The following is a 115,343-nucleotide window of genomic DNA, read 5'->3' on the forward strand; positions in this document are numbered from 1 at the left end:
CCGAAGCGGAGGCTCTCGCCTCGGACCAGCCGCATCAAGAAGGCGCCCTGTTCCACTCTTGGCTCAATGATGGGATCTCGGGGTTCGTCTCCTTCATCATCCATGCCGGGCTGTTGATTCTGTTCGCCTCGGTTACCTGCAACTTCCAGTCTTCGACGACGGGAGATGGGGTCGACGTGATGATCGGCGACATGCCGGAAGTCAGTCTGGACGACTCCGGCGGTGAGACGCTTGATACGGTCGCCGCCGCCAGCGAAGTGACCGAAGCGGTCGAGATGGACGAACTGCTGAACGAGGTCGCTCCTCCCAGCGCCGAGCCGACCGACATCGGCGAACTAATCGACACGGCGGCCTTGACCCCCAGCGGAGCGATGGGAGGGGGCATCGGTTCGTTGTCGACCGTTGGCGGCGGAGGTAGCGGCGTTGGCGCCGGCGCCTCGTTCATGGGACTACGCGCGGCAGGTCGACGGTTCTGCATCATCGCCGACTGTTCGGGTTCGATGTCAGGCGCCAAGCTCGACTATGTGAAGGAAGAGATTCTGGAAACGGTCGGCAGCTTGCCGCGTGACGCGCAGTTCCAGGTCGTCTTTTTTCAATCGCAGGCCGTTCCGTTTCCGCAAACGGGATGGCGTCATCCCAAACGAGATTTCAACGCGTTGTCCGAATGGTTGAAGACGGTCGGACCGCAAGGTGGCACCAATCCGGAACCGGCGTTTGAGATCGCCATGGGGTACTCACAACGGCCCGATGCGATCTTTTTTATGACCGACGGAATGTTTGATGCGAACGTCGTCGATCAAGTCCGACGACTCAACAGTCAGGGAAATGCGAAGGTCAAGATTCATGCGATCTCCTTCATGGACCGCACGGCCGAACCGCTGATGCGCAAAATCGCCGGTGATTCAGGAGGGGAGTATCGCCATGTTCAAGCGTTCTAGCGCACCTCGATTGCTGGCGCTGGCGATCGTCTCGCTGGGGATGAGCTTTGCGGCGACCCCCGCGTGGGCCGATCGCATCATCCTCCGCAACCTGGAGATCCTCAACAACGTTAACGTCCTCTCCTTTGACGAAGACGGCGTCAACGTGGAAGGGGAGGGGACCATCGGCTGGGATGCGATCGAACGGGGAACCGTCGATGGCAAACAGACCGAGTTCGACAAATTCTTAAAGGATCTCGGCGGGTCGTTGTTTCGTTTGCGCCAACGTCTGAGCGTTGGCGACTACAGCGGACTCGCGGAACAGGCCGAGGCGCTCTTTCCGATTTACGCCAAACGGGCAAGCGAAACCGCCTATCTCGTTTGCCTAGCGACCATGTGGAGCCGACAGGCCAGCGGTCGCCCTGGGGCAGCGCTGGAAGCCTATTTCCGCACTTTGAAGATGTTGCGAAGTAAAGCGGGATTGGCCGCTTCGCTGCCGGGTTCGCGGAAGCTGACCTTCGACGTCGGTACCGGTCTGTCGCCGGAGCTTGAGCCGGTCTTCTTTGACGCCGAGGAAGCGAAGGCGACCTTGCCTGCGGCGAAGACTGCCGCTCAGGAGCTACAGACCCCGCTACCGCAGGCGGCGTTCGTGTACGTCGGTTCGCTGGCGGTCTCCGCCGGCGACATGCAACTGGCCGAAAAGTCCTTCAGCAACATTCGCACCGACCAAGCGCTGGTCTCCGATTGGCGCGTGATCGCACCGGCGCTGCAGGAATTGGCCCGCGGCGAAAATGACCAGGTGATCCTACAACTCGAAGCCCGCGTGCCGGGGATGCATCCATTCAATCGCAGCATTGCCCACTATTTGTTGGGGAAGGCCCGGACCGACGACGCCGTACGCTCGGCGGTCGACCGGGGGGTGCTCGACTTTTTGTACATCCCGGCGGTCGAAGGAACGCAGCGGCCCGAACTGTCGGCGGCCGCGCTGTATGGCGCGATGACCGCCTTGCAGAAAGCAGGCGATCGCCGGCAAGCGGCGGCCTTGCGGAAAGAAATCTTGGCGAACTACAGCGGCGCCTTTTTTGGACAGAAGTTACGAGACCAGCTCAATCGCGGCGAAGACCACTGAGGAATAACCATGAGACGCACCATCGGAGCCCGCGCCATTTTGGCGTACGTTTTCGTCTTAATCGCCGGCGTATACGGCATGACGCTGCTGGCCCAAGATAGTCCGCCGCCGGCCGACGATACGTTGTCGATCGAAGAGACGATCGAAACGCCAGTCGAAGAAGAGTCGACGCCGCAGCGGACGCTGCTTGATACGCTGATGGATGGCGGCGTGGTCGGCGCTTTGATCGGCATCTTGTCGATTGTGGCGGTCGGTTTCATCGTCGAGCACTTTTTGACGATTCGCAAAGATGTGCTCATGCCAGAGGATATCGCCGTCAATCTGGGCGAGCTAGTCGAAGAAGGTCGCATCGACGAAGCGATTGAAGTTTGTCAGCATCCCGGCAGCCGCAGTTTGTTGGCTTACGTTGTGGAAGCGGGCCTGGCGCGGTATCGCAGTTCGGAGTTCGGTTTCGCCGAGTACAAAGCGGCCGTCGAAGAGGCGGGCGAAGAGCAGACCGGCCAGCTGTATCGCAAGATCGAGGTGCTGGGCCTGATTGGCCAGATCGCGCCGATGCTGGGGCTGACCGGTACGGTGCTCGGAATGATCAACGCGTTCAACACGATCGCCGCCACCGACGGCGCTCCGAAACCGGCTGAACTGGCCGAGGCGATCGGCCAGGCGCTGGTCACCACGTTGTTGGGGCTGGTGGTGGCGATTCCGGCGATGGTCGCGTACAGCTTTTTTGGCAATCGGATCGACTCGCTCGTTTCCGAAGCCGGCAAACGGGTCGAGCAGATTCTGACGCCGCTCGGTCGTCGCCGCTAACAGGAGGCGATCGCCGTGAGACTTTGCAAGAGTCGCAATCGTCATTTGCCCGAGATGAACATCACGCCGATGATCGACGTGACGTTTCTGTTGTTGATCTTTTTCGTCACCGTGACGCAAGTCTCGCAGGTCAACCGCGAGCAGTTGCAGTTGCCCAAACAGGCGGGCGAAAAGGATCAAGAACGCTCGACGCTGACGATCAATATCAACCGCCCTGGCCAGATGACGGTCGCGGGCGCGGTCGTCGACCGGGCCGACCTGGCGGCGATGGTCGCCGCCGAATTGGAGAAAGCGGGAGGGGATCCGCGTCAGGTCAAAATCTTGGTCCGCATGGATCAAGGCGCCGAAACGCGGGCGATCAACCAATTGGTCGACCAGTTTGAACAGTTTGACGTAAAAGTCGTAGAACTCGCCGTCGAAACGCCGAATTAGGGGGACGTCACGTGAAACTCAGCGCCCATCGCATGACGCGCAACAAGAAGGTCGACCTCAACATGACGAGCATGATCGACGTCGTGTTCCTGCTGTTGATCTTCTTTATCGTGACCGCCAGCTTTACGCCCACCGAACGCTTGTTGGACATCGCCGTACAATCGGCCAATCCGTCGGCCGCTCAGGCCAGCGACTTTGATCCGGCGATCGTCGAGGTTACGAACCTGGGAGACGACTTTGGCTACAAGCTGGGTAGTCGCACGTTTACGACCCAGGAAGAATTGGAAGAAGTCCTAATCGCGTTTCCCGACAAGTCTTCGCCGGCAGTCGTACGTGGCCAGGATGAGGCCCCTTATGGAATGGTTTCCGCCGCGATTCAAGCGTGCAAGAATGCAGGTTTTCACGGAGTTCGTTATCAACCGCTCACCGGCAAGTAGTCGATCCACTCTATTCTTCGCGATGGCGGCCGCGTTGCTGTCGGCGTCGTGGGCCGCTGCGCAGTCGTACGACAATCGCCCTCGCGAAGTGTTGGCCCAAGAGTTCAAGCAGGTCGACGAGTATCTGTCGCGGCTCGGGATGACCGAACAACGAATCTTGCTCAGCGAAGCGTACGTCGAAAAGCCAATTGATGAACCGACCCGCCGCAAGACGCTTCGCAGGCTGGCCGATCTTTACGCGGCTCGCCTGATGGAAGTGAGCGGCGACGATGATAAATTCGGTTCGTATCGCCGCCGCGTGCAGCGGCTGGTCGAAAAATATCCGGCCGCCAACGCACCGTCTCTGCAAGTGATGCTGATGCAGGCCGACTACCAACGGGCCGAAGCCTCCGCGTCGGAGTGGATCGCCGATCCGTCGAAGTCGGAAGCTCGCCAGACCGCCTCGGCGATCCTGAAGGTCATCGCACCGCAGCTGACCGCCGCCGCCAAGCAACTTCGCCAAGATATTTCGCGCGGCTTCGAGGAAGTCGATCGCATGCCGAGCGGCCCCAGCGCCGAAGCCCGCGAACGGGAGATCCGGGCGCTGGAGGGCGTTGCTGGTCGAGCCTCTTACTTCGCCGCCTGGGCCAATTACTATCAGGCGGTCATCGATGGCGATCCGCAGTCGCCGGCGGTTCCCGAAGGAATGAAGCTGTTTCGGGAATTGCTGGGCATCGAAGGCGCCAACTACGCTGGGGTCGATCCGCTGCAGTTGGGGCTAACGGTCGAGTGGCGGGCTCGAGCGCTGATCGGGCTCGGCCTATCCGAAGCGCTAATCGACAATATCGCCGCCAGTCGCCGCCTGTTTGAGATCTTGCGGCAAAGCGACGCTTCGCCGCAGATCATCGATCAGTCGGACTATTGGTTCATTCGCGGTTTGTTGAACGCGAGGAAATATGACGAGGCCCTGACCGAATCGAAACGCCTGGTCGGCAACTTCCAAGGGGATGGCAGCGAAGGCAAGATTAGCCTTTGCGCATTGGTCGCGCAGGTCGGGTTCCACCCGCCGGAAGGAGCGCCTGCCGACAAATTAGAACAGCTAGGGCTGGTCGGCATCGTCGGCCTGGCCAAGTTGGGCCGCACCGGCGCCGCGATTCAGTTGCTGGCCGAGAACCAGATTGACGTGACCGGCGATCCTGGCTTTTACTTGCTGTGGCTGGAAGGTCAACGCAAGTTCGCCGCCGCCGAAGAGTCGAAGGAGGAGCGGGAATACAAAGAAGCGAAAGTATTGCTGACCAAAGCGGTCGCCAATCCGGTCACGAGCGACGCCGTGGCGCTGGCCGAATGTCAATACGTATTGGGCTGGTGCTGTTATCGCTTGAAGCAGTTCGCCGAAGCGAGCGCTGCGTTTCGTCAGGCGATCGCCGGGCTGAAGCTGACTAATCCGAAAAAGGCGGTCGAGAGCGCGTGGCTGGCCTTCGTTTCGCTGCAGTCGCTGGCGAAAGAAGATCCTCGCTTCGCCGCCGCGGCGATCGATGTGCTGGAAGATTTGAAGCGTGATTTCCCTGATAGCTCGTACGCTAAGAAGGCGGACCTGTTGATCGCTCGCTTGCAGCAGTCGCGCGGTTCATTGATTGATTCGATCCAGCAACTGTCCAGGATTGCGCCGGACGATCCTAACTACCTTGCCGCGCAATACGATCTGTGCGTGATGCTTCGGCAACAGATTGATCAGACCGCCGACAAAGGACAGAAGAGCGACTACGCCCAGCAACTGTTGACCGCGGCGAATGTGCTCAACAGCAAGTTGGGAAGCAACTCGTCGCAGACCGACCGTTCGCGCGCCTTGCGGACGATGCTGATGACGGTCGATTTGGCGAGCCAAGGTTTGTTGAAGGCGGAAGCGGCCGACAGCGGAATCCGTCGCGCGGCCGATCTGGCGGCGCAATTGCCGGCTTCGGATGGGGCCGTTGCCGAGTACCATCATCGCGCTCTACTGCTGGCTCAGCAGAAGACGCAAGAAGATCAAATCCTGGAGCATGCCGATTGGATTTTGGCGAACGCTCCCAACTCCTCCTACGCTACCTCGGCGCTAGTAGTGCGGGCGCTCGACATCGATCGGCGGATTCAAGCGAACTCGACGCCAGAGCTGCGAACTGAAGCGTTTGAGATCTATCGCCAACTTTCGCAGCGGCTTGGATATGCGCCGCAAACGCTGCGAGAGAAGAAGAACGCCCGCATCGCCGCCAGCAAGTTTGCCGAGTACGCGGAACTAATTGGCCGGCGAGCCGATGCAGCCGTCGTAATATCTGCATTGGCCGAAGCGTTCCCGGACAATCGAACTTACTTGCAACAAGCGGGCCGAGCGTCGTTTGAAGCCGGTAAGGTAGAAATCGCCCTAGAACATTGGCGAAAGCTGCTTTTAGGGCTCGATCGCGGCTCTTCCGAGTGGTTCGAGGCAAAGTCTTACCAATTGGCCTGTCTTGCCAAAACCGACCCAGATGGCGCCCGTAAGGTGCTGAAGCAATTCAAGTTGCTGTATCCCGTAGGCGGTCCGCCCCCTTGGCGTGATAAGATAAAGGCTGTGGAACAGGAACTAGCCGCTACGAAGTAAAAATTGTCACCGCTCGTTGCTCTTGTATGTCGTCTGATCAACCACCAACGTCAGATCCCGCCGCGGCTCGCGTCAACGAGTTTCTCGGTCGGGCTACGTCGTTTATGGCGATCTACGGCGCCTCCGATCCATCGCGACTGGGGCAACTGGCGATCATCGCCGATCATCTCGGGCTGACCAATCAAGAATACCAGTCGGCGCTGCAGCGATTGCGTGAGCCGCATGCAATCACGCCCAATCCGCGGGTCAGTACGCTGCCGACGACGATGCCTAGCGGAGACCCGTCGCAATCGCCGGCCGACGAATCTGGTTCGCGCTGGGCGATGAGCGCCTCGGATCCGCTGAAGGAATCGTTCTTGCAGCAGGCGAAGCTGTTGCTGGCTAACACGAGCGCCGACACGCCGGCCAACTTACGGAAGCTGGCCGCCAAATTGGGCGTCGACGACGATCAACTGGAACGTTGGCTGGAAGAGATCTATGGCCCGCTAGTCGTCGCCGAGCCCGTTTATCCCGACCAGGAAGAAACGACAGAGGAGCCGAAAGAGCAGGGGCCGCCGAAGATCGCCCGCAAGGCGCCACAGGAGATGTACTCCGACTATCTCGATCTGGCGCTGACGGCGATTTCTTCCGGTAGGATTAACGAGCGTCGCGAAACCAAGCTGATCGCCGAAGGAGTCGAGAAGCTGGGGCTGTCGCCGGTCTTGGCTCGCGACATGTTGTACGCCGCTGCAGCAGATCGCGATTACGTGATGCTCTCGCAGCTAAAAGTCGAAGAGCCGGCGTCACCGGTTGTCGATGAGCGGAGCGAACAGACGATCGCCGCGTTCCAGCAACGGGCCGGTACCATCATCGCCAGCCAGGGAGGCGTCAGCTCGGTCTGCCGAGCGATGATCGCCGATGCGGCGGCTGAGTTTGGACTGACCACGGAAGAAAAAGAAAAAGCGCTGGCCGCCTTGCAGCGACAGGACGAGTCGCGACTGTTCGATCCGCTGGAAGAGCGAATCGAAGCGTTCCGTCGCTTCGCCGCCCTCAAATTGAAGAAGACCGAAAGTCAAATCGTCGGCGACCTGCTAACCAAGCAACTGATCCAGATCGGCATCGACCTGCACGGCTTGCCCGAAGAGACCGCCGCGGCGACCGCTCGCGAGGTGATCGCCGCCTCGGGTCTGCGCGTGGTGACGCTCGATCAGGCGATCGCCCACTTGCTGTCGATTGTCGACGACCTGTTGGCCGACGAAGGCTTTATTTCGATCGAGAATCGCAAACGTCTGCTGGCCGAGGCGCGGCAGTGGGGCGTCTCGCGAGCCGAAGCGGGCCGCATCATCGAAGAGCATATCGCCAAGATTGAGCAGAAAGCGACGCGGCGGCGACGGCGGATCTTTGCGTCGGTAATGATGTCGGTGCTGACCCTGTTCGGCGGACTGGCGGCCATTTACTGGGGCAAGCCGGAGTGGGCCGATTTCGGTCAAGGTTCCGGCGAAACGGCCGGCGAGTTGGCCAACAATCCGGGGCTCGCCAGCGAAGAGGCCGAGGGCTTTCACCGGCTCGACTGGTGGAGCGAGCCGCTGATGACCGAATTTGTTTTCTTGCGGACGCGGCGTACCGATCTGCAGCCGGCGACCGCCGCGATCGCTAAGAACGACCCCGAGCAGCGCAGCAAAGGGTACGTTGAGTTCACCACAAAGATGGTAAATGACCTGACTCAGGAAACCGACCCGAAACATGCCGAGCAAATCCGCTCGATCGTTCGCCGGTTGGCCATTGAGGAGCCGGACGACGCCGCTTACCAGGCCCTGACCCAGGGATTGATCAAACGGATTCCGGCCAAGCAGGCCAAGATTGTTCCTTCGGGCCGCTTCGCTCAGTCGTTCGCCGCGTTGTCGCTGTTGGTCGATGCCGCCGCTCAAAACGAGCTGGCGGTCGTTCGTCGTGAAGGGATCATTCAGCAGTTGGAAGATCGTCTGGGCGTGGTGACCGTCCCCTCGTCCGATCTGGCCGCCGTCTTTGCGGATGAATTGGCTCGGAACCAATACCGGTCGCTACTAGAGCTGGCCGAGACCGACGCCGATAAAGCGAAGCAAGTCCATCTCCAACTGCAGCCTGTCGTGCGAGCGAACGTCAACAAGTTGCTGGCTAGCAACCTGGATGGCGACGCTCTGTTGGCGATCTTGCCCCGAATTCGACAGGATTTGAATCGGTATCGCTCGGTCTTGGATCAGCAGATCAGCCAACGGAACCTTTCGGTGATGTTGCGGTTGATTGAATTACTGGAGTCAGGCGAAGCGAGCCCCCACATCACCAATCAGTTGCAACGCATGCTTGCTCGCGCGATCAACGTGAAGACCGATCAGATGCAGCCGACCGACGCCGCGATTGTGATGAGAAATGCGCTGGCCGGGCTTGCGGGGCAAGGGGACGTCGGTGAAATGGCTCGCTTCTTCGTTGGCCAAGCGCAGAAAATCGGGATCACCGACCGTGAGTTTGGTTCGCCCGACGAATGGTTGAACGAATCGGTCGATTTCGCGCGGATTTCGGCACTGGGCGCCGCGGCGGCGCAAAAGGAATCGGGCCGCCGGCTCTTCCAGTCCCTTTCCAGCGACGTGCCGGAGAAAATCAAGGCTTCTGGCGCGATCTCACGACGGGCGCCGACCAAAGACCGGATGAAGCGGATTCAGGAAGGTATTCGGCAACTTAGTCGCGCCAATGACGCCCGTCGCCGGATCATGGCGTACGAAAACCTGGCGACGCTTGTCCGCGGTAGCGATGATCTCGACTACTTTCACGCCGAGCGGCTGGTCGATTACCTGTTGGATAAGAAGTTGGCCGACGAGCATGATGCGATCGTGCGGCGCGTCAACGAGTTCCGCTATAGTTCGATGTTGCGACTCGCCCTTTCCGATCATCTGGAAGGGACGGTGATGCCGCTGTCCGAGTTGCAGCGGATGGTGAGCGAGATCATCGGCCGCCAGGTGATCCTGAACGACAAGCTGACCTGGAAAGAAGACCTGCGGCGGATCTTGCTGTCCGACGCGCTGCCGATGTTGGACGCCGAGGAAAACGCCGCCGGCGAAGATGTCTCGGGTGACGTCTTAGAGCAAGCCGCGGCTGGCCTGCTTGACTACTATTTGATTCAAGCCGAAATCGCCGGTCTGTCGTACGAGCAGCGGATGGCGCTGCGGACGCCGTCCGAAGCGTTGACGGCGATCATCCAACTGCAGACAGAACAACTCGGCGCAGCCAAGCTATCGCCCGAACTCCAGGCCCAGCTAGAAGAAGCCGTGCTGCAGACGCGGGTCGTGCCGCTGGTTGCCCGCAATGATCTGGCGAAAACGGTCGCCCTGCAGCGTATTTGGCTCGAGCTGGCGGCGATCGACGCGGTTCGCGCTCAACCCAATTCACGCCTGGCGACTGAACAACTGATCGCCAAGCTCCGCGAGATCGATCGCGGATCGCACAACATCTTCCAGCAGCTTCGCAACGGCGAGGCGGCGCTGGTCCGCATGCAGCTGATCCGGATGGAGGCGTAACCCACCATGCGAATGACGCTCTTCATCTTGCTGGTTTGCTCGCTTGGCGTATCGCGCGCGGGTGCGGCGGTCGTGCTGTTGCGGGGCGATGCCGACCCGGTGGCCGGTTACGTCGAGGGTCGCTCTGGCGGGATGCTGCGGCTTCGCATTCCGCAAAGCGGTGGGCAAAGCGTGACGCGCGAGATTCCCCTTTCGGACGTGGAGGATGTGCTGGAGACCGTCTCGCCGACGCGGCTCGCTGAACTGCGTCCCGATGACCCCAACGGCTATCGCAACTATGCCGAAGAGCTGGCGCAAAAGAAGGTCGATCCAGAAGCCCGAGAGACGGCGCTGCGGCTGTTCCTGATCGCGGCCCGGCTCGATTCGGCGCGACTCGGAAAGAGTTCGTTATTGGGGATGACCGCGATCGCGCGGTCGGCTGAAGAGGGGAACCGTTTTCAGGCGATGGCCTATTTGCTCGACCCAGAGCATGACGCGCAGCTGATTCAGAAGCGGCACGCCGTTCAGTTGGCCAGTCCCGAGCGACTGGATGAGTGGACCGATCTCATCATCACCGGCCTGCGGAAGCTGCGCGGCGGCGACTATCGATCGGCGCGAGCGATTTTAAAGAAGCCCGATATCGCGAAGTCATTCGACAGCATCGTCGCCGAGATTACCTACGAAGAGGCTCTTGCGGTTCTCAATAAGACCTGCCCTGGCTGCGAAGGGGGGCGGATTCCGCTGCCGATGATGCGGAAGATGGTGCTGGCCGAACTGGCGCTGTTGCCCGAGACGCATGACTCCAGCGATACCGAAAGCGTGCCGGAGTGGTCCGAACTGACCGCGACCGAAAACCACAAGCCGCTTACGGCGCTGACGCTGGAGACGATTACCGAGTTCGATCCGCGCAACTCGGTCTTTCGCCAGGGGAAGTGGGAAACGCCTTAGGCAACTCTAACTGCCTGTTGAAAAATGCCCTCGTGGCATTTTCCAACCTCGCCAGGCTCAAAGCATCGCTCTTCGCGGCTCGCAAAATAACGACTTACGTCGCTATTTTGGGATCGCATCCCTGCGATCCAGCAACCCGTTGAGAAAATCAACGGACTGCTAAGCGTTTCGCCCAGCGGTCGGCGTCTTGCCATGCTCAAGCAGGAACTTGAGCTCCGGCTCAATCTCGGCGAAGACCGAATTCAACGTTCGCAGGGCGGTCGGTCCTTCGCCAAAGTTTTCTTCCGTGCCGAGCGTCTCTAGACGGAGCGCCGCTTGTTGACCTTCGGCGGCGGCGAAGTAACCGAACGATCCCTTCAGCGAATGGGCGTTGCGGCGGAGACGCGGGCCATCGTGGGCTTCGATCGCTTCTTCGATCTCACCCAAAATGCGGCGAACATCGGTCAGAAAGACGTCGACCATCGCCTGAAGTAGCGACTCGTCGCCGCCGACGTTGGCCAGCGCCGCTTCCCAATCGACCTTGGGGACGCCATCGATGGCCGGGGCCGGCGCTTCCGCAACTTGCGGCGTCGCTTCGACGGCAGACGGCGGCGCGGTGGGGATGCTGGTCGCCAGCGCTTCATCGATCGCGTCGTACAGCGCTTGGGCGTTGATCGGCTTGGTGACGTAGCCATCCATGCCGGCGTCCAGGCAGCGTTCGCGATCACCTTTCATCGCGTGGGCGGTCATGGCGATGATCGGGATGTGCCCGCCGCTCTCTTTTTCCAGGTTGCGGATCTCGCCGGTCGCCGCCATGCCATCAAGGACCGGCATCTGCACGTCCATCAGGATCAGTTCATAGCCACCTTCGCGAAACGCCGAGACCGCCTGGCGACCATCGCTGACGACGGTCACCATGTGCCCGCGCTTTTCGAGCAAGAGGACCGCTAGCTTCTGGTTGACCAGGTTGTCTTCGGCCAACAAGATGCGACGTCCCCACGAGCCGAGCTTCGGCTCGAGGCTGGCGCCGTTGGGGGCGAGATCGCCGGCGGCGTTGTGCCCCATCACGTCCATCAGCGCGTCAAAGAGATCGGATTGCTTGATCGGTTTGGAGAGGATCGAATCGACGCGCGTTCGCCGCGGATCGTACGGCTCTTGATCGAACGAACCAGTCGTCAGCAAGATCGTCTTGGCGGCGCCCCCTGCCGGGACGTCGTTTTGGATCCGCTCCAGCAGTTCGGTGCCTTCCATTACCGGCATTTGCTGATCGACGATTACGACCTGAAAGTCTGGCGGCGTCTGGTCTTCGGCGTACAGCGAAAGCGCCTCGACGGCGCCGCTGACCACCGTTGGGTACATGCCCCAGTTGGCGAGCATCTCGGCGATGATTTCGCCGCAGGTGTCGTTGTCATCGACAACCAACACGTTGAGTTGACGACAATCGTCCGGCGGTACATGTCGCTGGTCGTAGCTGTTGGCGTCGAGTCCCAGTTGGGCGGTGAAATGGAACTGCGAGCCGGCGTCGATCTGACTTTCGACCCAGATCCGGCCATGCATCAGTTCGGTCAATCGCGAACAGATCGACAGCCCCAATCCCGTCCCGCCGAACTTGCGGGTGGTGGTGCCGTCGGCTTGCTCGAACGCGGCGAAGATCTTTCGCAGCGACGCTTCTGGAATGCCGATGCCGGTATCCGAAACGGAAAAGTGGAGCAGGGCGTCGGTCTCGGTCAACTGGTCGACTTCGACCCGCACGACGATCTCGCCATGTTCGGTAAACTTGATCGCGTTGCCGACCAGGTTGACCAGGATCTGTCGCAAACGTCCCGGATCGCCGATCATCCGCCAAGGAACGTCGGGACGGACATGGGCGACCAGTTCCAATCCCTTACCATGGGCGCGAAAGGCGAGCGTCTTCATCAGGTCGCCCAGATTTTCCCGGAGCTGAAACGGGATCGATTCGATCTCCATCTTGCCCGCTTCGATCTTTGAGAAGTCGAGGATGTCGTTGATCACCGAGACCAGGCAGTCGGCCGAGGTCTTGATCATCTGCAGGTACTCGCGCTGTTGCCCGTTTAGGTCGGTTTCGAGCAGCAGCTCGGTCATGCCGATGATGCCGTTCATGGGGGTGCGGATCTCGTGGCTCATGTTGGCCAGAAATTGCCCCTTGGCGCGATTGGCGGCGTCGGCCGATTCTTTTTGCGATTGGATGACGTCTTTGGCGATCGCCAACAGGTGCGACTGCGCCTGGATCAACATGTGCACCGACAGGACGCGAAACGTGCCGTCGCTGCGGCGCACCGCCAACGGTTCGTATGCGGCGTCACGCGGTCGGCTAAGGGCGGCGCGGGCCGCCTCGTGAATGCTGGCGTCAGCGGCGACTTCCAAGTGGGCGATGTTCATCGACTCGTAGAGAACGCGGACCGGCCGCTGCGAGTAGAGATCACGCGAGAAGAGCCGGCTCATGTACTCCAAGAACTTCTCGCGCGAGATCAGCCCCAGCAGTTGATCATCAATCATGATCAACACGCCCGGCAGATCATGCCGCTTGTCGAAGATCTCTTCGACCTCTTTACCGAAGGTCGATGCATCGACCGAAGCGTGGTGGGCCGGCAACTGATCTAGCGTCGCGTCGCTACGCAGCTTGTTCAGCTCGGCGTAGATCGTCTTGTCGTCGTGCTGCGTCATCGATCGGCCCCTGGTGATTCGGCAATCGCCGTGGTTCGCTAAACGCTGTGGTTCGCTAAACGCCGGCGACCGACGCGGCGTGTCGTTTGACCATGTTGATCGTCGTTCCTTCGTCGTCGAACGTCGCTTCGTCCATAAAGGCTTGCATCAGCACCAGGCCGCGATTGCCCAGCTTGTCGAGCGCCTGGGGATCGTTCGGTTCCGGAATCGACCCAACGTCGATGCTTGGTCCTTCGTGACGAATTACGAACGAGCCTTCTTCGCGGCAGAGCGAAGCTTGAACGTGCAGCACACGCGATGCGTACGGCTCGTTGGCGCGACGTTCTTCGACCAGGGCGATCGCTTCGGGTTGGTCAAGCTGCAGCGCTTCGAGCTGATCGAGATCAAGCTCGAGGTTGCCGCGATAGTAGGCGCTGAACAGGGCGCCTTCGAGCGCCATGCCAAGGCGAACCTGATTGCTCGCCTCGCACAGCCCCATGCTGCCGGCGATCTGCTGCAGCATTTCGACCAGACGCTCGCACAGCAGCGGATCGCTGTTCAGACGAAACTCGAAATCGGCCTTGGTCATCGCCTGGGTCAAACGTTCGTAATTGCGCTCGGCGGCGCACATCGCCCGCACCTGCTGCACGGTTGAGACGAGCCGTTCGGCCAGGTGGGTTTTCGGCACATAACATGCGGCGCCTTGTTGCAGCGCTTCGACCGCCAGCGCTTCGCTGCCATGCGCGGTGGTCAGCACGACTGGGATGTGAGGGTAGATCGATTGCATGCGGTTGACCAGTTCTAGCCCGTTCATCTCGGGCATGTTCAGATCGGTCACCACGACGTCGACTTCTTCAGAAACTTGCTGTAGCAATTCGAGGGCCGCCATGCCGTGGGTCGCTTTGGCAATTTTATTTTGCGGGTCCTTCTTCAGGATTCCTTCTAGTAGGACCAAATCGACCGGGGTGTCGTCGACGATCAAGACGGTCGGCATCGGGAAAGTCTCCTCAGAAATTGGCGCCAAGTTGGCGAAAAATTTTTTCCAATTCGGCGGCGGAAATGGATGCCGCAAGCACGCTTGCCGGCGGCGCAAGTGCTTCTGCCGATCCCTCTTTATAGAAAGCGGATGTTAAAGAACGGCGTAGATCGGGCGGGAAATCTTCGCGCTTTTTGGGGGGCGGGGCAGGGCGAAAATGGGCCCGATGATTCGAGTCGGGTTGACTTTGACGCCGGACTCGCAACAATGCGTAGCCCGATCGCAATATTCGCCAAATTGGTCTCCAGCAGACCGCTGAATTTTGCCGATCTGGGAACTTGTCTTCTCACCAAAACCTAGCGGCGACGGTGAAGTAGACTAGAATTAGAAAAGAAGCCTTCGGTGCATTTTCCGGCAGAGGGACCAATTTTTTGCGAGGGCCGGATTCAGCAACGGCTAGTGCAAGTGCACGCCAGAGTCTCGCCCGTCTCGCAGCGACTCCACTCGTCGCAACTTGACCGAAGGTTTTCTTATACATGAGAGCCGCCGTGCTGCTTGCAGCCGGCGGTTTTTTTATGACCTACAGTTGTATTGGCGGCGGCCGATGGGTCGCCCTCCTCATCCCAGGCGCAGTTTTCGCGTCGGCAGCGAAGAGAGTTCCAATGCATCAAGCTTACGTACTGGTCATCCTGGCGATCTGTTTTGCCGCTGGCAGCGTTCTGGCCCAGATCTGCATCCACTGACCAGCCGCTACTACCGCGAATATCCGAACCGCTCTTCGGTCCACGGATCGCCATGGTTGTGATAGCCCCCACGCTCCCAGAAGCCCGGCTTATCGGCGGCGACCACCTCAATACCGCGGATCCACTTGGCGCTCTTCCAGGCGTACAGTCGCGGAACCATCCCCCGCACCGGTCCGCCGTGCGCGTCGTTGATCGGCATCTCGTCGTGCGTATCGGCCAGCAGTGCGTCTTCGGCCAGAAAGTCCACCAGCGGCAGATTGGTCGTCCAACCGTTGTCATAGGCGTGACAAACGACGTATTTCGCTTCCGGCTGAATGCCGGCCAGGTCTAGCAGCGTACGGGTCGAGACTCCTTCCCAAACGTTGCTCAGACGCGACCAGCGGGTCACGCAATGGAAATCGGCGAAGACTTTGCACCGCGGCAGCGCCTGAAATCGATCCCAGTTGAGATTCACTTCCTTTTCGACCAGGCCGAAGATCTTCAGCCGCCAATCCTCGGTCTCGATCGTCGGCACATGCGACGCATGCAAGATCGGCCACTTCCGCGTGCGGGCCTGACCCGGAGGAATCCGCTCAGCCCGATGGGTGTCGGGGCTGATGATGATCCCTTCTTCGGTAATGTCTTCCGGCTTCAGCGGTTCGCCAGACTGGTACTTTGCGTGGTCGTGTTCAGATTCAAACATGCTGCTATCAGGGAAAGAAAAACGAAGCTACCGCGCAACGTTTGAATTGTATCGCCGTTGGGGAAATCGACCAATGTTCCGGCCTGGAAGATGGGAGCCTTAAACTACCACTTACTCCACCGTCCGCCGCTTCGCCCACAACAGCAGCAGCCAAACGCCCACAAAGCTAAGCGTACAGCCCAGCACCAGCAGCGGTCGCCGCACGTCAAACCGCTCCGACGCTTCGCCGCTGAAATTGAGAAAGACTCCGACCGCCAGAAAGATTCCCCACGCCGACAGTGCGGCCAGGATGATCCACATCAGCTTTTTCGAGCCAGGCGCACGTTGCAAACGCGGCGGCTTGTCGCTCGCAGGCGGAGAATCAGTAGTCGGTTGTTCCATAATAGGCCTCGGCCGCAAGTCCCGTTTCGTCCTGCACCATCTTCACGATCCGGTCGACTTCCGCGTCGCTGATCGGGCCGACGAAATCTTCAGCCGGCCGCCGGGCGACGGTGTAGATTTGAATCAGCTTCAGCGTGCCGCCGGCTGCGGTGACGTCACGCAGACGGCCACAATAGGCGGCCAGCTCTTCGTCGCTGGGGCCGACGCCGTTGACCTTCATGAACAACGTCTGAATCACCAGCGGGCGAACTTGGGCCGCCGCGGTCAGATTGTCGAGAATCCGCTGGTACGGGATCTTAGTCCGCTCGATCAACTGATAGTACGCTTCGGTCCCGGCGTCGAGCTTCGCCCAGATTTCGCCGTTGTTGGCGTCCAGGACTTCCAGTCCCTTCTTTACGACGTCGCGATGGAACATCGACGCATTGGTGATCAGCACCATTTTGACGTCGTCCATGCCGTGCTGACGCTTGATTTCGGCGGTGCGGCCGACCAGTTCGTCAAAGTTGCGATAGGTGGTCGGTTCGCCGTCGCCGCTGAAGGCGATGTCGTTGACGCGGCGCAGATGGGCCGGCGTCTCAGCGAACTTGGGGGTGCGCCAGATGTCGCCGCTGGCGGCAAGACTCAGCATTTCGTCGACTTCGCGAAAGTAGCGGTCGGTCTCGACGAACCGCGTTTCGCTTTCCTCACGACGATTGACCTGACAGTAAATGCAATCAAAGTTGCAGATTTTGTCAGGGTTCAGATTGACGCCGACCGATAGCCCGCGACTGCGTCGTGAGAGTACCGGATAGACGAATTTGTTTTCGTCAAAACTGCGCTGATGCAGCGTGTGCAGTCGATGGGTCGTCATGCAAGCTAATGTTAGTCGACAGGCGACGTCGCATTGCTGACCTTCGTGGGGCCAGTCGGCGCGACCAGGGTATTGGTTGGGACAGGCCCCAACACGTTCTCTCCCATGTTATCACGCATTGCCGACAATGTGCGGCGCATCACTTCCAGATCTTCTTCCGGAATGCCGACAATCGCCCGGGCACGGACCGAGAGAGCGCAGTTGACCATCTGTTCCCAGACGGGACGAACCTTGTCGGTCGCCCGGATGATCTTCTTGCGGCGATCGCAGGGGTCGGTCTCGCGGGTGATCCAGCCATCCCGCTCCATGCGGTCAATCACGCCGACCAATGTCGGGGCTTCGATCCGCATTTGCTCGGCGAGCTCGCTTTGGGTGATCTCGCCATGATACGAGAGCCAGGCGAGGACCTCCCATTGGCGGTAGGTGATGCCGTGCGTCGAGAGCTCCTCGTTCATGGCGCGCGAAAGCATATGGCCGGTCGAGAAAATCCAGTACCCGACGCTCTTTTCAAAGTCAAAACGGATCATGACAGACAGACTCCTAGCGAATTCCCCAGTCGGTGTATTCTAGCGAATAGAAAGTAGGATGAGAACAATCAGAATTACGAGCCCAGCGCCTCCTGCAGGCAATAGTCAAATAACAGCCGCCATTCCTCGGCAGCGGTTTGAACTAAGATCTCTTGATTGTCGCTACGGCCTCGAGCGACAGCTTCGCAGCCGTCGACCATCGCCATCGGGTCCCAATCGCTGCCCGAGGCGAGAAACCGAGTTGCCGCATCCAATTCTCCGCCAGAAGCGATCTCCGCCGCACGTGCAGCAAGATCATGCATGATCGGGTGATGACCTACACGGCGAAACCAATACTTCGCGTTCCCGTAGTCAGGTTCACGGCGGTGCATAATGCCATGCCAATAACTGCCGGTAATCGACGAAAGGTTTTGGCTAATCTCGTGAGATTCATCCAAATAGTTGTAAAGCAGCCAAATTCCCGAGAGGCATGCGTCTGCCATCTCGCGACTGCGGATTGACCGGCCCCCCGACAGATCGTCGTGGCTTAGGCGAGAAAGTTGGTCACGAACCTCACGAACCGGCGTGCCTGGTCCCAGGGGACAAGGGGGCGCCGCTTGAATCAGGTTCGCAATCGCGTCGGGGTACGAAGTCAGCATTATTTGATGCGTAGCTGTTCGGTGAAAAATTTTGGCGTTTTATCTATACTACTGTTTTTTTCGCCGTTCCGGAAACCCTACCCAGCGGTGGGCGGCGGTGATAAACTAAAGTCCTTTCGGTCCTTACGCAAAGACCACATAGGAACGCCGTTTCCTCATCTCGTTACGGAAATAGTTGATATGTCTGTTGATCCCAGCCAGGATCCGCAAGCCCAGTCGGAGACGCCGGCTGAAGCTCACACCTCCGCGCCTGAACAGGCTGCTCCTGAAACCGCAGCCCCTGAGAACTCGTCCCAGGCGAGCAGCGAGGCCGATGCGCCCAAACGCAAGTTGCGGATTGGATCGCAGCGTGACGAAGATAAACCGGCGCCTGCCCCGATGCCGGCGGCTGCGGCGGCCCCGCAACGTCCGGAGCGGCCGAAACCTCCTAAGACTGAATCGCAGGAACAACCTACGGCTATTCCCGAAGATCTCGATTCTTTGCAGACAACTCAAGAAATCGAGAAACTTCCGGTCTCATCCGATGGTCGCGTCGCGGTTCCGAATCGTCGGCAAAAGATGGACGACGTCGAGCGCGAAGTCGAAGTGGCCCTCGGGGGGCTCTCGCTCGATGAGATGATCGCTGGCGAAACCGCCATGCAGGGAATCTCCGGAAAATCGCTGGAAGCCGACAGTCGCCACGCCGCCACGGTGCTGCGGATTCACCGCGAAGAAGTCTTTATCGACCTCCCCGGTCAAAACCAAGGCTTCGTTTCGCTCCGCACGTTTGTCGCTCCTCCCGAGATCGGCGACAAGCTGGAAGTGGTCATCGTCAAATTCGATCGCGAGCAAGGTCTCTACGAAGCGCTCGTGCCCGGCTCGTCGGTCTCGGTCGTCGATTGGGGCGATATCAAAGAAGGCGTCTTGGTCGATGCGGTCGTCGATGGCGTCAACAAGGGCGGCCTGGAATGTGCCGTCGGTCAGGTTCGCGGTTTCATCCCGGCCAGCCAGATCGCCATGCATCACGTCACCAAGATGGACGACTATCTTGGTCAAAAGCTGCAGTGCCTGGTGACGGAAGCCAATCCGGAACGCCGTAACCTAGTGCTCAGCGCTCGCGCCGTCGCCGAGAAGGCGAAGGAAGATAGCCGCAAAGAAACGATGGGCGCTTTGCAGATCGGCCAGATCCGTGAAGGGACCGTCACCCGCATTCAAGACTTTGGCGCCTTTGTCGACATCGGCGGCGTTGACGGCCTGGTGCACGTCAGCCAGATCAGCTGGGAACGAGTTCAGCATCCGAGCGACGCGTTGAGTGAAGGTCAGGCAGTTCGCGTCAAAGTGACCAAGATCGATCCCGAGACCGGCAAGATCGGCCTTTCGATTCGCGACACGCTCGAAAACCCGTGGCAGAAAGTCGCCGCCGAGTTTGCGGTCGGCGCGATCGCCTCGGGCAAAGTGACCAAGATCATGGACTTCGGCGCGTTTGTCGAAATCGCGCCCGGCGTCGAAGGCCTGGTTCATGTCTCCGAAGTAAGCCATACCCGCGTCAGCCGCATTCAATCGGTTCTCAAACCGGGCGAAACGGTCGAAGTGAAAGTGGTCAACATCGACCAAGAGAAACGCCGCATCGGCCTCTCGATCAAAGCCCTCGCCCCGGCCCCGGTCGGCAAAGGGGGCGGCAAGAAAAAGGAAGTGGAAGAAATCGACGTCGACCGCGCCCTGAAGGTCAAACCGACCGCCGGCGAACTGAAAGGCGGCATCGTCAACGAACAGAGCGAAGGCTCGAAGTTCGGCCTGAAGTGGTAACGCTTCACTTCCGCATGTCCAACGCAAAAAGGCGTCCCCACCGGGACGCCTTTTTTTGATAGTAGCCCGACTCGCGAGCGAGGTAAATGCGTTTAGCGTGAATGCCCCGTGTCGAGTTCGGATTCGTAGGGTGAGTGCAGCAAGCGAATTGCGGTTTGTTCCGCGCAATCGTTTTGAGGCGCTTGCGCGGGCCCACCTTGATCCCTGCAACCGCATGGGGTGAAAATGTGAAAACCGCTTGACGTTTAAGACAGTCGCTACAATTTTTTCGTTATTGCTTGCGACCGCAGGTCCCTTGCTGGCGCTGCGGGCTACTATTCGCCTAGCTCCACAGCTTTTGGATCGCGTCGATGCAGTTTTCGGTCGCCAGGGCGCAGAGTAGCAAACCCATCACTTTCACGATGATCGTGCCGCCGGTGTCGCCGATCAGGCGGTGGATGGGGTTGGCCAGCAGCATCAAGACGTAGCAGAGTGCCAACACGACGACCAATACGACCGCGGTGATCGTTTGCTCGAACACAGTAAAGCGATGGTTGTCGGTCAAAATCACGACCGCCAAGATCGAGCCTGGACTGGCGATCGACGGCAGGGCCAGCGGAAAGACGGCGACGTCGTGGCCTGCTTCCGGTTTGGGAGGTTCGACGGCCGGGCCGACGCCGAAGACCATCTGCAGCCCGAGCAGGAACAGGATGATGCCGCCGCCGAGCTGAAATGACTCGAGCCGCACATCGAGTGCGCCTAGGACAAACTGTCCCAAGATTAGAAACGCCAGCAGCACGGCGCCGCCGATCAGCGTCGCTTTGAGCGCAATGCGGGGGCGATCTTCCTTGGCGGCTTTGCCCGTTACGCCGACAAAGATCGAGAGCGTGCCGATCGGATCGATCGTCGCGACGAGTAACAGAAATTCACTTAGCAGAAGCTCGAAATTCATTCCACTTCGGTTTCGCTGGAACTTGGGAGTCAGGCCGGTGACCTGCAAGGATAGCTTACCGATGGCGTAGCGACTATTCCGATGATTCCAATATTTCCAACTTCGGGTTGCGGAAGCGGACCTCGGTCGGCCCGCCTGAGTGGAGTTGCAGGGCAAAGACGCCTCGCTTGGCGCCCTTTTCATCCTTCAGGTCGACGCACGCTTTTCCGTTGAGAAAGGTCTGAATGTGGTCTCCTTGGGCGACGATCTCATACTGGTTCCACTCGCCCGGCTTCAGGTGCGGTTCGCCTGACTTGTCCCACAGCAAGCCGCGGCCATGCTCTTCGTACAGTTTGCCCCACCAGCCGGCGCCAACGTCGGCCTGATAGCCAGAAACCGAACCGCCAGGCAGCGCTTCGCTACGAAACTGCACGCCGCTATTTCCTTCGTTCTTGACGAGCAGGATCTCGAGCGACAAACGAAAGTCGCTGGCCGACAGATCCCCAACCGCCCCGGTGTCCGTCGATCAGGCGAATGAAGATCTCCTCGCCTTGCAGCTTCCGCAGATCGACGACGACGCGGCGGAGATCTTCGCGATTGTCGCCAGACGTTTTGAAGAAGACCTCGCCATTCTTGCGAACCAGTTCGCCCCGCGTTTCTTCATGCTTCCCGCCGTTGTGCAAAAAGGCGGCCCAGGGATGCGTCACTTGGAAAGGGGCGGAGGTGAGCGTCCCGACCGGCGGATCGAGCGCCCGCTCGTAACTGCCGACCCAAAACTTGCCTTGATGCCGGCTATGCATATCGCCGCGGCGACGGTTGACGACGTCCCCTTCGATCGGCGTGCCGACAAACGCTTCGCCTTCCGCCTTCCAGTCGGCCAGCGTGCCGGTCTCAAAGTCGAGGTTCAGCTGTCGCCCGGTTTCGTCTTTCGGCAACACGCCGACCGGTTCGGCCGCCCCGGAGAGCGAAATCGAGAAACAGACCAAGGTCACCGCAAAGGCAAAGCGTCGAATCATGGCGCAACTTTTGGGGCTGGAAAGGAGTCGAGGATGGGGAGTGTTTGGCGTGGATTTTGTATATTCTCTCAGAATCGAAGCCCGGGGCCATAAGAGATTGCACATCGGCGGGAGGTTTGTTACGTGCCGGTCTCGCGTAGATTTGGTTCAAAACCCTACCGTACCGTTCGCTCTGGAAGCGGCATGAGCCCGATGACCAACTCAAAGGGGGCATGCCGTCTGGTGCGCCAATATGGACAACGACAACGACGAAGAACTAGTGATCGGCATCCGCGATGACGCTGGCGACAACACCCGTCGCGGCCTGCGAATTTACGATCCCGTAGACGCCGCAAATGGCGATTGGCAACGAACGGTGGTTGATCCTGGCGGCGTCGCGATCGAAGATCTAGCGGTCGGCGATTTGGATGGGGATGGGCGCAACGACGTGATCGCCGTGGGGCGTCAAACGCACAATGTGCGGATCTATTGGAATAAGACTCAGCCAGACCAGTAGAAATTTTCGCCCTCGTTTTCGATTTGTCGAAAGTCCCCCATTCGCTCGGACTGGAAGGGCAACGTTCGCGCGTTAAACTAAAAGTATTGCTATCAAAAAATGTTACGTGTCGATTCGAGGAAGAGATGAGCAAAGTTCGCTGGGGCGTTCTGAGTACGGCGAAAATTGGTACGAAAAAAGTGATTCCCGGGATGCAGAACGGGGCTTACTGCGAAGTAAGCGCGATCGCATCGCGGAATCTCGCCAAAGCCCGCGCGGCTGCTAGCGAGTTGGGAATCGCCAAAGCGTACGGTTCGTACGAAGCGCTGTTGGAAGATCCGGAAATCGATGCGATTTACAATCCGCTCCCCAACCACATGCATGTGCCGTGGACGATCAAAGCGATCGAAGCCGGCAAGCACGTCTTGTGCGAAAAGCCGGTCGGCCTGACCGCCGACGAGGCGCAGAAGCTGCTCGACGTCGCCCGCAAGCATCCGCAGCTCCGCGTGATGGAGGCGTTCATGTATCGCCATCATCCGCAGTGGCAAAAGGCGCGAGACATCGTTCGCGACGGCGGCATCGGCCGACCCGTTTCGATCCAGACCTGGTTTTCGTACTTCAACGACGACGCCGACGACATCCGCAACCAGCCTGAGTATGGCGGCGGCGCCTTGATGGACATCGGCTGCTATCCGATTTCGCTGTCGCGGTTCATCTTTGAAGGAGAGCCGCGCCGCGTGATGGCCAGCGTCACGATCGACGAGCAGTTCAAGACCGACACGGTCACCTCGGCGATCATCGACTTCGGCGGCATCACCAGCACGTTTACCTGCAGCACCAAGTCGGCCCCGTATCAACGGGTGCACATCATCGGCACGACCGGCCGGATCGAAGTGAAGATCCCGTTCAACGCCCCGCCGGACGAACCGTGCATCCTGTATCACGAAACGAACGAAGAGATCCAAGAGCTGCGACTGCCGATCGCCGATCAGTACACGATCCAAGGCGATCTGATGTCCAAAGCGATCCTCGACGAATCGCCGACCCCGACGCCGCTGACCGACGCCGTCGCCAACATGCGGGTGATCGAAGCGATCTTCCGCAGCGGCAAAAGCGGCAAGTGGGAAACGATCGCCAAAGATTCGGCCGAATAAGATCGTAGGGTCCGCTGTGCGGACCAATACCCTGCCGAATCGTGCAACACCAGCCCGCAGCGAAACCCAACAATGTGCTTGCAAGCAAAAGGTGGGTTACCCAAGCGAGTCACGATCAACGAGCCAAACAACGTTTCTTACCTGCCTGTTGAAAATTGCCCTCGTGGCGTTTTCCAACCTCGCCAGGCTCAGAGCATAGCTCTTCGCGGCTCGCAAAATAACGACTTACGTCGCTATTTTGGGATCGCATCCCTGCGATCCAGCAGCCCGTTGAGAAAATCAACGGACTGCTACGCTTGCTTCAACCACCCTACAAGTTTATTACAAACTACTCCGCCATCCGCAGCGTCCCCAACATCGGCTCATACTCCGCCGCAGCAAACGGCCCACCCAACGTGATCATCTCGACGAAGAAATAGTCCCCCTCGCGGGCCAGCAGATACTGCACCTGCCGCACCTTCCCACTGCCGTCATCGCCGCGGGCAAACTTCTTGCCGCTCACGTCGCCAACCGCAAAATCAACCGGCGGCAGAAACGTCGTATTCCCGGCCTCACGCAGCCGCGCAAAGTCGCCCGTCATTTTCGCCAGACGCTGCTGATGCCTTTCCGGCGTCGAAGGCAACAGCAGAATGCGAACCTGCTCGTCCTCCAAAACGTCGGCGCCTTGCTCGACGCGGCTTTGCATCGAGTCGGGCACGTCGACCACCACGGTCGGCGAAGGGGGACTCCATTTCGTCTCCGGCGAAGAACTGCAGGCCGCGCCACAAAAAAGTGCAAAGCCAGCCAGCGCGGAGAAAAGTGAGCGTGCGTTCATCAAGACAATTTCCCCCAAGGTCAGACGAGCCAACCCCATCGTAGCCCGAGGCCCAAGCCGAGGGAATGCGGCGGGAAGAAAGCGGATGGCGCTTCATCCTTGGCCCGGAGGGCCAACCCAACCCAACCTAACCCAGGGCGAAGCCCTGGGTTGAATCGCAAGAACATACGTTGACGTTTGATTGGGAAACGAAGATGTCGCATCGAAATCCAACGTCAACCATTCCAGGGCGCCTGTGACCCAGGGCGATGCCCTGCACTAGGTTAGGACGGCCTTCCAGGCCTAACTGCCTGTTGAAAAATGCCATCGTGGCAATACCGTTCGGCACGCCATTTGCGCATTCAAATTAATTCCGGTTCGCCGTGCCACAATGGCAGGGCGAAGCTTGGTTTCAACCTTGAATGCAGTGACATTTTATCGTGCGGAAGTCTTCTAAAAATCGCAAATCGGCGGCCGCGTCTGCTAGCGCTGGCGACCAACAATCGATTCATGTGCAAGGCCTGAAGTACTTTGCCAAGTTGCGGCCGTTGTTGGCGGAACTTCATGACGAGGGGACAGCTCGCGATGCCGCTGGCAACCGCACGTTGCACTTCGATCAGTATTGTCTGCTGGTGCTGCTTTACGTTTTGAACCCCGGCATTTCTAGTCTGCGAGCGCTTTCGCAGGCAAGCGAACTGACCAAGGTTCAGCAGAAACTCGGCAACGAGAAAGCGTCGCTTGGCTCGCTTTCCGAGAGTGCTCGGCTGTTCGATCCGGAGCGACTGAAAGCCATTATCGGACTGCTGACCGAGCAGGTTCAAGCCGGAAAACTCGACGCCAAAGCGGCGAAGTTCGCCCAGGGGCTCATCGCCGTTGACGGCAGCGTGGTGAACGCGTTGCCGTCGATCATGGCCGCGACGCTGTTGAAGCAGACGACCGGTTCGGCCGTTGTGCGTTGGCGACTGCACACGCACTTCGAGGTCGCCAGTTTCACGCCGCAATCGATCACCGTGACGCCTAACGGCGGCGGCGAAAATGACGAACGAGCGGTGCTGGCGCGTTCGCTGGAGGCGGACAAGATTTATGCGATGGATCGTGGTTACGCCAAGTTCAAACTGTTCAACGCGATCGATCAGCGCGGCAGCAGCTATCTCTGTCGCCTGCGCGACAACTCGAAGTATGACGTGCTCGAAGAACATCCGCTGACCGATGGCGATCGAGCCGCAGGAATCCTCAGCGATCAGACCGTGCTGCTTGGCAAGACGAGCAAGAAGGAAGATCGTCCCGATCATCTGGTTCGACTTGTCTGCGTGAAGTGCACGCCGCACAAGAATCGAACTGGCGGCAAGGTGAAAGGTTCCAAGGCGCCAAGCAGCGACGGCGTGCTGCGAATCGCGACGAACATGCCGTTCGCCCCAGCCGAAATCATCGCGATTCTTTATTCATATCGCTGGACGGTCGAAATCTTCTTCCGCTTCTACAAGCAACTGATGGGTGGCGCGCACCTGATCAGTCACAGCAAAAACGGAATCGAGATTCAGGTTTACTGCGCGATGATCGCCTGCCTGTTGATCCACCTGTGGATCGGCGGCAAGCCAAGCAAACGGACGTTCGAGATGATCGGTTACTACTTCACCGGCCTGGCCAACGAAGAGGAGATGCTGGCCCACATCGCCAAGATCCGAAAGCAAGCCGCCGCGACAGCGAAGAAAAAATCGTAGCAGGCAGTAAGGAGTCCGCCGTCGCAGCGGTCTCTCGGTTGATGCTGCGCGGATGGAAAATGGAACGGCAGCTTGCACGGTCCAGCAGCGGGGCGAAAATGCGTGAAGAGTTCGCGGCGGGATCAAATCTGTTTATGCCGACTGGGCGTGCCGAACAGTATTGCCCTCGTGGCATTTTCCAACCTCGCCAGGCTAAGAGCATAGCTCTTCGCGGCTCGCAAAATAACGACTTACGTCGTTATTTTGGGATCGCATCCGTGCGATCCAGCAGCCCGTTGAGAAAATCAACGGACTGCTAAGAGAGAACGGGGCATAGGATGTGACCGCTGACGGCGCCTGCGATTCGACGTGGTTCCCGGATACGATCGGGCCTGCTCGAATGTGTCGCCATTGGTCACGTTTCTCGCCGCCTGCTTGCTCGATCCCAACGTTCCATACGCACTCCTATTTTCTTCCAAATTTGCTTGCCAAATTGTCCCGATTTTTGGTATAAAAATGTTCAGGCATGCCGTGGACCTGGTCCATGTGTGTTTCTCCTCTTGAGGAGACTCACCGGTGCGTGGAGACGCGCTGTGAACTTGCCGTCTGGTCGATGTTTCCCCTGGTTCTGGAAAGGGGCAAGAGTCGATCCAAAATTCGCGCAAGCGGTCCCGTAAAAATTGCGGAGAACGTACGCGCGGATCGAGCGGCCGTTGGGGCGAATGACTAGCGCCGACGGTCTTGAATTGGAAATGGTCCAGTTTTTCCCAACGTTTCGCACTTGGTTGCGATGAAGCTACCGGTGCGCGCTGGGCACCGATTTTCGGGTGTACGTAGGCACGAAAAAAAATTCGTCGCGGTCCAGTCCACTTCGTCGCAGGAAAAAAACGAAACGCGGCGGTCCAGTTTTTCGGGTGCGTCGAGACGCACCGCGAACCTGTGCGTTGGGTCGATTTTTCCCACGCGTGATAACGCAACGGTGCGCGGCGTTTGCGTTGCCACGCGAGGTTGGTGGTGCGCGATTGAGCAGGGCCCGGTGCGTCCAGACGCACCCTACCCAAGAAAACTTGCGCGAATTGGTCCAGTTGTTTCGGATCGTAAGAACATGTGTTCCGGGTTGGGTTTAGATCGCCGCGGTGGGGCTTTCGTTTCTAGGGCGGATCGTGATCCAGGACTGCGCCGCCTGACGGCGACTTCGCCCTGGGCTACGTTAGCGGCACCCTTTGGGGCTGAAGAAAAATCGAAACGTGGCGGTCCAGTTTTTCGGGTGCGACTGGAGGCGCCGTGAACCTGCGCGGTGTGTTTGCGTTGCCACGCGAGGTTGGTAGTGCGCGGGTTGGGCAGGGCGTGGTGCGTCCAGACGCACCCTACATGAAGAAAAAAATTCGCGTGCAGTCCGGTCCGGTTGGTTGGGGAAAAACGAACCGGATGGGGCAGGGCGATTCGCGCCTGGTTTTGTACTTGCGGGCGCATTTCCCTCGCTTGCGCTTCGCGCTACTATTGCTGCGTTTGCGCTGGGTGGGGGAGTTTCGATGCGCGCTTTCAAGAAAAAAGAATGGCCCGGTCCAGTGATTGGATCCGAGCCGTTTGTTGTTAACGAATTCGTGCTTGATTCGTCATTCGGGCTTCGACATTCGTCATTGACGAGTATCGGCGCGCTAGATGTTGCGGCCCATGCGTGTGGCCAAACGATTCAAAGTTTCGCTGGCGTCTTGGTCCGACAGGTGGACGTGGATCACGCTCAGGCCGTTGCGGTCGTCCCAGGCACTATGGAGCGCTTCATGAAACTCCTTTTCGGTCCGGACTTCGTAACCAGTGCCGCCGCCGAGGACGTCGGGTAGTTTGCTGTAGTTCCAGGGATGGATTTCGTTGTATTCCCATTTGCCGGCATGCAGCCAGCGTTCGGTGCCGTAACCATGATTGTCGAGCACAATGACGACCGGATCGTAGCCGTTACGAACGATCGTCGACAGTTCCATGCCGGTCATCTGAAACGCCCCGTCGCCGATGATCGAGATAACCCGAGCCTTCGGCTTGGCGGTTTGCACGCCCAAGGTCGCCGGCACGGCGAAGCCCATCGACGTGTAATAGGCGGGGCTCAAAAATTCGGATTGCCCGCGGGTAACCAGTTCGGTCGCCGAGAAGAGCGAATCGCCAATGTCGGCGACCACGATCACGTCGTCGTCGAGCAACTCGTTGATCATCGGCACCATGCGGCGGACGGTCAGCGGCTCGTCGGTCAGTTCGCCAACCGGAAGTTGCTGCATCGCCAATGCCTCGGGAATCGGCCGTTTCGGCGGATGCGGTTTTTGAGCGGCCAGGGCTCGCATGAAGTCGGGCAGCGTGACGCCATGATAATGATGATGCCGCACGCGCAGTTGTTCGCTGGTGGCGTAGATGCACTTCGACGGATCGAGGTTGGCGGTGAAAATGCCGAGGTTGATGTCGGTCATGAACGCGCCCAGAACCAGGATCAAGTCGCTGTCCTCGACGAACTCGGTGACCGCTTCGCGTCCCATGGCGCCTTCGTACAGACCGACGTACAGCGGATGCGTCTCGGCCATGACGCTCTTGCCGAGCATCGTCGCCGAAACTGGAATGCCGGTCGCTTCGGCCAGTTTGACCAGTTCGTCCTGCAGTTGGAAACGATGCAGTTCGACGCCGGCGATGATGGCGGGGCGCTCGGCTGCGGCGATCAAGCGAGCCGCTTCGGCCGCCGCTTCTTCCAGGGCCTGCGGATCGCTAGTGGTGGTCGGTTCCTGATAGGTGTGGCTGATGTGCGGCACGACGTTGACCATGTCGCGCGGCAGTTCGATATAGACGGGACGCTTGAACCGAGCGCAGGCGTCGAGCACCCGATCGATCTCGCGGAAGGCGGTGACCGGATCGACCAGTTCGGTACCGGCGACGCACAGCTTTTCAAAGACGTCTTTTTGCGTGCTGAACTCGCGCACCATGTGATGCAGCAGCGGATTGTTGACCCGCTCGCGCAGGCCAGGCGAACCGGTCAGCACGACGACCGGCGACTTTTCGGCGTAGGCGCCGGCGACCGAGTTGCAGATGCTCAGACCGCCAACGCAGTAGGTGACGCAGACGGCGCCCATGCCATGGACGCGGGCATAAGCGTCGGCGGCGAAACCGGCGCAGTCCTCACGCGTGCAACCGACCATGTTGATCGGGCTTTGCTCCAGCATCGAATAGAACGAGAGAATGTAGTCTCCCGGAATGCCGAAGATGTCTTGCAGTCCATATTCCTGCAAGCGACGAATGAGGTACTGGCCAATGGATAGTCCGGCGATGCTACTACTACTCGACTGCGGCATGCTTGCCTTTCTCTGCGCGAAAACGATTTGGGGCTACAACAATTGTACGTTGTAAACAAATTGTACGTTGTAAACACAAAGTCGGCTAACGGTGAATTACCTTACCAGCCGCGCCGAAAAGTCCAAATTACTCGGCCGTTGGCGTGACGCCCGAGCGTTTCAGGTGCTCGTTGTAGAGTCGTTTGTCGGTCAACACCATGATCTTGCCGGTCTTGTCGTCATAGCCATACATTTCGTAGCTGCGGAGCTTCGCAAACTTGACGTTATTTTCCTTCATGATCTGCATGTATTCTTCATAAGTGGGCCAACGACCTTCGACCGCCTTCTTCATCTGAACGGCTTGTTGCATGCCGAGCGTGCTGACGCGAGCCATCGCCGAGAAGTAGGCGGAACCGGCCTGGCTGAACGGATCGACCCCGGCGGCCGACGAACCTTCGGCGACGACGATTTCCGGATCTTGCAGCGCCTTGTGAACGTCGACCACTTTGGCGGTCGTCTTGCCGATCACGCCGCGCGGTTCGGGCTTGGTTTCGGCAGGCGGCGTCGCGGTTTCGGTCGCAGGGGCCGGGGTTTCGGTCGCAGGGGCCGGGGTTTCGGTCGCAGGGGCCGGGGTCATCGCCGGACCGGTTGGAGTCGCGCCAGCGCCGACGGCGGCCGACGAACCTTCCAGCGGCGCTACGCCGCCGGGAGCGACGGGGCCGGAAGTGCGCTGGCCGATCGGTTCGGTATCGCAGCCAACAAGAAACGCAAGAAAACCAACGATCAGGGCGATACGCGACATGGGAGAAGATCCTTTGAAAGAAGAGCGGGGACGAAAATTGACCCGTCAGGCTGCAATATCGATCATTTGGCCGCCAAATTCAAGCGCCGTCCGGGTGTTGTTAGGTGGCCACGACCTTGTTCCCTTTGTGGGTAAGGGATAAATTTAATACTTACGCAGTTCCGCCCCGCAGAGACGAAACCACCATGAAACTGGTCATCGCCATCATTCAGCCGAGCCGCCTGGAAGCGGTTAAAGAAGCGCTTACCGAAGTCGAAGTCTTTCGGCTCACGGTGATGGATTGTCAGGGCTTTGGTCGCCAGAAGGGACAGACCGAAGTTTATCGCGGTCACGAGTTCACTATCAATCTGCTGCGCAAAGTTCAGCTGCAAATCGCGGTGAACGAGGAGTTTGTCGAACCGACCGTCGACGCGATCGTCAAAGGCGCCCGAAGCGGCGAAAAGGGAGAGATCGGCGACGGCAAGATCTTTGTTTTGCCAATGGACGAATGCGTGCGGATTCGAACCGGCGAACGTGGCCCCGACGCGATCTAAGGCGGCGAGCCGCGAAGAGCGATGCTCTGAGCCTGGCGAGGTTGAAAAATGCCACGATGGCATTTTTCAACAGGCAGTTAGCCTTTGCTTAGTTCGAGTTCGACCGCATCGCGAAAGACATCCATGTCGTAGGCGCCAATCCAAACGCGCTGCACGACGCCGTTGCGATCGACGAGAATCGTGGTCGGATAAGCGAGAAACGGGCCGACTGAGTTGAGTTCGGTGCGAGACGCTCCGGCGGCGTCGGCGTAGACCGGCAAGCCGATGATGTTGATCTTTTCGAGGATGTCGGCCGAATCGCCAGCCAGCTCGGTCATGTTTTCGCGGCCGTCGATGGCGTCGCGAGAGCAACTGACCGGTAGGAATTGAAACGCGGTTTCGTTTTTCAGGTCACGGCTGAGCCGGACCAAGCCGGGGAGTTCGGCCAAACAAGGTGGGCACCAGGGGCCCCAGAAGTTGATCAGGCTGACCTTGCCTTGCAGGTTGGCAGTGGTGATCGGTTGGTCGGTGTTGAGCAGCGGGGCGAAGTCGACCTGCGTCAGTGGGTGGCCGACCCAAGGATGCGACTGTTGCTGCGGCGGCTGCATGGCCCGGATGACCAGAATCACGCAAAGCCCGACCAGCACGGCGAACAGGATGGCGGTTACGGCCGAGCTAATCCATTTTTCGCCAGATCGCTCGGGGCCGAGAGAATGCTGATCGGAATCGTTCATGGTGGGCGTCGCCAGTGTGGAATTCGGAGCAGGGAAGGGGACAGGCGGTCGACCCTATTTTATCCGAAGCGATGGAGCGTGGCGGCAACTTCTTTCGTTTTGCTGGGAAAGCCTTGAGCGGCGAAGCGGCCCGAGACGGGGAGGAGCAGGCGCCGATCGGGTTAAAAGGAGGTGAATCTGACGCTTCAGAGGCCGTCGATGGGCGCCCTGGCAATTAGAATCGAACCAGGAAATCGCTCTTGCGTTGGCGGACAACTCGCGGAAAATTTGCTAAGTTTGGAAGAATCCTCCTAGGGCGACGATCCAGGGAATCGACAATCCAAGGAATGCTGTCGGCCATTTCTATCTCCCGCCTTTGCGTACGAATATGAAGTTCGAAGTCGAATTGAAGTTTCCGGTCGATGATCTCCGCCGCGTCGAAGCGGCGCTCTCTAGCTTGGGCGCCGAAATCGAGATCCCAGTGAAACAGTCCGATTATTACTATGGGCATCCGTCGCGCGACTTCGCCGAAACGGACGAGGCGCTCCGGATCCGCAAGGTCGGCAGTAAGAACATCATCACCTACAAAGGGCCCAAGATCGACTCGACGACCAAGACCCGTCGCGAGATCGAAGTGCCGCTGGTTTCGGGATCGGAAGGCGCCGCCAACATCGTCGAAATGCTGGAGTCGCTCGGCTTTTCGCTGGTCGCCGAAGTGACCAAGAACCGCCGCAAAGCGAATCTGCAGTTCGCTGATCAAGAGGTGGAGGTCGCCCTGGACGAGGTGAAGAACCTGGGCCAGTTTGTCGAGCTGGAAATCTCGGCGGAAGAGGCGGATATCGACGCCGCTCGGACCGCGATTAACGAGTTGGCCGCCAAGTTGGGCCTGTCGGGCAGCGAACGCCGCAGCTACCTGGAATTGATCCTGGAAGGCTAACTGCCTGTTGAAAAATACCATCGTGGCATTTTTCAACCTCGCCAGGCTCAGAGCATCGCTCTTCGCGGCTCGCCAAATAACGACTTAAGTCGTTATTTGGGGATCGCATCCGTGCGATCACGCAGTCCGTCGAGAAAATCAACGGACTGCTCGAGCTGCCTTCCCCCCCGAGGCGGCGGATTGGGGCGTTTCGAGACCGCTTCTCAAAAAAATTCGACCCACGGCGAAACCCTGAACTGCAACCGGGGTTCATCTATTTTCGAAACGGCAAATGCGTCGTTTTCGTCTCTCTACGAGATACGAATCAGGCGAACTTGCGCCTGTTGGAAACTTTGGGGAGCCCTGGGTCGTCAATACCGCGCAGATGGCCTGGGGCTCCTTTTTTGTTTCGATGAATTCTGGGCGTAACTGGCCAAGACGCCGGGCGATCGCCACCCAGCAGCGGCCGAGTTTCCTATACTACAGGTATGTCTTCTGTAGCCGCTCAGCAGCCAAACTCTTCCTCCGATTCTCCCACTTCGACGCTTCCTACCGAACCGGATGAAGGGGCGGAAACTCGCAACTTCTTTTTGTTGGCGTTCTCGCAGGTGGTGCTTCGTTGCGGCTGGATCTTCAAGACCGAGAGCATCATCATCCCGGCCGTGCTCGACTTGATCGCTGGGCCAGGTTGGGTTCGCGGGCTGCTGCCGATCTTGAACCGCATCGGGCAATCGCTGCCGCCGCTGTTTTATGCGCGCACGCTGAAGTCGATGTCGCAGAAGAAGTGGTCGCTGTGCGGTACGACGCTGGCCATGGGAGTCTGCTTCTCTTTGCTGGCATTTTGTTTCGTGCCGCCGATTCGAGATGCGGTGGATGGTTGGTTTCCGGAGAGCACCACTTGGCCGAGCGTCTGGCTGACGGTCGCGTTCTTGGTCTGCTACTTCCTCTTCTTCGCGGCGACGGGGCTGAATCAGGTTGGCTTCGGCACGGTGCAGGGGAAGCTGGTTCGCGTGACCAAACGGGGGCGCTTGATGCTGGTCGCCAACTTTGCCGGAGCGATCGCGGCGATCGGCTTGGCCGCGTGGCTGTTGCCAAAGTGGCTGACCAATCATGACGCGCACGTGCACTGGATCTTTGGCTTCGCTGGCGGTGCGTTTCTGCTGAGCGCCGGCGTTTCGGCCTTGCTGAAAGAGCACTGCGACAAGGCGCCGCACGTGAAGGGAACGGCCGCCGAGTTATTTCATGACGCGTTCAGCGTGTTGACCGAAGATCGCAACTTCCGCCGTTTAGCGGTGGTGGCGTTTTGCTTCGGCTGCTCGCTGATGCTGTTCCCGCACTATCAGGCGCTGGCCCGCGATCGACTGGGGGCGCCGCTCGAGAACTTGATCTTCTGGGTGATCATTCAGAACGGCGGCACGGCGGCGTTTAGCCTGCTAGGAGGGCCGCTGGCCGATTGGAAAGGGAATCGCCTGGTGCTGCGGCTGATGATGTTCGGCGTCTTCTTGATGCCGCTGATCGCCATTGTGCTGATCCATACAGGGCCAAGCGACGCGACGCTGTTCAACTGGCTTTTCCTGCTGGTCGGCGTAACGCCGGTGATGTTCCGCGGGCTTAGCAACTACGTGCTAGAGATCTCCCCCCGCAGCGAACATCCGCGGTACCTGGCCGCCCTCAGCTTGTGCGTGGCGGCGCCGATGGTTGCATCGCCGGCGGTTGGCTGGGCGCTCGACGCGGTGTCGTACGAGGCGGTCTTTCTAACGGTGTCGGCCATCTTGTTCGGCGGGTTGCTGATGACCTGGACGATCGCCGAGCCGCGTCAAAGCGTTTAGAGCGTTTTTCTGATAGCAGTAGCGTTTCTGGCGTTAGTGAGGCAACCTCGCCAGGCTCAGAGCATAGCTCTTCGCGGCTCGCAAAATAACGACTTACGTCGTTAATTTTGGGATCGCATCCGTGCGATCACGCAGTCCGTCGAGAAAATCAACGGACTGCTAGACCTTCGCCAGCTTCAGCGAGAACTGGTTCTGCGGCGAGGCGTTCACTTGGTTGCGGGTCGGCGAGTAGTCGACGACGTTGACCGAGCCATCAGTGGTGAACTCCAAGAGTCGCAGCCAGGCGTCTCCGCCGTTGGGCTTCATCTGAAAGTTGACCAGCATCTGGTGAACGTCGCGACCGCCAGGGGTGGTCGACGTCATCCGGGCCAGGCCATCGTTGAGCACATGGCCATTGACCGTCAGGATGAAGTTCTCGTGCTTGCTGACCAGATTGTTCCAGAGTTCGGTTCCGTCCATCACGTCGCCGCCGCTGATCTTGGCGACTTGATAGCTGTGCGGGTTCCAGGTTTGTTTGGTTTGCTTCTCAGCCCAGTCATAACGGGTCTCGTCGAAGTACATATAGGCGTGCGTGATCAAAATCGCTTCGCGATCTTTGTGCTTGGCGGCAATCTCGTTGGCCCAACGCACGACATCGCGCCGCGGACCGAACTCGAGCCCGATCACCACAAAGTCGCGCCCCCCGGCCGAGAAGAGATGGTAGCTGTTCTCCATCTGCCGCGGCTCTTTGTCGTAGACGCCCCCGAACGTCGGCAGCGGGCGGAACTTGTCGATCGGGAAGTAGTCGTTTAGCGACGTCGAACGATCGTGGCACTTGCCGCCGCTGCTGTAGTCATGATTGCCGGGGACCAGGAAGTAGGGGATCTTGCCGTCGAGCTGGGCCAAGGCCGAAGCGGCCAATTGCCACTGCTCGGCGGTATTTCGGTTGGTGATGTCGCCCAGGTGCAGGGCGGCGGCGATGTTGCGAGATTTCTTGTTTTCCGCCAGCCACTTAGTCTGCTGCAGGAACCCCTCGGGATGCCCTTCGCCATACATCTGCGTGTCAGGCAAGACGGCGACGGTGAACGAGCCTTTGCCAATCGGAGCCGGTTCCCCCTCGACGAACTTGGCGTCGGCATACGGATCGGCCGCGAGCGATTGCGAGCCAGCAAGCGAAATGAACGAAGATCCGACGGCGAGCGAAGCGCCGGTCTTGAGCAACTGGCGGCGATCAAGCGAGGTCATGACAGATTCCTGGCGGGGGAATTTCATCTAGTGGAATCGTAATTATCGCCCGGAGGCTAGGGCGTGTAAACCTATGAGCGGCTCGCTTTTGTCTTAACTCAAACCATCGTCGGCAGCCCACAGCAAAACGACACGAACACCACCCATACCAACAAGACTTCGCCCAAGAGGCTCTGAAACGACATCAGGTACAGACGAACGCCGCAGCATCCCAGCAAGACGAGCCACCCGCCAACCAGCAAGATGGTAAAAGGAGTTTCGCCGAACTCGCCCATGATGAGCGGCAGGACGAAGTAGTAGATGGCCAGCGGCGTAGCGGCGAGGATTGCCCCCAGCCAGGTTCGCGGCTCCCAAATCAGCGTCGCCGCCGCGCCGATCGCCGGCGAGGCCAACAGCAGCACGCCAAAGATCGAAGCGCCCGCCGTTTCGGCGAGTAGGCGGATGTAGCCAAGCAGCAGTGCGACGACGAAGACCGACCAGAAGAGCCGCGGCAGGGTAATCTGATGCGCACGCGGCCCACCGCTCTTGAGCGCATCGCGTACTGGCGACTGGTCGTCCATGGCAAGTTAACCCGGCGGCCAAGTCAGTTTGCGCCCGCCCATCAAATGCAAATGGATGTGCGGCACTTCCTGACCACCTTCCTCTTTGCAGTTGACGATGACGCGGTAGCCGTTTTCCAAACCTAGTTTGCGGGCGACGTCGCGGACGACCAGCCACAAGTGTCCCATAACCGCAGCGTCTTCATCCGCGATGTCGTCGATCGTGGCGATCTCCTTCTTCGGGATCACCAGCAGATGGGTCGGCGCCTTGGGGGCGATGTCGCGGAAGACCATGCAGAGGTCGTCCTCGTAGATGACGTCCGCGGGAATCTCGCCATCGATGATCTTCTTGAAAATCGTCTTCTCGCTCATGCTGTCTTCTCGTCGCTATCGGGTTAGATGCTCGCTGCTATGGTGGCAGAATAGCACCATTTTACGTAGCGGCCAATCAGTTGGTTTGGATGGGTTGCCGTTCGCTGCGCGACTTGGGGGCAATACGGGAAATGCGGGTCGCTAGCAGGCCAGTTTCGGTCAACTCCCAGACTTTCACTTGCCGAACAATCCTAATGAGTCGTAGTCGGCGATGGATTGCCGCTGCGAGGAGACGCCCCCCAAGCGGCCAGCCTTTGTGGAGCGTCTCCGTTTCTGTCTGAGTTATGGGGGGACGCATGATGCTGAAGCGCGAGAATATCGCGTTGACCCTGGCATTCTTGCTTGGTCTGTTGATCGCTTATGAAGTTCGCGCCCAACAAGCGAACTACGTGCAAGAGAACGGGATCACCTATCGCGAAGTCGTTAATAGCGTGAAACGCCCGGTTGTCGAAACCAAAATGCAGGAGCATACCGAGCAAGTCTACGTCGAGCGGTTCACCACCGACATGCACGAGAGCCAACGCACCGTTTCGGTTCCGGTCACCGAGTATCGTTGGGAAGCGTACACGCCGATCTCGATCAACATCTTCGCCCCGCCGCGGGTTGCGTATCGCTGGGTGCCGGTTACTCGCTGGGAACAGCGCGTCGAAACGGTTCGTACCCCGGTCACGCGTCGCGACCTGGTTCCCGAAACCCGCACCGTTTCGCGCCCCGTAACGACTACCCGCATGGTCGAAGACAAAGTGATCTCGCGAGTCGCCGTCAGCACCACGCCTGGCACGTCCAACGGCGCCAGCAACGTCGCCGCCGCGCCGATCGAATCGCAACGCGTGGGCGGGCTCGGCATGCCGAGTGATCCTCCCCGCGTCGGCACGCGACTTGATCCGGCAGGGGCAGGGGCTCCGTCTCGCTTCCGCTAATCGTAGGGTCCGCTGTGCGGACCACAATGCGTTCGGCAATTCGATTCGGTCCGCACAGCGGACCCTACGGCTTTACAGGCCTTCGGTTAGCTCTTCGGGCAACTCCGGCAGCGCGGCGCCGGTTTCAATGGCGTCGCGGGTTTGCTGCGCCAGGTCGATCGCCAGCGGCGTTACCTGCGGGCAGCGATTGGCGACGTCGTTGACGTCCCAGCGATCATCCGGTTTGCCGAACAGCTGACACTGCCGCTCGCGATCGACGCGAGCGCCCCACGCGGCGGTGCGCAGGTAAAGCTCGTCTCCCTGTACGCACAAAGTGCGATCGCGACCCGGCGCATCAAGGTGAAGCAGCGAACGGGACGAGTCGACGTCTCGCTTCGGGCCAGTCGCGCCGAACCAGTCCAGCAGCGTCGCCGGCAAGTCGCTGCTCGACGTTAGGCCTTGCACGCGAGTCAGGCCTTCCGCGGCGCCAGGCAGGCGAATCATCAGCGGCACATGCGCCAGGTTGGCGTAGACCGCCAAAGGCAACTCAGCGGCGCGACCCACTTGCTGGTGCAGTCCCAGCGGCATACCGCCGCTCGAAGTGACGATCAGCAGCGGTTGTCGCTCGGCCGGCAAGGCGTTGATCGCGGCCAGCAGCTCTTCCATCAATGTATCGATCAGCAGCACCTGGCCGCCGTACGCTTGCGACAGGCCAAGCAGTTCATCCGGCTCCAGCTCGCCGGTCGGGCGAGACGCCGGCGCCGCGGCGTAGGTCGGCGGTTCTGGATCTTCGTCCGCGGCCAGGCTGTTGCGATAGTCAAGCGGCGCGTCCCAGGCCCCTGACATCCCCCGCGCATGCGCCCAAACCAACTCGTCTCCTTGTTCCGTCTTCACCCAGTCGTACAGTACCGTGAATATCCGGCCCAGCTCCGTGTCGTCTTCATGCTCGGCGATCTGCGGCTCTGCACACGGTAGGAACTCGGTCGAGGCAAACGCAAACGCCCCAGCCGCATCTCGCAAAAGCGCTTCGTCCGAGAGCAAATGCAGCGGCACGCCAACTTCCGCCAGCGCCGCCGCCAAGTCAAAACCATCCGCTGGCGCTACGGGATGTGCAGCGCGAAACCAGCCGCGATAAAGCTGGTCCAGGTTCAGCGTTTCGACCGACGTATGCTCGACCAAAATCGACTCGGCCGCCAACTGGTTCAGCGCCGGCGTCTCGAGCCAGGCGGTTCCGTACGGCGGCAAATAACCAGCGCTCCAGCCGTCGATGACCAGGACTATCGCTCTACGCACAGGGGATTACTCGAACGAATCGGGATTGGGGAAACGTTCGAGTATACCACGGCACGTTTTTCTGGCGCCACCTATAGGAAGTCCCCTGTCAAGGCAGACCCTCTCCGGGCCTTCGCCCTTCTTTCTTTTTTGCAGGGGAAGGGGCTTGTAGGTTAACGGTTGATCTTGGGACGCTGCTGGTTCGGTTGACGTTGCGTCGTTGGGCTGGAGAGTCGTGTTCGCTTTTGTCCGCTTTATGTCAGGGGCTTTTAAGGTTCGCCCAGGCACCTATTGGAGACTCTTCCATGCGGAGGTCTATGCGGATATCGGAGCGTTTCCTGTTCGGAAGGGAGCGGGTTCATTCATGCTCGGGAACTCGAGGTTCAATGGCGCCACGGGAACTCCGCTCCTGGCTCTAGCTGCGGTTTCAACTTCATTCCAGGCTCAACGATTCGTCTTACGAACTGGCGATCGCCGGATCATAACTTTTTCCAGTTTTCCACAGGCTCCACAACGTCGTCGCCAGGCTGCGGGCCACGTTGCGACGAGCCGTCGCGGGATTTAGTCCTTTCTCTTGAGTCCAGTGGCGATATTTTTCTGCGAACGGGCTGCCCGACTGCGCGATGGCGGTTCTGGCGGCGCCGATCAGGACGCTTTTCAGCGGGCGACTTCCCCGTTTGCTAAGTCGTACGCGTTGCGGACCGCTGCCGCTATGACGTCGCTCGAGACCGAGCCCGCAGTAACGCCACAGGGCCGATTTACTGCGAAAGCGGTCTGGCGTGTCGATGTAAGCGTAAAAGGTCGCCGCACGAATCGGGCCGACGCCCGGCGCCTCTAAAAAGCGGCGAATCGGCGGCTCTTTGCGACCGAGTTGAATGAGCCTGGCTCTGATTTCTTCCTCCTGCTGCAGCAACAGTTCGTAGACTTTCAGGACAAGATCGAGGTCTTCGTGCAGCACTTTGCGGCGCGGCAGCTTCTTCCACAACTGCTGTCGTTGTTCAGGATCGAGCACGTTGCCGATCGAAGTAAAAACGCCCTGCCGACGCAGCAACGCCGTTAGTTGATTCCCTTGTCGAACGCGTTCGCGAACCCGATCGTGATAAAACGCCACGTGCAGTTTCAGTAACGCTCGATCGACCGAGTCGACTTGATGAACCTCCTTGAGAAATCCGCCGCGAAGCAACTGCGCGAGCCGCTTCGCATCAATCGCATCATCCTTGTCCCCCTCTTTGGCGACATAGGCGTTTCTCCGCGGATCGCAGACCACCAACCGGTCGACGTAAGGACGTAAATTGCGAGCCAGCCAATCAGCCAGCGGCCCCTCCTCGAAGGTCAATTCCCGCGGCCGTCGATACGCTTCGAGCGCCTCAATCAGGGCTGGAATGGCGGTATCGCAAGGCATCTCTTGGACCACCTTCCCTCGGGAATTCAGGACGGCGATCTGAGTAAACTCGCAATGTGTATCAAACGCGATAAAATAGGCCACGGCCGGGCTCCTTGTTGGAAGGCATCGAGACGTTGAACATCTTCAAATGCTAACCCACATTGAGCCCCGGCTTCCTATATCTTCATGCTCTCGCGAAGACGCGATAAGACCATGGCGCCAGCAGGTTCCGCTTTTCTTTCTACTTCTTCCCATCCAAAACCGGCATCCGTTCAAACTCCGACGGCGTGTGGGCTTCGGCCATCAGCTTCGCCATTTTTTCGACCATTTCGGGATGCTTGGCGGCCAGATCGGTCGTTTCGCCGGGGTCGGCTTCCAGGTTGTACAGCTCGATCTTCAGCGGCTCGGGATTGTCTTTCTTCATCATGTTCTGACGAATCCCTTTCCACTTGCCCATGCGGATCGATTGCTGACCGCCATAAGCCGGGAACTCCCAGTAGAGATAATCGTGCACCTGCTGTTTTCCTTCGCCCAGCAGCGTCGGCGCCAGGCTGTAGCCGTCGATCGCTTCCGGCGCTTTGGTGTCGCTGATGTCGGCGATGGTCGGCATCATGTCCCACAGCGCCGCCGGCAGGTTCGAAACCTGCCCCGGCTTGATCTTGCCTGGCCAGCGAGCGACGAACGGCACGCGAACGCCTCCTTCGTACAGACTTCCTTTCAAGCCGCGCAGATTGGCGACCGACTCAAAGAAGTCAGAGTCCGATCCGCCCAGGCGATCGTAGGTGGCGCCATTGTCCGAGGTGAAGATCACCAGCGTGTCGTCGTCCAGGCCGAGCGATTCAATCTTATCCAGGATCTTGCCGATGTCCTTGTCCATGTGAGTGACCATCGCGGCGTATCCGGCTCGCGGCGTCGGATGCTCCAGGTAACCTTTGTGAACGTAGTCTTCTTCCGGAATCGTGCTGGTATATTCGGCGGTCGACTCTTCCGGAACCTGAATCGACAAGTGCGGAATCGCAAAGGGCAGGTACAGGAAGAACGGTTTCTCTTGGTTCTCGTCGATAAACTCCAGCGCGACCTTGGTGAACTGATCTTGCGAGAAGGTCTCGCCAGTCAGCGTGCGATCGTTGCCCGGTTGGACTTCTCGTTCCGAGTTCCGCATCAGGAACTTCGGATAGTGATTGTGGGCGTGAACCTGACAGTTGAAACCGTAAAACAGATCAAAGCCTTGCTTGTTCGGATCGCCGGTCGTGCCTGATTGGCCCAAGCCCCATTTGCCGATGGCGGCAGTCGCATAACCGCGCTGCTTCAGCATCTCGGCGACGGTTACTTCTTCGGTCGCCAGCGGACGCTGCCCGGTGAAGTCGGTCAGTCCCAGGGCGATCGTTTCGGCCGGCAGTTTCTTCTGCGTGAAGTTGTTTCGCACGTAAGCGTGGCCGGGATGCTTGCCGGTCATCAAGCAGCACCGCGACGGTGCACAAACCGCGTTGCCGCTGTAGAAGTCAGTAAAGCGAATCCCTTCTTTCGCCAGGCGATCGATGTTCGGCGTCTTGATCCACTTCTGGCCATAGCAGCCAAGTTCGGCGTAGCCCAGATCGTCGGCCATGATCAGCACGATATTGGGCGCCCGATCGGCGGCCGACAGGCTGGCGGAAGCGGAAAGCAAAAGGAGACAGGCGAGTAGTCGAGTCATGAAGTTCCTCGGCGATTGGCGGGGGAAAAAGAAGGGGGGAGGCGTCGTCACCGGCGGACGGCGCTTGAGCCGGGTCATGCATCCATCGTAGAAATCTCCACGACCAATGCGATCCGCTGCCCAGAAATAGCGATTCCGGGGAGTTGGTGCGCGAATTTGTGAGAAATGGGGCCGCGATCGCCTGTTCTGGCCGTTTTGCGACGGTTTTTGCCCGATTTCGCCCAGAACCGACTCATCTTTTCCCCTCTTGCCGACGTTTGTTATAGTAAGGTCCATTGGTTTACAATTGTTCACTTCCAGCCCGGCGTTACGGATGGCCCGCGAAGCTTTATTACAGCCTGGAGACGGCTCTGGTCGCGACGAAGACCGGATGCTCCGTCCGCAGTCGATGGCCGACATGGTCGGTCAGCGCGAAGTCGCCAAGCGGCTGCAGATCGTTGTCGATGCGGCGATGAAGCGGGACGAGCCGCTGGGGCACATCTTGTTCGATGGTCCGCCTGGTCTGGGCAAAACGACCTTTGCGACCTGCATTCCCAAAGACCTGGGGGTCAATTTTCAACTGACCAGCGGTCCCGCGATTCAGGCGCCCAAAGACCTGGTTCCGTACCTGACCAACGCCGATGAACGATCGGTGTTGTTCATTGACGAAATCCACCGGATTCCCAAAGCGGTCGAAGAGTATCTCTACACCGCGATGGAAGACTTCCGGATCGACATCGTGCTGGGCGAAGGAACCAACGCCCGGACGATCAACCTGCAGATCAAACCGTTTACCTTGATCGGCGCCACGACCCGCAGCGGGATGCTCTCGGCGCCGCTCCGCGATCGGTTTGTCTTGCGGGAGCATCTCGACTTCTACACCGACGAAGAACTGGCCGAGATCCTCGGCCGCAACGCCAAGAAGCTGGGCGTGACGATCGACGACGAGGCTTCGCTCGAAATCTCCAAACGCAGTCGCAGCACTCCCCGCGTCGCCAACAATCGCTTGCGTTGGGTTCGCGACTTTGCGACCAGCCGCGCCGACGGGCATGTCACGCTCCAACTGGCCCGTGAGGCGATGGAGATGCAGGCAATCGACGACCTGGGGCTCGACAAGCAAGACCGCAACTATCTCTCGACCCTCGTCCGCGTCTTCGGCGGCGGCCCAGCCGGCATCGAAGCGATCGCCCACACCATGAACGCGGCGCATGACACGCTGGCCGACGAAGTCGAACCGTTCCTCCTGCGAACCGAACTGGTCGTCCGCACCCCGCGCGGCCGCGTGGTCACGCCCAAGGCGATGGACCACCTGAAGGCGATTAAGTGGAAGTGAGCCTAAAGCGGAACCGCGTGCCGCGGCTCTGCGAGCCGTGGCCTCGAACGGCGAGTCTCGGTCGAAAAACTGGATCGGTATTCGCGCATTTTTTCTACTCAGCCCCGAAGGGGCGCCGCTAAAGTAGCACGGGGTGGAGTCGCCGCCAGGCGACGCAGCCCCGGGATAGATTCGCCATTCCACCCCCAAGCCCCAAGGGGGCGATCTAAGCGGATTCAGATCGGACCGACCGGACCGGACGATTCTGTTTTTTCAGAGGCAGAGTGGACTGCCTTGCGCGTTTTTTTATTGCCCGTGCTGCTCGACGCCGCTTGGCAATTTAGGCAGTCTACTCGCCCGACCGGACCGGACGATTTCGTTTTTTCGGCGATGACTAGTCGACCTCGTTTGGCAATCTAGGCAATTCGCTGGCCTAACTGGACTGGACCAATCAATTCCAATTTTTTGAACCGTCAGGCGGTTCGGTTAGCGCGCCCCTTCAGGGATTTCCGTGCTAAATGCCGCTCGTAACCAGGGTTACGTCGCTGGGGCGACTCCATCCCGGGCTACTTTAGGTCGCCCCGTTGGGGCTGACGGCGACTGGACTGGACGATTTCGTTTTTTTAACCGCCCGAAGTGGACTGGACCGCTGGCGACTTTTTTTCTACGCCGCGATCTGTCGCCGATCGAACCGCGACGCATCCTTTGCCATTTATTGGTGGACTGGACCGCGACGTTTTTTTCGCGCCGCGCCAGTTGCTAGGGAACCGAGCTTATTTCACTTTGCATCCGAATTTTCAAAGAACCGCTTGCGACGTATCAAGCGCGCGAAAGCGCCGCGAAGCAAAATCAAACGCACCCCGGAATCGACCACAAATCCGTGCGCTTTGTCAAGCAAAAGAAGGAGAGGCGAAAAGCCGCTTCCGATTGATCTTGCCGCCGGCGCGGTGGAACCGCAGATTCGCGCAGATGCAGCTGGTGACGGCGTAATCAAACATCGATCGCCGCAAGCAAACTTCTGAGGCCCGGAGGGCCGTTCCAATCTAGCCTGGGGCGAAGTCGCGCCAGGCGACGTAGCCCCCCAAGTCAAGTTGCCGGTCGAATCGTTGTCGTTGTACGCGACCGCGCGTTTCCGTGGATCGCCCCCGCTGGGGCTTTCGGCGGTTATTGACGTTAATACCCAGGGCTGCATCGCCGTTGGCGATGCAGCCCTGGGCTAGCAGTCCGTTGATTTTCTCGACGGACTGCGTGATCGCAGGGATGCGATCCCAAAATAGCGACGTAAGTCGTTATTTTGCGAGCCGCGAAGAGCTACGCTCTGAGCCTGGCGAGGTTGGAAAATGCCACGATGGCATTTTTCAACAGGCAGCTAGGGTAGAACGGCCCTCCGGGCCTTGGGCTACTTTGGGCCGTGACGTTGCGCAGCAATGCGACCCTACGAAGGCGAGATCTGCGCCTTGTCGGAGATATCCTTGCGGCACCAGGCGCCTTCCCAGCGGATCTTTTTGACCGCGGTGTAGGCGTTTAGCTTGGCGTTGGCGATCGACTCGCCGATCGCGGTGACCCCCAAGACGCGGCCGCCGGCGGTGACGACATCGCTGCCTTTCAGAGTTGTGCCGGCGTGGAAGACCTTGACGTCGGTCATCTGGGCGGCGTCGGACAGGCCGCGGATGACGTGCCCTTTGTCGTAGTCGCCGGGGTAGCCGTCGGAGGCCATCACGACGCAGACCGCCGGACGCCGGTCCCACTGCAGCGATTCGATCTCGGCCAGGCGGCCGTCGACGGTCGCTTCCAGAATGTCGACCAGGTCCGACTTCAGCCGCATCAAGATCGGCTGGCATTCGGGATCGCCCAGGCGGACGTTGTATTCCAGCACTTTCGGGCCTTGGTTGGTCATGATCAGGCCGGCGTACAAAACGCCGCGGAACGGGCGACGCGAACGCTTGAGCGCGTGCACGGTCGGAACCAGCACCCGCTCTTCGATCTCGGTCATCATGCTGGGGGTGACGATCGGGGTGGGACTGTAGGCGCCCATGCCGCCGGTGTTGGGGCCTTCGTCATTGTCGAACGCCGGCTTGTGGTCTTGGGCCGGGGCGAGGGTGACGATCGCCTGGCCGTCGGTGATCGCCAGGACGCTCGCTTCCTGACCGTCGAGACGTTCTTCGATCACGATCTGGTTGCCGGCGTCGCCGAAGACCTTGTCGCGGGCAATCGCGTGAATCGCTTCCAAGGCGTCTTCCGCTTTGTGGCAAACCGTAACCCCTTTGCCGGCGGCCAGACCGTCCGCTTTGACTACGACCGGCACATCTTCCCCTTCGTGCGGGAAGCGGTCTTTGATGTAGCGGGTCGCGCTGTCGGCGTCGCGGAAGACCCGATATTCGGCGGTTGGCACGTCGGCCTGACGCAGGATCTTCTTGCAGAACGCCTTGCTTCCTTCCATCTGGGCGGCGGCCTTGTTGGGGCCAAAGACCTTGAGCCCCGCGTCTTGGAAGGCGTCGACCACGCCATCGACCAGCGGAGCTTCGGGGCCAACCACGGTCAGGCCGCAGTCGTTTTGCTTGGCGAACTTGATCAGGGCCGGAAAGTCGGACGGCGAGATATCGACGTTCTCGGCGTCCAGGGCGGTGCCGGCATTGCCGGGCGCCACGAAAACGCGCTCCACTCGCGAGCTTTGACCGATTTTCCAGGCCAGCGCGTGCTCGCGGCCACCGTTGCCAATCACCAGTACGTTCATAATGCGATGCGCCATTGGGGGGCTGTTGAGCCTGATCGGGCCCAGAGTTCCTGCGTCGAATCTGCCATTCTAGCGGGCCAGCGGGAAACTCGACAGATGCTGTTTTTCACGGGTTCCGTCGGGCAAGCCGTCGTCAGCGGCGCAATTTGTCCACCGCAGAAAAAGCCGCAAATCACCCCGGCTGCCGCTTGGCAGCCATCGCAAGGGACCAGAATTGGTAGATAAGCACGTGTAATTGCGTCGTAAGTCGTGTGTCAGGCGGAAGTTGAGGGAGTCGTGCAGAGGCTGCGGTGGGCAGGATTGAAGCGACTTGCTGACTGCGGCGGCGGGGTCGCGTCGAAAGAGCAGGGAGCGAGAGGGGATCGACCGTGATGCAGGCTCCCGCGCTCACACAAAGGGGTGTCAGCGCAATCAGATTCCGACTTCAAAACAAATTTTGCGTCAATTGCTTAGATTGCTTGAGATTTTGTGCAGACAGGCGGCGTCAAGGCTCTCCGAACGGGGCGGAGATCGTTATACTCGCGACTGCCTCGACGGTTGAAAGTAAAAGGCGGAAGATCGTCATGTGCGGTCATCCGGCTACGCTTTGCAGCGGTTTACCGACGTCGATCCGGCGGTTGTTGCCGCTCGCCTAACGCTCACAACCAGGCCCAAGTCCGAATCGTGCCGAAATCGGTCCGAATCCGACAAGCGGGCGGAAGAATTTCGGGCAGCCCCCTACCAGGGTGCGACGAAAAGCATGGGCGTCAGGCTTTGATTTGCTTATAATGAACAGCTTTCGCGTGGTTCCACTGCGAACGCGTGCATGGAACCGACAATATCACCGATTGGAGACTCCCACCGTGAAATCGCTACATTTCAGCTCCGCTCTGCTCTTGGCTCTTTGTGCTTGCGGCATCGTCTCGGCCGAAGGCTGGGGCACGATCAAGGGCAAGTTCGTCGTGGATGGCAAGGTTCCGCCGCCGGCAGAACTGAACATCACCAAAGACAAAGCCGTTTGCACCAAGAAGAAGCTGTTTGACGAAAACCTGCTGGTTGGTCCGGATGGCGGTTTGAAGAACGTCTGCGTTTGGGTTTCGCTCGGTCGTCGCGATCCGCAGCCGCCGGTTCACCCGTCGTACGAAGGTACGGCCAACGAAGCGATCCAGGTCGACAACCTGGCTTGCGCTTATGTGCCGCACGTCGCGGTCGTTCGTCCGTCGCAAAAAGTTGAGTTCACCAACTCGGACCCGATCGCCCATAACTTCAAGGTCGATGGTTTCGCCAACAATCCGTTCAACTCGCTGGTTCCGGCCGGCGGAACCTACGAACACCAGTTCACCTCAGAAGAACGCGTTCCGATGGTCGCCTCGTGCTCGATCCACCCGTGGATGACCGGTTACATCGTCTGCAAGGAATCGCCGTACGTCGCCGTTTCGGCGGAAGACGGAACCTTCGAGATCAAGAACATGCCGGCCGGCGAATGGAACTTCCAGTTCTGGCACACCAGCGGCGGTTACTTGGGCGAAGTGACCATGGGCGGCAAGAAGGAAAAAGACCGCAAGGGCGAATACGAAGTGGAGGTGGAAGATGGCGAGACGACCGATCTGGGCGTCATCACCGTCTCGGCCGACATTTTGACGAAGTAGTCCCCGGCGACAGGATCAAGCGGCGGCTTCGGGCCGCCGCGGGACCTAGGCGAGTCGCGCGGTTTTCGCGTGCGACCCGCGATACCTCCCATAACGCGACCGGTCATCTTTGGGCCGAGTCGCGTTCTGCCGATTGATATGGCGCGCTTGGATTGTTCAAGCGGCGCTGATTGGGCCTCTTTTTCTCGAAGCGAAGAAGGGGCCGTTGTTCGTATCGATGCGACTAGAAATTACCAAGCATGAATGCGGAAGTTTGCAGTAGAACGGGACGCTGCTCCTGGAGTGGATGGGCGCTGGTCGCCATCGCCGGCATCGCGGCGACTGGCTGTTTTTCGCCGGCCGCGAAGTTCGAACCGAACAAGATCGCCATCCACAAGAGCGAGCTGGACAACGAGTATCAGTTCTCGCAGCAGTATCAGATCGAGCCGATCGCCAAGATTCTGACGGACGCCTTCGGCACGCCGGACGAGCCGAAGTTGCCGCCGGTCCCAGGGATCGAAGACGTGCTGGATCTTGAGAAGATCAAGATGGCGGCTGGTCCTTACGGCAGTGACGAAAGCGGCAAACAACGCGGTCTCTATCGTCAGCACTGCGTCCACTGCCACGGCGTCAATGGCGACGGGGCCGGCCCGACGGCCGCCTTTCTGGATCCGTATCCCCGCGACTATCGCCCGGGCATGTTCAAGTTCAAGTCGACCGCCTCCGGCTTGCCGCCGACCCACGCCGACCTGAAGCGAATCATCGAAGATGGCGCCGCCGGCACCGCGATGCCGAGCTTCAAACTGCTGAGCGATGACGAAATCGAAGCGCTGACCCACTACGTGAAGTATCTCTCGATTCGGGGTCAGGCCGAGTTGTTTTTGATCGAAGCGGAGTTTGGCGATCTCTATCCGGCGGTCGTCAAATCGCCGAGCGAGCGAAACAAAGAAGAGCAAGAGTACGTCGCCGAGCTTTCGCCGGAAGAAGTGGAAGAAGAGAAGGAAGAGTTCCTCGAAGAAGTGACGTTCTTTGAGTCGGAAGAAAACATCGTCGATGAGGTGCTGGGACCGATCGTCGATAGCTGGGCCGAAGCCGAAGAGGAAGTGACGATCGTCGACGAGAAGCCGGACTGGGATATGGCCGAGTCGGTTGAGATTGGACGCGAGCTGTTCTTCTCGGCCAAGACCGGCTGCGCTGGCTGTCACGGCCAATCGGCCCTAGGCGACGGTCAGACGGCCGAAAAAGACTTTTATGACGACTGGACTCGGTTCTACTACGACCCGAGCGACCCGAGCACGCTGGAAGGTTATTTGGCGCTGGGCGCCTTGGAGCCGCGGAAGCTGCGTCCCCGCAATCTGCGGCAAGGGGTGTTCCGCGGTGGACGTCGCCCGGTCGACATTTTCTGGCGGATTCGTAACGGCATCGAAGGGGCGAAAATGCCGGCCGCCCCGCCGAGCGTGACCGACGAAGAGATCTGGCGCCTGGTCGATTTTGTGCGATATGGACTGCCGTACGACGCCTTAAGCGAGAACGAGCCGCATCAACCGGAAAACGTACGCGTGCGGAATTAGCAGCTCGGGCAATCGTCGGTCGGAAGCCGACGTTCGAGGGAGAGACAACGTGGGTAGAGTTTGGAGCATCCTGTTTTTATGCGTCCCGATCCTGGGGGTCTGGATCTTCGTGGCCGCCATGAACGATTGGTGGCCGATGAGCGGAGGCGCCTACGCTTTTGGACCGGGGCAATGGTTTCCGGCGCTTGACGTGTCGGAGCATGTGATCGACCACTTGTTCTACTTGATTCTCTCGCTGACCGGCATCGTCTTCATTGGCACGGGCCTGGCGCTCTTTTGGTTTCTGTGGCGCTACGACGCGGCGACCAACAAAGACCCTGTCGTCTTTTCGCACGGCAGTCACGCTCTGGAAGTGATCTGGTCGATCGTTCCGGCGGTGGCGCTGCTGTTTATTGCGATCTATCAGATGGACGCGTGGGCCAATGCCCGGATGCGTCGGCCGACGACCGCTGACGGGGCCGCCAAGCCGCCGCTCTGCCGCGTGTCGGGACGTCAGTTTGAATGGCGGATTCAATACCCGGGCGAAGATGGTCGTTTTGATACGCCCGACGATCTGCATGTGCTGAACGACTTGCACGTGCCGGTCGATGAAGAGGTCGTGATTGAGATTGAAAGCATGGACGTGCTGCACAGCTTCTTCTTGCCCAACATGCGGGTCAAGCAAGACGTCGTGCCAGGCATGCGGCAATACGTTTGGTTCCATCCGGTCAAAGAAGGAGTGAGCGACATCGTTTGCGCCGAGCTTTGCGGTTGGGGCCACTACAAGATGCGCGGGCAAATTACGGTCGATAGCGCCGCCGAATACGATCGGTGGTACTCGGCCGCCTATGCCGAACAGGAAACTTCAGAGTTCGTCCCGTCCGAGGGAGAAGAGTAGGCGATGAGTACCACCACCATTGATTCGCATACGCAGGCGGCGAACAGCGAAATGTCGATCGGACATTTCCTGTCGACTTACGTCTTCTCACGCGACCACAAAGTAATCGGGATCCAGTTCCTGTTCTCGACGTTGATCTGGTTTGTCGTCGGCGGTCTGCTGGCGCTGGGGATCCGTTGGCAGTTGGCCTGGCCTTGGTCGAACATGCCGGTGATCGGCAACATGCTCTTCTCGGCCGAAGGGGGACAGATCTCGCCGGAGTTCTACACCGTGCTGGTGACGATGCACGCGACGGTGATGATCTTTCTGGTGATCATTCCGATCTTGGCCGGGGCGTTCGGCAACTTTTTAATTCCGCTGATGATCGGCGCCGATGATATGGCGTTTCCGACTTTGAACATGCTGAGCTACTGGTTCATGTGGCCGGCGTTCATCTGCTTCGGCGCCGCGTTCTTCTGCGATGGACATGGCGCCGCGGCTGGTTGGACCAGTTATCCGCCGCTATCGGCCATGACGACCGCCGCCCCAGGGAGCGGTGATGCGCAGACCTTCTGGCTATTGGGCGTGACGTTTGTCGGCGTCAGTTCGATGCTCGGTTCGGTCAACTACATGACGACGATCATCCAGATGCGGGCGCCCGGCATGACGATGTTCCGTCTGCCGCTGACGATCTGGGGGATGTTCATCACGGCGCTGTTGCAAGCGTTCGCCTTGCCGGTGCTGACGGCAGCCGGTTTTATGCTGCTGGCGGACCGGTTGTTTGGGACCGGGTTCTTCTTGCCGGAAGCGCTGTCGGTCAATAACTCGCCGATGGCCTCGGGCGGCGGGCAGCCGCTGCTGTGGCAACACTTGTTCTGGTTCTACTCGCACCCGGCGGTGTACATCATGATTTTGCCGGCGATGGGAATGGTCTCTGACATTCTGGCCTGTTTCGCTCGCAAGCCGATTTTCGGTTACAAGCCGATGGTCTACTCGATCTGCGGCATCGCGGGGCTCGGCTTTATCGTCTGGGGTCACCACATGTTCGTTTCCGGAATGAACCCGGGACTGGGCATGACCTTTATGGTGGCGACGATGATGATCGCGCTGCCGAGTGCGGTGAAAACGTTCAATTGGCTTGGCACGGTCTATGGCGGTCAGGTGCAGTTCACCACGCCGATGTTGTTCGCTCTGAGCTTTGTATCGATGTTTGTGATCGGCGGTTTGTCAGGCATCTTTATGGCGGCGACTCCGGTCGACATCGTGATTCACGACACCTACTTCATCGTCGCCCACTTCCACTATGTGCTGTTCTGCGGAACGGCGATGGCGGTCTTTGGTTCGATTTACTTCTGGTTCCCGAAGATGTTTGGCCGGATGATGAACGAAACGTGGGGGAAGATCCACTTCACGTTGACCTTCATTTTTATGAACGGCACCTTCTTTACGATGCACATCTTGGGCGCCGGCGGTTTTCCGCGTCGCTTGGCCGATCCGTATCACTACCCGACGTTCAGTCATATGCTGACGATGAACCAGTTTATGACCGTGTGCGCCATCGGCATGGTCGCGGTGCAAGTCATCTTTGCGATCAATTTCTTCTACAGCTTGTTCTGGGGACCGAAGGCGGGCCGCAATCCGTGGCATGCCAATGGCCTGGAATGGCAGGCGCCCAGTCCTCCGGGGCATGGCAACTTCGACTTCCAGCCGATCGTCTATCGCGGCCCGTACGAATATGGTTCGCCTGAGACCGACGAAGACTATTACCCGCAAACGATGCCGCCGAAAAACGAACGTCCTGAACCGGCTTAGTGCTCTGAAACGCTTGTGACCGATCCGCAACCGACAATTCGATCTGCCTGGCCTCACCGCATTGCGGTGTTGTTGGTCTGCACCACCTTTCCCTTGATTTGGGTGGGCGGTCTGGTGACGACCAAGAAGGCGGGCATGGCGGTTCCCGATTGGCCGAACACCTACGGCTATAACCTGTTCCTCTATCCCGTCTCGGAATGGATCGCCGGCCCGTTCGACCTGTTCGTCGAGCATGGACATCGCCTGCTTGGCTCGGCGGTCGGGATGATCTCGATCGCGCTGGTCGTGGCGATTGCGATTTGGGACAAACGTCGCGGGATGTTGACGTTGTCGATCATTTCGTTGATCGCAGTGATCATTCAGGGGATCTTGGGCGGCGCCCGGGTGATTCAAGACGAAGTGCTATTGGCCCGCGTCCATGGTTGTTTTGGTCCGGCGTTCTTTGCCCTGACGGTCGGTCTGGCGGTCGCCACTTCCAAACGCTGGCATTCGATTCAGCCGGTCGTTCATCCTGGCTCGGGACGCTTGCAGGTGATCACCGTGATCACGGCGGCGCTGGCTTACGTGCAATTGTTGATCGGTTCGTTTCTGCGGCATGTCCCCGCTAGCGGAAGTCATAGCGATTTTCGCGTGGCGGTTATCTTTCACGTGATCGTCGCTTTTCTGGTGGCGGTCAGCGTGTTTGCGGTCGCCGCGACGGCGCTGCGAGGTTTCTCGGAAGCGGTCGCCGTGCGGCGTCAGTCGATGTTCGCCGTGCTGATTGTGCTGGTGCAGATCGGTTTGGGGATCGCGGCTTGGACGTTCAAATATGGCTGGCCGACGTTCTTGCCCGGCGGTGAAATGTTCTCGCAACTGGTGATTCACGCCGAAAGCGTCGCTCAGGCGGGCGTCGTGACGGCTCATGTCGCTACTGGTTCGCTGATCGTTGGAGTGACGGTCGCCATGGCGCTTTATAGTTTCCGCTATTATTCGACTTCCCCGGCGTCGCTGGTTCCCCAGGTCGCGGATAAATCGACGCTTCGTGGAGTCTCCCTATGAGCACGACCCCTCTCGCTTTGGAAGAGCGCCGCGCCGGTCGATTGGCGATCGTCGCGGACTATGTCGAACTGACCAAGCCAAAAATCGCGGTGATGCTGCTGACGGCGGTCGCGGTAAGCGGCTGCGTCGCCACGTGGGGACAGCCTGACCTGTTGCGGTTGTTCCACGCGATTGTCGGTACCGCGCTAGTTGCCGCCAGCAGTTGCGTTTGGAATCAATGGATCGAGCGACGCTTCGACCTGTTGATGAAGCGAACCCGCGATCGTCCGCTTCCTTCGGGGCGGATCGCCGGCAACTCGGCCGCCCTGTTTGGGGTCGTGCTTGGTTCGGTCGGCGTGTCGTACCTGGCCGCGACGGTCGGTTGGCTGGTCGCCGCGATTGGCGCCGCCACCTGGCTGTTGTACGTGGTGGTCTACACCCCGATGAAGCGAACGAGCCCCTGGAATACCGCGGTTGGCGCCGTGGCCGGAGCGCTACCGCTGTTGATGGGCTGGGCCGCGATGGGAACGCCGTTTGATCTGCGAGCGGCGGCGCTGTTCGCGATTCTGTTCTTCTGGCAGTTCCCTCATTTCATGGCGATCGCGTGGATCTATCGCAAGGATTACGCCCAGGCCGGCATGCAAATGTTGCCGGTGGTCGATCCAACCGGATTGCGGGCCGGCCGCCAGGCGATTGGCGCCGCTTTGGCCCTGACGCTAGTGAGCGTGGTGCCGTTTTTGAACGCCCCGCTGGATGGCGCACCCTGGTGCATTGCCGCGGCCCTCTTCTTGGGCGTCGCGCAGTTGTTGGTGGCGGTGCGGTTTTCGGTACGTCGCGATGACAAAAGCGCCCGGCGCCTGTTGTGGGCGTCGCTGATCTATTTGCCGGCGATGCTGGGCGTGTTGTTGGCGTTCCCCATTTTGTGACCTGTTAACAGATTCGATTCATGTCGCAGCATCACGACGATCATCCCGAGCATGGTCATATCAAACTGGAGTACCAGCCGGCGCTGCCGATCCCCAACGGCAAGCTCTGTCTGTGGCTGTTCCTGTCGACCGAAATCATGTTTTTCGCCGGACTGATCGGCGCGTATATCGTGCTCCGGTTTGGCGCTCCGACGTGGCCGTCGCCGCATGACGTTCACCTGAGCGAGCCGATCGGCGCGTTCAATACGTTTGTGCTGATCTGCTCGAGCCTGTCGGTGGTGTTGTCGCTCGAGGCGGCCAAAGCGGACAAAGCGGGACGGGCCAAGTTCTGGATGTTCGTCACGTTCGTGCTGGGGCTCGCGTTTCTGGGCGTCAAAGGTTACGAGTACAAAGAGAAGTTCGCGCACGGCATCTACCCGGCTCATCCGCACGGCTTGCTCTACGACAAGCCCGACGTCTATTACGCGTCGTCGGTGAAAGTGGCGTTGGAAGACGCGGCCAAGCACTGCACCACCCAGATCGAACTGGTCGACAAGTCGGCCTCCGAGATCGCGGAAGCCAAGGCCGAAATCGAAGAGGCCGAAGAAGCGAAAGATCAGGAAGCGAAGACCAAAGCGGAGGAAAAGCTGGCCGCCGCCCAGAAGGTGAACGAAGAAGCGGTCGCGATGGCCGACACCTATCGCGAGCGACGCGAAAAGATGGAACTGCTTCGCGATGGGCTGGTGCAGTGGAACACCCGCGCAGCGACGCAGAACCCCAATCCGGTCGAGGGGCAGGCGCTGATGGACAGCATCGCCTATACGATTCAGCATCCGCATGAAGACGAGGAAGAACTGACTCGTCTAGTGGAAGAGAAGGGGACGCTGGCGACCAAGCTTGCTGAATTGGAACAGGCTGAAGAGCAAGATCCGCAAGAGATCGCGCTGGTTAAGAATCGCTTGAAGTTGATCGACTACCTGACGGCCGACGATGCGGCGATTTTGCGACATGGCGTCAATCACACGTACGACTGGGTCGATCTGCCGTTTGTGATTCCGAGCGGCAACATGTGGGCCAGCACTTACTTTCTGTTGACCGGCTTTCACGCGATTCACGTGCTGGTCGGACTGATCGTCTTCGCCGTGGCGCTGCCGGTGACGCTGGGAGTCTCGAAGGCGACCTTCATCGAAGCGGCCGGGCTGTACTGGCACTTCGTCGATCTGGTCTGGATCTTCCTGTTCCCGATCCTGTACTTGTTTTAACTCAACGCCAAGGAACTGATGACCATGTCGTCTACCGGACACGCGGACGAACATCACGAAGCGGCCCATGATCACGGGCATGGCGGTACCGGCAAGTACTGGCTCGTCTTTCTGGCCCTTTGCCTGCTGACGTTGTGCTCGTTTCTGACCTATTTCGAGATGTGGCATAACGCGATTCCGGTCAATGTCAGCCGGGCCTTTATGATGGCGGTGTCGGTCAGCAAAGCGCTGCTGGTGATGTGCTTTTTCATGCATCTCATTTGGGAAGCGAATTGGAAGTGGGTGCTGACGGTGCCGGCCGCGATGATGGCGGTCTTCCTGGTCTGCATGTTGATCCCTGATATCGGCTACCGCACCGACTATTACAGCAGCCATCGCTGGAACCACACGCCGCAGCCGATCGAGCCGAACCTGCACCCGTCAGGCGATGCCCGTCCCGCGGCTCAGCCAGGTCACTAAGTGCACAACATGTCAGCGCCCGCTCTCACGATCGAAAATGTCTCGTACCAGTACGGCACGCGACGTGCGCTCAACGAATTGTCGCTGCAGGTCGAGCCAGGCGAGATCTTCGTCTTTCTCGGCCCCAATGGCGGCGGTAAGACGACGCTGTTTCGCTTGTTGTCGACCCTGGCGCCGCTGCAAGCGGGCAAGGTCGACGTGCTGGGTTTTGATCTCGCCACACAGCGCGATCAGGTCCGTCGCCGGATTGGCGTCGTGTTTCAGTCCCCCAGCCTCGACAAAAAGCTGACCGTCGCCGAGAACATGCGACAACAATCGGCGCTGTACGGGCTGAGCGGCGCCGCCGCCAAAGAGGCCGAAGAGCGAATGATGCGGCAACTGGGCGTGCAGGATCGCGCCGGCGACCTGGCCGAGCAACTCTCGGGCGGGCTGCGACGTCGCGTCGAATTGGCCAAGGGAATGATTCATCGCCCGCAACTACTGCTGCTGGATGAGCCGAGCACGGGACTCGATCCTGGCGCCCGGAGCAGCTTGTGGGAATACCTACAGCGAATCCGCACCGAGCAAGGCGTCACGATCGTGCTGACGACCCATCTGCTGGAAGAGGCGGAAAAAGCGGACCGGATAGCAATCCTGGATCAAGGAACGCTGGTCGCGCTTGATACGCCCACTGCGCTAAAGTCTTCGGTTGGCGGCGACTCGGTCACGATTACAACGCGCGGCGATGTCGAAGGCCTCGCGGACGAACTGCGGCGGCTCGTTTCGTACGAGGTGCGCGTGATGGACGCCGCCGTCAGGTTTGAAGCGCCGGAGGCTTCGCAACTGGCGCCGCAGATCATGCAGACGCTGGGGGACAAGATCGATTCGATCACCTTTGGCAAGCCGACGCTTGAAGACGTCTTCATCGATAAGACCGGTCGCCAATATTGGCGTGAGGAGACGACGCATGCGTAATGACGTCGACGCGCTGGTCGAGCCGAAACCGCTGCTGGCCGCCGCTTCGCTTTGCAAACGAGAGATCGTCCGCTTTCTGCGGCAGCGCAACCGCATCATCGGCGCGATTGGGCAGCCGCTCCTCTTCTGGCTGTTGTTTGGCGCTGGGATGAGCCGGACGTTCCAACTGCCGGGCGCCGCGACCGCCGCTGGGGTTAGCTTCCTGGAGTACTACTTCTCAGGCACGCTAATGCTGATCGTGCTGTTCACGGCGATCTTCGCCACGATCTCGATCATCGAAGATCGGAACGAAGGTTTCCTGCAGTCGGTCTTGGCGGCGCCGATTCCCCGCTGGTCGATGGTGCTGGGAAAGGTAATGGGAGGCGCGCTGTTGGCGACGCTGCAGGGGGTGTTGTTCCTGCTGCTGGCGCTAACGCTGAAAGTCAATTTAGGGCCGCTCAACTTTGTTGTGATGGCGGTCTTTCTGCTAATTGTCGGGATCGGCCTGACTTCGCTCGGATTTTTGCTCGCCTGGCGGATGGAGTCGACGCAAGGCTTCCATGCGGTGATGAACTTGCTGCTGATGCCGCTGTGGCTGCTCTCCGGCGCCTTTTTTCCGGTGCCGTATGTGACCGCGCAGTCTCCCTGGAGCCAGGTCGCGATGCATTGGGTGATGCGGCTGAACCCGGTGACCTACGCAATCGCGTCGCTGCGCGAGATAATGTACTGGGGCATGGGCGACGACGCGCCGCTGCCTGGCCGCGGGCTGCCGGTCGAGGCCTATTGGGCGCCAAGTCCAACGGTCGCCATCGTGGTGACGGTTGCGTTTGCGGCGCTGATGCTGCTGTGGGCCTGTTGGTCGGCGGCGGAACCGAGAAGTGGAGACGCTTGATGAATAAGACGTTCGCATTTTTTCTCGCCACTTTGTTCGTGTTGGTCGGCGGCATGATCGTTTGGTACGCCGCCAACGGCGCAAGCCGGTCAAGCGACGTGCCGGACTTCGACTCTGGTAAGCGGAATGTGACCGTGCCTGAGGATGCGTATGTGGGCGAGTTCACCTTGACTGACACGCAAGGAGAAGCGTTCAACTCGCAAGAGCTGGATGGCGACGTTTGGGTCGGCAGCTTTTTCTTCAGCACCTGTCCGTCGATCTGCCGCTTGCTGAATCAGAAGGTCTCGGAACTGGCCGATGAGTTCAAGGGCGATGACGTCAAGTTCGTCAGCATTACGTGCGACCCGGCGACCGATACGCCCGAGGTGCTGGCGAAGTACGCTCAGATGTTCAAAGCCGATCCGGCGCAGTGGAAGTTTTTGACCGGTGATGTCGCCGAGATTCAGGAGATCTCGGAGAAGCAATTTCACGTCGGCTTCGCCAAGCAGACGCACAGCGAGCGGATGGTCGTCATCGACCGCAATGGCAAACTGCGCGGCAGTTTTTTGGCGACGCAAAATCCTGACTTTAAAGCGGCCCGCAAGCTGATCAAAGAATTGTTGAAAGAAGAGCCGGCCGAAAAAACGTCGGCGGAAAAGAAGTCGCCAGCCGAACCGATGACGTCGTTCACGCTGACCGAACGCAATGGCGAAGAGTTCGACAGCAAGTCGCTGGAGGGAGACTACTGGCTGGGGAGTTTCTTCTTTACCACCTGCCCGTCGACTTGCACGCTATTGAATCTGGAAAATGCTCGCCTGCAGGCCGAGTACGCCGATCGCGGTTTGAAGATCGTCAGCATCACGGTCGACCCGTCCAACGACACGCCGAACGTGTTGACCGGTTATGCCGAACGTTTTGGCGCCAAGCCGGACGTTTGGTACTTTTTGACCGGCGAATTGAAATACATCGAAGAGATCGGCGTCAACTACTTTGACGCCGTCGTCAAACCGCAAGCTCACAGCGAACAACTTTACCTGGTCGGCCCCGACGGCAAGGTGATCGATTCGTACATCGCGATCAATCCGACGCAGAAGCGACTGCTGCGAGAGAAGTTGGACGAGCTGTTGGGCCCGAAACAAGAGGACGCGTCGGCGAAGGCGGATGAAGCTGAAGCGTCGCCGACTGCGGAAACCACCGCTACCGAGGAGTAACTCTGTTGGACCTGGTTCAAATTCTGCCGCACGTCAACGCTTCGCTGAACGGCCTGGCGACCTTATTGTTGGTCCTTGGGTTTGTGCAGATCAAGCGTCATCAAGAGGTCGCCCACAAATGGACGATGCTCGCCTGCTTTGGCGTTTCGGTCATTTTCCTGGGGTGCTACCTGACGTATCACGCGCTGCTGGAAGGGCATGGCAAGACGTTTCCCGACTATCCACCGGTTGGCGTTCGTTACTTTTATTACGGCATGTTGCTAACGCACATTGTGTTGGCGGCGGCTGTTCCGTTTCTGGCGGTGGCGACCATTTATTACGGATTGCGTGACAATCGGCCGCGGCACCGTAAACTAGCGAAGGTGACCTTCCCGATCTGGTTGTACGTTTCGGTGACCGGCGTGTTGGTCTACTTGATGCTGTATCAGTTCTTTCCCCCGCAGGTCGCGGCGTAGAGAGTCTGAGGAGAGAAGCTCGATGAAACCTCGACAACTGGCCGCCCGGTTCGCCCTCTTCTCGCTGGCGGTTCTGTTTTGCGCGGCGGCGGCTTCGATTGCCGAAGCTTGTCCGACCTGCAAGACAGGCTTCGGCGAGCGGTACGCAAGCGCCTACGGCTGGAGCATCATTTTCATGATGGCGATGCCCTTTACGCTGATCGGCGCGTTTGCGGCGTACGTCTTCTGGTCGATCCGCAGCAAAGCTGCTGCGGCCAGCGCAGCCGGAACCGACGAAGCGGTCGCTGATCTGGTGCGACGTAAGACGGCCTCCGGCGTGCCGACGCAACCGCCGGTCGACGCCTAGAGCGGTTTTCCTCCATCTGTATCGTTCTGGCTGGTTGCGGCCGCGCTGGTCGGCGTTGACCTGCATCGACGAATCTTGAGGATTCGCCTGCTTCGGTCGCCTGGACCAGCTTGCCTCACTAACGCCAGAAACGCTACAGCTATCAGAAAAACGCTCTATCAGCCTGTTGAAAAATACCATCGTGGCATTTTTCAACCTCGCCAAGCTCAGAGCGTAGCTCTTCACGGCTCCCAAAATAACGACTTACGTCGCTATTTTGGGATCGCATCCCTGCGATCACGCAGTCCGTCGAGAAATCAACAGACTGCTAGCCGCTAGGGAAGTCGCTCGGGGACGTCGGTTCGCGGGTCCCAATACTGATCGTGCCCCAACCAAAGGCTGCGCGCTAGCGGAAAGAAGATCAGCGGAAAGACCAACACAAAGGCTAGTGACGCAAACAGCAGCGTCTGCGAATTGGCGATCCCGTTGAACAGCAGGATCGGATAGGTGACCGCGACGATCAGCGTCGTCAGCCCGTAGTTGAAATAGATCGAGCCCAAGAAAAAGCCAGGCTCGCGTTCAAACCGGACGCCGCACTCGGGGCAATCTTGATGCATGCGGAACCAACTGCGCAGCAAATGTCCCTGGCCGCAGAGTGGGCACCGCAGTCGTAAACTTCGCCAAACAAGCGTCCGAAATCTCATCTGTCCCCTCAACCTTTCCTGCAATAGCCGTGCGGCGCGTCAGCAGCCTTGATGATACCTTGGCCACGTGGCGGCCGACAAACGCCAAAATGTCGCATGCGATCGGCCTACATGCGAATATTGGCGATGGCCTGACCGATTCTCTCGCGACCGACGCCAGGTGGGCGAAAATCGCCGCGTTGGGACGTTTCCGGCATCGGTAGCCCTGTTTCTTGTTCGGTATGGCAGCGTACCGATTGGGCCTGATTTCGTCGATTGCGCTGCCAGAGGCGAAAGTCGCGGGGCCCCGATTTTGTGATCTCCCCTCGGGGCTCTATACTTTCCAAGGTGGAAATATCGTAGTTATCGCCCCTCTTCCCATCCCCGCAACCGGCTGAGCATGAAGTTCCTCCGATTCCTCCACTGCGTGACGCTGCTGGCCGCCGGGCTCGGGATCGGGCTTGCCCAGGCAGATCTTGTGCATGCGCAGATCCGCTTCTTGCCGCAGCCACCGCCAACCCGCGGGCAGTTCTCGCTGACGGTCGATCTGCCGGAACTGACCAACGAGTCGCAGCAACTGCTGGTCCAGCTCGAGCAGCGCCTGCGCGACGAGCAATGGCAAGAGGCGATCGAAGGTTATCGCCGGCTGGTGTCGGCGCATGGCGATCAGCTGTTCGAGGCTGACTCGCTGACGCTACAGTCAGGCGATCAATTCATCTTTTACGTCGGCCTGCGTCGCCGGCTACATACGCAGTTGGCCGAGATCGCTCGTCGCCGGCCGGAACTGTTGACGCCCTATCGCGAGCAGACCGACGTCGCCGCCAAGCGGGCGTACGACGCTGCGATTGAAGCGCATGATACCGGCGCCCTAGAAACGGCGATCGAACGCTATTTTCTCGCCAGCGATACCGATCAAGCGCTGCTGGCGCTAGGCGACATGCGGCTAGAGCGAGGAGAGTTTGCCGCGGCCCGGGCTGCCTGGGAACAGATCGATCCGCGGCTGCGGACTCCGCATGACGAAAAGTCGCTGCTCTACGCCTTTCCGGGGCAGCCGCTGTGGGTGGCGGTCGATGGCGTCGATTGGCAGTTGGATGGCGCCGAGATCAAGAAGTTGCTTCTCGATCCGCAGCGCCACTCGGCCCATCGTTCGGTTCCGACGACCGAGATCCCGTTGGCCGACTTGTTAGCGCGATTGACGTTGGCTTCGGCGCTGGAAGGAGATCAGCGGCGAGCGACGATCGAGCACGACTTGCTGAAACGCCTGGCGCCGGAAGCGGAAGGGATGATCGCCGGGAAGCGGCAGCGGCTGGATACAGCGCTAAAGTCGATCTTGGAGGACGCGGCCGGCAAGCAGTACGAGCTGCAGTTTGTCGACGACTGGAAGACGTTCGCCGGAAGCCAAGAGCGAAACGCCGTCGCTGACCGGTCGCCCGCGGCCGCCAAGTTGGTCTGGTCGACCGAACTGCCGACGCCCCCCTCGAGCATGCGACTGGCAGGTTTGCCCGAAATGCTGCAGAGTGGTGAGCCGCCGCTCAGCTATTACCCGATCGCGGTCGACGGCGAGTTGTTCGTCAACGACCCGCAGCGGTTACGGGCATTGCGGCTGCAAGATGGAACGCCTGCGTGGCCGACCGGCGGAGATAACGATCCAAAGAACCCGGACTACGGCATGTTTCATCGCAGCGGCGTCGACTTGTCGAACGGATTGCGGCTGGGAAACACGAATCAATGGCAAGACCGTCAACTGCCGAAGATGGAGTCGGCGATCGGCGCTCCGCGCTACACGCTGTCGGCCAGCGGCCGTTTGATGGCCGCGCGGCAAGGCGCTTCGCTGTCGGTCTATACCGAACGACCGTCCACTTTCTTCAAGTCGGCCGAGATGTACGTCATCGACCTGGCGGCGGAGGGTCGTATCGCGTCGATCATCGCGGCCAACGATCCTGGCGAACAGGAATGGGAGTTTGAAGGAACTGGCCTGATCGACGACGGCCGGCTGTATGTGGCGATGACCAAGAATGGGGTTCGCAGCGAGTCGGCGATCGCTTGCTACGACGCTTCGACCGCCCGGCGAATCTGGCGGCGGACCGTTTGTTCGACCGAACCGTATGGCGCCGGCCTAGTGCTGGGGGACAAAGCGGGACAGCGTTCGCACAATTTACTGACCCTGGCCGACGGCGTGTTGTATTACAACACCAACCGCGGCGTGATCGCCGCGGTGAGCGCCGCCGCCGGCGAGATCCAGTGGTTAACCCTGTATCCCCGCGGTCCGCTCGAAGCGGGGACGATGACGCAGGCCAATCAACAGCTAACCCGCGATTTGAATCCGTGTATCGTCACCGGCGATATGGTGATTGCGATGCCGGCCGATTGCGATCGCATCATCGCGCTCGACGCGGCGACCGGCAAATTGCAGTGGCAAACGGTTCCCGGAGGCGTGCAGGCGACCCATCTTTTGGGGACGACCAAAGACGACTTGATCGTCAGCGGCGAGCAGTTGTTTTGGATTCGTCTCGACTCAGGAAGACTGCGGTGTCAGTTTCCCAATCCGCGTGATCCGGACAATCCGCAGGCCGAGCGACCTCCGCTCGGTTACGGACGCGGCGTCTTGGCGCGTGATACAATATATTGGCCAACGCTTGAGGCGGTTTACGTCTTGAAGCAGCAGGTTGGCCCAGAAGAGAAACCGGTCGCCGCCCGCGAGCCGATCCATTTGCAGCAGCTCGGGCTCAAAGGGGGCAACTTGGCGATCTCGGGCGACTACCTGGTGGTGGCCAGTGCGACGCAGTTATCGGTGTTGACCGACCTGAGCGAAGAAGAGGCCAGCGAGCCATCTCGCTAATTTTGGCGAAGCGCCGCACAGCGCATCGCAGCACCTCGGAGATTTGACGTTGGAAGAACAAGATATCGATGCGGTACGTCGGCTTAACGCCGCCCACGAGCAGATCACGCGCGAATTGTCGAAGGTGATTGTCGGCCAACAAGAGGTGGTAGAGCAACTGCTGATCTCCCTATTTGCCGGCGGCCACTGTCTGTTGGTCGGCGTGCCGGGGTTGGCCAAGACGCTGATGATTCGGAGCCTGGCCGAATCGTTGACGCTTAACTTCAATCGCATTCAGTTTACGCCTGACTTGATGCCGTCCGACATCACCGGGACGGAAGTGATTCAGGAAGACAAGGCGACCGGCCAGCGCGAGTATCGCTTCATTCCGGGTCCGGTCTTCGCCAACGTCATCTTGGCGGATGAAATCAACCGAACGCCTCCCAAGACGCAAGCCGCGCTGTTGGAAGCGATGCAGGAGCATCAGGTCACCGCCGGCGGTCAGCGACATCGGTTGCCGACGCCGTTCTTCGTATTGGCGACGCAAAACCCGATCGAGCAAGAAGGCACCTACCCACTGCCCGAAGCGCAGCTTGACCGATTCATGTTCAACGTCCAGGTCGACTATCCGTCGCCGGCCGAAGAGCTGGAAATCGTCCGCCGCACGACCGCCGATCATCACGCGTTGATCACGCCGACGTTGTCGGCCGATGACATCGCCCAACTGACCCACGTCGTCCGCAAGGCGCCGGTCGCCGATCATGTGGCCGAGTATGCGATTCAACTGGTCCGAATGACTCGCAAGGGGCGCGAAGAGACGCCGGACTTTATTGGCCAGTACGTGCAATGGGGCGCCGGTCCGCGGGCCAGTCAGTACCTGGTGCTGGGCGCCAAGTCGCGGGCCGTGCTCGAGGGCCGCACCTTCGTCACGACGCAGGACGTGCAAGCGGTCGCCTTGCCGGTGCTGCGCCATCGGATGCGCACCAACTTTACCGCTGACGCCGAAGGGATCACGACCGATGATCTGATTCGTCGTCTTATCGAACTCGTGCCCACGGTCGCCGCCGATGAACAAGCCGACAAGGCGTTTAGATCCGCAAACGCTGGCTAAGCTGCATGGCTTGAGAATGCGGGCCCAACACATTGTCGAAGGGTTCGTCTCGGGTTCGCACCGTAGTCCCTATCGCGGTTTCTCGATCGAGTTCGCCGAACACCGAGAGTACGCGCCGGGCGACGATCTGCGCTACCTCGACTGGAAGGTGTTCGGCCGGACCGACAAGTTCTATCTCAAGCAGTACGAAGACGAAACGAACCTGATCGCCTATCTGGTGCTCGACGTCAGCGAAAGTATGACCTATCGCGGTCCCAACTCGCCGCTTTCGAAGCTGGAGTACGCCGAGTGCATCGCCGCCACCATGGCCTGGCTGACGCTGCATCAACAAGACGCCGTTGGCTTGGCGACGTTTGATGAAGAGGTGCGGACGCTGATTGAGCCCGGCAGTAGCCCGACGCAGCTTCAGCAGTTTTTTGACGTGCTCGATCGGACCGAGCCGCAGCGAAAAACGGCGACCGGTCCGATCTTTCATCAACTGGCCGAGCGTTGCCGCAAACGGGGCATCGTGTTGGTGATCAGCGACTTCTTTGACGACGTTGATGCGATGATCGCCGGGCTGAAGCATTTTCGGCATCGCCGACATGACGTAGTGCTGGTCCATGTGCTCGATCCGGCCGAGCTCGATTTTCCGTTTCAACAGCCGACGCTGTTTCATGGGCTGGAGCAAATGCCGGAACTGTTGGTCGACCCGCAATCGCTCCGCAAGGCGTACTTGCGCGAGATCACCGCGGCGATCGCAGCGCTAAAGGCCCAGGCCAACAGCGCCAATATCGACTATCTGCAGGTTCGCACCGATCAGCCGCTCGATGTGGTGCTCAACGCGTTTCTGTCAGGACGTATGGCTCGGATGCATTCGTAAGGAAAGATCGCCTGTGGAGTTGTTGGCCGTCAGCCCGTTTTTATTTTCCAGCGCCGGTATGTTGGCGTGGGGACTGGCCGCCGCTGCGCCGATTTTGATTCATCTCTGGAATCGTCGGCGGCATCGCGAGACGAACTGGGCGGCGATGCACTACCTGATCGCCGCGATGAAAAAGAACTCGCGGCGGATTCAGATCGAGCAATTGCTGTTGCTGATCGTCCGGTGCGCGATCATGTTGCTGTTCGCGTTGGCGCTAGCCGACATTTCGTGCAGTTCCGGTTCGCCGCTGGCGGCGTCGGCGACGCTCGACGCGCGGCATACGGTGATCGTCATCGACGGCTCGTACAGCATGGACTATCGCGAGAATGGCCGGTCACGCTTTGATCGAGCGAAAGAGGAGGCCCGGCATCTGATCGAGGCGACCTCGCAAGGAGACGCCCATACGCTGGTGCGAATGGGCGAGCCGCCGCTGGTGGTGATCGGCGATCCCGCGTACGACGCCGGCGACGTGATGCAAGAGATCGACGCGCTGCAGATTGCCGATAGCGGCGCCAACCTGGAAGCGACGCTAGCCGAGGTCGAAAAGATCTTGGATGGCGCTAATGAGAATCATCCCCGCTTGAGCCGGTCGCGCGTGGTATTCCTCAGCGACCTGCAGAAGACGACCTGGGAGTCGGCCTCCGCCGCAACCGCCCGATTGGATCAACTGGCGACCAAGAGCAGTCTCAGCCTGATCGACCTGGGGCAACCGACCACCAGCAACGCGTTTATCGAGAACGTCCGCATGGTCGAGCCATTCGCCACGCTCGCCGCTCCCAGCACCTTTGAAGTCGACGTCCGGCGCCAGGGAGACTTGGGCGCCGGCGGCGAGAGCGTCCGCATGTTTGTCGATGACACGCTTGTCGGGCAGCAGCTGATCGACCTATCGAGCAGCGAAGCGGCCGCCGCACAGTTTTCGCATCGCTTTGAAAAAGAAGGGGACCATGCCGTCGAGTTTCGCCTGGACGACGACCCATTGCCGATCGACGACCATCGCTGGATCGTCGCCGCGGCCAAAGATCAGGTCCGCGTCTTGTGCGTCGCCGGCAGTCCCGGCGCGGCGAAATTCTTGAAGTTCGCTCTGCGTCCCGATGACGCAGCCGATGCGGCGATCGCGCCGGAAGTGATCAACCAATCGGCCCTGGTCGAGATTGATCTGGCGCCGTTTGCCGCGATCTTCGTCGCGGATGCCGCCCGGTTTACGCCGCAGGAAGCAGGCGTGCTGACCGAATTCGCGGAAACCGGGAAAGGCCTCGCGTTCTTCCTGGGGCCTGACGCCGACGCCGAAAATTACAACCGTCTGCTGGGATCGGCCGAACGGCCGCTGTTGCCGGTGAAATTGGAGACCCCCAGCGGCGAAGGAGACTACCGTTTTGATCCGCGCGGGTACGAACATCCGCTGGTCGAACCGTTCCGCGGGCAGCAAGGGGGCGGTTTGCTATCGACGCCAATCTGGCGGTACTTCCGCGTACAGCGAAACGAAACGGCCCGCGTAGCGCTGTGGCTGGATAACGGCGATCCGGCGATCGTACTGGGGAGCGGCAATCAAAGTGAGGGCGTCGACAGCGTCGCGGTCATCGCTCTGCCGGCGGCGATTACCACTGGTTCCGGTCAGCCGTGGTCAGCCCTGCCGACGTGGCCCAGTTTTCCGCCGCTGGTTCAAGAGACGTTGGCGCAAATCGTGCGGGGAGAAAGCGATCGGCAAAACGTCTTAGTGGGGCAAGTGCTGCAAGGAAGACTGACTGCCAGCAGCAGCGCCGTAACCGCCGCGATTACAACACCACGGAAAGAGACGCAGCGGCTGGGACGACTACCCGACGGCAGTTGGGCGTTTGACGAAACCGAAGTGAGCGGCGTCTATCGTCTACAAGTGAGCGATCGCGCCGACGCTGATGCGCTGTTTGCCGTCAATCTGCGAACCGCGGAAAGCGATCTGACGCAGGTCTCGCGCGAAGACTTGCCGCCGGTGCTGTTTGAAGCGAGCACCGATGAAGGCGCCTTTTTGGCGACCGGAATCGTGGAGGGAATCCCGCTTTTTCGGATGCTGTTGATCGCCGTATTGACGCTGTTATTGCTGGAACCGATTCTTGCCTGGAAGTTTGGATCGGCCGCCCTATGAACGAAACATTCGACCGGTGGATCTACTGGTTTTTCGCGGGCGACGCCGCCGAGCAGGCGGATGGTTTGCAGTCGAGCCTGCAGTGGATCGCCCCCTGGGCGCCCTGGGGCACGATTGCGATTCTAATTGGCGGCGGCGTGCTGGTCGCTTCGATCTATTACCGCGAACGCTCCACGAAGCAGGCCTGGTTCAAGGCGACGCTCGCTGCGATGCGGATCGCGCTGGTCGCGTTGATCCTGTTCATGTTGTACGGCTTATCGCTGCGACCATATCGAACCGATACGCCTGATTTGGTCTTGGCGCTGGACGACTCGCAAAGCATGTCGCACATCGATCCGCTCAGCGGGGAAGAAGCGTCGCAGATCAAGTCGCGACTGTCGGCCGCTGGCTACGCCGACGCATCGCGCTGGAATCAAGGACGCACGTTGCTGCTGGGGGAAGATTGGTTTGACCAACTGCAGTCGCGGTATCGACTGAAAGGGTACTACGTCGGCGATAGCGGCCGGGCCTGGAGCGGCGATATCGAACAATGGCCCGAAACGCTGCAGTTGGCCGAGGCGAATCGACCGGCGAGCCGACTTGGGGACAGTCTGACCGAGATCTTCCAACAGCAGCGGGGCCGACCGACCGCCGCGGTGGTGTTGTTGACCGATGGGATCACGACCGAAGGAAAGTCGCTGTCGGATGCGGCGGTGGTCGCCCGGCGTCGCGGAGCGCCCCTGTTTGTGGTGGGGCTGGGGAGTCGCCAAAGGCAACTGAACGCCAGCGTCGAAGATCTCGATGTCGAGCGCGCCGCGTTTGTCGGCGATCCGCTGAATTTCAAGTTTCGATTCGGCGCGACCGGCATGGCGGGCAAGACCGCCAAAGTGACGCTGCGGAAGAAGGACGATCCAGAGATTCTCGCCGAGAAGAACGTCACTATTTCGACCGACGAAATGACGCGTCAGATGGAACTGCAGTTCCGGCCGACCGAAAAAGGGGACTTCACCTTTATCATCGACGTCGAAGCGGGGGACGACGAAGTTGATCTCAGCGATAATCAAGCGACCGCGCAAGTGGCGGTTCGCGATGATGCGATCAAGGTGCTGCTGGTCGACTCGCAGCCGCGGTTTGAATATCGCTATCTCAAGACGCTATTCGAACGCCAACTGAAGCCGGTCAGCGCCAGCGGTCAGCCGGAGAACGCCTTTGACCTGACGGCGATTCTGCAAGACTCCGACATGGAATATTCGGACCAGGATGCCGTCGCCGAGCGGGTGTTCCCCGCCAGCCAGGAAGAGTTGTTTCAGTTTGACGTCATCGTGATCGGCGACGCGAACCCGGCGTTCCTCAGCCGCAGCAATTTGGAACTGGTCAACAAGTTTGTGGTGGAGAAGGGGGGCGGCGTCATTTTTGTCGCCGGCGATCAGTATCTGCCGTGGCTGTATGGCGGCACGCCGTTGGCGGCGCTCTTTCCGTTTCAGCTGGAAAACGCGCAGCGTCCTGCGCCCCCGCTGTCGAGTTCGATTCCGGTCAAGCTCAGTAACCTCGGCGTGACTTCGCCGCCGCTGCAGGTTGGCGCCAATACCAGCGACACGCTGCGGCGGTGGGATTCGATTGAGCAGCTGTACTGGTTGCCGGAGTTTACTTCGCTGAAGTCTGGCGCCCAGGTATTGGCGACGGCCCGCGATCGCTTTGATCCGCAAGGGGATCCGATTCCGCTGTTGATGCAGCAGTTTGTCGGCGGTGGAAAGGTGATGTTCTTGGCCAGCGACGATCTGTGGCGGTGGGAGCATCACGATCCATTTTGGATGCAGACGGTTCGCTACCTGGCCCGGGCTTCGGTCTTGGGGGGAGGTTGGGGCGCCGAGTTGGCCGCCAGCCGCAACGAGTACGAACGGGGCGAGCCGGTCCGATTGCGAGTTCGCTTTTTTGACGACCGCAAAGCGCCGACCAGCGACCAAGGGGTGACCGTCATGATCGAGCAAGCAGGGGGACGCCAACGCCGCGTCTCGCTGGCCCGCAGTTCGGGAAGCCGCGACACCTTCGAGGCGGCGATCAGCGATCTGCCGGAAGGAGAATACCGTGCGTGGATTGCCGAGCCGGTGATGTCGGACGCACCGGAGCAAGCGGCGACCCGTTTTCGGATCGAAGCGACTGCCGGCGAAATGGCTCGCTTGGCGGCCGATTTTGGCGAGTTGCGGACCGCCGCCAGCGTCGCCGGCGGAACGTTTTATACCTTCGCCGAGGCGACTCAACTCCTGAATGACTTGCCAGAAGGGCGACAAGTGCGGATTGAAACGCTCTCGCCGATCCCGGTTTGGAATTCCTGGAAACTAGCGACCCTGTTCATCAGTCTTATTATTGGCGAGTGGTTGTTGCGGAAGCGAGGAGGGATGCTGTAACGGTCGCTCGCGCCGTTTTCGACTGGAAGCGGCGGCGACAAGCCCGGTATAGTGAAGGAGGCGATTCTCCAACATCGATAGGACATGAAGCACCCAATCATTCAGCAAATCGAACGCGTCCGAGACCGCGCCATGCGGTTGGTTCGGCTGCGCGCAACGCTGTGGTGCGTCGCCGCGCTCGTTGGCGCCTTGGGCGGAATCGCATTGCTTGACTACGTGGTGCATAGCGAAGACGCGGGGACCCGCTATTTCTTTTCGCTCGCCGCTTGGGGCAGTTGCATTGCGATCGCGATCTATCTGTTACCGAAAGCGTGGCGGTGGAAGCCGACGCTGTTGGCGACGGCGCAGCGGCTCGAATCGTTCTTTCCGCAGTTTCGAGATCGCGTCACCAGTTCGCTGGAGTTTTTAGAGAGCGGCGCCTCGACCGGATCGCTCGCGCTCCAGCGCAATGTGATCGCCGAGACCGAGGCCGATTTGCAAAGCTACGACCTGGACGCCGCCGTCAATCGAGACATCTACAAGCGTGGGGCGCTGGTGGCGATCGCCGCCGTCGCCCTGGCCGCGGTTTTGGTTGTCGCCGCGCCTCGGTATGCCCGCATCGGGCTGACGCGGCTAGCGGCGCCTTGGAGCGACGCCCAATGGCCGCGGGTTAATCAACTGCAGTTTGTCGATCCACCCAGCACGGTGGCGGTAGGCGAAAGCGTTTCGCTGGAAGTGATTGATGGCGGCGGAGAACTGCCCGATGGCGTGACGCTGCAGGTCGATCGGGGCGATCGCATCGAATCGCTGCCGATGGAGTTCGACTTTGGCAAGTCGGTGATGAAGCGAACATTGGCCAACGTCACCACCGACCTCCGCTATCGCGCGTTCGGCGGCGATGACGACGCGATGTCATGGCGGACGCTGAAAGCGGTCGATCCGCCGAAAATCATCGACGTGCAGGTAACGGTTGCTCCGCCCGCTTATACCGAGTGGGCGGCAACTCCCTCGCCGCGGGTGATTCTGGCGCTGCAAGGATCGCAGGTCGAGATCTCCGGCAAAGTCGATCAGCCGATCGCCCAGGCGCGGCTGCACTTTGAAAATGCGCAAGGGAAACGGACGATTCCGCTGAAGGTGGGCGAAGATCAGCTGTCGCTCGTCGGTGATTCGGATACGCCGTTCCTGCTGACCGCTTCCGGAGTCTATTGGCTGGAAGTCGAGACGGCGTCCGGTTTGGTGCGGACCGAGCGAGATCGTTTTCAGGCTCGTGCACTCGCCGACAAACCGCCAGAGCTGACCTGGAAGCAGCCGGAAGAGAACATCTACGTCACGCCGACCGCTAGTATCGAACTGGCGGCGGAAGGTTCGGACGATCTTGGCCTGCAGCGGGCGCTGATAAAGTTCATGAATCTGCGTGCGACCGACGCCGGCGCCACCGAAGTGGAACTTTGGACGGCGCCCGACAGCGCGCCGCGAGTCGCTTCGCTGGAGTCGATCAGCTCGGATCCACTGCCGCCGGTGGCGCTTGGATATCAGTGGCAACTCAAGGAATTGGAAGACTTGCGGCCAGGGGACGTTCTAGAGGCGACGCTGGTCGGCTACGACCGAAAACCTCAAGAAGGCGTGAGCCTGCCGCGGCGGATCACGATCGTCTCGCCGGAGCAGATGGAAGAGCGAATCGTCGGGATGCAGCGGCGGTTGATCACGCAATTGAGCGAAGCGGCTCAGGCTCAAGCCGAAGCCCGCAGCGAAACGTCGGCCGTCGAAATCGCCGCCGCCGAAGGGAAACCGCTCGGCCCGCAGGATCGTTCGCGACTTCAGAACGCCGAGCTGCGCCAACGTCGCGTCCGGCGTGAGATCGCCGATCCACAAACCGGCGTCGGCGCCCAGATCGAAAAGATCGAGCGCGAGATGGAGCGGAACGGTTTGGACGATCCCGACACGAAGGACCAACTGGTCGCTCTGCGAGCGCAAACCGAACAGATGGCGGGCGAAGAGCTGGCCAGCATCGAGAACAAGCTGGGCGAAGCGAAACGCCAGATCGAACTTGGCGAGAACTCGTCGCCGGCCGAACGCAGCGAGCAAGCGGCCGAAATGCGCGGCAAGCTGGCCGAGACGGTCGAGCAGCAGCGGACCGCCGAACGCCAATTGGAAGAGATGATCTCGGGGCTGTCGCAATGGGATACATATCGCCGCTTCGCGATCGACTTGCGGGCGCTGCGTCAGCGCCAACAAGACCTGCAGCAGCGCACCGAAGAAGACCAAGCGGCGGCGATCGGTAAGACGCCCGAGAGCCTGGATCCTGCCGAACGATCCGAGCGGAAACGTTTGGCGACCGACCAGGCCGATCTGGCGAATCAGCTGGACCGGATCCAGTCGCGCATGCGGGAGATGGAAAAACAGCTGGCCGGTAGCGAACCGGGGGCGGCCGAAACGTTGAAAGATGCGGTCGAGCAGCAGCGGCAAGAAGCGATCTCGCAGAAGATGCGGGAGGCAGGCGCCCAACTGGCGGAAAACCAGATGGGAGAGGCGGCCAACTCGCAGTCGGAAGTCGACAAACAGTTGGGAGAGATGCTCGACATCTTGAACAATCGTCGTGAGAACCGCCTGAAGCAGCTCTCCGAGAAGCTGAAGGAAGCGGAGCAAGAACTGCGTGACCTGAACGCGAAACAAAAGGGTCTGCAAGACAAACTAAAACAGGCCGCCCGGACGCAAAACCCGCAAGAGCGCCAACGCCAGTTGGAACGCCTGGCCGCTGAGCAAAAGAACTTGCAAGCGCAGGCCGAACGACTGGCCCGCAAGCTAGAGCGTTTGCGAGCCGACAAGGCGGCCGACGCCGTTCGCCAGTCGGCGCAGAGACTAGAGAACGCCGCCGACAACGCGAACAACGATGACGCCGGGGCGTCGCTGGAGCAGCAGGAGCAGGCCGAGCGCGATCTAGAAGAAGCGCAGCAAGAGCTGGCCGAGAAACAAAAACAGGTCGAAAAAGATCTGGCCGAAGAGCAATCGCAGCGTCTGCGTCAGTCGATCGAGTCGATGGTGACGCAGCAGCAAACGGTCGTTCGCGAGATTGATCGCCTGCAAGAGATTGTCGGCGAACGTCGTCCGAATGCGGCCGAGGGAGAGTCGATTCGGCTCATCTCGCAGCTGCAAAAGGGGCTGATGACCGAAACGGCCGATTTTGCGCGGACAATTTCCAAGGCGGCGGTTTTCCACCTCTCACTGACCACGGCGGCCGATTTGATGCGGGAAACGGCCCGCGGACTCGATGCGCGCGACATTTCGACTTCGACCGAGCGCACCGCCAGTCAGGCGGCCACGCGGCTGGAGCAATTGCTGGCCGCGATGGAGGAAGGGGATGCGGAAGAGAATCAGCCGCAAAATAACGATCAGGGGCAGCAAGAAGGCCAACAGCAAGGTGGCGACCAGCAGCGGAGCCAGGACGGCATCAGCCAGATTGCCCAGCTGAAATTGCTGAAACTGATGCAGCAGGGGGTCAACGACCTGACCGCCGAGGCGGCGGCTCGTTTGGCGAAGGAGTCTCCCCCCTCGGTCGAGCTGGAAATAGAATTGGCCCGGCTGGCGAAAGAGCAGGGCGATCTCGCCGAATTAGCGTTAGAATTAACAAAGCCGGCCAAGGAAGATATCTTCGAGATCGAAGAAGAAGAGGAGCCGGCCGATCCGGCCGGCGACGCTGCGCCTGCGGATGACGTCCCCGGTGAAGTCGGCCCCGGTAAAGCCGACCCAGTGGAGAACCTGTAATGCGAATGCTCTCAATGCTTGCGATGTGCGCGCTACTGTCTGCGGCTGCGCCCGTGCTGGCCGATCAGGATTCGCTCGATCAGGAACTGCTGGAAGGGCTGGGGGATGACCTGTTTGAGGGACTCGACATTCCCGACGTCGTCCCACCGAAGCCAAGCGAAAACAAACCGGACGGCTCGCAAGATCCGCCCGGAAATGAGCCGCTGATCGGAGAGCCCGATGGCGAGGATCTCGGCGAAGGGCCGGAGAATCCGCTGCTGCAAATTGGCCGCGACATGCAGACCGTGCAAGATCGGATCGGCCAAGGTCAGGCCGAAGACGACACGCTCTCGATGCAGCAGTCGATCATCAAGCAGTTGGATGATTTGATCGAACAAGCCAAGCAGCAGCAACAACAGCAGCAACAGCAACAAAACCCACAGCAGCAGCAACAACAGCAACAACAAAAAAATCAGCAGCAGCAACAGCAGAACCAACAACAGCAGCAATCGCAGCAACAGGGCCAACAGGGCCAACAGGGCCAACAACAGCCGCAAAACGGCGGCGCTGAACCGCAGCCCCAGGAAGGGGACGCAGAGCAACAGTCGCAGCAGCAGCGTGACAATGAACAGGCGATGGAGAGCAGCGACGAACTGCGAGACAAAGACTACGAACTACTGCCGCTGGAAGCCCGCGGCGCGTTGATCAAGGAAGTTTGGGGACAACTCCCTGAACGAGTTCGCCAGCAGTTGCAAAACGCTTCGGTCGAAAAGTTTCTGCCAAAATACGAACGTCTTACGGAAGACTATTTTCGCCGTCTGGCGGAAGAGGAGCAAGGTCGATGATTCGCCGTCGCTCGCCATCCGTTGGGGCCGCCGTTCCTAGGGAGAGGTCATGACGAACCCCAGCCGCCGACAGTTTCTTACGGCCCTGGCCGCCGTTCCGCTCGCCGCCCAGGTCAACCAATGTCTGGGTCAGGCCGCGCCCGAGATGTCGCGCTCGGCCGACATGATTACGCCGGAAGCTCGCACCGCGATTAACGCCGGTCTGACTTATCTGGCCGATCGACAGATCAAAGATGGTCGCGGTCGCGGCGCCTACGGATTTGACGGATACCGCGCCAATACGGCGGTCGTCGCGTTGTCAGGCATGGCCTTCATGGCGCACGGCAGTTCGCCGGGACGCGGCCCCTACGGTCAGAACATCGACTACTGCATCGAGTACATCCTGGCGAACTCGCAAGAGGGCGGCTTCATCGCCATCCCCGGCGCCGCCACGCATGGGCCGATGTATGGCCATGGCTTCGCCACGCTGTTTCTGGCCGAAGTCTATGGCATGTCAGGCGATTCGTCGGTGCGCGAAAAGCTGGCCGAAGCGGTCAAGCTGATCGTCGATACGCAAAACATTGAAGGGGGTTGGCGGTACGAGCCGGTTCGCCAAGACGCCGACATTTCGGTGACCGTTTGCCAGATGATGGCGCTGCGGGCCGCCCGCAACGCCGGGATCTACGTTCCTAACGAGACGGTCGACCGCTGCGTCGATTACGTCAAACGGAGCCAGAACCCCGACGGCGGATTCATGTACATGCTGCAAAGCCGGGGACCGAGCGCGTTTCCTCGTTCGGCCGCTGGCGTCGTCGCGATGAACAGCGCCGGCATTTACTCGGGCGAAGAGGTCGATCGAGGGATGCAGTACCTGGTCGAGAATCTGCAGAACCCGCGTGAGATCCGCAGCAACAGCCACTTCTTTTACGGTCAGTATTACGCCTCGCAAGCGTTCTGGCACGCCGGCGACGCGCTGTGGCGTCAGTACTATCCGGTCGTTCGCGAATACCTGCTCAGCCGTCAGACCGCCGGCGGTTACTGGCCCGATTTCATCTGTCCAGAATATGGAACCGCGATGGCGTGCATCGTGCTGCAGATGCCGAACAACTACTTGCCGATCTTCCAACGATAGCCGCGCGATGTTTCGTCTTTGCCTGTTCGCCTTTGTGGGCCTCTTGGTCTGCGCAACCTGTTCGCTTCGCGCCGAAGGAACGCTCTTAGAGCGGAATCAACAGCGGCGGACCGCGCAGCTGACCGGCATCGAAGGGGACCAGTGGACCTTTGCGATCGATGGCCAAAGCGAGACGCTGCCAGCCGCGCAGATCGTGCAGTTTGGGGCGCCGGCTGCGGTCGTCAAAACGCCGCTGGTCTTGCTCAACGGAGGAGGGCGAATCGTCTTGCAAGACATCCTGCTAGCCCGCCGCGAACTGATCGGGTATCCCTCCAAGGCGTTCGATGAGGTGAAGTTGCCGCTACGGTTGATTCGCGGCATTGCGCTGCGTTTGCCGCTGGACGACGTAAAAAGGCAGGCGCTACTCGATCGCATCCAGGGCTACGCCGGCAATGACGATCAGTTGCTGCTAGAGAATGGCGACGTCATCTCGGGACTGGTTGCGGCGATCAAGTCGGAAACGATTCAGCTAGAAACCGAGTCGACTTCGCTCGAAGTCGATCGGACGCGCGTCGCCGCAATCCTGTTCGCCCCCAGCTTGGCGCCCTCGTCCGGCGTGGCGTTTGACGCTTGGCTCGGCTTGAGCGACGGCTCGCTGTTACCTGTGCGCAAGATCGCAATGGCCGGGAAGGAGATGCAGGTCGAAATTGCTCGCGATGTTGTGTTGGAGTCGGTTCCGGGAGCGAAGCTGCAGCGAGATGTCGTTTACGCGGCCCCGCAGTCAGGCGAAGTGATTTATCTCTCGGACCTGCCGAAGTTGCAAGCGAAACAGATTTCGTTTCTGACGACCGGTTGGAGCTTTCAGCGCGACCGCAGCGTCTTGGGCGGGGAGCTTGCCGCCGGCGGCAAGCTCTATCGCAAAGGCTTGGGCGTGCACAGTACGTCGCGGTTGGCCGCGCCCATTCCCAAAGGCTTTGTCCGGTTTGCGGCGGAGATCGCCGTCGATCAATCGTCTGGGGACGAAGGGAGCGTTCGGTTTCGCGTTTACCTGGCAGGGCCGAATGGCGCCTGGAAGTCGGCCTATCAAAGCGAGACGATGCGCGGCGGGATGCCGCCGCAGTCGATCAACGTGCCGCTGGGAAATGCCGCCGCGATTGCGTTAGTGGTCGACTTCGCCGATCGCGGGGACGTCAAGGACCGAGCCGATTGGCTCTCGGCCCGGTTCGAAAAGTAACGTCGCGTTGCGTTAGCGCTTGTGCCCCGGAATCAGGAAGCTCAAGTGATGTTGGCAATGCCACATATGGACCTTGCGCCATTCTTCCTGGGAAAGCGATCCCATAACCGGCGACTCGACGAATTGGACGTCCTCTTGCATCACCCGGGCGATCGCTCGCTCTAGTTCGGCCAGACGAATCTCATCGTCAGCGCTGGTCGAGGGCAAGATCGAAGGGGGCGCCTTCGCTTTGACGCTGACGGCGCCTCCCTTGAGGATCGTCGGCAAGTAGATCATCCGCAGCACCGGGCGGACGACCGGCAGCCAAAACGGCATGCGATCTTTAAAGCCGTCGATCGATTGATCCATAAAGGCGGCCAGGTGTTGGCAGATCTGGCCCAGATTCCATTGCCCTAACTTGTGATAACCGACGTCCGCCAGATGGTGGCAGTCGACAATCACCTCCTCGAAGTTCGCAAACAGCAAAATCCGACGTTTCGTCGTCCCGACGTCGTCGCTTGCCCGACTACTCGCAATCATGCTCTCTGTCCTTTTCTTAAGGATTCACGCGCGAGAAATAAACGCTTTTAAACAAAAAAAAGGCCGATGTCGTAGTGCGACATCGGCCTCTTCTCGTATTTCAAGTTGTCAATCGCTTAGCGAGTTCCGGGTCGCTAAGTGATTATTCCGTCCTCTTGCGGCGTGCTGGAGTCGGGGCGTTGTCCCCGCAGCACGCTATTTCCTTCAAACAATTTCGATTCGTCGACCGGCTCAGGATTCAGCCAGTCCGTCTCGTTGAATTGTCCACTTTGATTATACGCAGATATTGCGTTCTTGTAACACGTTAGCTGAACATCTTCCTCGGCGATACCCTGACCGAGCATCAAATTGCCCGTTTTCGTTACCGCGAGTGGGTCGGAAATGCCCCAGTCGGCCGAGGAGTCGATGATCACCCGATCCGACCCGTACTGTTTGACGATTTCGACCATCCGTTGGTTCCCCATCTTTGTCTTGGGATAGATGGTGAACGCCGCCCAGTAACCGCGATCGAGAACCTCTTTGCAGGTCTCTTCGTTATTGTGATCGATCACCACCATGTGGGGCGGAACGCCATGTTCTTCAATGATGTCCATGCTCCGATACGTTCCCCGCTTTTTGTTGCGGTGGGGCGTATGGATCATCACCGGTAATTCCAACTCCTTGGCCAGGTCGAGCTGCACCCGCAGGGCTCGCTCTTCGGCAGGGGTCATGTCGTCAAAGCCGATCTCGCCGACGGCGACGACGTTGTCTTTGGCCAGGAACAGCGGAAGCATGTCGAGCACTTCTTCGGCCAGCCGCTCGTTATTCGCTTCTTTCGCGTTCAAACCAATCGTGCAGTAGTGCTTGATGCCGAACTGTCCAGCTCGAAACCGCTCGAAGCCGACCAGGCTCGAGAAATAGTCGTGGAAGGCGCCGGCGGTCGTGCGCGGCTGACCGAGCCAGAAGGCAGGCTCGATCACGGCGACGATGCCCGCTTCGGCCATGCGTTCGTAATCGTCGGTCGAACGCGACGAGCAGTGGATGTGGGGGTCGATGTATCGCATGCTGTTCCCTTCCGGTTAGTTCGCATACGCGGCATCGCAAATGCCGCTCCAGGTAATGGCGCCTTGTTCGATTTGGGCGGCGAGTTGCGGCTTGCTCCGCAAGATCTCGTCCGCGTCGTCGGTCGCACTGGCGGCCAACGCCAAGGCGATCGCCTGTTGTTCGAGTTCGGTTCCTTCGGCGAGGATCGCCGTCATGTCTTCCAGCGCCGTCTCATCGGCAAACGGTCCAACCATCCGCCATAGCTCGACGGGGATCGGACGCTTGGCGGCGCGACGTTCGTGGGCGTAATCGATCAGCATCTCGGCCAGCGCCGGATTCACGCGGCGATCGATGCCGACCATCGGATCAAGCTCGGCCCCGATAAACAGCGCCTTCAGCACCATCTGATTCCAGGCCGCTTCCGAAAAGTACTCTTCCGGAAATGGATTGCGATGGGCGATCGCCGAGAAGATGAACAGGACGTTGGTTCGCAAGCCGTCGACCGCGCGGTCGACCAGCAGTTCGGGATGGGGCAAGACCGGCAGCGCTTGAAACAGGGCGACCGACTCTTGCAGTTCGGCCGCGTTGAACAACTTTTCCAGATGCTCAAAGTACGGGCCTGGATCTTCGCTGGGGATCGACAGCAACAGTAGCGTCCGCGCCGCTTGCCCCACGTTCCAAGTCGAAGGATCCCAGCCGCTGCGCACTTCTTTCGCCAGATCCAATTGAAGCGTCGAAAGCTCTAGCGGCTGCTTGCCAACTTTGCGTGGGGCTAGGCCAAAGCCGAGGTAAAGCGCTGCAGCGTCGCCTGACTCGACCTTCGCGATGCGGTCATCCAGCCAAGTGAGGCCCTCGTCGTCGGTCGCCGTCTCGAGCCAACCACGCAGCAGTTTGGCAGGCGTTGGCGGGGTACTGTCTCGATTTTCGAAAAGCAAGGTATTTTGCCTTTAATAGCCGTTTATCGCCAATTAGTTTAGCCTAAGTCTTTGGCGTCGCCGCTGCAAGAACGTGAACTTGGTTTCGCCGCTCGAAGCCGTCTATTATCCGAGCATGCGAGCCGCCTCTTTGGCAAAGTAGGTCAAGACGCCATCCGCGCCCGCTCGTTTGAAGGCGAGCAGGCTTTCCAGCATCGTTTTGTCGCGATCGAGCCAGCCGTTGGCGGCGGCGGCTGACAGCATCGCGTATTCGCCGCTGACCTGGTAGGCGAACGTCGGCACGGCAAACTCCGCTTTGACGCGGTGGACGATGTCGAGATATGGCATGCCCGGTTTGACCATCACCATGTCGGCGCCTTCGGCCAAGTCGAGCGCCACCTCGCGGATCGCTTCGTCGGTGTTGGCCGGATCCATCTGGTAGGTCTTTTTGTCGCCGCCAGCCAGATTGCCGGACGAGCCGACCGCCTCGCGAAAGGGCCCATAAAAGGCGGATGCGTACTTGGCGGCGTAGGCCATGATCTGGACTTGCTCAAAACCGGCTTCGTCCAAAGCGTCGCGGATGGCGCCGATGCGGCCATCCATCATGTCGCTGGGTGCTATAATGTCGCAGCCCGCTTCCGCCTGTACGACCGACTGTTTGCACAGCATCGCGACGGTCTCGTCATTGACGACGTAACCGTCACGGACGAGCCCGTCATGGCCATGGCTCGAATAGGGGTCGAGCGCCACGTCGCACAGGACGCCGATATTGGGGTACGCCTGTTTGATCGCGCGGACCGCCTGGCAGACCAAATTGTCCGAGTTGAGCGCTTCTTCCGCTTCGGGGGTTTTCAGCTCGCTGGGGGTCGCCGGAAAAATAGCGATTACGGGAATCCCCAGGGCAACCGCCTGACCGACTTCTTCGACCAACAGGTCGATCGAGAGCCGATCGACGCCGGGAAGAGACGAAATCGGCGTCCGTAGGCCTTCTCCGGGCTGAATAAACAGGGGCCAGATCAGATCGTCGACCGTCAGTCGGTTCTCGGAGACCAAGCGTCGCGACCAGTCATGGCGACGATTGCGGCGGAGTCGGGTCTGGGGAAAGCGTCCAAAAGGGCTGGGCATGGGGTGATCACCACTTTTCTGTGCGACCGGTGGAGTACAATGGCAGGAGGTAGGCGTCACCCGAGGGAGAGGTCGCGCTACCGAAGTATTGTACCAGCCGGGATTGGCGAAAATTGGTGAAATGGGAAACCAGTCGCCGCCGAGGCGAAAAAAACGCTAAAATAGCCGCTGGATTTGGTTTAGCTCCCCTCATGCAACCTTTCGCCACCCTCGAGCATCCAACCAGGTTAGCGGGTTATTGCGGGTCGCAATCTGCGGTTACCCCTTCATCCGAGACTCTTGACGGTCTCGCTGCGCAACCCCGGATCTGTGACGCGATTTGCCCTGCGATTAGAGAAACTTATGTCGACGAATTTGCCCTCACCGGAAACCTCGCCCGCGAACCTGGTCGATCCGGCCGCCGCTCGCCCCTTTGGCGTCAACACCCGGCCGAATACGCTGCCCGACGTTGCCGCCGACGCCGCGCCGCTGGTCCAGGGCAAGCTGAACCGCGTCGGGATGTCGGGCATTGAGGTTGCGATCCGCTTGCGCGAGTCGAGCGGCGAAATGATGCGGATCCCGGCTCGGGTCGACGCCTACGTCAGCGTCGACGATCCCGAAGTCAAAGGGATCCACATGTCGCGGCTCTATCTGTCTCTGCAAGATTCGCTCGACGCCGAGTTTGGCCGCGACCAGATCGAGACGATCCTGAAACGCTTTCTGGACACGCACGCCGACATTAGCGCCACCAGCTACGTCAGCTTCCGCTACGAACAGATGATGCAGCGGGAGTCGCTGCTCAGCGATCATTCGGCTTGGCGCAGCTATCCGGTTCAGATCGAAGCCTGGTCAACGGGCGGGAAGACGACCTATCGCGTCCACGTACGACTGACTTACTCCAGCGCGTGTCCCTGCTCGGCCGCCCTGGCGCGCCAGTTGCTGCAGCAGCAATTTGAAGAGCAATTCTACGGGCACCAATGGTTGGCCACCGCGACGGTGCTCAACTGGCTCGGTTCGAACGATACGTTGATGGCCGTACCGCACAGTCAACGCAGCCATGCCGATATTACGATCGAACTGGACGACAGACGTGACGATCTGCCGATCGACGAGCTGATCACCCGCACCGAAGCGGCGCTCAACACCGCCGTGCAAGCGGCCGTAAAGCGGACCGACGAACAAGAGTTCGCGCGGCTCAATGGCGAAAACCTGATGTTCTGCGAAGACGCCGCCCGGCGGCTCAAGAACGCGGTCGATGCGATGGACGGCATCGTCGACTATCGGATTCAGGCGAGCCACTTCGAGAGTCTCCATCCGCATGACGCCGTGGCGATCGTCACCAAGGGAATCGCCGGCGGCTTGACCGCCTAACGGCTAGCTTCCGGTATTCCTCTTTCGCTGGCGCCCAACAAAGCGACTTGCCGATGACTTCTGAGCCATCCCCGGACATTACGATCCGTTCGGCGCAAGCCGAAGTGGACGAGTGGATCAAGACAATCGGCGTGCGCTATTTTTCGGAACTGACGAACCTGGCTCAGTTGATGGAAGAAGTGGGCGAGCTTTCGCGGATCATGTCGCGGACCTATGGCGAGCAAAGCTTCAAGGAAGGGGCCCTACGCGGCGAACTTTCGGATGAGCTGGCTGACGTGTTGTTCGTCTTGATTTGCATCGCCAACCAAACCGGCGTCGATCTGACGACCGCCCTAGAGAAGAACTTGGCGAAGAAGACTGGCCGGGACAAGGAGCGTCACCTTAACAATCCAAAGTTGCGTTAATATGGCCGCGCGTCGCAAACCGAATCAACTCCGGCGGATCGGCGTAGCGGCGATCTTGATCTTCGTCGCCGTCCTGATCACGTGGCCTGCGATTGAGTTTCTCGTTCGCAGTTCGGCCGTCAATCGTCCGAGCGAAGCGATGGATCGACTCGAGCGTCTGGCGACGCTGCGGGATTGGATGATCAACGTGTTCGGCTACGGCTGGTTCTTCGCCGTCGGGGCCGTGATTGGCAGCTATTTGAACGTCGTCGTCTGGCGATTGCCGCGCGGTAAGTCGGTCGTCGACAAACCTTCGGCCTGCCCGTTTTGCTCGACCAAGATTCGAGCGCTCGACAACGTCCCGGTCTTAGGCTGGATCAACCTGGAAGGGAAGTGTCGCGCTTGCCGATTGCCAATTTCGTCGCGGTATCCGTTGGTCGAAGCGACGATGGGGATGATCTTCGTCGCGCTGCTGATCGCCGAATTGTTATGTGGCGGAAGCAACTTGCCTGGCGGCGCGATTACCAGCGGACGCGGTTTCGCGGGCGTCGTCTTCGAAGGCAGATGGGAAATCATCCGGATCTACGCCTATCACGCGGCGTTTTTCTGCTGGATGTTGCCGTGGGCCTTGATGGCGTGGGATCGCCAGCGAATTCCGAAGTCGACTGTGATTGTGGCGGCCCTGGTGGGGATTGCCGCGCCGCTGGTTTGGCCCGGCATTCATCCTGTACCCGCCATTGCGCTGGACTCGTCAGCTTGGATGGTGGAGCTACTAACGATTTTGGTTGGCGCGATGGTCGGCTTGCTGCTGGGGCTGGTGGTGCGGCGGCTTGAGACGCGGGAAGAAGGAGATCTGTCGCGGGGCTGGGCGCTGCCGACGATGCTGGCGGCGACGGGGCTCTTTCTGGGATGGCAGGCGGTCGTGACGGTCGCTGCGGTCGTCTTGCCGTTGTATGGGCTCGCCTTTTTCGCATTGTCGAAGCGGGGGCGGTATGTGCGCCCAGGATTGTTTGAACTGCTGCTATGCGGCGTGACGCTTGTTTACATCTGCGGGTGGGGCTGGTGGGTGGAACCGTCTTGGTTGCCGGGACCCGGCCTGACGCCGCTTGGGTTATGCGTCGTCCTGCCACTGTTACTGATGAGTTTCTTGTTGCTGGCGATGGCCGGGCGACCGCAAGGGGTCGACGTGCGACGATTTCAAAACGACGATCCGGTTTCGCCGCCACGCTGCGAACCGGTAGAATTCAATACGTAATCATTCGGATCTGAGGGAGAAAGAAGATGAGTCTGGTAATCATGCGGCGCATCAAGTTTTGCGCCGGTCACCGGTTGTACAAACATGGCGGCAAGTGCGAGTTCTTTCATGGCCACAACTATGTCGCCGACTTTTACGTTACCGCAGACGAAGTCGATAGCGTCGGCCGGGTGATCGATTTCGCCGACCTGAAAGCGAAGTTCAAGGGCTGGCTCGACGAAAACTGGGACCACGGTTTTATCCTGAGCGAGCAGGACGAGAACGGAATCAACGCGATCAAACAGGTTGTGCCGTGCAAGTATTTCGTCATGCCGTACAACCCGACCGCCGAGAGCATGGCCCGCTATCTGCTTGACTATGTCTGTCCCGAACTGCTGGGCGACTCGAACGTGCGCGCCGTGAAGGTGGTGGTCTGGGAGACCGAAGAAGCGTTTGCCGAAGCCCGCGTCGCTGGCGACGTCGATGGTTCGACGACCGCTTCGCTGAGTTCGGTCACGGTCGATTAAGTCAGCACGAAAGGTTCGCGGAGCATGAGCAGCACCGATTCGCCTGCCAAGATTGGCGTCGTCACCGTATCAGACCGCGCCAGTCGCGGCGAATACGAAGACCGGGGCGGTCCAGCCATTCAGGCTTACCTGGCCGAGACTTTGACCTCTTCTTGGGAGGCGGTAGCCCGCGTGATCTCGGATGATCGCGCGGGGATCGAAGCGACGCTCCGCGAGCTTTGCGACCAACAGGAGTGCTGCCTGGTGATTACGACCGGAGGAACTGGTCCGGCGCTGCGTGACGTGACTCCGGAAGCGACTGAGGCAGTTTGCGATAAGATGATGCCAGGCTTTGGCGAGTTGATGCGGAAGGTCTCTTTAGAGAAGGTGCCGACGGCGATTCTCTCGCGACAGACGGCCGGCATCCGCGGCAAGTCGCTGTTGATCAACCTCCCTGGGCAGCCGAAGGCGATTGCGGAGTGCCTGGACGCGGTTTTTCCTGCGATTCCCTATTGCATCGATCTGCTAGAGGGGCCATTTCTGACCACAGACCCCACTAAGATTCTGGCATTTCGGCCCGCCAAGAAGTCTTGATGACGTTCTCTCGTCAAAATCGTTGCGATTCGCCGCGACCCATGCTTTTACGGGGTGCGGCTAGGCGCAGCTTGCCCGCCTAGCTTTGGACGCAGACTTAGGATTACCTAGCGACCTTTACAGCGTCGCTATCGGTTGGAAGTGATCGCCGCGGGATGGAAACGTCCGGCTTCGATCGCTCCTCAGGGGCAGCAACTGTGTGGGGGCATGCGCGGTGAGCGGAAAACACCTGGAAAACGAGATCAATCGTCGCGTCATTGTGATCGACGACAATCCTGCGATTCACGATGACTTTCGCCGAATTCTCTCCGGCGCAAGCAACTTGAATGTGGCGACCAGCGACGTTCGTGCGCTCTTGTTTGAAGAAGATGAGTTGGCGCCCGACGAACACGACTTCGCGTTCGAGATCGAGTCAGCCTATCAAGGCGAAGAAGGCCTGGAAAAGGTCGCCGCCGCCGAAAAAGCGGGGCTGCCGTTCGCACTTGCGTTTGTCGACATGCGGATGCCGCCGGGCTGGGACGGTCTCGAGACGATTCAACGAATCTGGCGCGACTATCCCGACATTCAGGTCGTCATCTGCACCGCTTACTCCGACCATACCTGGGAATCGCTGCTGGAAAAGCTGGGCGAGACCGATCAACTGGTCATCCTCAAGAAGCCGTTTGACGTCATCGAGGCCCGCCAGTTGGCGATCGCCCTGACGCGGAAATGGCAATTGACGCAGCAGGCGCGGGTGCGGATGGACGTGCTCAATCGCTTGGTCGAAGAGCGAACGGCCGATCTGATGCGTGCGGCGTCGGAATTGAAGTCGACCAACGACCGTCTGACCGAAGCTTCGCAAGCCGCCGAGGCGGCTAACCGGTCGAAAAGCGAATTTCTGGCGAATATGAGTCACGAGATTCGGACGCCGATGACCGCGATTATTGGCTATGCCGAAGAGTTGCGCAAAGCGGACGAAAACGAACACGCGCCCAAAGAGCGGGTCTTCGCTCTGGAGACGATCTTGCGCAACGGCCATCACTTGCTGCAGGTGATCAACGACGTGTTGGACCTCAGCAAGATCGAAGCCGGCAAGCTCGACGTCTGTCCTCAAACTGCGTCGCCGGTACGGATCGTTTCGGACGTGCTGGCCCTGATGCACTTGCGAGCGTCGCAAAAGGGCCTGCGGCTAGAAAACGAATTCTGCGGTCCGATGCCGGCGGTGGTGATGACCGACGCAACGCGCCTGCGCCAGGTTCTGATCAACCTGCTGGGCAACGCCATCAAATACACCGAAGAAGGAACCGTCTCGCTACGAACGCGCCTGATCGGTATCGGTAGCGAGGATCCCCAATTGGAGTTCGAGGTGATCGACTCGGGGATTGGAATGTCCGACGAGGAAATGCGGCGGATCTTCTTGCCCTTTGAGCAAGCCAATACGTCAATGAGCCGCAGATATGGCGGCACTGGCTTGGGCTTGTCGATCAGCATTCGCCTGACCGAACTGTTGGGTGGGCAGATGCAGTGCGAAAGCAATCCTGGCCGCGGCAGCATTTTTCGGTTTACCGTTTCGACCGGGGATTTGTCGAACGTTAAGATCTCGAACTGCGCCGATGATCATAACTGGGTGCCGGTGACGGTTAGTAGTGTTCCTAAGTTATCGACGGCGCTTTCCGGCCGGGTGCTGCTGGTCGAAGATGGTCCCGACAACCAACGCTTATTGCGACTAATCCTGGAGAAGGCAGGCGCCGAGGTGACGATCGCCGCCGATGGTCGCGATGGAGTTGATCTATTCTTGACTTCGCGGAGCCAAGGAAATCCGTATGACGTCATCCTGATGGACATGCAGATGCCGATCATGGATGGCTACCAGGCGACTCGGCAATTGCGGAAAGAAGGAGTTCGCACGCCGATTATCGCCCTGACGGCGCACGCCATGAGCGGTGACCGACAGCGATGCCTGGATGCCGGAACCGACGAATACTTGACCAAGCCGGTCAACCGCGAGCAACTGTTAGAAACGGTCGCCGGCTTTTTGCCTGGCCCCGCGAATCGAAAAAAGAAGGACGCCGAGGCTCCTTGCTGAGCCTCGGCGCCCTTCAGCTTGGCTGCGTTAGTCGAACGGATGAGCGCCCAGCGTCCCCTCGAGGGCGACCAGGTAGTCCTCGTTCTCGGTCATCGCCAGCTGAGCCGCCGCGTATTCGCGTCGCGCCGCCAGACCCAGTTCTTTGACCGAACCGGCGTTGCGTGAGTCGGACGTGAACTTGTCGATCGCCGCCACGTGACGCTTCCAAAGAGCCGTGTCGCGCGATTTCTTCGTCGCCAGACGCTTGCGGTACCAATCGCTCGACAGCAGGTACTTCTTGGTGAACATCTGGCGAAATTCAGGATCGGAGGCCGTTTTCCCTTCGTACGAGCCTTCGGCCATGATCATCAACAACGCCTTCAGCGGTGGGCAGGCCTCTTCCACCGAACCGTCTTGCAAGTGACGGGCGGCGACGCGCTGCTGCGCTTCGACGATGTGCTTGATGCCGTCGGCGTACGAATCGGGGTCCTGCGTTTCTGGACGCAGAATCGAGTCATCAAAGACCTTCAGCGGGTTGTCGAAGACGCGACCGAAGAAGGTGCGGACGAACCGGCGAGTGATGCGGTAACCGAGTCGGCTGGCTGGGATCGCTTCGCCGTTGTAGGTGAAGTCATCGATCTTTTCCAGCATCCGTTCGCCGATCAGGAACTTCGGATCCCGTTCTTCCGGCGTCAGTCGGCACCAGATTTCCGGAATCAACAGGCTGACGTCATGGTCGACGCGAACGTTGGGGCCAATGTAGCCGGCGGCGGTCGAGTAACCGGCCAGGCCGGTCAGGATGTAGCTGACCAGGGCGTTGTTCAGGTCGGCCGCCGGACGCAGCGCGTTGAACGGGCCCTTGGTCAGGGCGCCTTCGCTACCGGCGCCGGTGGTCGAAGGACTCTTGCCGGTCAGCGAGCAGACGAAGTCCATGAACAGTTCCGGCAGTTCCTGGTAATGGATCGGTCCATAGACCGCCAGGCTGCGAATGCCGGCCGCCGCGTCGGGCGGATTGTTGCGGCGACCGCACAGGACGGCGTTCACCGGCGTCGGCGCCGGCTGATCGGCCGGAATTTTGCGATACAGACGCGTGCCGACTTCGCCCACATAGCGGAAGATCGGATTCGCCATATCAGGACGCGTTTGTAGGTACCGCGGGTTCTTGGTCGGCACGCCGTTGACGATCCGCGGGAAGGCGGAGCAAACGGCGTAGCCGGTTTCGGCGGTGGGATCGTCCAAAAATTCACGCAGGAAGCTCTGCATCGGCAAGGTGAACTGATCGAACTCGGCGATCTGCTCCGCCATTTTGGCGACGTCCTCTCGGTTGAGCGGCGCGAAGTTCGAGATGAAGTTCCCCGGCTGCGACAGATCGAACTCGGTCTGTTTATCGAGTCCGCGATGGACCGCATCGTCAGGACGCTGGAACAAGCGATATTCGCAGTTCGTCAGGAACTTGTAGCTGTCGGCGTCGAGTTGCGGATCGAGATTCGAGATCGCTTTCGCCGGAACGACCACCGACGCCGAGATGTCGTCTTCGGTCTGCACCTTGTCGGCGGCGTAGAAATCTTGACGCAACTTGTAGGTTCGCCACTGCAGCGATTCGGACAGGCCGACCCGCAAATAGGTGCCGACCAGCGTGCGATCGAGATACTTCAGCTCATGCCCCGGCGTGCCGTTGACGATGTCGACGCTGAAGTTAGCGCGCCAGTTGTGATCCCAGTCAGGCTGTTGGAATCGCTTGATGATGAACAACATCGAGTAGATGTGGTTCGGGATCGAGGCGAGCCACTCATTGTATTTGTCGGTGTAATCGGCCGACGGCGTCAACAGTTTGATGACGCTGCCGAGCGAGCGTTCCGGCGACAAAATCTTGCGGCTGGGACGTTCGGCGTAGTTCGGTTTGATCTGCGAATCGGCCGCCCAGCGATCGCTGTAGTCGTGATTGAAGATCTCGTCGATCAGTTCCAGGTCTTTGTCAATTTCGTTGACGAAGATCGGACCGTACAACATGTAGTCGGTCGCCGACTTGCTGATTTCGCTCTTGCCGCCGCCGCTGACGGTACACGGCTTGTGACAGTTAACCCCTTCGGCCATCGTGCCGATCAAACGCCAGCTGGGCGCCGCGGGGTGCTTCTCCATCCGAATCTTGTAGCCGGACGGAGCGACGTAAATCTTGCCGGGCAGCAGCGGAATGGAGCGTTCTTCGCCATCGCGAGACCACTTGATGCACTGCTCGACCATCGTCGCCCGGGCGTCTTCCGGAATGTAGACGATATCGGGGTAATTTTTGTCGATGCCATAACCTTCCGGCTGCATGTCGATCCATTCGCCGTAATCTCTGGCGACGTCGTCGATCGTGCGGCCGTTATAGCGTTGGCTGTTGACGCGGAAGTCTTCGCCCAGGTTCCAACTGGTGTAAGCGATCACGCCGCCGGCATGCTCTTCCTCGACGTTGCCGTAGAGGTTGGCGGCGTAGCTGAGCTGCGTCTTGACTTCCTTTTTGCAGTAGCCGTAATAATTATCGGCGATCAGCGTCACAACGACGCCCCGCTGGTCACGGCACGTTAGCTTGAAGGCTTGACCGTCGTTGTAGATTTCCGATTCTTCTTTCCAGCACATGCCGTCTTGACGCTGACGCTCGGTTGCGTCGTCAAAGTGCGGCAGGCCCAATTCCTTCTTGGAGACGCCCAGCAGTTGCGGCGCCAGGATGACGCAGCCGGTGTGGCCGGTCCAGTGTTCGACGTCGAGCGCTGCGTCGTTCTTCGGAATGAACGGGTCGCCGGCGTTGCCGAAAATCGATTCGACGAAGTCGAGATTGCTGACCAATTGTCCGGGGACGTAGAAGCGAACTTCCATCGTCTTTTCCGGAGTGAAGCCGGGCACTTCCGGGCAGACGATCGGTCGCAAGAGCAGCGAAACGAACGAATACGCTTTCTCTTCGTGCTGGCTGGTGTAGGGAAGCTCCAGGTACTTCTGGGGCGGGTTCATCGCGATCTGGAACATCCGTGCGAAGGTTTCCTTCGGCACCGCCAGCTTGTCGGCGGCGATCGGCAGTCCCCCTTCACAAACGTGGAAGGTCCCCTTGGTGGTCCGGCGATCGCTGCGGGGATTGTTGAGGACGCCGTTTTCCAGGCGATACGATTCGACCAACTCGCTCTCGAATTTGTCTCCATTTACCGGAATCGACAATTCCCGGGCGATGCCGTGACGATCGAGGATGAACGACTGACGCGGCAGTTGCAGCGGACCGACGTCGAGGTCCGAAAAGTAGTCGGCCAGGAAGGATTCGATCCGGGCGTCGACCGGGGCCGGAACGTCGCGCAGCATCCGCGCCTTTTCGTGGTAATTCGTCAACAGACCTTTCAGCAGGTCCGCGAATTCCGCTTCCTGCTCATGCAGCGGCGGCGGGAGCTCATTCGCAATCATCTGCAGATTGATGTAGCGAATCAGCCGACTCCGCTCTTCACTGCGTTGTTTTTTGGTCTGAGGGGCGCCGAAGCCAAGCTTTTCTTTCAGGTCCATCGTTGTTTTACACGGTGAGGACGAATTTTTAGTACATAACGTGCGCCTGCGATCTTAACCGGTTGGAAGTCGGTTCGTCTGCGCTTGCCTTCCCTTGGCGGGGGGTTATGGGAAAACCGCCGTCACAGGAGGCGAACAATGGTAAGGTGTTAGAAAAATAGTTACGATTTCGAAAACAGTTCTCGCTACTTTTCCAAGGGGCCCCCATCGTGAGCTTTCCTGGTTCGCTGTTTCGTAGCTTCGCATGTCTCCTGATCGCTTGCCTGACATTGACCATGGCAATAGCGGAAGATCGCGAGACGAAAGTTCGCAACGATCGCCGCGACATCCTAGCCGATGGCAGTTGGTACTACAACGATTTGCCGGCGGCGATGGATGCGGCCAAAGCGTCAGGCAAACCGGTGCTCGTTATTTTTCGTTGCATTCCTTGCGAAGCCTGCGCTCAGTTAGACGAGAAAATTATTGAGCGAGACGAAGCCGTGCGGCGGGTCATGCAGCAGTACGAGTGTGCTCGGATCGTGCGGATGAACGGCGTCGACCTGGCGAAGTTTCAGTTTGACTACGATCAGTCGTTCGCTGCGTTTCTGATGAACGCCGACGGTACGATCTATGGTCGCTACGGCACGCGCTCGCATCAAACCGAAGAAGAGAGAGACGTCGCCATCGAAGGTTTTGCCGAGACGCTAATCAAAGGCTTGATTTTGCATGGGCTTTATCCGGCGAACAAAGATTCGCTAGTCGCCAAGACCACCGGCGACGTTCCGCCAGTTAAGTCGGCCGAGAAGTTTCCGCACTTGCGCAAACGGGACTTTGGCGAAGAGCTCGACTACGAAGGGAATGTGGTGAAGAGCTGCATTCACTGCCATCAGGTGGGCGAGAGCTATCGGGTCAACTATCGCTTTGAGGGAAATCCGATTCCCGACAAAATCTTGTTTCCCTATCCCCATCCTAAAGTGTTGGGCTTGATCATGGATCCCAAGACCGCAGCGACCGTCGAAGAAGCGACGCCCGGTTCGGCGGCGGCCGAAGCCGGAATGAAGGCGGGAGACGAAATCTTGGCGCTCAACGGACAACCGATCCTTTCGATGGCCGACATTCAGTGGACGTTGCATCATCTGCAGGATGAGAAGCAGTTCGACGTAACGCTGCTGCGTGATGGAAAGCTGCAGAAGCTCAACTTCCCGCTACCGAAAGGTTGGAAACGCCAGGGGGACATCTCGTGGCGGGTCACCAGTTGGGATCTGTCGCGACAGGTCTTTGGCGGGATGCGGTTAAGAGATCTCGAGCCCGAGCAGCGCAAAGAACTGGGCCTGTCGGACGATCAGCTTGGCCTGCTGGTTCGCCACGTTGGCAAGTATGGCGATCACGCGGTGGCGTTGAAGGCGGGCATCAAAGTCGGCGACGTCATTACGTCAATAGCCGGCATTGATGAAAATCTCAATGAATCGAACCTGCTGGCCCGGCTCGCCAACGAGACGAAGCGGGGCCAGGATGCCGAGGTGAAGCTGCTGCGGAACGGAAAGGCCAAAAGCGCGGCGATTCGCTTGCAGTAAGAGCGGTTATTTGACGTCATGGTACGCTTTGCTAACGCAACCGCTGTCGGCTTGCGACACGGTTGCGGCAAAGTCGGCCAAATAGCCGCGGCTGTGCTTTGAGTCGGGCGTCTTCCATTCGGCGGCGCGCTTCGCCAGATCATCGGCGCCCACGTGCAGCGTGATGTCTCCAGCCAGCAGATCGAACGAGATTTCGTCTCCATCTTCGACCAGCGCGATCGGGCCGCCAACCGCCGCTTCGGGCGCACAGTGGACGCCGATGGCGCCGTGCGACACGCCGGAGACGCGGGTGTCGGATAAGAACGCCACTTTGCCGTCCAAGTGGGGAACAGCCAGCGCCGCCGTGGCGACCAGCACTTCCGGCATGCCGGAGGCGACCGGTCCCAGATAACGAAGCACGATCACGCTGCCGGGCGTGATCTTATTTTCTTCGACCGCTTCGACGATCGCTTTGGCGTCGTCGAAGCAGATCGCCTTGCCGCGGAACTTGGGGTCGCGCATGCTCGACACTTTAAAGACGACGCCGCCGGGCGCCAGGTTGCCGAAGCAGATCTGCATGTCGGCGTATTCTTTCAACGGCTGCTCGATCGGGGCGATCAAGTCTTGATCGCTGGGCACGTCACAGGCATCGGCGACGCTTTCGGCCAGCGACATGCCGGAGACCGTCAGGCACAATCCATCGACGATGCCGGCCGAGATCAAGTATTTCAACAGCATCGGCGTGCCGCCCAGCTTGTGCAGATCGTACATCGTCCGTTTGCCCCGCGGGGCGAAGCTGCAAAGTACCGGCGTGTTGCGAACGATTCGCTGAATGTCGCGGAGACCAAAGTCGACGCCTGCTTCCTGGGCCAGCGCCGTCAGATGCAAGACGCCATTTGTCGAACCTCCGATTGCCGCGATGGTGGCGGCGGCGTTTTCGAACGCCTTTTTGGTCAGGATATCGCGGGGGCGGATGTTGTCGGCCAGCAGACGTTTAGCCGCGGCGCCGATACCGCGGCATTCGTCGCGTTTGGCGGGATCGTCTGCCGGAATCGAACTGGAGTAGGGAAGTCCCAGTCCGATCGCTTCGATGGCGATGCCCCAGGTGTTGAACGACGCGGCGATGCCGCAGCCGCCCGGTCCGGGGCAGGCCGTTCGCAAGATCTGGTCCGCCTCGGTGGCGGTCATGGCTCCGACGGAAGCCGCCGCTTGCGCATCGTAGACGTCCAGGATCGAGGTATCGCGGCCTTGATGACAGCCCGGCTTGATGCTGCCGCCGTTGACGATCAACCCTGGATAGTTGAGCCGGGCCAAGGCCATTGCGAAGCCAGGACCGTTCTTGTCGCAGTTGTGCAGACCGATCAAAAAGTCGTAGCCATGGGCGCTGACGACGCACTCGGCGGCGTTGGCGATCATGTTGCGCGACGGGAGACTCGCGTTCCCCCCTTCGTGCCCTTGGGTAATGTTGTCGCTAACGGCCGGGGTTCCGAACGGAAAGCCGATCAGACCCGCCTCTTGGCAGCCGGCCTTCAGCTCTTGCGCCAGTTGATAGGCGTGGACGTTGCAGAGGTTGCCGTCCAATAGCGGCACGCCGATGCCGATCTGCGGCTTGTCAAAATCGGAGTCGGTCAGCCCCAGGCCGTAGTAGAAAGCGGTGACCCCTTTTTGCCATCCACGGGTCAGACGTTGGCTGTTCCAGTTCAGGGGCGAAGTCATGGGCGGCGGTGCTTTCGGGCTGGAGGGGAGAAGCGGGCAAGGTGGGAAGCCGCTAGTATCGCCGACCGGACGCCGGGGCTCAAGATGGAAGAGAAGGGCGGGGTATCCGCTACACAGGCACAAAAAAACGCGGCTGCCCTTGGGGACAGCCGCGGCTAGGAGACAACCTCTTCCTCTTCTCTGCACGCCTGGCAAACCGATTACTTCGTGGTCACTTCAATTTTCTTCGGCAGCGCCTTTTCGGCCTTCGGAACGGTCACGTTCAAAATGCCATGTTGGTACTCGGCGGTGACGTTGTCTTCGTCGACCGGGGCCGAGAGCCGTAGGCTGCGCTCGAACTTGCCGTAGGTCTGCTCAACGCGGTGGAATTTCTTGTCGTTGGTTTCTTCCACCTGTTGGCGTTCGCCGGAGATCTTCAGCACGCCTTCTTTCAATTCGACGTTGACGTTCTCAGGCGACATGCCGGGGATCTCTACCGAGACTTCGTAGGCGGCTTCCGATTCGGCGACGTTGAGCGCCGGCATCCACGAAGCGACCGCTGACGGCGTGTCGTTGTTGAGCAGCGCGCCGAACAGGCCATCCATTTCACGACGCAGGTCAGCAAAAGAACGGGGCTGATAGCTAGTAATTGCACGGACCATGACGGTTCCTCCTTCTCTCTTGTGAGAACGAAAATCGATCGAAGCCGGCGAACCCTTGTTCGTCGCTTTTTTGGTTGCACCTAAGGTCGGGTGATGCCTTCGATTAAAGCAACAGGCGTGCCAATTCTCGCCCGGTTGTCGCAAGTCTATTTGCGAATAGCATTTGCGAACGTCGATTTTTTTCGACTGTAATTTTGGCGGTGTCAAAATGGCAATCTGGCAGTTTTGTTAAGAACCGATTTGCAAACCGAGAAGATATCGTGGGAATCGGGATCTCGGGAAAGGAAACAATCGCCACTCGCAAAAACGCCGGTAGGATGAGGCGATCCGTAGAAATTGCTTCCTGCCCCTGACCAACGAGCGGAACCTTGCCAGACGCCCGACTGACCGACGACTCGGCCATTTGGATCATCGTCCCGGCCTACAACGAGGCGGCTCGCATCGACCAGACGCTGGCGCCGCTGTGCCGCGCGTTTTCCAACGTGGTCGTGATCGACGACGGCTCGACGGACGCCACCGCCGAGATCGCCGCCAGATCGCCCGTTTGGGTTCTGCGGCATTTGATCAATTCGGGGCAAGGCGCGGCGCTACAGACCGGCATTGATTTCGCCCTCCGGCAAGGCGCCGGCATTATCGTGACGTTTGACGCCGATGGTCAGCATGACGCCGGCGACGTGCTTCGCTTGGTGGAACCGATTCGCCGTCGAGAGGCGGACATCGCGCTGGGATCGCGATTTTTGGGCAAGACGATCGACATGCCTTGGACGCGCCGCGTGATGCTGAAAGGCGCCGTCTGGTTCACTCGCTTCTTTTCGCAGATCGCGGTGACTGACACGCACAACGGATTCCGGGCTCTGTCGCGCAAGGCGGCCGAGACTATCCGGATCACCCAGAATCGTATGGCGCATGCGTCGGAGATCCTGGACCAAATTCGCGAGAATCAACTCCAGTTTTGCGAAGTGCCGGTCACGATTCGTTATAACGTGGCGACCTTGGAGAAAGGGCAAAGTAATTCCGCGGCGATGAAAATCGCCGCCCAATTTCTGCTGGGGAGGCTTGTGCGGTGACGCCGTTTCAGTGGATTGCGATCACGTTCATTATCGGCGCGGCCGGGTACGAACTCGTAATTATCCGCCAGCAGCGTTCGGTGAGGCTGTTTGGGTTGTTTCGCGGCGTGATTTGGTTTGCCGCGGCGCTGGCGATCTTGTTCCCCAATCAGATCGGACGGTTAGCGTCGTTGGTCGGAATCGGCCGTGGCGCCGATGTGATTCTCTATTCGTTCGTGCTGGTCTTTCTGGCGACCACTTTCTATTTCTACTCGCGCTATTTGCGATTGCAGCGTCAGATCACCGACGTCGTTCGCTACATGGCGATTCAGGAAGCGACGCGCGGTACGGAAGAGCAGACGCTGGAAGAAGTCTAGATCCAGGTCGAACGAAACGGCGGCGTCGAGCACATGGACAGTCTGAAAATTTCCCCCGCCCAGTGGCGCAACGTTGGATTCTCGTTATTGCTGACGCTGGTCGTCGCCATCGCCTACGGCAATAGTTTTCGCGGCGAGTTCGTATTGGACGACGCCGCCTACTTGGATGTCGAGCAAGATCCGGACCTGACGAACCTGTTGGGAAGAATCTGGGCCGTCTTGTCGGGACGGGTTCGCTCGGTTGGAAGTCTCGGGTTTACGCTTAACTATTGGTTGATCGGCGAATCGCCGGCGGCGTTTCATGTCGGTAACTTTCTCGTTCATCTGGCGACGGCGCTGCTGCTGTTTGACCTGGTGCGACGTCTGCTGGCGGCGCCCTACTTTCAAGATCGCTATACGCAGGTCGCCGCGCCGCTGGCGTTTTCGGTGGCCGTGATCTGGGCGGTACATCCGCTGGCGACGATGGGGGTGACCTATTTGATTCAACGATTCGAATCACAGGCGGCCTTGTTCTATCTGCTGACGCTTTACTGTGTGACGCGGAGTTGCTTGACCAACAACTGGCGCTGGGCGCTGGCGGCGATCTTTGCGAGCGGGCTGGCGATGGGAACCAAGGAGACGGCGATCTCGGCGCCATTGATTGCGATCGCCATCGACCGAGCGATGTTTTCCGCCAGTTGGAGCGAAACGCTTCGCCGGCGCGGTTGGGCGTACGCCGGAATGCTGTTGGTGACCGCCTACTTTGGCGTGAACTTGCTGCCGGCATTTCAAACTGGAACCACGCTGCATGCTTCGGTCACGGGACTTGATCAGGTGACCCGGTGGGAGTATCTCTGTACCGAATCGCAGGTGATCACGCACTACCTGCGACTGGCGGCGTTCCCGTATCCCCTTTGTTTCGATTACCAGTGGCCGATTGCGCGTAGCTTCAGTCAGTATGCGGCGAGCGGAGCCTTCGTCGTGGCGCTGTTGGGGCTGACGTTTTATTCACTGTGGCGGCGGCCGCCGATCGGCGTGGTCGGACTGATGTTTTTTTTCGTGCTCGCGCCGTCGTCCAGCTTCGTGCCCATCGCCGATCCGGCGTTTGAGTATCGGATGTACTTGCCGCTGGCCTGCGTGGTGTTGTTGGCCGTAATGGCTGGCTACGAACTGTGGAGTCGCTTTGGTAGTGCGAACGGCTGGGGCCGGTACGTGCCGATTGCAGCGGTCTCTATCATCACGATCGGGTTCGTCGGCATGACGCTGCAGCGAAATCGGATCTATCGCACCGCCGAGACCGTCTGGCGTAGCGTCGTCGAACTGCAGCCCGATCATATCCGGGCCAATCACAACTTGGCGAAGATCTTGAAGGATACCGGTCGAGTCGACGAGGCGATCGCGATTCTAGAAAACTCTCGCCAGCGGGTCTTGGGGGATCCCGCAGCCGCCGGTGCGCTGGATGTCGAGCTTGCCGAGATCGCCGTTTGGCAAGGCCGACTTGCCGAGTCGCAATCTCGGTTTCGCCTGGCGATTGACGGCTTCGCAGAGATCGAAAACCCGAGCAGCGAAGTCCTGCGGCGGAGCGCCGAAGCTCACATCGGCTTGGGGGCGGTGCTGCAGCAAGCGGGCGACCATGCGGCAGCGGCGGAAATGTTCGTCACCGCGACCGAGTTGCGTCCAGGGCTTTATCCGCAAGCCAACGGAATGGCCGGAATTTCTCTGCGCGAGGTAGGGGATTTGGAGGTTGCGGAGCGCCAGCTGCAGCAGGCCGTTTCGCGATCCGGACCTGATCAACCGTGGCCGAGAGAACTGGCGATCGTCCAGTTTTTGCAAGGAGACCTGCAGGAAGCGGCCGGCGCGTTTGAGCTTTGGCTGGCAGAGCATCCCGACGACTACGAGATCATGTTGCGATTGGCCTGGCTCCGCGCAGCAGCTGAACAGGATGATGTGCGCGACCTTACAAAAGCGAAACGGCTGATCGAAACGTTGCTCGTTCAACTCGGACCACAGTTGCCATTGGTTGATCTTGCGGCTACTGTTTTTGCAGCAGAAGGCAACTACGCCGAAGCGACGCGTCTCTGCGAATCGGCGATCGCTCAGCAACGCGCCATGGGGGTCGATCCTGCGGCGCTGGAAGCTCGATTGGAGCTCTTTGAAAACGAACGTCCGTATCGTTCGGCGCGGCCTGGAGAGCTGTATTGACGTCTTCTCGTTCTTTTTGGGGAGAAGGCGGCGGAGAGTTTGCTCAGTCAAGTTCGCTTCGCTAATCGGCGACGCGAGCCTTAAGGTCTGGCGAAGCCATTTCGCCCTAATCGCGCAAGATTTTGCGAAACGTGCGAGAAGCGGTCGACTCTTGCAGCGACGTTGACTAATATCGGCACGTCGAGTGATCCACGCGAATTAATCGCCGCGATTGCTCCCCGATCTTAATTCCTCCCCCCTCTTCTCTGATCGGAGTTGGCATCTATGTCTCTTCACCAAATTGCGTCGCTAGTGCGACGTATGGCGGGACGCACTGCGCAGTCGAAGCGTCGTCGGACCGAAGGCATTCTTCCCCAAGTTGATTTCCTCGAACGTCGCGAAGTGATGGACGCTTCCGGCGATTTTCCGGCGCCAATCGCCGATCCCAACGATCCGTTCGCCGTCGAAGATAGCGCCGGAATTCAATCGTTGGGATTTACCGGCGATGCGATCACGGTCCTCGATAACGGCGACTACGTCGCGGTCTGGATCGACGAGAGCACGCCGGGCGAGTACTCGATTTACTTGCAGCGCTACGAAGGCGCGCGGGCCGGCGATCCGCTCGATCCGCTGCGTACCGACTCTGGAACGCCGGATGGTGCGCCGGTCTTGCTGAAGACGTCGCAGTTCCAGATCGATACGGTTCAGGTTCAAAGCAATGTGGCCGGGCAATTGGTCGTCGGCTGGCGAGAAGTCAACGGCGGGCAAATGCCGCTGCGGATGCAGCGGATTGACGACGACGGCTCGATGATCGGCGGCGAAGTGGTCGTTGGCTACCAGATCGCCAACGAGCCGACCTTCGATCTGAATGACGCCGGGCAAATCGTCGCCGTCTGGAGTCAGAACAACGTCGTATCAGGCGTCGCGTTCGACACCTTCTACTTCGATGAAACGACCACGACCGGGATGTCCTTCGCCGTTCAAGCGAGCCAATCTTCGGCCGTTGGGCAGGAAGTTGCGCTCGACAACAGCGGGCGGTTTATCGTCGCTTGGGCGACTGGCAACGGTTATCAGGTGCAGTATCGCCGGTTTGACATCACCACCGGCGGCGTCGCTGCGGTCGACGCTCAAGAGATCGCGATCACCAATCCCTCGTCTTACAATATCGTCCGGTATTTCTCGCCGGACGTGGCGGTTAATGACGCGGGCGAAGTGGCGATCACTTACACGCGGCGCGTCACTTCGACCTCGTACTATGCGGCCCGCGATAATCGCGAAGAGATCGTCGTGCAGGTCTTCTCCGGATTTGGCGGAACGATGACGCCGGCCTCCGGCACGGCCGCATTGCCGGCGACGTTGCCCAGCTTCGGCAACGAAATCATGGTGACCGGTTCCGACGTCAACGGCAGCGCCGGACGGCAGCGGTTCGCTCGGATCGATATCGACTCGGCCGGCAACTTTGCCGTCGGCTATCAAGAGTCGCTATCCACCGGCGCCCAAGTCAGCTTCTATCTAGCGCAGTATGCGAAAGAGTTCTTCAACGGGGCTTGGGTCGGCTACACGAAAGCGGCGAGCGACGTGGTCGGCGTCTCGGACGATTATGAATCGGGCGCAGCGCTCGACTTCAGTCTGTCGATGAACGATCGCGGCGATATCGTGACCTTGTTCACCACCGGCGTCGAAACGCCCGGCGGCGACGAGGTCGACGTGTATGCCCGTCGGTTGGGTTTCCAATTGCCGCAAGATCCTGACAACCCGACCGAAGATCCGCCGAGCGTGATCTTTACCGAGGAGGAAGTGATCGGATATGGCGGCGGTCAGCAGGATCAAACTCCGGACGGGTTGGCCATCTCGGAAGATGGGGCCAAGCTGACGCTGACCGGAAATGCCTGGAAGCAGGTGCTCGGCACGTTTGTAATTACCGAGTTCACGATCCTCGAGTTCGATTTTGACCTGATCAGCGAAGGGGAAATTCACGCGATCGGCTTTGATGTCGACGATGACTTGGCTCCCAACACCATGTTTCGCGTCGCCGGTACGCAAGACTGGGGGATCGACGTTCGGTCGTTGGTCGTACCGGGGACTTCCAAGGTGCGGATTCCGGTCGGTCAGTTCTACACCAGCACGACCGAAGATCCGTTTACCCGTATTGTGCTGATCAATGATGACGACGCCAATTTCGCGGCGGAGTCTTCGTTCTCCAATATTCGCCTGTTCGAGGAGATTCCGACGACGACGGTCAATATTGGCGGCGCCGACGTCACGGCGAACATCTCGTCGTATGGTGGAGCGCAGGATCATGCGATCAACACGGTGACGATCGATAGCGAAACGAACTCGATCACCGTCGAGGGGAACTCGTGGAAGAAGATCGATTTGCCGGAAGATATCGTGATCTCGGCCAATACGATCCTGCAGTTTGAGTTCGACGCCGAAACGTTGGGCGAGATCCACGCGATTGGTTTCGCGAACGATCCGCTGAATATCTCGCCGAGCCAAACGTTCCGCGTCGCCGGTTCGCAAAACTGGGGTATCGACGCGACCGATGTGGATCAACTGCTGGTCGATCATGACAACGATCCGCTGACGCCGGATGTCTTCCAGATTCCGGTTGGTCAGTTCTATACCGGCTCGTTCGATTTCCTGACGATCGTCAATGACGATGACGTTTCGGACGCCGTGAAGGCGACCTTCCGCAACATCAAGATCTTTGACGCGACTCACACGCCGACGATCACCCTGGGCGGCGTCAGCAGCGAAGTTGAGTTGATCAGCTTTGGCGGCAGTCAGGATAAGGCGCCCAGCTATGTGGGAATCGACGGCGATACGATTCGAATCGAAGGGAATGGGTGGAAGGCGCTCGCCTTGGATGGCGTCGTCGAGATTACCTCGACGACGGTCATCTCGTTTACCTTCGAGAGCGATTCGATCGGCGAGATCCATGGAATCGGCTTTGCCACCGCTGCGACGCTCGGCACGGCCGACGCTAGCCATAGTTTCCGAACTGCCGGCTCGCAAAATTGGGGGATCAACGCCACCAGCGATCTTTCGCCGTACATTTCGATCGTCGGCAATACCTGGACGATCGAAGTTGGTAAGTTCTTTACCGGTTCGTTTGACTACCTGACGTTAATTTGTGACGACGATGCTGACGGTTACGCCGTCAGCCAGTTCTCCAATATCACGATTTCCGACAGCTAAGCGGGTTGGGATCGGCTGATTTTTCAAGGCGGGCGGCTCGTTCTGTGAGCCGTCCGCTTTTTTTCTGCGCTGCGGTCTGGCAAAATCGAACGCTCGCGAACCATGCTGCGCGGCTGCGGTTTCCCATTGGCTCGCTTTTGGATTTCGTCACGCGAAGGATCCCTCGATGCCCGATCAACATCAGCAAACGAATCAATCGTTCTACGACCGTATCAGCGGCGCCTACGATTTCATCGCCGACTCCAGCGAGCACAAAGCTCGTGAGATGGGGCAAAACAATCTCGGCTTGCAGCCGGGGGCGCGCGTCTTGGAGATCGGCTTCGGCACCGGCAACTCCTTGATCGATCTGGCGAAGTCAGTCGCACCAAACGGCAAGGTGATCGGCGTCGACATCTCGCCCGGGATGAAGAAGGTGGCCGCAGAGAAGATCGCCAAGACCGACGTGGCTGATCAGATCGAACTACACATCGGCGATGCTCGGAATCTTGACTTTCCTCCTGACAGCTTTGACGCAGCTTTCATGAGCTTCACGCTCGAGCTATTTGACGAAGGGGACATTCCGCTGGTGTTGAAAGAACTGCTTAAGTCGCTGAAGCCGGGCGGTAAGATCGGCGTCGTTTCGATGGCGACCGTCAAGACTGGGGACAAAGCGAGCGTGCTGGAGAAGACCTACATCTGGATGCATCAGCACTTCCCGCACATCGTCGACTGTCAGCCGATCGATGTGGTGACGCTGGTCGCCGACGCTGGCTTTGAGATCGAAAAAGAAATCGACATGGAGATCTGGTCGATGCCAGTTCGCGCAGCCATTGGTGTGAAGCCCGCCTAGCAGTCCGTTGATTTTCTCGACGGACTGCGTGATCGCAGGGATGCGATCCCAAAATAGCGACGTAAGTCGTTATTTTGCGAGCCGCGAAGAGCTACGCTCTGAGCCTGGCGAGGTTGGAAAATGCCACGATGGTATTTTTCAACAGGCAGCCAAAGTAGGTGCGAAAAAAAAAGCGACGGCGACAAATGTCGCCGCCGCTTCGCGTCTTATACTTTGGATTCCGCGGAACCTACGACGTAACCGCCACGTGCTCTTCCCACGTAATTTTCTCGTGGTTTTCCTCTTCGCTCTTCTTGGTGAACAGCGAACGAACCGCTCCCTTGACGCCGCGGGAGTGATGTTTCCAATACTCGGCTTCGTGGACGTCAACGCGAATCAGCGCCAAGTCGGACGTTTCGGGACCGTCTGGGAACCAATCATTGAGGTGATCATTCCAGAGACCTTCGATTTTCTTCCGGTCTTTCACGATCTCCGCTTTGCTGGAAAGCGAAACGAAGTCGTCGTGGGACGGAGACCCGTAGCAAACGTTGACCTGGGGATTGGCGGCGATTTCCTCGACCTTCGGGTCATCGGCGTTCGTCACGAACCAGATGTCGCCGTCGAACTAATGTCCAGCGGTGCACATCGGGCGGCTCCGCAGGTTTCCGGAGCAATCGACCGTGACGAGCATCGCGTGACGAATGTCGTCGATCAGTTCGCGAAGCGTTTCAATGGCAAGTTGTCGTTCTGATTTGTCGGTCATGGCGATCTCCTATGATTACGAATTTTTCAAAGCCGCGGACCGTCCCGGATAACTCTACAGGCCGTGCGGCGGTATAAGTGGTCAGTGCTATAGAAATAAGTTGTCGCAACATGCGTGCCGATTGGCGACTTCGCGGGCATACGCGGTAAAAACGATTCAATCCGCGGTCTCCTAACCCTAAATGTGGAACCTGAGCATCCCCGCTGAACGCTGCGCGACCAACCGAAGCGACGAGCACGCTACAATCTCCAAAGAATCCTCATCTTCCGCCGCAAGGGCCAATCCAATGCAAATCGCAGACCTACTGGCCAGTGTGCCGTCGAATCTGCCTGAAGAGTTGCTGGAGACGTTGCTCGAAACCGATTCGGTGCGTATCGAGCGAATCGTTTCGCACGGACATGTTTCAGAGCCAGGTTTCTGGTACGACCAGCAGGAGCATGAATGGGTGTTGCTATTGCAAGGCGCCGCTCGCTTGGAGATTTCGGAACAGTCGCAGCCGATTGAGCTTCATCCTGGCCAAGCGGTCTTGCTGTCGGCGCATCAGCGACATCGAGTCGCCTGGACGACGCCCGAGGAACCGACGGTCTGGCTGGCGATCTTTTTTCGCTAGACGAGCCAGTAATCGGACGACGCTACCGGGCTGGCTCTAACTGAACTAGCAGCCGTTCTTCGCCTGGATAGGAAGGAATCTCTGGGGCCTCCTCGCGTCGGCCGCCACCAACGATACCAGCGGCATAAAACGTCGTTTCGATTTCATGGTACGGAGATCCGAAGAAATGGTGCTCGCCGTCAGCAATGACGACCGGCAACGTAATACATGCACAGTGCCGTTGCTTCGGCTGATCATCCGCAAGACGGTAGTGCGCAACTCGAACCCAATAAAGTGGCGACGGTGTGATGGTCGCGTTGCCAAACTCGGCTGGCCGCTGAACGATGTCCAGCGTCGTCCGTTCGCCCGAGGCCGCGGGGCGGACCAATGCCCAGGTAATCGCTTGCCGCGTCAATTGGCATGCTGGCGCGCCCCCTTCGCACGGATCGTTTAGGTCGGGGCGGACCTCCTCGACCCAGGCGATCAAGTGGTGGACCTGTTGAGGATCACCAGATTCTTGGGCGGTTCGATAGGCGGCGAACAACTCGGCGGAAGATTGTGGTCCGCGAGCCCCGCATCCTCCGGCGGCGGCCAGTACAGCGAACAGAAGTCCGCTGATGAGAAGTCTCGACATCGGTTTGCTCCTCCCCAAGGGGCTGGGGTTTTGAAGCCGCCTATTGGAATTTCCCTGGATGAATATTTGCGGAGCCGGGAATGAGAAAACGAGGTGCAAACATTTGTCTCCAAATAACTCTTACCCTTAGATCAAGAAATGCTTCCTTCAAGGTGGGGCTCGCTTCCGCTGTCACTGAGATCGCCCCAACTTCAAGCTCAAATAAGGAGCTGTTGGAGGAATGGTGGCCCATATCCCTTGTTTAAGGCAGGGATCCCTCTAAAATACATGGGTTATTTGCTAATTGCGAAATTCCCTTCTTTTCTCACTGAATGAGGCCCTGTTCTATGACTCGGAAACGTGGATTCACGTTGGTTGAACTGTTGGTCGTGATAGCCATTATCGGCGTGCTTATCGCCTTGCTATTGCCGGCTGTGCAACAGGCCCGTGAAGCGGCGCGGCGAATGGCCTGCAGCAACAACATGAAGCAGATGGGACTCGCGTTACATAACTATCACGATACGTTCGGAACGCTGCCGCCGGTTTCGGTCGCCCGACCTGGTAACACGTACCACGGCCCTTCCGCCTTCGTGATGGTGTTGCCGTTCATTGAGCAAACGAATCTCTACGATCAAATTAAGACCGCTTCGAGCAACTTCGGCGGTACGTTCTGGCTAGGTTCGAGCGGCGCTGCTGCGCTGCGAGGTGTGATGGACGGTCAAGCTGTGGAAGCTTATTGGTGTCCATCGAGCCCGCTGGAACGCTTCCGCGTTACTTCTACGTCGTACCCAGAATTGATTCCGCAGACCGACTACGTGCTGATGTCGGGCAGCGATTTGCATTCGACGACCGACACCAACGCCAGCGCCGCGAGCAGCTATTCCGACGGCGGCGTTTTTCGCAATCAGGTTGGCGTCAAAATTCGCGACATCACCGATGGCACTTCCAATACCTTCGCCGTCGCCGAGCAGTCGGGCTTTACGACCGACGGAACGAACATGCAGTTTGACGCTCGCTCGGCGCCGTCGAGCGGTTGGGTGATGGGGTCGAAGTCGCAGTTGCGACCGACCGGAACGGCCGACTCCTGGTCAGCGGACGATCGCTGCTGGAACACGACGACGCTGCGTCAGGGGATCGGCACGAAGATTATTGGCGGCGGCTGGGCCAAAGGAGAGGCCTGCAACAAACCGGTTCAATCGGCGCATCCTGGCGGCACGCTGGTCGTCGTTTCGGACGCCTCGGTTCGATTCCTCCCTTCGACGACCGATCTGACCGTCGCCAAGCGACTGGCCGATCGAGACGACGGATACGCGGTGCAATTTCCGTAACGCCTGCAGACCGCGAAAGGAACGAACAAGATGGCCAGAATGTTGGTTTTGTTGCCGCTGCTGATACTGGTCGGCTGCGGCGAATCGGACGGAGTGAAACGCCTGACGGTGACCGGCACGGTCACCTTCCAAGGAAAGCCGCTCACCGACGGCGGGATCTCGTTTGAAGATCCGACGACCGGCTATGCCGCCGCCAGCCAGTTCCAAGACGGCGCCTTTCAGGTGCAACTGCCGGTGGGCGAATACAAAGTGATGATCGAGCCGACGATGGTTGAAGTCCCCTCGCGAGACGGCAACTCGCCCCCGTCGCAACGCCCTTCGGTCGATCTGCCAAGAAAGTACTTCTCCGCCGCGACTACCGATCTAAAAGCGAAGGTCGCGGACGATTCGACCAACTTTGCGTTCGATCTGAAGAAATAGCGTTCGCCGCACGTGAAGAGCCTGCTGCGAACTGCCAGTCACCGGCGATCTGATCGCCTCGAGATACCAGGCGTACAGTCCCACCCCGGTAATGACGCCGCCGACCAGGCCGTAAAACTGCTGGGACCCGCTATTGGTCGCCAGCGCCGAACCGGCGAAAATGATCGAGCCCGCCAGCACGATGATCGAAGCGGAAACGATGTGCATCAGGGCGTGTCCTGTAGATTCTTCGCCAGTAAATCAAGTAGCCGAGGCGGGGCTCGAACCCGCACGGTGGTTTCCCACCACAGGATTTTAAATCCTGTGCGTCTGCCAATTTCGCCACTCGGCCGTGGTGCGGGATTGGAGGTCCCGGGCGCTCTCTGGATCCGACGGCGACTTGCTTGGCGGCCGCGCTGACTTGGCTTGCGCCGTGGGAAAATGTCGGAAGGTGTCGCTATTCTGGCGATCCTGGGCAATCGTCACAAGTATAGGCAGCGAATCAACTTTCCTTTCGTAAACCTGGCCCCAGTGCGGGTTGTACGGTTGCGGTGGTCCCCTCGATCTGCCGATAAGGGAATAGCAAACTGGCGGTTACGAGGCCGCAAATTCTCGCTAAACTATCCGCTTTCGCAGGCATTCGCTATTGGGGGCGACAGGGATGCTCACGCTGATCGCGCAAAACTATGGATTTCTGCCGACCCGTGGTTCGGTGATGCTCGACTTCGTCTTTCTGGCGATGTTTGGGGTGATCGTCATTATGGGGGCCAGTATTGGGCTGGTTCGCTTTCGGCGAATGTACAATCTGCACAAATGGCTGCAGATCATTCTCGGCGTGGTGCTGCTATTGGCGGTGCTGGCGTTTGAGGTCGATATGCGGTTTTTCACCAACTGGCGAGAACTGGCCGAGCCGTCGCCGTACTACGCTTCGGGAACGGTCGACTGGAGTCTCTACATTCACTTGGCGTTCGCCATTCCGACCCCGCTACTCTGGGTCTACGTGATCGTGATGGCGGTTCGCAAATTCCCGGCGCCGGTCATGCCCAACAGCTACAGCGATACGCACAAGTTCTGGGCCCGGATCGCGGCGATCGGAATGACGATGACTGCGGTGACGGGGTGGATCTTTTACTATTTGGGGTTTGTGGCAAGCTAAGAAAGCGGAAAGCGGAAGAAGAGTTGGGCGAAGCCGATGTTGGCGTTCTCTCTCTCTTTTCCGCTCTCCGCTTTTCTTCTAGGTGGCGGCAGCCGGTTTGGCCGCTTTCCAGCAGATGCGATTGACCGCGTCCAGGATCGCCAGGACGGTCGACTCGACGGTATCAGTCGAGACGCCGCGACCGCGGAAGATCGAACCTTCGTGCTCGATGTCGACGGTCACGGTTCCTTGCGCATCGCGGCCCAAGGTGGCGCTGCGGACCTGGAAGTCTTTGCAGTTCAGCTTGACGCCGGTGATCCGTTCGACCGCCCAGAAGGCGGCGTCGATCGGGCCGTCTCCTTCGGCGACTTCGGCCGAATGCTCTTCGCCGGCATGCTTCAGCGTCATTTTGACGTTCGGCTGGCGTTTGGTGCCGGAAGAAACCTCGAGCGAGACGAGCGACCATTCCTTGGTCAGATCGCTGCCGCGGATCTGTTGTTCGCAGAGGGCCGAAATATCGCCGTCGTAGATATCCTTCTTCTTGTCGGCCAACTCTTTGAACTTTTCAAAGACGACCTGCAACTGCTCGCCGCTGAGGTGATAGCCGAGCCCTTTCGCCCGATCGGCCAACGCGGCGCGGCCGCTATGTTTGCCGAGCACCAGGTCGGTCTTGGCGAAACCAACGTCTTCGGGACGCATGATTTCGTAGGTGGTCGGCTCTTTCAGCATCCCGTCTTGGTGAATGCCGGACTCATGCGCGAACGCATTGCGACCGACGATCGCCTTGTTGCGCTGCACCTGCATGCCGGTGACGCTCGATACCAAGCGGCTGGTCGGGACGAGACGCTCGGTGTTGATGCGGGTATCGACCTTGTAGTAGTCGTGGCGAGTCCGCATCGCCATCACGATTTCTTCCAACGCACAGTTGCCGGCTCGTTCGCCGATGCCGTTGATCGTACATTCGATCTGACCGGCGCCCGCTTCGACGGCGGCCAAACTGTTGGCGACCGCCAAGCCCAGGTCGTTGTGGCAGTGAACCGCAATGACGGCGTCGCCGATGTTCGGTACCCGATTGACCAAGTCGCTGATGACGCGACCCATGTGGGTTGGCGTGGCGTAGCCGACGGTATCGGGAATGTTGACGGTGGTGGCGCCCGCTTTGATCGCCTCTTCGACGACGCGGCAGAGGAAGTCAGGCTCGGTTCGAGCGGCGTCTTCCGGCGAGAATTCAACATCGTCGCAATAGCTGGCCGCTCGCGAGACTCCTTCGATCGCCCGGGCGGCGATTTCGTCGGGGGTCATCTTCAGTTTGAACTCGCGATGGATCGCGCTGGTAGCGAGAAATACATGGATCCGGGGAGACTTGGCGGTCTTGAGCGCTTCCCAGGCCCGGTCGATGTCACGCTCGTTGCAGCGAGCCAAGCCGCAGATCGTGGCGCCGCGGATGTTGCTGGCGATTTCATGAACCGCTTCAAAGTCGCCGGGCGAGGCGATCGGGAAGCCGGCCTCGATGATGTCGACTCCCAGGTCGACCAGCGCCTGGGCGATCTCCATCTTCTCGGGCAAGTTCATGCTGGCGCCGGGAGATTGCTCGCCGTCGCGGAGCGTGGTGTCAAAGATCTTGATGGTGCGTTCGTTGGACATGGTATCTCGGTAAACCTGACGTAGGTGGATATTCTAATAATGTATCGAATCGGCGGGCCGGCCGGGCGCCGGCGCGGTTAGCAGCAGGCCGCCGCGACCGCCGAAGCGGATGGCGTCAGGGTTAAAATGGGTAAACATTAGTCGTGAATCCAATAAAAAAGCCCCAGGTCCTGTTTGGGGGCCTGGGGCTTTTGATCAATTTGGTTTGATGCAAACGCTGCGTACGCTTTCCCCTACGGCCGAAGACCGGCTAGTAGTAGGAGCGGTAATAGCGAAATGCAGGGCATCGGGATTTTCTATTGGTTTTGGGCTACAAAAGTAGTCAAGCTTCTGTACGGACTGTAGCTGCGCCACAAGGTTCAGTCAACCGGCAACCCCCGGGACCAGCGGCCCCAAACCGCGAATTCACAAGACCTTAAGACTTGTTCGGCGGTGCGGGAAACCCTATTTTTCGCAATCCGGAAGGTGATAGCAGGCCAAATCAACCTAGGATTGCTGGCGAAGCGGGCGATAGAATTATCGCCACGGTAGAAGGAAACAGGAAGGAGCTTCCCGCGTGCCGGGCGATTCCATAGATCTGAGCAGCGATCCCAATCCGCGCCCGGCGTCTGCGCCAGCTGGCTCGAAACGCCGCGATTTTTTGGGGATTCAGTTCTCCTGCTGCAGCATCTACGTCCGGATCTACAAAAATCGGGAAGGGACCCACTACGAGGGAAACTGCCCCAAGTGCTATCGCGCGGTCCGATTTGAAATTGGTTCTGGAGGAAGCGACTCTCGCTTCTATACTGCGTATTGAACGACTTTCGCCGATTGCGTACTATCTGCCGCCGCCCAAGATTGGGCGACGCCCAGAATTTCGCCAGCTTTCGTCCGACAAGCGTCCGCGCAATACAGCCTTATGATGGATTTTGAAGTTCAGCGGTGCACACGCCGCTGTGCTGCGACAGATCGAGAGCTTTCGCCAGGAGAAACGATATACTCGGTCCTGGTTCGAGATGGCGCCGAGGTTGTGCGCCAAGACTATTCTACCGAAGCCTGGGAAGGCGCTCCGGAAGGCGCCGTTGGCTGGTGGAAGTCGGAGTTGCCCAGCGGCAAGTCGCGCGGCCCCGATTGGGCGCCCAGCGACGTGATGCTCGACTACTTCGAAAGTCTGGCCGAAGATCCGACCAAAGAAGACGTCCGGTACGTAATGGCGCTGTTGATGATCCGCCGCAAGATTTTGCGGCTGGAGGATGCCGACGGAGAAGGGGAGGGACCAGAGAAACTGCTCGTCTACAGCTCGAAACGCGAGATGCAGTACGAAGTGCCAGTTGCCGATCCCAGTGCGGCGAGGATCGCCGAGATACAAACCGAAGTTGCAAAGTTACTCGATTCGGCGGCGTAGCGCCGTCGAGCGAAAGGCATGGAAGCCGTGTACGCGAAAACCTTCTGGCTGCTCTTATGGAGTGGTCTTCTCTGCATGTCGATGGGCGCGGGATGCCCTTCCATGCTACGGCCGATGCCGGTCAACAATGCGCCGATCGCCTTCGCCACCGAGCCGACCCTGGATCAGCTGATCGCCCAGGTTAATGGCAACACCATGCGAGTGCAGACGGCGGAAACGACTGGCTCGACCATTTCGATCCATGGCCTGCCGGCAATTCGGGCGAACATCTCGATGGCGCCGCCGCGCAACTTTCGCCTGACCGGCGAAGCCGCTTTGATGGGCCAGGTGCTCGACTTTGGCAGCAACGACGAAGAGTTTTGGGCTTGGACGACCGCCGACGGTTGGCCGGGGCTCGTCTATTGTCGTCACGATCAGTACCAATACAGTTCCGCCAGGCAGCTGTTGCCGGTGGAACCAACCTGGATCTCTCAGGCGATGGGCCTGGTCTACTTCGAGCCGGGAGGCAACCACCAGGGACCGTTCCCCACCACGGACGGCAACCTCGAGGTTCGTACGATCGTCAACAGTCCCAGCGGCACGATCACCAAAAGCACGATCATCGACAAGACGTACGGCTTTGTGCTGCAGCAACATGTCTATGATCAGGCGGGCAACACGCTCGCCTCGGCGCTCGCATCGGCTCATCGCTTTGATCCGACGACCGGCGTATCGATGCCGCACCGCATCGACTTGAAACTGCCGCCGGCACAGATGGAGTTCACGATCAACGTCTACGACTATCGGATCAATCAGCCGATGACGTCGGGCAACGTCTTTGTGAAGCCGCAGCGCAGCGACGCGCGAGCGATTGACCTAGCCAACATGAACCTGCAGATGATGCAGCCAGGCGCCGCTCCGCCGACCGGCGCGACGAACGTTTCGCCTGGCTTTATCCCCGCGGGCGGTAATTACCAGGCTCAGCCGCAGCCCGGCTATCAAACGCCGTCGCAATCGCCTTACCAGGTTCAGCCCTACAATCAGATGCCGCCGCAGTCGGGCGTGCCGGTGAACACGATGCCGCGGCAACCGGCGGTCAACTACTTGCCGCAGGCGCAGTACGATACGCCAAAGATGCGGGGCTTTGACGTGCGGCGGTAGATCGCAGAGTCACGGTGACAGATCGATTCGCCCGGTGTTGATATTCTGCGGTTTGGCGTTGATGTAGTTAGATGCCGAATTCCTGCAGTTTGGCGATCGCCATTTGGACGATGGAATAGTCCTCGCCAAAATCCTCCATCTGCCGCTCGATCTCGTGCTGGATTACGTCCGCCGGAAAATCGGGGGGTTGGACATCCAGGTAGCACTTGCCAAAATCTGGTAGGTAGGGTGGTCGGACGACGCTCATCTCGATGACGCGAAGCGATTCGTGGTAATATTGCAATTCCGGTATGGCGAAAATGCTTATGCGAAAGCAGCCTGTTTCCGCAAGGCGTTGGTAACAGCCAAGCTCATTCCGGAATTGACGCTCTCGCTGAAAAACCTTTACGGCAGATAAGACATTCGTCTGAAAGACGGAACCGTCCGTACCATGCCCCAAGCGGTTTTCGATTTTGATGCCTCGCAGTGCCGAATAGCTCTGAATCGTTTCTTCCAAGGAATTTTCCATGAGTACGCTTTCACGTGACGGCAGCCATTCGGCAGTTGTGGAAATTCGACTCGAAATTTCAGGCGAGGTAGTGGAAGTAGCTCAGGCAAGCGAGACCTCATTGATTCTATGCGAACCGTTGGAGATCGCTCAGCCATGCTATGGCGTCGTTTTCGTCACGGTTGACGGTGAAGAGTTTCGCCGAGATGTATTTTTCTACGAAGGGATCTCGAAATCTAGCCTGCGAGCATCCTATAGGTTGGAAGCGGAAAAAGTGTAGTTGTCACCGCATTCTAGCTTCCCCCGCTTGGCTCTATTATCCTGGGAAGAACTCAAGCCCACCTTGTTCCCCTCGGAGCCCCGCCCATGTCTCGTTTTTGCTTTGCGCTGCCGCTGGTGATGTTGTTCGCCGCTTCATTGTCTGCAGCGGATGCCGTTTCTTTGTTTGACGGCAAGACGCTGGATGGTTGGGAAGGGAAGGCGGAATGGTTTCGGGTGGAGGATGGCGCGATCGTCGCCGGTACGCTGGAAAAGTTGATTACGAACAACGAGTTTCTGTGCACCAAACAAGAGTATGGCGACTTTGAGCTTACCTTCGAGGCGAAGCTGGTCGGGCAGGGGACCAACGCCGGGGTGCAGTTTCGCAGTCAGCGAATTCCGAACCACCACGAGATGATCGGTTTCCAGTGCGACATCGGTCGTTCGCCGGCCCGCGTGATTTGGGGGTCGCTGTACGATGAGTCGCGCCGCAAGAAGTTCATGGCGGAAGGACCGGCCGAGGAAGTCGCCAAGATCGTGAAGCAGGGAGAATGGAACCAGTTGAAGGTTCGCTGCGAAGGGGCCAAGATTCAGATTTGGGTTAACGGACTAAAGACGGTCGACTACACCGAAGAGGACGCATCAATTCCGCGAACCGGGCTGATTGGCTTGCAGATCCATAGCGGACCGGCCGCCGAAGCGTCGTATCGTAATTTACGGCTGAAAAAACTATGAGCTACCCCGCAATCGAGTTCTTCTATTTCGATCTCGGCAACGTCCTGCTTTATTTTGATCACGACCTGGCTTGCCGGCAGATGGCCCAGGTTGCCGACGCCTCGGTAGAAGAGGTGCGTGACGTCGTCTTCTTCAGCGGCATGCAGGTTCGCTACGAAACCGGCGAGATCGATACGGCCGGTTTTCACGAATACTTCTGCCAGCGGACTGAGCGGCGGCCTGACATGACGGCGCTCGCCCGGGCGGCCAGTGATATCTTTGAGCCGAATCATCCGGTGATTGAAATCGCGCAGGCGCTGCACGCCCAGTCACGCCGCTTGGGGATCTTGTCGAACACCTGCGCGTGTCACTGGGAGTTTTGCATCGATGGCCGGTATCCGTTTCTCCGCGACTGCTTTGAGCAATATGTCTTGAGCTATGAAGCGAAGTCGATGAAGCCGGACGCAGGGATTTACCGCGCGGCGATTTCGCAGGCTGGGGTCGCTGCGGAGTCGATCTTCTTTGTCGACGATCGTCCGGAAAATGTGGCGGGGGCGCTGGAATGCGGACTCGACGCCGTTCTCTATAGCGGCGCAGACCGGTTACGCGCCGATCTGGTGGAACGCGGCTTTGCGTTGGGTTAGGCCGGTTGCTCCGATTGCGGCGGATACTCATGCGGTTCACTCCAATCGTAGGGGCGCGGTCGCCGAGTAACGCCTGAATTTCGCAGATTTTTGCGCCGTATCTCGAATAATTTCCTACCCTTGGTTGTCTTCCTCCACAACAGGCGACCGCCAGAGTGCGCGGTCCCAGGGGCAGGCGAAAAGCGATTCGGACCAAGTTGCCGGAATTGCAATTCACGGGAGCGAATGACCGGAATGAACAAGAAGGTGCTTCACGTCGACGATGATCCGCAGATTCTGCGAATCGTCGGTAAACAGTTATCCAATGCTGGATACGAAGTGATTTCTCTGGACCAGCCGGAGAAAGCGATGAAAACTCTGCTCGACAGTTCGATTCGAGTTTGCATTCTTGATATCGAAATGCCGCGAATCAACGGTTTGGATTTGTTGCGGGACATCAAGCAATACGATGGCGGAATTCAGGTCATCATGTTGACCGGTCTCGTCACGCTATCGACGGTGCTCGATTCAATGCGATTTGGGGCCGAAGGCTGCTTGTTTAAGCCGGTTACGGAATTTGAGCCGTTGATCGAAGTGTTGACCGCGGCGTTTGAAAAGAACGAGCGTTGGTGGATCGCCTTGCACGACTTGAAACAACGTCAACTTGCCTAATCCCGTTTCCTGTGCGTACCGGCCCTCCGCCGGAAGATTAGAGCGAAAATGAGTGATAACGACGCCAACAACGAACTTCTGGCAGGCTTCATCGACGAGTCGATGAACGCTATCGGGGAACTGCCGGCGCTGCTCACCGAGTTCAAAAACGACTCGAGCAACGCGGAAGCGGTTCACTCGGTGTTTCGAACTGTTCACTCGATCAAAGGCAACGCCGGTTTCTTCGGCTTGACGGCGATTAAGAAGTTCGCCCACTCGCTCGAAAACGCCCTGGACGAAGTACGCAACCAAAAAACGCCGCTCACCGAAGATCTGTGCCGGGCGTTGATCGAAGGGATCGACTCGCTCGACCAAATGCTGCATGCGGTCGAGAACCAGACGCACAGCGAAACGCTCAGCGAAGCCGATCTGAAACTGTTGGAACAGGTCGCCGTCCTCTCAAAAACCAAAGTCGAAGGTGGCAGCGAAGATTCGGCCGCCGACGCACTGCTGGCCGAACTGCTGGAAATGGCGGAGGAAATGACCGCCGCTGGATTCCCGGAGTCGCTTCACTGGGCCGAGCGACTGCGTGGGCTTGGTCAGGTGTCGACGCCCGAGGCCGCCGAGCAGGCGATCTTGTCGCCGGCTGACATGCTCGCGAACGAATTCGTGATCGGCGGCGTGGAAGCGACGATGACGGTTCGCCGACTGATCGAAATGTTCATCAAGGCCGAGACCGAGCCGTTTGACGATGATCGCTCGACCGCTTTCATCGAAGCGATGGCCGAACTGAAGCTGTGCGCTCGCAATGGCTCCGAAACGGCGCTGCTGAACGCCGTCGACGAAGCCGGCCGAAACTTCAAGACAATCTACGATAGTGGCATCGGCGTCGATTCGATGTTGCTGAGCATCGTTTGGGAGCAGATCGCGCCCGCTTTACAAAGCCGGGCGCCGCAGCCCGAACCGACGCCCGAGCCGGAAGTCGCCGCCCCGCCGGAAGCGGCCGCCCCGAAGTCGCCCGAAGGCGAGTCGGCCGATGGCGAAGCGGCCAAGGAAAAAGGCGCCAGCAGCAAGAAGACCAAGTTCCTGCGGGTCAACGAAGAGAGCATCGATAACTTCCTGGATGACGTCTCCAGTTTGTTCATCACCTGCGAACGGCTGAAAGACATCCAAAGCCGCATGTCGCACGCTGCCGAAGTGCAGGAACTGATCGAAGAGCTGCGGCAGGTCAACATCTCGTTCAGCATGCAGGCCAACGCCTTGCAGAAGAGCGTCGTCTCGCTCCGTCGCGTGCCGATTCGCGGGATGTTCTCGAAGTTTCCGCGGATGGCTCGCAGCCTGGCCAGCAGCCTGGGCAAAAAGCTGGACGTCCATCTGGCGGGCGAAGAGCTGGAAGTCGACAAGTCGCTGCTAGAAGAGCTCGACGCTCCGCTGACGCATATGATTCGTAACGTCGCGGACCATGCCTTGGAAACGCCCGAAGATCGTCAGGCTCGCGGCCTGAACGAAGTCGGCAACCTGTGGCTGGGCGCCGAGATTACCCGTACGCATGTCTTGATCACGATTCGCGACGACGGCCGCGGCATCGATCCCAATCGGCTCCGTCGCAAGGCGACCGAGAGCGGCGCGATTACCGAGGCGCACGCCGAGCGGATGTCGGATCAAGAAGCGATCGAACTGATCTTCCACCCCGGACTTTCGACCGCCGAACAGGTGACCGAAATCTCGGGACGCGGCGTCGGTATGGACGTCGTCCGGACGATGGTTCAAGACAATGGCGGTGAGATCCGGCTCGAATCGACTCTGGACGTGGGGACCACCTTCACGATCGAGATTCCGATTCGCCAAGCGGTTCTGGTGATCGACGGTCTGCTGATCAACGAAGGGGACGAACGATTCGTCGTTCCGTTCGATTCGATCCGCGAAGTGATCGACTTGCCGTACGAAGAGTTGAAAACCGCTGGCGGCGCGCCGGTGGTGACGCTGCGAGGAACGACCTACGCCGCCGTTTCGCTGGCGGAAACGCTCGCTATTCCGCAGCCGGAAGTCAAAAAGAAGAGCGATCGTCTGTCGGCGGTTTTGATGACCAGCAAACAAGGGGACGCCTGTTTGATGGTCGAAAAGGTTGTCGGCAAGCGAAAGGTGGTGGTCAACAGTCTGCAGGACATCTTGCCTGACGTCCGCTCGATCAGCGGCGTCGCCCAATTGGGCGGCGGCGAACTGGCCTTGGTGTTGTCGACGGCCGAAATCGTCCGCACGCTCCGTCGTTAAGACGGACGACGAAAAAAGCCGCCTGGGCGAAAATCCCAGACGGCTTATTCTGTCAACGCGAAGCGAAAACCAGTCGCTTACATGTAGCGATTGAAGAGGTTTTCGAGCATCTCTTGGCGACCACTTTGATTCGCCTCGGCCTCTCCCTTGCCCAGCATGTATTTCTCCAGCGACTTGAGATCATGCTTGCCGGCTTCGATTTCGGCGCCGACGCCGCTTGCCCAACTGCTGTAGCGCTCGGCGACGAACTTGTCGAATTCCCCCTCGGCTCGGATCGCGGCGGCGATTTTCAAGCCCTTGGCGAACGCGTCCATTCCGCCGACGTGGGCGTAGAACAGGTCGAGCGGCTCAAAGCTTTCTCGGCGAACCTTGGCGTCAAAGTTGACGCCGCCGCTGCCGAGGCCGCCGTACTTCAGGATCGACAGCATCACTTCGGCGGTCAGGTAGTAGTTGGTCGGGAACTGGTCGGTGTCCCAGCCCAACAGCAGGTCGCCGGTGTTGGCGTCGATCGAACCGAGGATGCCGTTCATGCCGGCGTATTCCAACTCGTGCTGCATCGTATGCGAGGCGAGCGTCGCGTGGTTGGTTTCCAGGTTCATCTTGAAGTGCTTGTCGAGATCGTACGTCTTCAAGAACGCCAGGCAGTTGGCGGTGTCGAAATCGTACTGATGCTTGGTCGGCTCTTTCGGCTTCGGCTCGATCAAGAATTGCCCCGTGAAGCCAATTTCCTTGGCGTAGTCGACCGCCATGTGAAAGAACTTCGCCAGGTGGTCGAGTTCCCGCTTCATGTCGGTGTTCAGCAGGTTCTGGTAACCTTCGCGACCGCCCCAGAAGACATAGTTCTCGCCTCCCAGCTCCTTGGTGATCTCCAGGCATTTTTTGGTTTGGGCGGCGGCGAAGGCGAACGCGTCGGCGTTGCAGCTGGTCGCCGCGCCA

The 115,343-nt window shown here is 59.4% G+C and carries 98 protein-coding genes and 1 tRNA gene (2 of these 99 only partly in view); 62 read left to right on the forward strand and 37 right to left on the reverse strand.

Annotated elements, in window-relative coordinates; translation table 11 throughout:
* The 8 genes in view from Enr8_RS06715 to Enr8_RS06750 are tightly spaced (at most 26 nt apart) and all read left to right on the forward strand, a layout consistent with a single transcriptional unit that may run on beyond the window.
* Positions 1–938 carry the 3' portion of a vWA domain-containing protein gene (locus Enr8_RS06715; protein WP_146429800.1) on the forward strand. 103 nt of this gene lie to the left of the window's left edge, so only the last 938 of its 1,041 coding nucleotides appear in the window; the start codon falls outside the window, past its left edge; the stop codon is at positions 936–938.
* The gene (locus Enr8_RS06720) at positions 922–2,046 is read left to right on the forward strand and encodes a hypothetical protein (RefSeq protein WP_146429801.1); all 1,125 of its coding nucleotides are present in this window, start codon (positions 922–924) and stop codon (positions 2,044–2,046) included. Before Enr8_RS06715 ends, Enr8_RS06720 begins: the two co-directional genes overlap by 17 nt.
* 9 nt (positions 2,047–2,055) lie before the next feature.
* Positions 2,056–2,853, forward strand: a complete 798-nt coding sequence (locus Enr8_RS06725) for a MotA/TolQ/ExbB proton channel family protein (RefSeq protein ID WP_146429802.1) — start codon at positions 2,056–2,058, stop codon at positions 2,851–2,853.
* 15 nt (positions 2,854–2,868) lie between these two features.
* Complete coding sequence (locus tag Enr8_RS06730; RefSeq protein ID WP_146429803.1) at positions 2,869–3,285, forward strand: ExbD/TolR family protein; 417 nt, start codon at positions 2,869–2,871, stop codon at positions 3,283–3,285.
* Between the two features lie 11 nt (positions 3,286–3,296).
* Complete coding sequence (locus tag Enr8_RS06735) at positions 3,297–3,722, forward strand: ExbD/TolR family protein (protein WP_186767475.1); 426 nt, start codon at positions 3,297–3,299, stop codon at positions 3,720–3,722.
* A gap of 22 nt (positions 3,723–3,744) precedes the next feature.
* Positions 3,745–6,315 carry an outer membrane protein assembly factor BamD gene (locus Enr8_RS06740; RefSeq protein ID WP_146429805.1) on the forward strand — a complete coding sequence of 857 codons (2,571 nt, stop codon included), beginning with the start codon at positions 3,745–3,747 and terminating at the stop codon, positions 6,313–6,315.
* Between the two features lie 26 nt (positions 6,316–6,341).
* Positions 6,342–9,842, forward strand: coding sequence for a hypothetical protein (locus tag Enr8_RS06745; RefSeq protein WP_146429806.1), 3,501 nt, complete (start codon positions 6,342–6,344; stop codon positions 9,840–9,842).
* Positions 9,843–9,848: 6 nt separating this feature from the next.
* Entirely contained in the window at positions 9,849–10,769 is a 921-nt protein-coding gene (locus Enr8_RS06750; RefSeq protein WP_146429807.1) for a hypothetical protein, read from the forward strand.
* A gap of 159 nt (positions 10,770–10,928) precedes the next feature.
* Here the strand turns inward: Enr8_RS06750 and Enr8_RS06755 are convergent, their stop codons facing one another.
* From Enr8_RS06755 to Enr8_RS06785, 7 genes are all read right to left on the reverse strand, one after another.
* The gene (locus tag Enr8_RS06755; RefSeq protein WP_146429808.1) at positions 10,929–13,433 is read right to left on the reverse strand and encodes a response regulator; all 2,505 of its coding nucleotides are present in this window, start codon (positions 13,431–13,433) and stop codon (positions 10,929–10,931) included.
* Between the two features lie 55 nt (positions 13,434–13,488).
* Positions 13,489–14,406 (reverse strand): ATP-binding response regulator, encoded by a 918-nt coding sequence (locus Enr8_RS06760; RefSeq protein WP_146429809.1) that lies wholly within the window; start codon positions 14,404–14,406, stop codon positions 13,489–13,491.
* 735 nt (positions 14,407–15,141) lie between these two features.
* Positions 15,142–15,813, reverse strand: a complete 672-nt coding sequence (locus tag Enr8_RS06765; RefSeq protein WP_146429810.1) for a sulfite oxidase-like oxidoreductase — start codon at positions 15,811–15,813, stop codon at positions 15,142–15,144.
* A gap of 111 nt (positions 15,814–15,924) precedes the next feature.
* Positions 15,925–16,194, reverse strand: a complete 270-nt coding sequence (locus tag Enr8_RS06770) for a hypothetical protein (RefSeq protein WP_146429811.1) — start codon at positions 16,192–16,194, stop codon at positions 15,925–15,927.
* Positions 16,175–17,044: a radical SAM protein gene (locus tag Enr8_RS06775; RefSeq protein WP_146429812.1), complete on the reverse strand. Its 870-nt coding sequence runs from the start codon at positions 17,042–17,044 to the stop codon at positions 16,175–16,177. The genes Enr8_RS06770 and Enr8_RS06775 overlap by 20 nt, the downstream gene beginning before the upstream one ends.
* A gap of 11 nt (positions 17,045–17,055) precedes the next feature.
* Positions 17,056–17,571 (reverse strand): MarR family winged helix-turn-helix transcriptional regulator, encoded by a 516-nt coding sequence (locus Enr8_RS06780; protein ID WP_146429813.1) that lies wholly within the window; start codon positions 17,569–17,571, stop codon positions 17,056–17,058.
* A gap of 74 nt (positions 17,572–17,645) precedes the next feature.
* The gene (locus Enr8_RS06785; RefSeq protein WP_146429814.1) at positions 17,646–18,209 is read right to left on the reverse strand and encodes a hypothetical protein; all 564 of its coding nucleotides are present in this window, start codon (positions 18,207–18,209) and stop codon (positions 17,646–17,648) included.
* A gap of 180 nt (positions 18,210–18,389) precedes the next feature.
* Between Enr8_RS06785 and Enr8_RS06790 the strand changes: the two genes are divergently transcribed.
* Entirely contained in the window at positions 18,390–19,994 is a 1,605-nt protein-coding gene (locus Enr8_RS06790) for a 30S ribosomal protein S1 (RefSeq protein ID WP_186767476.1), read from the forward strand.
* Between the two features lie 322 nt (positions 19,995–20,316).
* Here the strand turns inward: Enr8_RS06790 and Enr8_RS06795 are convergent, their stop codons facing one another.
* The 3 genes from Enr8_RS06795 to Enr8_RS06805 all read right to left on the reverse strand — a co-directional run bounded on the left by Enr8_RS06795 (position 20,317) and on the right by Enr8_RS06805 (position 21,920).
* A complete protein-coding gene (locus tag Enr8_RS06795; RefSeq protein WP_146429816.1) occupies positions 20,317–20,925 on the reverse strand; it encodes a MarC family protein in 609 nt (202 codons plus the stop codon).
* A 73-nt stretch (positions 20,926–20,998) separates the two neighbouring features.
* Entirely contained in the window at positions 20,999–21,382 is a 384-nt protein-coding gene (locus Enr8_RS06800) for a 3-keto-disaccharide hydrolase (protein ID WP_222434802.1), read from the reverse strand.
* Positions 21,342–21,920 (reverse strand): hypothetical protein, encoded by a 579-nt coding sequence (locus tag Enr8_RS06805; RefSeq protein WP_146429818.1) that lies wholly within the window; start codon positions 21,918–21,920, stop codon positions 21,342–21,344. The genes Enr8_RS06800 and Enr8_RS06805 overlap by 41 nt, the downstream gene beginning before the upstream one ends.
* 232 nt (positions 21,921–22,152) lie before the next feature.
* Here Enr8_RS06805 and Enr8_RS06810 point away from each other — a divergent pair, with 232 nt between their 5' ends.
* Together Enr8_RS06810 and Enr8_RS06815 are read left to right on the forward strand one after the other, a co-directional pair.
* The gene (locus tag Enr8_RS06810) at positions 22,153–22,416 is read left to right on the forward strand and encodes a hypothetical protein (RefSeq protein WP_146429819.1); all 264 of its coding nucleotides are present in this window, start codon (positions 22,153–22,155) and stop codon (positions 22,414–22,416) included.
* A 125-nt stretch (positions 22,417–22,541) separates the two neighbouring features.
* On the forward strand, positions 22,542–23,549 hold the full coding sequence (locus Enr8_RS06815) for a Gfo/Idh/MocA family protein (protein WP_146429820.1): 1,008 nt from the start codon (positions 22,542–22,544) through the stop codon (positions 23,547–23,549).
* Positions 23,550–23,877: 328 nt separating this feature from the next.
* Here Enr8_RS06815 and Enr8_RS06820 read toward each other — a convergent pair whose 3' ends face one another.
* Positions 23,878–24,363: a hypothetical protein gene (locus Enr8_RS06820; RefSeq protein WP_146429821.1), complete on the reverse strand. Its 486-nt coding sequence runs from the start codon at positions 24,361–24,363 to the stop codon at positions 23,878–23,880.
* 419 nt (positions 24,364–24,782) lie between these two features.
* Between Enr8_RS06820 and Enr8_RS06825 the strand changes: the two genes are divergently transcribed.
* Positions 24,783–26,063, forward strand: a complete 1,281-nt coding sequence (locus Enr8_RS06825; protein ID WP_186767477.1) for an IS4 family transposase — start codon at positions 24,783–24,785, stop codon at positions 26,061–26,063.
* 1,637 nt (positions 26,064–27,700) lie between these two features.
* On the opposite strand, the gene Enr8_RS06830 is transcribed toward Enr8_RS06825, so the two are convergent.
* Positions 27,701–29,365, reverse strand: a complete 1,665-nt coding sequence (locus tag Enr8_RS06830) for an alpha-keto acid decarboxylase family protein (RefSeq protein ID WP_146429823.1) — start codon at positions 29,363–29,365, stop codon at positions 27,701–27,703.
* 127 nt (positions 29,366–29,492) lie between these two features.
* Complete coding sequence (locus Enr8_RS25270) at positions 29,493–30,146, reverse strand: hypothetical protein (protein WP_186767478.1); 654 nt, start codon at positions 30,144–30,146, stop codon at positions 29,493–29,495.
* 185 nt (positions 30,147–30,331) lie between these two features.
* On the opposite strand from Enr8_RS25270, the gene Enr8_RS06845 reads away from it, so the two are divergent.
* Positions 30,332–30,679, forward strand: coding sequence for a P-II family nitrogen regulator (locus Enr8_RS06845; RefSeq protein WP_002651783.1), 348 nt, complete (start codon positions 30,332–30,334; stop codon positions 30,677–30,679).
* A gap of 77 nt (positions 30,680–30,756) precedes the next feature.
* Here the strand turns inward: Enr8_RS06845 and Enr8_RS06850 are convergent, their stop codons facing one another.
* Positions 30,757–31,392, reverse strand: a complete 636-nt coding sequence (locus Enr8_RS06850; RefSeq protein ID WP_146429825.1) for a TlpA family protein disulfide reductase — start codon at positions 31,390–31,392, stop codon at positions 30,757–30,759.
* Positions 31,393–31,759: 367 nt separating this feature from the next.
* Between Enr8_RS06850 and cyaB the strand changes: the two genes are divergently transcribed.
* Together cyaB and Enr8_RS06860 are read left to right on the forward strand one after the other, a co-directional pair.
* Positions 31,760–32,308, forward strand: coding sequence for a class IV adenylate cyclase (gene cyaB / locus Enr8_RS06855; protein ID WP_146429826.1), 549 nt, complete (start codon positions 31,760–31,762; stop codon positions 32,306–32,308).
* Positions 32,309–32,775: 467 nt separating this feature from the next.
* Complete coding sequence (locus Enr8_RS06860) at positions 32,776–34,116, forward strand: MFS transporter (protein WP_146429827.1); 1,341 nt, start codon at positions 32,776–32,778, stop codon at positions 34,114–34,116.
* 159 nt (positions 34,117–34,275) lie between these two features.
* Here the strand turns inward: Enr8_RS06860 and Enr8_RS06865 are convergent, their stop codons facing one another.
* From Enr8_RS06865 to Enr8_RS06875, 3 genes are all read right to left on the reverse strand, one after another.
* Positions 34,276–35,340 carry a metallophosphoesterase gene (locus Enr8_RS06865; protein ID WP_146429828.1) on the reverse strand — a complete coding sequence of 355 codons (1,065 nt, stop codon included), beginning with the start codon at positions 35,338–35,340 and terminating at the stop codon, positions 34,276–34,278.
* Positions 35,341–35,438: 98 nt separating this feature from the next.
* Positions 35,439–35,900, reverse strand: coding sequence for a hypothetical protein (locus Enr8_RS06870; RefSeq protein WP_146429829.1), 462 nt, complete (start codon positions 35,898–35,900; stop codon positions 35,439–35,441).
* A gap of 6 nt (positions 35,901–35,906) precedes the next feature.
* Positions 35,907–36,251, reverse strand: a complete 345-nt coding sequence (locus Enr8_RS06875; RefSeq protein WP_146429830.1) for a histidine triad nucleotide-binding protein — start codon at positions 36,249–36,251, stop codon at positions 35,907–35,909.
* Positions 36,252–36,547: 296 nt separating this feature from the next.
* On the opposite strand from Enr8_RS06875, the gene Enr8_RS06880 reads away from it, so the two are divergent.
* Positions 36,548–37,171 (forward strand): hypothetical protein, encoded by a 624-nt coding sequence (locus Enr8_RS06880; protein ID WP_146429831.1) that lies wholly within the window; start codon positions 36,548–36,550, stop codon positions 37,169–37,171.
* Between the two features lie 72 nt (positions 37,172–37,243).
* Here Enr8_RS06880 and Enr8_RS06885 read toward each other — a convergent pair whose 3' ends face one another.
* The 3 genes from Enr8_RS06885 to Enr8_RS06895 all read right to left on the reverse strand — a co-directional run bounded on the left by Enr8_RS06885 (position 37,244) and on the right by Enr8_RS06895 (position 41,499).
* On the reverse strand, positions 37,244–38,443 hold the full coding sequence (locus Enr8_RS06885) for an alkaline phosphatase family protein (protein ID WP_146429832.1): 1,200 nt from the start codon (positions 38,441–38,443) through the stop codon (positions 37,244–37,246).
* 436 nt (positions 38,444–38,879) lie between these two features.
* On the reverse strand, positions 38,880–39,908 hold the full coding sequence (locus Enr8_RS06890; RefSeq protein WP_146429833.1) for an IS110 family RNA-guided transposase: 1,029 nt from the start codon (positions 39,906–39,908) through the stop codon (positions 38,880–38,882).
* A gap of 139 nt (positions 39,909–40,047) precedes the next feature.
* Positions 40,048–41,499, reverse strand: a complete 1,452-nt coding sequence (locus Enr8_RS06895) for an arylsulfatase (protein WP_146429834.1) — start codon at positions 41,497–41,499, stop codon at positions 40,048–40,050.
* A gap of 313 nt (positions 41,500–41,812) precedes the next feature.
* On the opposite strand from Enr8_RS06895, the gene ruvB reads away from it, so the two are divergent.
* A complete protein-coding gene (gene ruvB, locus Enr8_RS06900) occupies positions 41,813–42,811 on the forward strand; it encodes a Holliday junction branch migration DNA helicase RuvB (RefSeq protein WP_146429835.1) in 999 nt (332 codons plus the stop codon).
* 1,414 nt (positions 42,812–44,225) lie between these two features.
* On the opposite strand, the gene purD is transcribed toward ruvB, so the two are convergent.
* The gene (gene purD, locus Enr8_RS06905; RefSeq protein ID WP_146430015.1) at positions 44,226–45,524 is read right to left on the reverse strand and encodes a phosphoribosylamine--glycine ligase; all 1,299 of its coding nucleotides are present in this window, start codon (positions 45,522–45,524) and stop codon (positions 44,226–44,228) included.
* An 842-nt stretch (positions 45,525–46,366) separates the two neighbouring features.
* Here purD and Enr8_RS06910 point away from each other — a divergent pair.
* From Enr8_RS06910 to Enr8_RS06970, 13 genes are all read left to right on the forward strand, one after another.
* A complete protein-coding gene (locus tag Enr8_RS06910) occupies positions 46,367–47,152 on the forward strand; it encodes a cupredoxin domain-containing protein (protein WP_146429836.1) in 786 nt (261 codons plus the stop codon).
* A gap of 239 nt (positions 47,153–47,391) precedes the next feature.
* Entirely contained in the window at positions 47,392–48,702 is a 1,311-nt protein-coding gene (locus tag Enr8_RS06915; RefSeq protein WP_146429837.1) for a c-type cytochrome, read from the forward strand.
* Positions 48,703–48,751: 49 nt separating this feature from the next.
* Positions 48,752–49,579, forward strand: coding sequence for a cytochrome c oxidase subunit II (locus Enr8_RS06920; protein WP_246119965.1), 828 nt, complete (start codon positions 48,752–48,754; stop codon positions 49,577–49,579).
* 3 nt (positions 49,580–49,582) lie between these two features.
* Positions 49,583–51,370 (forward strand): cytochrome c oxidase subunit I, encoded by a 1,788-nt coding sequence (locus Enr8_RS06925; protein WP_146429838.1) that lies wholly within the window; start codon positions 49,583–49,585, stop codon positions 51,368–51,370.
* Positions 51,371–51,385: 15 nt separating this feature from the next.
* Complete coding sequence (locus Enr8_RS06930) at positions 51,386–52,408, forward strand: COX15/CtaA family protein (protein WP_146429839.1); 1,023 nt, start codon at positions 51,386–51,388, stop codon at positions 52,406–52,408.
* Positions 52,405–53,313 (forward strand): heme o synthase, encoded by a 909-nt coding sequence (cyoE, locus tag Enr8_RS06935; RefSeq protein WP_146429840.1) that lies wholly within the window; start codon positions 52,405–52,407, stop codon positions 53,311–53,313. The genes Enr8_RS06930 and cyoE overlap by 4 nt, the downstream gene beginning before the upstream one ends.
* Positions 53,314–53,333: 20 nt before the next feature.
* Positions 53,334–54,554: a cytochrome c oxidase subunit 3 gene (locus Enr8_RS06940; protein WP_222434803.1), complete on the forward strand. Its 1,221-nt coding sequence runs from the start codon at positions 53,334–53,336 to the stop codon at positions 54,552–54,554.
* Between the two features lie 24 nt (positions 54,555–54,578).
* Positions 54,579–55,013, forward strand: a complete 435-nt coding sequence (locus Enr8_RS06945) for a cytochrome C oxidase subunit IV family protein (RefSeq protein ID WP_186767480.1) — start codon at positions 54,579–54,581, stop codon at positions 55,011–55,013.
* Positions 55,014–55,022: 9 nt separating this feature from the next.
* Entirely contained in the window at positions 55,023–55,967 is a 945-nt protein-coding gene (locus Enr8_RS06950; RefSeq protein WP_146429842.1) for an ABC transporter ATP-binding protein, read from the forward strand.
* On the forward strand, positions 55,960–56,838 hold the full coding sequence (locus Enr8_RS06955) for an ABC transporter permease (protein ID WP_146429843.1): 879 nt from the start codon (positions 55,960–55,962) through the stop codon (positions 56,836–56,838). The genes Enr8_RS06950 and Enr8_RS06955 overlap by 8 nt, the downstream gene beginning before the upstream one ends.
* Positions 56,838–58,028 (forward strand): SCO family protein, encoded by a 1,191-nt coding sequence (locus Enr8_RS06960; protein ID WP_146429844.1) that lies wholly within the window; start codon positions 56,838–56,840, stop codon positions 58,026–58,028. The genes Enr8_RS06955 and Enr8_RS06960 overlap by 1 nt, the downstream gene beginning before the upstream one ends.
* A 5-nt stretch (positions 58,029–58,033) precedes the next feature.
* Positions 58,034–58,483, forward strand: a complete 450-nt coding sequence (locus Enr8_RS06965; protein ID WP_146429845.1) for a DUF420 domain-containing protein — start codon at positions 58,034–58,036, stop codon at positions 58,481–58,483.
* Positions 58,484–58,505: 22 nt separating this feature from the next.
* Complete coding sequence (locus tag Enr8_RS06970; protein ID WP_146429846.1) at positions 58,506–58,829, forward strand: hypothetical protein; 324 nt, start codon at positions 58,506–58,508, stop codon at positions 58,827–58,829.
* 314 nt (positions 58,830–59,143) lie between these two features.
* Here Enr8_RS06970 and Enr8_RS06975 read toward each other — a convergent pair whose 3' ends face one another.
* Complete coding sequence (locus Enr8_RS06975; RefSeq protein WP_146429847.1) at positions 59,144–59,512, reverse strand: DUF983 domain-containing protein; 369 nt, start codon at positions 59,510–59,512, stop codon at positions 59,144–59,146.
* 379 nt (positions 59,513–59,891) lie between these two features.
* Between Enr8_RS06975 and Enr8_RS06980 the strand changes: the two genes are divergently transcribed.
* The 9 genes from Enr8_RS06980 to Enr8_RS07020 all read left to right on the forward strand — a co-directional run bounded on the left by Enr8_RS06980 (position 59,892) and on the right by Enr8_RS07020 (position 75,713).
* Entirely contained in the window at positions 59,892–62,330 is a 2,439-nt protein-coding gene (locus Enr8_RS06980) for an outer membrane protein assembly factor BamB family protein (protein ID WP_146429848.1), read from the forward strand.
* A 49-nt stretch (positions 62,331–62,379) separates the two neighbouring features.
* Entirely contained in the window at positions 62,380–63,420 is a 1,041-nt protein-coding gene (locus Enr8_RS06985; RefSeq protein ID WP_146429849.1) for an AAA family ATPase, read from the forward strand.
* Entirely contained in the window at positions 63,377–64,282 is a 906-nt protein-coding gene (locus tag Enr8_RS06990; RefSeq protein WP_146429850.1) for a DUF58 domain-containing protein, read from the forward strand. Before Enr8_RS06985 ends, Enr8_RS06990 begins: the two co-directional genes overlap by 44 nt.
* Before the next feature lie 13 nt (positions 64,283–64,295).
* Positions 64,296–66,440 (forward strand): VWA domain-containing protein, encoded by a 2,145-nt coding sequence (locus tag Enr8_RS06995; protein WP_186767482.1) that lies wholly within the window; start codon positions 64,296–64,298, stop codon positions 66,438–66,440.
* Positions 66,437–68,824 (forward strand): hypothetical protein, encoded by a 2,388-nt coding sequence (locus Enr8_RS07000; RefSeq protein ID WP_146429852.1) that lies wholly within the window; start codon positions 66,437–66,439, stop codon positions 68,822–68,824. Before Enr8_RS06995 ends, Enr8_RS07000 begins: the two co-directional genes overlap by 4 nt.
* An 84-nt stretch (positions 68,825–68,908) precedes the next feature.
* Positions 68,909–72,565, forward strand: a complete 3,657-nt coding sequence (locus Enr8_RS07005) for a hypothetical protein (protein ID WP_146429853.1) — start codon at positions 68,909–68,911, stop codon at positions 72,563–72,565.
* The gene (locus Enr8_RS07010) at positions 72,565–73,389 is read left to right on the forward strand and encodes a hypothetical protein (protein ID WP_146429854.1); all 825 of its coding nucleotides are present in this window, start codon (positions 72,565–72,567) and stop codon (positions 73,387–73,389) included. The genes Enr8_RS07005 and Enr8_RS07010 overlap by 1 nt, the downstream gene beginning before the upstream one ends.
* 49 nt (positions 73,390–73,438) lie before the next feature.
* The gene (locus Enr8_RS07015; RefSeq protein WP_146429855.1) at positions 73,439–74,500 is read left to right on the forward strand and encodes a prenyltransferase/squalene oxidase repeat-containing protein; all 1,062 of its coding nucleotides are present in this window, start codon (positions 73,439–73,441) and stop codon (positions 74,498–74,500) included.
* Positions 74,501–74,507: 7 nt separating this feature from the next.
* Positions 74,508–75,713, forward strand: coding sequence for an NPCBM/NEW2 domain-containing protein (locus Enr8_RS07020; RefSeq protein WP_186767483.1), 1,206 nt, complete (start codon positions 74,508–74,510; stop codon positions 75,711–75,713).
* 12 nt (positions 75,714–75,725) lie between these two features.
* Here the strand turns inward: Enr8_RS07020 and Enr8_RS07025 are convergent, their stop codons facing one another.
* The 4 genes from Enr8_RS07025 to hemB form a co-directional block, all read right to left on the reverse strand.
* Positions 75,726–76,232 (reverse strand): DUF1569 domain-containing protein, encoded by a 507-nt coding sequence (locus Enr8_RS07025; protein WP_146429857.1) that lies wholly within the window; start codon positions 76,230–76,232, stop codon positions 75,726–75,728.
* Positions 76,233–76,366: 134 nt separating this feature from the next.
* Positions 76,367–77,275 (reverse strand): TatD family hydrolase, encoded by a 909-nt coding sequence (locus Enr8_RS07030; protein ID WP_146429858.1) that lies wholly within the window; start codon positions 77,273–77,275, stop codon positions 76,367–76,369.
* A gap of 15 nt (positions 77,276–77,290) precedes the next feature.
* Positions 77,291–78,190: an EboA domain-containing protein gene (locus Enr8_RS07035; RefSeq protein WP_146429859.1), complete on the reverse strand. Its 900-nt coding sequence runs from the start codon at positions 78,188–78,190 to the stop codon at positions 77,291–77,293.
* A gap of 105 nt (positions 78,191–78,295) precedes the next feature.
* Positions 78,296–79,294 carry a porphobilinogen synthase gene (hemB, locus tag Enr8_RS07040; RefSeq protein ID WP_146429860.1) on the reverse strand — a complete coding sequence of 333 codons (999 nt, stop codon included), beginning with the start codon at positions 79,292–79,294 and terminating at the stop codon, positions 78,296–78,298.
* Positions 79,295–79,636: 342 nt separating this feature from the next.
* Here hemB and folE2 point away from each other — a divergent pair, with 342 nt between their 5' ends.
* From folE2 to Enr8_RS07070, 6 genes are all read left to right on the forward strand, one after another.
* Positions 79,637–80,644: a GTP cyclohydrolase FolE2 gene (folE2, locus tag Enr8_RS07045; RefSeq protein ID WP_146429861.1), complete on the forward strand. Its 1,008-nt coding sequence runs from the start codon at positions 79,637–79,639 to the stop codon at positions 80,642–80,644.
* Positions 80,645–80,697: 53 nt separating this feature from the next.
* On the forward strand, positions 80,698–81,048 hold the full coding sequence (locus tag Enr8_RS07050; RefSeq protein ID WP_222434804.1) for a nucleotide pyrophosphohydrolase: 351 nt from the start codon (positions 80,698–80,700) through the stop codon (positions 81,046–81,048).
* 1 nt (position 81,049) lies between these two features.
* Positions 81,050–82,282, forward strand: a complete 1,233-nt coding sequence (locus Enr8_RS07055; protein WP_146429862.1) for a prepilin peptidase — start codon at positions 81,050–81,052, stop codon at positions 82,280–82,282.
* A 26-nt stretch (positions 82,283–82,308) separates the two neighbouring features.
* Positions 82,309–82,788, forward strand: coding sequence for a 6-pyruvoyl trahydropterin synthase family protein (locus tag Enr8_RS07060; protein ID WP_146429863.1), 480 nt, complete (start codon positions 82,309–82,311; stop codon positions 82,786–82,788).
* 24 nt (positions 82,789–82,812) lie between these two features.
* The gene (gene mog, locus Enr8_RS07065) at positions 82,813–83,361 is read left to right on the forward strand and encodes a molybdopterin adenylyltransferase (RefSeq protein WP_146429864.1); all 549 of its coding nucleotides are present in this window, start codon (positions 82,813–82,815) and stop codon (positions 83,359–83,361) included.
* Positions 83,362–83,575: 214 nt separating this feature from the next.
* Entirely contained in the window at positions 83,576–85,426 is a 1,851-nt protein-coding gene (locus Enr8_RS07070; RefSeq protein WP_186767484.1) for a response regulator, read from the forward strand.
* Between the two features lie 27 nt (positions 85,427–85,453).
* Here the strand turns inward: Enr8_RS07070 and Enr8_RS07075 are convergent, their stop codons facing one another.
* The gene (locus Enr8_RS07075; RefSeq protein WP_146429866.1) at positions 85,454–88,927 is read right to left on the reverse strand and encodes a hypothetical protein; all 3,474 of its coding nucleotides are present in this window, start codon (positions 88,925–88,927) and stop codon (positions 85,454–85,456) included.
* A 275-nt stretch (positions 88,928–89,202) separates the two neighbouring features.
* Here Enr8_RS07075 and Enr8_RS07080 point away from each other — a divergent pair, with 275 nt between their 5' ends.
* On the forward strand, positions 89,203–90,480 hold the full coding sequence (locus tag Enr8_RS07080; protein WP_146429867.1) for a Trx7/PDZ domain-containing (seleno)protein: 1,278 nt from the start codon (positions 89,203–89,205) through the stop codon (positions 90,478–90,480).
* 6 nt (positions 90,481–90,486) lie between these two features.
* Here the strand turns inward: Enr8_RS07080 and ilvD are convergent, their stop codons facing one another.
* Together ilvD and Enr8_RS07090 are read right to left on the reverse strand one after the other, a co-directional pair.
* Positions 90,487–92,175: a dihydroxy-acid dehydratase gene (gene ilvD, locus Enr8_RS07085; protein WP_146429868.1), complete on the reverse strand. Its 1,689-nt coding sequence runs from the start codon at positions 92,173–92,175 to the stop codon at positions 90,487–90,489.
* 200 nt (positions 92,176–92,375) lie between these two features.
* Complete coding sequence (locus tag Enr8_RS07090; protein WP_146429869.1) at positions 92,376–92,816, reverse strand: Hsp20/alpha crystallin family protein; 441 nt, start codon at positions 92,814–92,816, stop codon at positions 92,376–92,378.
* Positions 92,817–93,184: 368 nt separating this feature from the next.
* Between Enr8_RS07090 and Enr8_RS07095 the strand changes: the two genes are divergently transcribed.
* The 5 genes from Enr8_RS07095 to Enr8_RS07115 all read left to right on the forward strand — a co-directional run bounded on the left by Enr8_RS07095 (position 93,185) and on the right by Enr8_RS07115 (position 100,429).
* Positions 93,185–93,883, forward strand: a complete 699-nt coding sequence (locus Enr8_RS07095; protein WP_146429870.1) for a glycosyltransferase family 2 protein — start codon at positions 93,185–93,187, stop codon at positions 93,881–93,883.
* Positions 93,880–94,239, forward strand: a complete 360-nt coding sequence (locus Enr8_RS07100) for a DUF2304 domain-containing protein (RefSeq protein ID WP_186767485.1) — start codon at positions 93,880–93,882, stop codon at positions 94,237–94,239. Before Enr8_RS07095 ends, Enr8_RS07100 begins: the two co-directional genes overlap by 4 nt.
* Before the next feature lie 33 nt (positions 94,240–94,272).
* The gene (locus tag Enr8_RS07105; RefSeq protein WP_146429872.1) at positions 94,273–96,420 is read left to right on the forward strand and encodes a tetratricopeptide repeat protein; all 2,148 of its coding nucleotides are present in this window, start codon (positions 94,273–94,275) and stop codon (positions 96,418–96,420) included.
* A gap of 264 nt (positions 96,421–96,684) precedes the next feature.
* Positions 96,685–99,600: a hypothetical protein gene (locus tag Enr8_RS07110; RefSeq protein WP_146429873.1), complete on the forward strand. Its 2,916-nt coding sequence runs from the start codon at positions 96,685–96,687 to the stop codon at positions 99,598–99,600.
* 166 nt (positions 99,601–99,766) lie between these two features.
* Positions 99,767–100,429 carry a class I SAM-dependent methyltransferase gene (locus tag Enr8_RS07115; protein ID WP_146429874.1) on the forward strand — a complete coding sequence of 221 codons (663 nt, stop codon included), beginning with the start codon at positions 99,767–99,769 and terminating at the stop codon, positions 100,427–100,429.
* A gap of 229 nt (positions 100,430–100,658) precedes the next feature.
* On the opposite strand, the gene Enr8_RS07120 is transcribed toward Enr8_RS07115, so the two are convergent.
* Complete coding sequence (locus tag Enr8_RS07120) at positions 100,659–101,021, reverse strand: pyridoxamine 5'-phosphate oxidase family protein (protein WP_146429875.1); 363 nt, start codon at positions 101,019–101,021, stop codon at positions 100,659–100,661.
* 12 nt (positions 101,022–101,033) lie between these two features.
* Positions 101,034–101,171: a hypothetical protein gene (locus Enr8_RS25275; protein ID WP_186767487.1), complete on the reverse strand. Its 138-nt coding sequence runs from the start codon at positions 101,169–101,171 to the stop codon at positions 101,034–101,036.
* 286 nt (positions 101,172–101,457) lie between these two features.
* Between Enr8_RS25275 and Enr8_RS07125 the strand changes: the two genes are divergently transcribed.
* A complete protein-coding gene (locus Enr8_RS07125) occupies positions 101,458–101,781 on the forward strand; it encodes a cupin domain-containing protein (RefSeq protein ID WP_146429876.1) in 324 nt (107 codons plus the stop codon).
* Between the two features lie 22 nt (positions 101,782–101,803).
* On the opposite strand, the gene Enr8_RS07130 is transcribed toward Enr8_RS07125, so the two are convergent.
* Positions 101,804–102,394, reverse strand: a complete 591-nt coding sequence (locus tag Enr8_RS07130) for a hypothetical protein (RefSeq protein ID WP_146429877.1) — start codon at positions 102,392–102,394, stop codon at positions 101,804–101,806.
* Between the two features lie 326 nt (positions 102,395–102,720).
* Between Enr8_RS07130 and Enr8_RS07135 the strand changes: the two genes are divergently transcribed.
* Positions 102,721–103,701: a DUF1559 domain-containing protein gene (locus Enr8_RS07135; protein ID WP_186767488.1), complete on the forward strand. Its 981-nt coding sequence runs from the start codon at positions 102,721–102,723 to the stop codon at positions 103,699–103,701.
* Between the two features lie 30 nt (positions 103,702–103,731).
* Positions 103,732–104,121, forward strand: coding sequence for a hypothetical protein (locus Enr8_RS07140; RefSeq protein WP_146429878.1), 390 nt, complete (start codon positions 103,732–103,734; stop codon positions 104,119–104,121).
* Here the strand turns inward: Enr8_RS07140 and Enr8_RS07145 are convergent.
* Positions 104,065–104,328, reverse strand: coding sequence for a hypothetical protein (locus Enr8_RS07145; RefSeq protein ID WP_146429879.1), 264 nt, complete (start codon positions 104,326–104,328; stop codon positions 104,065–104,067). The two genes, Enr8_RS07140 and Enr8_RS07145, sit on opposite strands and share 57 nt — an antisense overlap.
* A gap of 38 nt (positions 104,329–104,366) precedes the next feature.
* Positions 104,367–104,452 (reverse strand) — tRNA-Leu (locus Enr8_RS07150).
* 309 nt (positions 104,453–104,761) lie between these two features.
* On the opposite strand from Enr8_RS07150, the gene Enr8_RS07155 reads away from it, so the two are divergent.
* The gene (locus tag Enr8_RS07155) at positions 104,762–105,256 is read left to right on the forward strand and encodes a DUF420 domain-containing protein (RefSeq protein WP_146429880.1); all 495 of its coding nucleotides are present in this window, start codon (positions 104,762–104,764) and stop codon (positions 105,254–105,256) included.
* Positions 105,257–105,334: 78 nt separating this feature from the next.
* On the opposite strand, the gene Enr8_RS07160 is transcribed toward Enr8_RS07155, so the two are convergent.
* The gene (locus Enr8_RS07160; protein WP_146429881.1) at positions 105,335–106,879 is read right to left on the reverse strand and encodes a 2-isopropylmalate synthase; all 1,545 of its coding nucleotides are present in this window, start codon (positions 106,877–106,879) and stop codon (positions 105,335–105,337) included.
* 1,009 nt (positions 106,880–107,888) lie between these two features.
* On the opposite strand from Enr8_RS07160, the gene Enr8_RS07170 reads away from it, so the two are divergent.
* On the forward strand, positions 107,889–108,263 hold the full coding sequence (locus tag Enr8_RS07170) for a hypothetical protein (protein WP_146429882.1): 375 nt from the start codon (positions 107,889–107,891) through the stop codon (positions 108,261–108,263).
* 102 nt (positions 108,264–108,365) lie between these two features.
* Positions 108,366–109,403, forward strand: a complete 1,038-nt coding sequence (locus Enr8_RS07175) for a hypothetical protein (RefSeq protein ID WP_146429883.1) — start codon at positions 108,366–108,368, stop codon at positions 109,401–109,403.
* A 67-nt stretch (positions 109,404–109,470) separates the two neighbouring features.
* Here Enr8_RS07175 and Enr8_RS07180 read toward each other — a convergent pair whose 3' ends face one another.
* Positions 109,471–109,899, reverse strand: a complete 429-nt coding sequence (locus Enr8_RS07180) for a hypothetical protein (RefSeq protein WP_146429884.1) — start codon at positions 109,897–109,899, stop codon at positions 109,471–109,473.
* Positions 109,900–109,909: 10 nt separating this feature from the next.
* Between Enr8_RS07180 and Enr8_RS07185 the strand changes: the two genes are divergently transcribed.
* The 5 genes from Enr8_RS07185 to Enr8_RS07205 all read left to right on the forward strand — a co-directional run bounded on the left by Enr8_RS07185 (position 109,910) and on the right by Enr8_RS07205 (position 114,407).
* The gene (locus tag Enr8_RS07185; protein WP_146429885.1) at positions 109,910–110,170 is read left to right on the forward strand and encodes a hypothetical protein; all 261 of its coding nucleotides are present in this window, start codon (positions 109,910–109,912) and stop codon (positions 110,168–110,170) included.
* 86 nt (positions 110,171–110,256) lie between these two features.
* Positions 110,257–110,883, forward strand: a complete 627-nt coding sequence (locus Enr8_RS07190; protein ID WP_146429886.1) for a 3-keto-disaccharide hydrolase — start codon at positions 110,257–110,259, stop codon at positions 110,881–110,883.
* On the forward strand, positions 110,880–111,506 hold the full coding sequence (locus Enr8_RS07195; protein ID WP_146429887.1) for an HAD family hydrolase: 627 nt from the start codon (positions 110,880–110,882) through the stop codon (positions 111,504–111,506). The genes Enr8_RS07190 and Enr8_RS07195 overlap by 4 nt, the downstream gene beginning before the upstream one ends.
* A gap of 225 nt (positions 111,507–111,731) precedes the next feature.
* On the forward strand, positions 111,732–112,157 hold the full coding sequence (locus tag Enr8_RS07200) for a response regulator (protein ID WP_146429888.1): 426 nt from the start codon (positions 111,732–111,734) through the stop codon (positions 112,155–112,157).
* 48 nt (positions 112,158–112,205) lie between these two features.
* Positions 112,206–114,407: a chemotaxis protein CheA gene (locus tag Enr8_RS07205; protein ID WP_146429889.1), complete on the forward strand. Its 2,202-nt coding sequence runs from the start codon at positions 112,206–112,208 to the stop codon at positions 114,405–114,407.
* A 77-nt stretch (positions 114,408–114,484) separates the two neighbouring features.
* Here Enr8_RS07205 and xylA read toward each other — a convergent pair whose 3' ends face one another.
* Positions 114,485–115,343, reverse strand: partial view of a xylose isomerase gene (xylA, locus tag Enr8_RS07210; RefSeq protein WP_146429890.1) — the 3' portion only. 452 nt of this gene lie beyond the right edge of the window; 859 of the gene's 1,311 nt are visible here — the last part of the coding sequence; its start codon lies off the right edge, out of view — the gene reads right to left on this strand; its stop codon occupies positions 114,485–114,487.

It is taken from the genome of Blastopirellula retiformator (genome assembly GCF_007859755.1).
Taxonomy (GTDB): Bacteria; Planctomycetota; Planctomycetia; order Pirellulales; family Pirellulaceae; genus Blastopirellula; species Blastopirellula retiformator.

Bases quoted from the DNA above. Each gene is read 5' to 3' on its own strand.
- Enr8_RS06725 (WP_146429802.1), top strand. From the start codon at position 2,056: ATGAGACGCACCATCGGAGCCCGCGCCATTTTGGCGTACGTTTTCGTC.
- Enr8_RS06850 (WP_146429825.1), bottom strand. From the start codon at position 31,392: ATGAACGATTCCGATCAGCATTCTCTCGGCCCCGAGCGATCTGGCGAA.
- Enr8_RS06915 (WP_146429837.1), top strand. From the start codon at position 47,392: ATGAATGCGGAAGTTTGCAGTAGAACGGGACGCTGCTCCTGGAGTGGA.
- Enr8_RS25270 (WP_186767478.1), bottom strand. From the start codon at position 30,146: ATGTCGCGTATCGCCCTGATCGTTGGTTTTCTTGCGTTTCTTGTTGGC.
- Enr8_RS07050 (WP_222434804.1), top strand. From the start codon at position 80,698: ATGACTTCTGAGCCATCCCCGGACATTACGATCCGTTCGGCGCAAGCC.
- Enr8_RS07130 (WP_146429877.1), bottom strand. From the start codon at position 102,394: ATGTCGAGACTTCTCATCAGCGGACTTCTGTTCGCTGTACTGGCCGCC.
- Enr8_RS07160 (WP_146429881.1), bottom strand. From the start codon at position 106,879: ATGTCCAACGAACGCACCATCAAGATCTTTGACACCACGCTCCGCGAC.
- Enr8_RS07140 (WP_146429878.1), top strand. From the start codon at position 103,732: ATGGCCAGAATGTTGGTTTTGTTGCCGCTGCTGATACTGGTCGGCTGC.
- Enr8_RS06750 (WP_146429807.1), top strand. From the start codon at position 9,849: ATGCGAATGACGCTCTTCATCTTGCTGGTTTGCTCGCTTGGCGTATCG.
- Enr8_RS06795 (WP_146429816.1), bottom strand. From the start codon at position 20,925: ATGAATTTCGAGCTTCTGCTAAGTGAATTTCTGTTACTCGTCGCGACG.
- Enr8_RS06875 (WP_146429830.1), bottom strand. From the start codon at position 36,251: ATGAGCGAGAAGACGATTTTCAAGAAGATCATCGATGGCGAGATTCCC.
- Enr8_RS06740 (WP_146429805.1), top strand. From the start codon at position 3,745: ATGGCGGCCGCGTTGCTGTCGGCGTCGTGGGCCGCTGCGCAGTCGTAC.
- Enr8_RS06775 (WP_146429812.1), bottom strand. From the start codon at position 17,044: ATGACGACCCATCGACTGCACACGCTGCATCAGCGCAGTTTTGACGAA.
- Enr8_RS06785 (WP_146429814.1), bottom strand. From the start codon at position 18,209: ATGCTGACTTCGTACCCCGACGCGATTGCGAACCTGATTCAAGCGGCG.
- Enr8_RS06745 (WP_146429806.1), top strand. From the start codon at position 6,342: ATGTCGTCTGATCAACCACCAACGTCAGATCCCGCCGCGGCTCGCGTC.
- Enr8_RS07195 (WP_146429887.1), top strand. From the start codon at position 110,880: ATGAGCTACCCCGCAATCGAGTTCTTCTATTTCGATCTCGGCAACGTC.
- Enr8_RS07175 (WP_146429883.1), top strand. From the start codon at position 108,366: ATGCTACGGCCGATGCCGGTCAACAATGCGCCGATCGCCTTCGCCACC.
- folE2 (WP_146429861.1), top strand. From the start codon at position 79,637: ATGTCGACGAATTTGCCCTCACCGGAAACCTCGCCCGCGAACCTGGTC.
- Enr8_RS07205 (WP_146429889.1), top strand. From the start codon at position 112,206: ATGAGTGATAACGACGCCAACAACGAACTTCTGGCAGGCTTCATCGAC.
- Enr8_RS07075 (WP_146429866.1), bottom strand. From the start codon at position 88,927: ATGGACCTGAAAGAAAAGCTTGGCTTCGGCGCCCCTCAGACCAAAAAA.
- Enr8_RS06880 (WP_146429831.1), top strand. From the start codon at position 36,548: ATGATGCTGAAGCGCGAGAATATCGCGTTGACCCTGGCATTCTTGCTT.
- Enr8_RS07110 (WP_146429873.1), top strand. From the start codon at position 96,685: ATGTCTCTTCACCAAATTGCGTCGCTAGTGCGACGTATGGCGGGACGC.
- Enr8_RS06860 (WP_146429827.1), top strand. From the start codon at position 32,776: ATGTCTTCTGTAGCCGCTCAGCAGCCAAACTCTTCCTCCGATTCTCCC.
- Enr8_RS06720 (WP_146429801.1), top strand. From the start codon at position 922: ATGTTCAAGCGTTCTAGCGCACCTCGATTGCTGGCGCTGGCGATCGTC.
- Enr8_RS07030 (WP_146429858.1), bottom strand. From the start codon at position 77,275: ATGCGATACATCGACCCCCACATCCACTGCTCGTCGCGTTCGACCGAC.
- Enr8_RS07135 (WP_186767488.1), top strand. From the start codon at position 102,721: ATGACTCGGAAACGTGGATTCACGTTGGTTGAACTGTTGGTCGTGATA.
- Enr8_RS06815 (WP_146429820.1), top strand. From the start codon at position 22,542: ATGAGCAAAGTTCGCTGGGGCGTTCTGAGTACGGCGAAAATTGGTACG.
- hemB (WP_146429860.1), bottom strand. From the start codon at position 79,294: ATGCCCAGCCCTTTTGGACGCTTTCCCCAGACCCGACTCCGCCGCAAT.
- Enr8_RS06755 (WP_146429808.1), bottom strand. From the start codon at position 13,433: ATGACGCAGCACGACGACAAGACGATCTACGCCGAGCTGAACAAGCTG.
- Enr8_RS07080 (WP_146429867.1), top strand. From the start codon at position 89,203: ATGGCAATAGCGGAAGATCGCGAGACGAAAGTTCGCAACGATCGCCGC.
- ruvB (WP_146429835.1), top strand. From the start codon at position 41,813: ATGGCCCGCGAAGCTTTATTACAGCCTGGAGACGGCTCTGGTCGCGAC.
- Enr8_RS06970 (WP_146429846.1), top strand. From the start codon at position 58,506: ATGAAACCTCGACAACTGGCCGCCCGGTTCGCCCTCTTCTCGCTGGCG.
- Enr8_RS06845 (WP_002651783.1), top strand. From the start codon at position 30,332: ATGAAACTGGTCATCGCCATCATTCAGCCGAGCCGCCTGGAAGCGGTT.
- Enr8_RS25275 (WP_186767487.1), bottom strand. From the start codon at position 101,171: ATGACCGACAAATCAGAACGACAACTTGCCATTGAAACGCTTCGCGAA.
- Enr8_RS06830 (WP_146429823.1), bottom strand. From the start codon at position 29,365: ATGCCGCAGTCGAGTAGTAGTAGCATCGCCGGACTATCCATTGGCCAG.
- Enr8_RS06950 (WP_146429842.1), top strand. From the start codon at position 55,023: ATGTCAGCGCCCGCTCTCACGATCGAAAATGTCTCGTACCAGTACGGC.
- Enr8_RS06895 (WP_146429834.1), bottom strand. From the start codon at position 41,499: ATGACTCGACTACTCGCCTGTCTCCTTTTGCTTTCCGCTTCCGCCAGC.
- Enr8_RS07115 (WP_146429874.1), top strand. From the start codon at position 99,767: ATGCCCGATCAACATCAGCAAACGAATCAATCGTTCTACGACCGTATC.
- Enr8_RS07185 (WP_146429885.1), top strand. From the start codon at position 109,910: ATGAGTACGCTTTCACGTGACGGCAGCCATTCGGCAGTTGTGGAAATT.
- Enr8_RS07060 (WP_146429863.1), top strand. From the start codon at position 82,309: ATGAGTCTGGTAATCATGCGGCGCATCAAGTTTTGCGCCGGTCACCGG.
- Enr8_RS06925 (WP_146429838.1), top strand. From the start codon at position 49,583: ATGAGTACCACCACCATTGATTCGCATACGCAGGCGGCGAACAGCGAA.
- Enr8_RS06760 (WP_146429809.1), bottom strand. From the start codon at position 14,406: ATGCCGACCGTCTTGATCGTCGACGACACCCCGGTCGATTTGGTCCTA.
- Enr8_RS07190 (WP_146429886.1), top strand. From the start codon at position 110,257: ATGTCTCGTTTTTGCTTTGCGCTGCCGCTGGTGATGTTGTTCGCCGCT.
- Enr8_RS06820 (WP_146429821.1), bottom strand. From the start codon at position 24,363: ATGAACGCACGCTCACTTTTCTCCGCGCTGGCTGGCTTTGCACTTTTT.
- Enr8_RS07125 (WP_146429876.1), top strand. From the start codon at position 101,458: ATGCAAATCGCAGACCTACTGGCCAGTGTGCCGTCGAATCTGCCTGAA.
- Enr8_RS06975 (WP_146429847.1), bottom strand. From the start codon at position 59,512: ATGAGATTTCGGACGCTTGTTTGGCGAAGTTTACGACTGCGGTGCCCA.
- Enr8_RS06990 (WP_146429850.1), top strand. From the start codon at position 63,377: ATGAACAAGCCGACAAGGCGTTTAGATCCGCAAACGCTGGCTAAGCTG.
- Enr8_RS07105 (WP_146429872.1), top strand. From the start codon at position 94,273: ATGGACAGTCTGAAAATTTCCCCCGCCCAGTGGCGCAACGTTGGATTC.
- Enr8_RS06780 (WP_146429813.1), bottom strand. From the start codon at position 17,571: ATGATCCGTTTTGACTTTGAAAAGAGCGTCGGGTACTGGATTTTCTCG.
- Enr8_RS06765 (WP_146429810.1), bottom strand. From the start codon at position 15,813: ATGTTTGAATCTGAACACGACCACGCAAAGTACCAGTCTGGCGAACCG.
- Enr8_RS06980 (WP_146429848.1), top strand. From the start codon at position 59,892: ATGAAGTTCCTCCGATTCCTCCACTGCGTGACGCTGCTGGCCGCCGGG.
- Enr8_RS06870 (WP_146429829.1), bottom strand. From the start codon at position 35,900: ATGGACGACCAGTCGCCAGTACGCGATGCGCTCAAGAGCGGTGGGCCG.
- Enr8_RS07015 (WP_146429855.1), top strand. From the start codon at position 73,439: ATGACGAACCCCAGCCGCCGACAGTTTCTTACGGCCCTGGCCGCCGTT.
- Enr8_RS06960 (WP_146429844.1), top strand. From the start codon at position 56,838: ATGAATAAGACGTTCGCATTTTTTCTCGCCACTTTGTTCGTGTTGGTC.
- purD (WP_146430015.1), bottom strand. From the start codon at position 45,524: ATGAACGTACTGGTGATTGGCAACGGTGGCCGCGAGCACGCGCTGGCC.
- Enr8_RS06865 (WP_146429828.1), bottom strand. From the start codon at position 35,340: ATGACCTCGCTTGATCGCCGCCAGTTGCTCAAGACCGGCGCTTCGCTC.
- Enr8_RS06805 (WP_146429818.1), bottom strand. From the start codon at position 21,920: ATGATTCGACGCTTTGCCTTTGCGGTGACCTTGGTCTGTTTCTCGATT.
- Enr8_RS07005 (WP_146429853.1), top strand. From the start codon at position 68,909: ATGAAGCACCCAATCATTCAGCAAATCGAACGCGTCCGAGACCGCGCC.
- Enr8_RS07020 (WP_186767483.1), top strand. From the start codon at position 74,508: ATGTTTCGTCTTTGCCTGTTCGCCTTTGTGGGCCTCTTGGTCTGCGCA.
- Enr8_RS06770 (WP_146429811.1), bottom strand. From the start codon at position 16,194: ATGGAACAACCGACTACTGATTCTCCGCCTGCGAGCGACAAGCCGCCG.
- cyoE (WP_146429840.1), top strand. From the start codon at position 52,405: ATGAGCACGACCCCTCTCGCTTTGGAAGAGCGCCGCGCCGGTCGATTG.
- Enr8_RS07145 (WP_146429879.1), bottom strand. From the start codon at position 104,328: ATGCACATCGTTTCCGCTTCGATCATCGTGCTGGCGGGCTCGATCATT.
- Enr8_RS07200 (WP_146429888.1), top strand. From the start codon at position 111,732: ATGACCGGAATGAACAAGAAGGTGCTTCACGTCGACGATGATCCGCAG.
- Enr8_RS06945 (WP_186767480.1), top strand. From the start codon at position 54,579: ATGTCGTCTACCGGACACGCGGACGAACATCACGAAGCGGCCCATGAT.
- Enr8_RS06940 (WP_222434803.1), top strand. From the start codon at position 53,334: ATGTCGCAGCATCACGACGATCATCCCGAGCATGGTCATATCAAACTG.
- ilvD (WP_146429868.1), bottom strand. From the start codon at position 92,175: ATGACTTCGCCCCTGAACTGGAACAGCCAACGTCTGACCCGTGGATGG.
- Enr8_RS07000 (WP_146429852.1), top strand. From the start codon at position 66,437: ATGAACGAAACATTCGACCGGTGGATCTACTGGTTTTTCGCGGGCGAC.
- Enr8_RS07010 (WP_146429854.1), top strand. From the start codon at position 72,565: ATGCGAATGCTCTCAATGCTTGCGATGTGCGCGCTACTGTCTGCGGCT.
- Enr8_RS07055 (WP_146429862.1), top strand. From the start codon at position 81,050: ATGGCCGCGCGTCGCAAACCGAATCAACTCCGGCGGATCGGCGTAGCG.
- Enr8_RS06955 (WP_146429843.1), top strand. From the start codon at position 55,960: ATGCGTAATGACGTCGACGCGCTGGTCGAGCCGAAACCGCTGCTGGCC.
- Enr8_RS06810 (WP_146429819.1), top strand. From the start codon at position 22,153: ATGGACAACGACAACGACGAAGAACTAGTGATCGGCATCCGCGATGAC.
- cyaB (WP_146429826.1), top strand. From the start codon at position 31,760: ATGAAGTTCGAAGTCGAATTGAAGTTTCCGGTCGATGATCTCCGCCGC.
- Enr8_RS07155 (WP_146429880.1), top strand. From the start codon at position 104,762: ATGCTCACGCTGATCGCGCAAAACTATGGATTTCTGCCGACCCGTGGT.
- Enr8_RS06790 (WP_186767476.1), top strand. From the start codon at position 18,390: ATGTCTGTTGATCCCAGCCAGGATCCGCAAGCCCAGTCGGAGACGCCG.
- Enr8_RS07090 (WP_146429869.1), bottom strand. From the start codon at position 92,816: ATGGTCCGTGCAATTACTAGCTATCAGCCCCGTTCTTTTGCTGACCTG.
- mog (WP_146429864.1), top strand. From the start codon at position 82,813: ATGAGCAGCACCGATTCGCCTGCCAAGATTGGCGTCGTCACCGTATCA.
- Enr8_RS07025 (WP_146429857.1), bottom strand. From the start codon at position 76,232: ATGATTGCGAGTAGTCGGGCAAGCGACGACGTCGGGACGACGAAACGT.